71 protein-coding genes (1 of these 71 only partly in view) are annotated in these 89,144 nt (G+C 72.9%); 24 read left to right on the top strand and 47 right to left on the bottom strand.

What is annotated here, in order from left to right:
* Both typA and ABEA15_RS14300 read right to left on the bottom strand, forming a co-directional pair.
* On the bottom strand, positions 1–612 hold the 5' end (the start) of the coding sequence (gene typA, locus ABEA15_RS14295; protein ID WP_344144412.1) for a translational GTPase TypA. It extends 1,275 nt beyond the left edge of the window; the window shows 612 of its 1,887 coding nt (coding positions 1–612); its start codon is at positions 610–612; its stop codon lies off the left edge, out of view.
* 136 nt (positions 613–748) lie between these two features.
* Entirely contained in the window at positions 749–1,162 is a 414-nt protein-coding gene (locus ABEA15_RS14300; protein ID WP_344144414.1) for a (deoxy)nucleoside triphosphate pyrophosphohydrolase, read from the bottom strand.
* A 124-nt stretch (positions 1,163–1,286) separates the two neighbouring features.
* Here ABEA15_RS14300 and ABEA15_RS14305 point away from each other — a divergent pair, with 124 nt between their 5' ends.
* Complete coding sequence (locus tag ABEA15_RS14305) at positions 1,287–2,612, top strand: DUF5685 family protein (RefSeq protein ID WP_345557015.1); 1,326 nt, start codon at positions 1,287–1,289, stop codon at positions 2,610–2,612.
* Positions 2,613–2,832: 220 nt separating this feature from the next.
* Here the strand turns inward: ABEA15_RS14305 and ABEA15_RS14310 are convergent, their stop codons facing one another.
* Both ABEA15_RS14310 and ABEA15_RS14315 read right to left on the bottom strand, forming a co-directional pair.
* Positions 2,833–3,405, bottom strand: coding sequence for a dihydrofolate reductase family protein (locus ABEA15_RS14310; RefSeq protein WP_345557016.1), 573 nt, complete (start codon positions 3,403–3,405; stop codon positions 2,833–2,835).
* 241 nt (positions 3,406–3,646) lie between these two features.
* Positions 3,647–3,946 carry a hypothetical protein gene (locus tag ABEA15_RS14315; protein WP_345557017.1) on the bottom strand — a complete coding sequence of 100 codons (300 nt, stop codon included), beginning with the start codon at positions 3,944–3,946 and terminating at the stop codon, positions 3,647–3,649.
* Positions 3,947–4,322: 376 nt separating this feature from the next.
* Between ABEA15_RS14315 and ABEA15_RS14320 the strand changes: the two genes are divergently transcribed.
* On the top strand, positions 4,323–4,652 hold the full coding sequence (locus ABEA15_RS14320) for a hypothetical protein (RefSeq protein WP_344144423.1): 330 nt from the start codon (positions 4,323–4,325) through the stop codon (positions 4,650–4,652).
* Between the two features lie 859 nt (positions 4,653–5,511).
* Here ABEA15_RS14320 and recD2 read toward each other — a convergent pair.
* Together recD2 and ABEA15_RS14330 are read right to left on the bottom strand one after the other, a co-directional pair.
* The gene (gene recD2, locus ABEA15_RS14325; protein ID WP_345557018.1) at positions 5,512–7,749 is read right to left on the bottom strand and encodes an SF1B family DNA helicase RecD2; all 2,238 of its coding nucleotides are present in this window, start codon (positions 7,747–7,749) and stop codon (positions 5,512–5,514) included.
* 167 nt (positions 7,750–7,916) lie between these two features.
* A complete protein-coding gene (locus tag ABEA15_RS14330) occupies positions 7,917–8,219 on the bottom strand; it encodes a GntR family transcriptional regulator (protein ID WP_345557019.1) in 303 nt (100 codons plus the stop codon).
* A 453-nt stretch (positions 8,220–8,672) separates the two neighbouring features.
* Between ABEA15_RS14330 and ABEA15_RS14335 the strand changes: the two genes are divergently transcribed.
* Positions 8,673–8,876 carry a hypothetical protein gene (locus ABEA15_RS14335; RefSeq protein WP_345557020.1) on the top strand — a complete coding sequence of 68 codons (204 nt, stop codon included), beginning with the start codon at positions 8,673–8,675 and terminating at the stop codon, positions 8,874–8,876.
* Positions 8,877–9,150: 274 nt separating this feature from the next.
* Positions 9,151–10,233, top strand: a complete 1,083-nt coding sequence (locus tag ABEA15_RS14340; protein WP_345557021.1) for a serine/threonine-protein kinase — start codon at positions 9,151–9,153, stop codon at positions 10,231–10,233.
* Positions 10,234–10,310: 77 nt separating this feature from the next.
* Here the strand turns inward: ABEA15_RS14340 and ABEA15_RS14345 are convergent, their stop codons facing one another.
* The 10 genes from ABEA15_RS14345 to ychF form a co-directional block, all read right to left on the bottom strand.
* Positions 10,311–11,021 carry a hypothetical protein gene (locus tag ABEA15_RS14345; protein WP_345557022.1) on the bottom strand — a complete coding sequence of 237 codons (711 nt, stop codon included), beginning with the start codon at positions 11,019–11,021 and terminating at the stop codon, positions 10,311–10,313.
* Between the two features lie 70 nt (positions 11,022–11,091).
* Positions 11,092–11,610, bottom strand: coding sequence for a hypothetical protein (locus ABEA15_RS14350; RefSeq protein WP_345557023.1), 519 nt, complete (start codon positions 11,608–11,610; stop codon positions 11,092–11,094).
* Positions 11,611–11,887: 277 nt separating this feature from the next.
* Positions 11,888–13,060 (bottom strand): C40 family peptidase, encoded by a 1,173-nt coding sequence (locus tag ABEA15_RS14355; protein WP_345557024.1) that lies wholly within the window; start codon positions 13,058–13,060, stop codon positions 11,888–11,890.
* Entirely contained in the window at positions 13,061–13,753 is a 693-nt protein-coding gene (locus tag ABEA15_RS14360; RefSeq protein ID WP_345557025.1) for a hypothetical protein, read from the bottom strand.
* Between the two features lie 39 nt (positions 13,754–13,792).
* Positions 13,793–16,255, bottom strand: coding sequence for a type IV secretion system protein (locus ABEA15_RS14365; protein WP_345557026.1), 2,463 nt, complete (start codon positions 16,253–16,255; stop codon positions 13,793–13,795).
* On the bottom strand, positions 16,252–18,765 hold the full coding sequence (locus ABEA15_RS14370) for an ATP-binding protein (RefSeq protein ID WP_345557027.1): 2,514 nt from the start codon (positions 18,763–18,765) through the stop codon (positions 16,252–16,254). The genes ABEA15_RS14365 and ABEA15_RS14370 overlap by 4 nt, the downstream gene beginning before the upstream one ends.
* Before the next feature lie 76 nt (positions 18,766–18,841).
* Positions 18,842–24,382: a TcpE family conjugal transfer membrane protein gene (locus tag ABEA15_RS14375; protein ID WP_345557028.1), complete on the bottom strand. Its 5,541-nt coding sequence runs from the start codon at positions 24,380–24,382 to the stop codon at positions 18,842–18,844.
* 12 nt (positions 24,383–24,394) lie between these two features.
* The gene (locus ABEA15_RS14380) at positions 24,395–24,700 is read right to left on the bottom strand and encodes a hypothetical protein (RefSeq protein ID WP_386698988.1); all 306 of its coding nucleotides are present in this window, start codon (positions 24,698–24,700) and stop codon (positions 24,395–24,397) included.
* 87 nt (positions 24,701–24,787) lie between these two features.
* A complete protein-coding gene (locus ABEA15_RS14385) occupies positions 24,788–25,762 on the bottom strand; it encodes a conjugal transfer protein (RefSeq protein ID WP_344144447.1) in 975 nt (324 codons plus the stop codon).
* Positions 25,763–26,549: 787 nt separating this feature from the next.
* Positions 26,550–27,644: a redox-regulated ATPase YchF gene (ychF, locus tag ABEA15_RS14390; protein WP_344144449.1), complete on the bottom strand. Its 1,095-nt coding sequence runs from the start codon at positions 27,642–27,644 to the stop codon at positions 26,550–26,552.
* A 443-nt stretch (positions 27,645–28,087) separates the two neighbouring features.
* Between ychF and ABEA15_RS14395 the strand changes: the two genes are divergently transcribed.
* From ABEA15_RS14395 to ABEA15_RS14405, 3 genes are all read left to right on the top strand, one after another.
* Positions 28,088–28,900, top strand: coding sequence for an FkbM family methyltransferase (locus tag ABEA15_RS14395; protein WP_345557029.1), 813 nt, complete (start codon positions 28,088–28,090; stop codon positions 28,898–28,900).
* 150 nt (positions 28,901–29,050) lie between these two features.
* The gene (locus ABEA15_RS14400) at positions 29,051–30,487 is read left to right on the top strand and encodes a DNA recombination protein RmuC (protein WP_345557030.1); all 1,437 of its coding nucleotides are present in this window, start codon (positions 29,051–29,053) and stop codon (positions 30,485–30,487) included.
* Positions 30,488–30,492: 5 nt separating this feature from the next.
* Positions 30,493–31,092 carry a DUF6542 domain-containing protein gene (locus ABEA15_RS14405; RefSeq protein WP_344144455.1) on the top strand — a complete coding sequence of 200 codons (600 nt, stop codon included), beginning with the start codon at positions 30,493–30,495 and terminating at the stop codon, positions 31,090–31,092.
* Between the two features lie 163 nt (positions 31,093–31,255).
* Here ABEA15_RS14405 and ABEA15_RS14410 read toward each other — a convergent pair whose 3' ends face one another.
* The 3 genes from ABEA15_RS14410 to ABEA15_RS14420 form a co-directional block, all read right to left on the bottom strand.
* Positions 31,256–31,471, bottom strand: a complete 216-nt coding sequence (locus ABEA15_RS14410; RefSeq protein ID WP_344144620.1) for an exodeoxyribonuclease VII small subunit — start codon at positions 31,469–31,471, stop codon at positions 31,256–31,258.
* A 196-nt stretch (positions 31,472–31,667) separates the two neighbouring features.
* A complete protein-coding gene (gene xseA, locus ABEA15_RS14415) occupies positions 31,668–32,921 on the bottom strand; it encodes an exodeoxyribonuclease VII large subunit (protein ID WP_345557031.1) in 1,254 nt (417 codons plus the stop codon).
* Between the two features lie 579 nt (positions 32,922–33,500).
* On the bottom strand, positions 33,501–34,103 hold the full coding sequence (locus ABEA15_RS14420; RefSeq protein WP_345557032.1) for a DUF8129 domain-containing protein: 603 nt from the start codon (positions 34,101–34,103) through the stop codon (positions 33,501–33,503).
* 397 nt (positions 34,104–34,500) lie between these two features.
* Here ABEA15_RS14420 and ABEA15_RS14425 point away from each other — a divergent pair, with 397 nt between their 5' ends.
* Positions 34,501–35,469, top strand: a complete 969-nt coding sequence (locus tag ABEA15_RS14425) for a 4-hydroxy-3-methylbut-2-enyl diphosphate reductase (RefSeq protein ID WP_345557033.1) — start codon at positions 34,501–34,503, stop codon at positions 35,467–35,469.
* A 68-nt stretch (positions 35,470–35,537) separates the two neighbouring features.
* Here ABEA15_RS14425 and ABEA15_RS14430 read toward each other — a convergent pair whose 3' ends face one another.
* The gene (locus ABEA15_RS14430) at positions 35,538–36,164 is read right to left on the bottom strand and encodes a TetR/AcrR family transcriptional regulator (protein WP_386698985.1); all 627 of its coding nucleotides are present in this window, start codon (positions 36,162–36,164) and stop codon (positions 35,538–35,540) included.
* A gap of 137 nt (positions 36,165–36,301) precedes the next feature.
* Between ABEA15_RS14430 and glpX the strand changes: the two genes are divergently transcribed.
* Complete coding sequence (glpX, locus tag ABEA15_RS14435; protein ID WP_344144463.1) at positions 36,302–37,333, top strand: class II fructose-bisphosphatase; 1,032 nt, start codon at positions 36,302–36,304, stop codon at positions 37,331–37,333.
* Positions 37,334–37,539: 206 nt separating this feature from the next.
* Complete coding sequence (locus ABEA15_RS14440; RefSeq protein ID WP_345557034.1) at positions 37,540–39,033, top strand: hypothetical protein; 1,494 nt, start codon at positions 37,540–37,542, stop codon at positions 39,031–39,033.
* Between the two features lie 319 nt (positions 39,034–39,352).
* Here ABEA15_RS14440 and ABEA15_RS14445 read toward each other — a convergent pair whose 3' ends face one another.
* Positions 39,353–40,177 carry an ABC transporter permease gene (locus tag ABEA15_RS14445; RefSeq protein WP_345557035.1) on the bottom strand — a complete coding sequence of 275 codons (825 nt, stop codon included), beginning with the start codon at positions 40,175–40,177 and terminating at the stop codon, positions 39,353–39,355.
* On the bottom strand, positions 40,174–41,241 hold the full coding sequence (locus ABEA15_RS14450; protein ID WP_345557036.1) for an ABC transporter ATP-binding protein: 1,068 nt from the start codon (positions 41,239–41,241) through the stop codon (positions 40,174–40,176). Before ABEA15_RS14450 ends, ABEA15_RS14445 begins: the two co-directional genes overlap by 4 nt.
* A gap of 198 nt (positions 41,242–41,439) precedes the next feature.
* On the opposite strand from ABEA15_RS14450, the gene ABEA15_RS14455 reads away from it, so the two are divergent.
* Entirely contained in the window at positions 41,440–42,828 is a 1,389-nt protein-coding gene (locus ABEA15_RS14455; RefSeq protein WP_345557037.1) for a class II fumarate hydratase, read from the top strand.
* A gap of 178 nt (positions 42,829–43,006) precedes the next feature.
* Here the strand turns inward: ABEA15_RS14455 and ABEA15_RS14460 are convergent, their stop codons facing one another.
* The 6 genes from ABEA15_RS14460 to ABEA15_RS14485 all read right to left on the bottom strand — a co-directional run bounded on the left by ABEA15_RS14460 (position 43,007) and on the right by ABEA15_RS14485 (position 49,419).
* Entirely contained in the window at positions 43,007–43,663 is a 657-nt protein-coding gene (locus ABEA15_RS14460; RefSeq protein WP_344144624.1) for an aggregation-promoting factor C-terminal-like domain-containing protein, read from the bottom strand.
* 447 nt (positions 43,664–44,110) lie between these two features.
* Entirely contained in the window at positions 44,111–44,326 is a 216-nt protein-coding gene (locus ABEA15_RS14465; RefSeq protein WP_344144474.1) for a hypothetical protein, read from the bottom strand.
* A gap of 170 nt (positions 44,327–44,496) precedes the next feature.
* The gene (locus tag ABEA15_RS14470) at positions 44,497–46,065 is read right to left on the bottom strand and encodes an alkaline phosphatase D family protein (RefSeq protein WP_345557038.1); all 1,569 of its coding nucleotides are present in this window, start codon (positions 46,063–46,065) and stop codon (positions 44,497–44,499) included.
* A 232-nt stretch (positions 46,066–46,297) separates the two neighbouring features.
* Positions 46,298–47,566 carry an RNA 5'-3' helicase PhoH2 gene (gene phoH2 / locus ABEA15_RS14475; RefSeq protein WP_344144626.1) on the bottom strand — a complete coding sequence of 423 codons (1,269 nt, stop codon included), beginning with the start codon at positions 47,564–47,566 and terminating at the stop codon, positions 46,298–46,300.
* Positions 47,567–47,941: 375 nt separating this feature from the next.
* Positions 47,942–48,703 carry an isoprenyl transferase gene (locus tag ABEA15_RS14480; protein ID WP_344144478.1) on the bottom strand — a complete coding sequence of 254 codons (762 nt, stop codon included), beginning with the start codon at positions 48,701–48,703 and terminating at the stop codon, positions 47,942–47,944.
* Positions 48,704–48,831: 128 nt separating this feature from the next.
* On the bottom strand, positions 48,832–49,419 hold the full coding sequence (locus ABEA15_RS14485; RefSeq protein ID WP_344144480.1) for an RNA polymerase sigma factor: 588 nt from the start codon (positions 49,417–49,419) through the stop codon (positions 48,832–48,834).
* 181 nt (positions 49,420–49,600) lie between these two features.
* On the opposite strand from ABEA15_RS14485, the gene ABEA15_RS14490 reads away from it, so the two are divergent.
* Positions 49,601–50,974, top strand: a complete 1,374-nt coding sequence (locus ABEA15_RS14490) for a serine/threonine-protein kinase (protein ID WP_344144482.1) — start codon at positions 49,601–49,603, stop codon at positions 50,972–50,974.
* Between the two features lie 133 nt (positions 50,975–51,107).
* Here ABEA15_RS14490 and ABEA15_RS14495 read toward each other — a convergent pair whose 3' ends face one another.
* From ABEA15_RS14495 to mca, 3 genes are all read right to left on the bottom strand, one after another.
* Entirely contained in the window at positions 51,108–53,102 is a 1,995-nt protein-coding gene (locus tag ABEA15_RS14495; protein WP_345557039.1) for a thioredoxin domain-containing protein, read from the bottom strand.
* A gap of 186 nt (positions 53,103–53,288) precedes the next feature.
* Positions 53,289–53,555: a hypothetical protein gene (locus ABEA15_RS14500; protein ID WP_345557040.1), complete on the bottom strand. Its 267-nt coding sequence runs from the start codon at positions 53,553–53,555 to the stop codon at positions 53,289–53,291.
* Between the two features lie 5 nt (positions 53,556–53,560).
* A complete protein-coding gene (gene mca, locus ABEA15_RS14505) occupies positions 53,561–54,439 on the bottom strand; it encodes a mycothiol conjugate amidase Mca (RefSeq protein ID WP_344144487.1) in 879 nt (292 codons plus the stop codon).
* Positions 54,440–54,617: 178 nt separating this feature from the next.
* On the opposite strand from mca, the gene ABEA15_RS14510 reads away from it, so the two are divergent.
* The 3 genes from ABEA15_RS14510 (at position 54,618) to ABEA15_RS14520 (ending at position 56,507) form a co-directional block, all read left to right on the top strand.
* The gene (locus ABEA15_RS14510; protein WP_345557041.1) at positions 54,618–55,037 is read left to right on the top strand and encodes a DUF4307 domain-containing protein; all 420 of its coding nucleotides are present in this window, start codon (positions 54,618–54,620) and stop codon (positions 55,035–55,037) included.
* A 178-nt stretch (positions 55,038–55,215) separates the two neighbouring features.
* Positions 55,216–55,722, top strand: a complete 507-nt coding sequence (gene greA, locus ABEA15_RS14515; protein WP_344144491.1) for a transcription elongation factor GreA — start codon at positions 55,216–55,218, stop codon at positions 55,720–55,722.
* A 221-nt stretch (positions 55,723–55,943) separates the two neighbouring features.
* Positions 55,944–56,507 (top strand): RDD family protein, encoded by a 564-nt coding sequence (locus tag ABEA15_RS14520; RefSeq protein WP_345557042.1) that lies wholly within the window; start codon positions 55,944–55,946, stop codon positions 56,505–56,507.
* A 321-nt stretch (positions 56,508–56,828) separates the two neighbouring features.
* Here the strand turns inward: ABEA15_RS14520 and ABEA15_RS14525 are convergent, their stop codons facing one another.
* Complete coding sequence (locus ABEA15_RS14525) at positions 56,829–57,989, bottom strand: FIST signal transduction protein (RefSeq protein WP_344144495.1); 1,161 nt, start codon at positions 57,987–57,989, stop codon at positions 56,829–56,831.
* A 216-nt stretch (positions 57,990–58,205) separates the two neighbouring features.
* Between ABEA15_RS14525 and ABEA15_RS14530 the strand changes: the two genes are divergently transcribed.
* Together ABEA15_RS14530 and ABEA15_RS14535 are read left to right on the top strand one after the other, a co-directional pair.
* Positions 58,206–59,645, top strand: a complete 1,440-nt coding sequence (locus tag ABEA15_RS14530; RefSeq protein WP_425579398.1) for a sigma 54-interacting transcriptional regulator — start codon at positions 58,206–58,208, stop codon at positions 59,643–59,645.
* 34 nt (positions 59,646–59,679) lie between these two features.
* Positions 59,680–61,635, top strand: coding sequence for a vWA domain-containing protein (locus tag ABEA15_RS14535; protein WP_345557043.1), 1,956 nt, complete (start codon positions 59,680–59,682; stop codon positions 61,633–61,635).
* A 59-nt stretch (positions 61,636–61,694) separates the two neighbouring features.
* On the opposite strand, the gene ABEA15_RS14540 is transcribed toward ABEA15_RS14535, so the two are convergent.
* Both ABEA15_RS14540 and ABEA15_RS14545 read right to left on the bottom strand, forming a co-directional pair.
* A complete protein-coding gene (locus ABEA15_RS14540) occupies positions 61,695–62,252 on the bottom strand; it encodes a UTRA domain-containing protein (protein WP_344144499.1) in 558 nt (185 codons plus the stop codon).
* 276 nt (positions 62,253–62,528) lie between these two features.
* On the bottom strand, positions 62,529–63,326 hold the full coding sequence (locus tag ABEA15_RS14545) for a GntR family transcriptional regulator (protein WP_344144501.1): 798 nt from the start codon (positions 63,324–63,326) through the stop codon (positions 62,529–62,531).
* A 241-nt stretch (positions 63,327–63,567) separates the two neighbouring features.
* On the opposite strand from ABEA15_RS14545, the gene ABEA15_RS14550 reads away from it, so the two are divergent.
* Positions 63,568–63,864 carry a hypothetical protein gene (locus tag ABEA15_RS14550; RefSeq protein ID WP_345557044.1) on the top strand — a complete coding sequence of 99 codons (297 nt, stop codon included), beginning with the start codon at positions 63,568–63,570 and terminating at the stop codon, positions 63,862–63,864.
* A 343-nt stretch (positions 63,865–64,207) separates the two neighbouring features.
* Positions 64,208–64,648 carry a DUF6292 family protein gene (locus ABEA15_RS14555; protein ID WP_345557045.1) on the top strand — a complete coding sequence of 147 codons (441 nt, stop codon included), beginning with the start codon at positions 64,208–64,210 and terminating at the stop codon, positions 64,646–64,648.
* A 90-nt stretch (positions 64,649–64,738) separates the two neighbouring features.
* On the opposite strand, the gene ABEA15_RS14560 is transcribed toward ABEA15_RS14555, so the two are convergent.
* From ABEA15_RS14560 to ABEA15_RS14575, 4 genes are all read right to left on the bottom strand, one after another.
* A complete protein-coding gene (locus tag ABEA15_RS14560; RefSeq protein ID WP_344144507.1) occupies positions 64,739–65,884 on the bottom strand; it encodes a cystathionine gamma-synthase in 1,146 nt (381 codons plus the stop codon).
* 99 nt (positions 65,885–65,983) lie between these two features.
* A complete protein-coding gene (locus tag ABEA15_RS14565) occupies positions 65,984–67,075 on the bottom strand; it encodes a glycosyltransferase family 4 protein (RefSeq protein WP_345557046.1) in 1,092 nt (363 codons plus the stop codon).
* 7 nt (positions 67,076–67,082) lie between these two features.
* The gene (locus ABEA15_RS14570) at positions 67,083–68,006 is read right to left on the bottom strand and encodes a glycosyltransferase family 2 protein (RefSeq protein ID WP_345557061.1); all 924 of its coding nucleotides are present in this window, start codon (positions 68,004–68,006) and stop codon (positions 67,083–67,085) included.
* A gap of 47 nt (positions 68,007–68,053) precedes the next feature.
* Positions 68,054–70,099 carry a hypothetical protein gene (locus ABEA15_RS14575; protein ID WP_345557047.1) on the bottom strand — a complete coding sequence of 682 codons (2,046 nt, stop codon included), beginning with the start codon at positions 70,097–70,099 and terminating at the stop codon, positions 68,054–68,056.
* Between the two features lie 227 nt (positions 70,100–70,326).
* On the opposite strand from ABEA15_RS14575, the gene ABEA15_RS14580 reads away from it, so the two are divergent.
* Together ABEA15_RS14580 and ABEA15_RS14585 are read left to right on the top strand one after the other, a co-directional pair.
* Positions 70,327–71,175 (top strand): TIGR03089 family protein, encoded by an 849-nt coding sequence (locus ABEA15_RS14580; protein WP_345557048.1) that lies wholly within the window; start codon positions 70,327–70,329, stop codon positions 71,173–71,175.
* 24 nt (positions 71,176–71,199) lie between these two features.
* Entirely contained in the window at positions 71,200–72,645 is a 1,446-nt protein-coding gene (locus tag ABEA15_RS14585) for an LCP family protein (RefSeq protein ID WP_344144515.1), read from the top strand.
* A 154-nt stretch (positions 72,646–72,799) separates the two neighbouring features.
* On the opposite strand, the gene ABEA15_RS14590 is transcribed toward ABEA15_RS14585, so the two are convergent.
* The 3 genes from ABEA15_RS14590 to wecB all read right to left on the bottom strand — a co-directional run bounded on the left by ABEA15_RS14590 (position 72,800) and on the right by wecB (position 78,167).
* Positions 72,800–74,983: a glycosyltransferase gene (locus ABEA15_RS14590; RefSeq protein ID WP_345557062.1), complete on the bottom strand. Its 2,184-nt coding sequence runs from the start codon at positions 74,981–74,983 to the stop codon at positions 72,800–72,802.
* Between the two features lie 262 nt (positions 74,984–75,245).
* Positions 75,246–77,009 (bottom strand): hypothetical protein, encoded by a 1,764-nt coding sequence (locus ABEA15_RS14595; RefSeq protein WP_345557049.1) that lies wholly within the window; start codon positions 77,007–77,009, stop codon positions 75,246–75,248.
* Positions 77,010–77,063: 54 nt separating this feature from the next.
* The gene (gene wecB / locus ABEA15_RS14600) at positions 77,064–78,167 is read right to left on the bottom strand and encodes a non-hydrolyzing UDP-N-acetylglucosamine 2-epimerase (RefSeq protein WP_345557063.1); all 1,104 of its coding nucleotides are present in this window, start codon (positions 78,165–78,167) and stop codon (positions 77,064–77,066) included.
* A 215-nt stretch (positions 78,168–78,382) separates the two neighbouring features.
* Between wecB and ABEA15_RS14605 the strand changes: the two genes are divergently transcribed.
* The 3 genes from ABEA15_RS14605 (at position 78,383) to ABEA15_RS14615 (ending at position 83,329) form a co-directional block, all read left to right on the top strand.
* The gene (locus tag ABEA15_RS14605; protein WP_345557050.1) at positions 78,383–80,086 is read left to right on the top strand and encodes a glycosyltransferase family 4 protein; all 1,704 of its coding nucleotides are present in this window, start codon (positions 78,383–78,385) and stop codon (positions 80,084–80,086) included.
* 467 nt (positions 80,087–80,553) lie between these two features.
* On the top strand, positions 80,554–81,879 hold the full coding sequence (locus ABEA15_RS14610) for a nucleotide sugar dehydrogenase (protein ID WP_344144521.1): 1,326 nt from the start codon (positions 80,554–80,556) through the stop codon (positions 81,877–81,879).
* A 220-nt stretch (positions 81,880–82,099) separates the two neighbouring features.
* Positions 82,100–83,329 (top strand): glycosyltransferase family 4 protein, encoded by a 1,230-nt coding sequence (locus tag ABEA15_RS14615; RefSeq protein WP_345557051.1) that lies wholly within the window; start codon positions 82,100–82,102, stop codon positions 83,327–83,329.
* 79 nt (positions 83,330–83,408) lie between these two features.
* On the opposite strand, the gene ABEA15_RS14620 is transcribed toward ABEA15_RS14615, so the two are convergent.
* The 6 genes from ABEA15_RS14620 to ABEA15_RS14645 form a co-directional block, all read right to left on the bottom strand.
* Complete coding sequence (locus ABEA15_RS14620) at positions 83,409–84,239, bottom strand: glycosyltransferase family 2 protein (protein WP_345557064.1); 831 nt, start codon at positions 84,237–84,239, stop codon at positions 83,409–83,411.
* A gap of 469 nt (positions 84,240–84,708) precedes the next feature.
* Complete coding sequence (locus ABEA15_RS14625; protein WP_345557052.1) at positions 84,709–85,479, bottom strand: CDP-alcohol phosphatidyltransferase family protein; 771 nt, start codon at positions 85,477–85,479, stop codon at positions 84,709–84,711.
* Positions 85,457–86,506: an iron-containing alcohol dehydrogenase family protein gene (locus tag ABEA15_RS14630; RefSeq protein ID WP_344144635.1), complete on the bottom strand. Its 1,050-nt coding sequence runs from the start codon at positions 86,504–86,506 to the stop codon at positions 85,457–85,459. The genes ABEA15_RS14625 and ABEA15_RS14630 overlap by 23 nt, the downstream gene beginning before the upstream one ends.
* A gap of 5 nt (positions 86,507–86,511) precedes the next feature.
* A complete protein-coding gene (locus ABEA15_RS14635; RefSeq protein ID WP_345557053.1) occupies positions 86,512–87,243 on the bottom strand; it encodes a phosphocholine cytidylyltransferase family protein in 732 nt (243 codons plus the stop codon).
* A gap of 16 nt (positions 87,244–87,259) precedes the next feature.
* A complete protein-coding gene (locus tag ABEA15_RS14640; protein WP_345557054.1) occupies positions 87,260–87,901 on the bottom strand; it encodes a DUF5941 domain-containing protein in 642 nt (213 codons plus the stop codon).
* Between the two features lie 3 nt (positions 87,902–87,904).
* Complete coding sequence (locus ABEA15_RS14645; protein ID WP_345557055.1) at positions 87,905–88,834, bottom strand: hypothetical protein; 930 nt, start codon at positions 88,832–88,834, stop codon at positions 87,905–87,907.
* Positions 88,835–89,144 lie beyond the last annotated feature (310 nt).

An 89,144-nucleotide genomic window follows, 5' to 3' on the forward strand; every position in this document is an offset into this window, starting at 1 on the left:
GAGGTCGCCGTTGTCGGGGACCTCGCCGTCGGCGGGGCGATCCAGCGAGGCCTTGCCGTCGCGGGCGCAGGCGTAGACGATCGGGAACTCGATCTGGGACTCGTCGGCGTCGAGGTCCAGGAACAGCTCGTAGGCGTCGTCGACGACGTCGGCGATGCGGCTGTCGGGCCGGTCGACCTTGTTGATGACCAGGATCACCGGAAGCTTGGCCGCCAGCGCCTTGCGCAGCACGAACCTGGTCTGGGGCAGCGGCCCTTCGCTGGCGTCGACCAGCAGCACCACGCCGTCGACCATGGACAGGCCGCGCTCGACCTCGCCACCGAAGTCGGCGTGGCCGGGGGTGTCGATGATGTTGATGACGACGTCGTCGCCATCGGGCTTGGTGTAGTGGACGGCCGTGTTCTTGGCGAGAATGGTGATGCCCTTCTCGCGCTCCAGGTCGTTGGAGTCCATCACGCGCTCGTCGACGTCCTGGTTCTCCCGGAAGACGCCCGACTGCCAGAGCATGGCGTCGACGAGCGTGGTCTTGCCGTGGTCGACGTGGGCGACGATGGCGACGTTGCGGATGTCAGTCCTACGTGCGGAGCCTTCGACAGGCGTGGCGCTGGACATGCGAGTGTCTCGATCTCATCTGGTGGGAAGAGCCGCGACTCCCGCGGCACACTGCCAGTTTATGCGGGCTCGCCGGGTCCGCGGAGAAACGGCCTGGTCAGTGCAGCTCTGCAGGGCGCCCGGCCGCCGAGCGCGCTCAGCCGACCAGGAGCGGGCGGATGTCGGTGAGGAAGGGCACGTCGGCCGGCAGCCAGTCGACCTCGGAGAGCGCGTCGGCCTTCAGCCAGCGCAGCGACAGGTGCTCCAGCGCCCGGGGCTCGGGCTGGCCGTCGGGCAGCTCGGCGAGCCACACACGCAGCACGGCGGCAGGGCCGCCGACGCGGGCGGGGAAGGAGACGTCGCCGCCGAGGCGGCGCAGCGGCGCGATGCGCACGCCCAGCTCCTCCTCGCACTCGCGCACGAGCGCGGCGGTGTCGGACTCTCCGGGGTCGACCTTGCCGCCGGGCAGCTCCCAGCGGCCGCGCATCTGCGGCGGGTGGGACCGCTGGGCGGCGAGCACGGCGCCGTCGCGAAGGATCGCGGCGCCCACGACGATCTGCGTGTCTGGCACCCGCCAAGATTAGCCCGGCGCGGCGGCGCACGCCGGGGACTTGGGCACGCGCGCCCGCGGGAACCGGCGGAGCCTTCCGGGGGTCGAAGACGTGTCCGCCCCCGCGACCGATCGGAGACGTCCGGTGTTCGGAGTCCTGCGTCCGTGCCGCCACACCCTGCCCGGCGACCTGGCGGCGTCGTGGGTGTCCCATCTGTGCGGGCTGTGCCTGGCGCTGCGTGACGGACACGGCCAGCTCGCCCGCACCGCCACCAACTACGACGGACTGGTGGTCTCGGCGCTGACCGCGGCCCAGCAGCCGGCGGCCGCCACCCGCGCGGCGGGGCCGTGCCCCCTGCGCGGGATGCGCGGCGCCGAGGTCGCGCAGGGGGCGGGGGCGCAGCTGGCCGCGTCGGTGTCGCTGCTGCTGGCCGCGGCCAGGATCGGCGACCACATCACGGACGGCGACGGCCTTTACGCGCGGGGGCCGGTGCGGGCGGCGGCCCGCACACTGGCCGCACGGTGGGAGCGCGCCGCCCGCTTGGGCAGCGGCGAGCTGGGCTTCGACGCAGGCGTGCTGCTGGAGGCGCTCGACGGGCAGCCGCTGGCCGAGGCGGCGGCGGAGAACGGCGCCGGCGTCCTCGCCGCGACGCGCCCCACCGAGTTCGCCACGGGAGAGGCGTTCGCGCACACGGCGGTCCTGGCGGGGCGCCCCGGCAACCGCGGTCCGCTGCGGGAGGCGGGGCGGCTGTTCGGCCGGATCGCCCACCTCCTCGACGCCGTCGAGGATCTGGAGGACGACCGCGCGGCGGGGGCGTGGAACCCGGTGGAGGCGACCGGCGCGTCGGCCGCCGAGGCGCGCCGGCTGTGCGACGACGCGGCCCTGGGCGTCGAGCTCGCGCTGGCCGAGGCGGACTTCGACGACGGGCGGCTGGTGCGCGCGCTGCTGGTGCACGAGCTGCGACGGTCGGTGTCGCGGACCTTCACGGCGGCGGGGCATCACGGGCCGCCGGAGCAGCACGGGCGTCCGGGTGACCGCGGAGGGAGCGGGGGCAGCGGCCCCCGCTGGCCGCAGGACCACGGCTACACCAGCGCCTTCGGACCGGTCGAGCCGCCGCCGGGCGCGGGAGGCCCTCGGAACGGGCACAGGCCGGTCGGCGACCAGGGCGGCTGCTGCTGCACCTGCAACTGCGAGACGCCGAAGATCTACGAGCCGCCCAAGAGGCGCGGGTTCCTCGCCGGGTGCGGTGTCGCCCTGTTCATGTGCTGCACCTGCCAGCACTGCTGCCGCGACCCGCACCCCGGGCCGTGGTCGGGCGAGCGCAGCGGCTCCTGCCTCGACTGCGGCTGCGGCGGCAACACCGGCGGCAACACCGGCGGCGGCAGCGGCGGCAACACCGGCGGCGGCAGCGGCGGCGAGGGAGACGGCGGGGACGGGGGCTGCTGCGACTGCGACTGCTCGTGCGACTGAGGCACTTCCCGCCGGGTCGGGCAGCTTCGGCCGGCCGCCATGGCGAGCCTGCCGCCGGACCCGGCCTCCGGGCCGGACGCGGCGGGCGCACCGCGCGGCCGTCGCCCGCGCCGCGCACCACCGGTGCCGCCCGGCGGACGGACGTATGCCGGGCGACCGGTCGGCCGCGCCCGCGTGCGCGCCCCTACAGCGTCCCCGCGCTTGGTGCGGGAGCGGTTCGTCAGCGGACGACCTCGAAGACGTTCTTCTGCACGCCGTTGGAGTACGCCTCGTACTCGACGAGCTTCAGCTTCTGGGTGTCCTTGTCGGAGTCGCTGAACATCCGCTTGCCCGCGCCGAGCAGCAGCGGGAACACCAGCAGGTGGTAGCGGTCGATCAGGCCGGCGTCCGCGAGGCCGCGGTTGAGGGTGGCGCTGCCGTGCACGATGAGCGGGCCGCCCTCGGTGTCCTTCAGCGCCGCGACGTCGTCGAGCGAGCGCAGGATCGTGGTCTCGCCCCAGTTCGCGACCAGGTCGCTCTCGGTGAGCGTGGTGGAGACCACGTACTTCGGCATCGCGTTGTACTCGGTGAACTCCTCCATGCCGGGCCATACCGGGCTGAACGCCTCGTAGCTGACCCGGCCGAGCATCATCGCGCCGGCTTCCTCCTGCTCCCTCTCCTTGAGCTCATACGCCTCCGGAAGGAACTCGACCTCCTTGAAGGTCCAGCCCGAGTTGCGGTATCCGGGCTCGCCGCCGGGCGCCTCCACGACGCCGTCGAGCGAGACGAACGCGGTGCTGATGAGAGTGCGCATCCGGGGTCTCCTGGGGTCTCGTAGCTGATCGAAGCCGGTCGGCCGGTGTCCGATCCGTCTGCGCGGCCTCGCCGCGTCCACCGGCTCGCCCTGGATGACTGCGGATCGCGCGGAAACTCATCGGTCGTGCCGCCGCCTCTCGGGCCCGACGTCTCCGGCCCGACACGTCGGGCCCCGCTCCGGTGCCCGTGTCCGGCAGCGGGACCCGCGATCCGCATCGGGGCGGCGTCGGTGCCCGCCCTCAGGCCGCGGTGCGGGTGCGCTGTCCGTGGGAGTGGCGCTCGGCGCCCAGGCGGCGGGCGGCGCCCTCGGGGTCGGCGGCGGGGTGGGTGACCCGGGTGCCGCCGTCGTCGCTCCAGCGGAAGAACCCGCCCCAGCACCACACGGTCAGGTCGCTGCCCGCGGAGAGGACCGCCACCGGGCCCAGCGCGCCGGGGTAGAGCCGGGGGCCGCCCGGCGCGGTGAGCAGGGCGCACAACCGCGAGACGGCTTCGGCGGAGGTCGCGGGGGCTGCGGCGGAGATCGTCGAAAGGGTACCCACGGACGGCGGCCTTTCCAGTCGGCACCTGCGGGCGCGGTGCTCGCCCGCTGCGGCGTTGCGGTCGGCTCGACGACGGGCGCGCCTGTCGTCGCCGTCGCTAATCCCCGGATTCGGCAGACCGCAAACGATCGCCTTCGATTCGGTCACAGATCGATCAACGAGTGACCGCGCGGCGACCGTGCGTGCTTCGCCGGAGCTCCGACGCGGGTCGGCGAGTCGGCCGCCGACGGCCTTTCGGACCGGTGTGCGGATGGTCAGACTGCCGGACGGATTCCAGCAGGTCCGGAACCGGCCGCGGCGGTGTCGCACCGGCTCCAGCGGGCACTCTCCGGCGTGGCTCGGCGGTCGCCGCCGGCGGAGCGGGGAGGTGGCGCGCATGGCGGGGCTGGACATGCTGCGCGGGTCGGCGCTGACGGGAGTCCGGGTCGACGCGCCCGCGCACCGGGTGACCCTGGGCCTGCGTCTGGAGCGGGCGGGCGGACCGGCCGACTACACGCTGGTGCTGGAAGGCGTCACGGACTTCAGCTACTTCGACGAGTCCGCCGATCCGTGGCCGCAACCGCTCGTGACCGCCGTGGCGTCACACCACGACCCCGACTCGATGCGCTTGGACTTCGGTATCGCGCGGGAGGGGGCGGGGCTCACCGTCACGTGCGGCAAGGCGGTGCTGCGGCGGAGCGGGCCGCACTCGTCCGAGCGCGGCTGAGGCCGGTCGGGCATCGGGGTGAGCGACCCTCGGGCGCCGACCGGAGCCGGCGCCCGAGGCGGGCCGACACTCTCCGGGGGGAGTGGCGAGAGCGCCGACGTTCGAGCGAAGCAGCGCTGTCGACCCTGGGGCCGGCACCGTCCGGTCGGGCGCCCGACGGCGACCGATCGGGGAGGGTGGTCCGGTGCGGCACCCCGAAGCGGGCCGGGCGGGAACCGCTTACCCCGCGCGGCGAAGCCGAGTGCCGCAGCGGCTGCGGCGACGGAGCCCCTGCGGGGAAACGGCGGCCGCCGGAACGCTGCGGCCGCCCGGCGGCCGACCGGCGCACGGCGCCGGTTCCGGCAGCCGAAGCGGGCACGACCCGCTCCGCCGAACGCGGATTCCCGTTCGGTTTCCGCTTCATAACGGAAGCCTATTCAATGGAGAGCGCACTCGGGGCGGAAATCGAAAAACCCGGGAGGACACGGCGCGACGGGCCGGGTGCCGCCGCCGATCCCCGCAATTCGCGACACCCGGGCGGATGCGGACATCCGCCCCCGAGGGGAAGGCGACGGCCCCGGCCGGCCGAGTCGCGGACCGGGAGGGATCGGACGCGACAGCGGCCGACGGGCTGCGGCGCGGGGAGAGGGAGCGGCGCCGCGCCCGACCCGGATCACAGTACTGCACAATCCCGGATATTTCAGTTGTCCACTTATACGAATCTCGCTAGAAGTTCCGTCGAAGCGAGCGAGAGGATCAGTCCGAATCGTCTGATTTGCCACAAAAAGTTAGGAGTGAAATGGGGATGGTCCCGATTGATTCGCCACCATTTCTGGTGGTCTAAACCGAAGGTCCCGGTATCAGCGATTCGGGACCGGGGTCAGAAATCAGCCAGACGCTGCGCGAGGGCGGTGAACCGCCGCCCGGCGCCCGCGCTGCGGACCGCCTGGGCCAGCGCCCGGCGCGAACCCACCAGCACGACCAGCCGCTTCGCGCGGGTGATCGCGGTGTAGAGCAGGTTGCGCTGAAGCATCATCCACGCGCTGGTCGTGATCGGAATCACCACGGCGGGGTACTCGCTGCCCTGCGAGCGGTGGACGGTCACGGAGTAGGCGTGCACCAGCTCGTCCAGCTCGGCGAAGTCGTAGCCGATCTCCTCGTCCTCGTCGGTCCGCACCCGCACCGACTGCTCGACGGCGTCGATGCCGGTGATGACACCGAGGGTGCCGTTGAAGACCCCGTTCGCGCCCTTGTCGTAGTTGTTGCGGATCTGGGTGACCTTGTCGCCGACACGGAAGACCCGCCCGCCGAACCTGCGCTCGGCGACACCCTCGCCAGGGGGCGTCAGGGCCTGCTGCAGCAGGGTGTTGAGGTTGCCGGCCCCGGCAGGGCCACGGTGCATGGGCGCCAGCACCTGCACGTCGCGGCGCGGGTCCAGGCCGAACCTGCGCGGAATGCGGTTGGCGACGACGTCGACGGTGAGCTCGGCCGTCGCCTCGGTCTCCTCGCTGGGAAACAGGAAGAAGTCCGACATCCCGGCGAACTCCGGCGGGTTCCCGGTGTTCACCCGGTGCGCGTTGGTCACCACGCCCGACTCCTGGGCCTGCCGGAAGACATGCGTCAGGCGGACGGCCGGCAGCGGGGAGCGCTCGTCCAGCAGGTCGCGCAGCACCTGCCCGGCACCGACCGAGGGAAGCTGGTCGACGTCGCCGACCAGGAGCAGGTGGGCGCCCGGCGGCACGGCCTTGGCCAGCTTGTTGGCCAGCAGCAGGTCGAGCATGGAGGCCTCGTCGACCACGAGGAGGTCGCAGTCCAGCGGGTTGTCGCGGTCGTAGGACGCGTCGCCGCCCGGCTTCAGCTCCAGCAGCCGGTGCACCGTGGAGGCCTCGTGGCCGGTCAGCTCGGTCAGCCGCTTGGCCGCGCGCCCGGTGGGTGCGGCCAGGACGATCTTGGCCTTCTTCGCCGCGGCCAGCGTGATGATCGAGGAGACGGTGAACGACTTCCCGCAGCCCGGACCGCCGGTGAGCACCGCGACCTTGCGGCTCAGCGCGAGCTTGACGGCCTCCTGCTGCCCGGCGGCCAGCTCGGCGCCGGTGCGCGAACCCAGCCAGCCCAGCGCGACCTCCCAGTCGACGCCGTCGAAGGCCGACAGCCGGTCCGCTGAAGCGTTCAGCAGACCCCGCAGATGCGAGGCCAGCGACGCCTCGGCGCGCTGGAACGGCACCAGGTAGACGGCGGTGACACCGTCGCCGTCGGGGCCGGCGACCTTCTCCGAGACCACGCCCTCCTCGGCCACCAGCCGCGCAAGGCACTCGATCACCAGGCCGGAGTCGACCTGGAGGATCTTCACCGCCTCGGCGATCAGCTTCTCCTCGGGCAGGTAGCAGTGGCCGTCGCCGGTGGACTCCGACAGCGTGAACTGGATGCCGGCCATCACCCGCTCCGGGCTGTCGTGCGGGATGCCGACGGCCTGGGCGATGGTGTCGGCGGTCTTGAACCCGATCCCCCACACGTCAGTGGCGAGCCGGTAGGGCTCGTTGCGCACCACGGAGATGGAGGAGTCGCCGTACTTCTTGTAGATCCGCACCGCCAGGGACGTGGAGACCTCGATGCCCTGCAGGAAGACCATCACCTCCTTGATGGCCTTCTGCTCCTCCCAGGCGTCGGCGATCAGGCGCGTGCGCTTGGGGCCGAGCTTGGGCACCTCGATGAGGCGCTCGGGGGTCTGCTCGATGACGTCGAGCGCCTCGACGCCGAAGTAGCCCACGATCCGCTCGGCGAGACGCGGGCCGATCCCCTTGACCAGACCGGACCCCAGATACCGGCGCACACCCTGGACCGTGGCGGGCAGCACCGTGGTGTAGTTCTCGACCATGAACTGGCGGCCGTACTGCGGGTGCGAGCCCCAGCGGCCCTCCATCCGCAGCGACTCGCCGGGCTGGGCACCCAGCAGCGCGCCGACCACGGTGGTGAGGTCGCCGCCGCGGCCGGTGTCGACCTTGGCGACGGTGTAGCCGGTCTCCTCGTTGGCGAAGGTGATGCGCTCCAGGACCCCGTCGAGCACCGACGGCCGGAACCCGCCGTCCCCCGAACCGGACCGCTGCGACCCCTTGGCCATCAGGACACCCCTTCCACCACCTCGGTTCCCCATAATGCCGCCCGGCGGCGACAGAGCACCTCGGAAGCCGAGCGGAGACGGCCGAGCGGGGGCACCCGCCGCGAGTTCGCGCACGCTCCGCGGTCTCGGCGGCGGCCGAGACCGGCGCACGCCACGGGCCGCCCGGGTCACCGCTGGCCGGGGCTTCCGTCTTCAGCGACAAACGTCCCCTTGCCCATCACCGTTACCACCAGGCCCCGTTCACGCAGGTCCCGCATGGCACGGCGCGCGGTAAGGCGAGCGACGCCGTACTCTTCGGCAAGGCGAACTTCGGACGGGACCGGCGTATCGGGCGGCAGCTCACCCGAAGCGATCTTCGCGGCGATGATGTCAGCCAACTGCCGGTAGAGCGGGGTCGCGCTCTCGTGCTTCAACTCTTCTGCATCGCTCACCTGCCCAACGTAGAGAGAGGCGTACTTATACATCTTCATGGATCCTTCTGTATCCCTGTACAGAGGGGTGCATCCCAGTGTATCGTCAAGGAGTCAAAAGAATCGACCCCCGCGACCGCTGCCACGGTCCGGGGGCGCGGCCACCAGCTAACACGGAGCTGACGACATGACCGACCTTAGCGGCAGTGTGCTGCGCTGCCTACGTCCTCGGCGTGTCCACACGCGCACGCCCGCCACCCTTACCGACGCCCCTCCTCCTGCCGCCCGCCGCAGGGCGGCGCGGGTGCGAGCGTTCGCGCCTCGTCCCTGCCCTCCCCCGCCGACCGCGCCCACGGCTCCCGCACGCCGGCCTCGCGGGCCGATGATCCGCCCCTACGCCCTCGCCGCGCTCCGGAGCAACCGCCGCTACACCGGCGTCCGCGCGTTCGCCGGGACGCTCCGGCTCGTCGAATCGCGACCGGCGACCCGCCCTGGTCTCGCGGGGGTGGTCCTGTGAACGCCGACGAACACCGCGCACTGCACCCGCCGTCCCCCGAGTACGGCCTCACCGAAGTCGAACGCCGCGCCCTGCGCGACCTGCTGGACGAGCTGGTCGACGCGACCGAGGACCGCGTCTTCTGGCTCGGCCGCGCCCGCGAGACCGCCCTGGAGATCAAACGCCGACTGGCCGGCCTGCTGGGCGGAGGCGAGGACTAACGGCAGCGAGCCGGTGTTCTCGCCGCCGCTCGAAGGTCGGGGAACTTGATCCCGTCCGGCGTCGAGAACACCGGCATCCGGCGACCGCGGCGGTCCGGAAGGTTCGGCGCTAGACTCCGATCCACTGAAAAGCGCGCTGCCGCCATCCTTTCCGTTCCCCGGACCGTCCTCTTCAGGTGCACTGCGCTTCGATGCCCGCGCCGGATGACGCGGACCGGGGTGAGGGGCGAGGGCCGGTGGGAGCGGCTCCGCCGTGATGGGCTCTGGAGGCGCGATGAAGGCCCGGGGGACTCGGCGCCTGGGTCGGCTGCTTCCCGAGGACCCGGCCGAGGTGGGCGGATACGAACTGGTGGGCCGCGTGGGCTCCGGCGGGATGGGCACCGTCTACGCCGCCACCGCGCCGGGCATCCGCGGGTACCTGGCCGTCAAGGTCATCGCCGGCGAGCACGCCGCCACCGCCGGGTTCCGTCGGCAGTTCGCCCACGAGGCCCGGCTGCTCGCGCGGGTCAACAGCCCGTGCGTGGCCCGGTTCGTGCAGGCGGACGTGGAGGCCGATCCGCCGTGGCTGGCCACCGAGTACGTGCCCGGCCCTACCGTGCGCCACCACGTCGAACGCCACGGTCCGCTGGGCCCGGGCATGCTCGTCGGCCTGGCGGCGGGTGCCGCTGAAGCACTGAGGGCCGTCCACTCGGTCGGGATCGTGCACCGCGACCTCAAGCCGAGCAACGTGGTGATCGCACCGCCGGGACCCAAGATCCTCGACTTCGGGATCGCCCGTCCCACCGCGCCGGAGGACCCCACCCGGTGGATACGCCTGCGCCGCTTCCGCGACGGGCTGCGGCGCCTGGGGGTCCGGGCGCCGGACGGGCTGCCGCAGGCCGACGAGCGGCCCGCCGAAGGACCGCGCGACCGCTTGGGCACGCCGGGCTGGATCAGCCCCGAGCAGTACCGGGGCGAGCCGGCGACCGACCGGTCGGACGTGTTCCTGTGGGGCTGCCTGGTGGCGTTCGCGGCGGCGGCGCACAACCCGTTCGGGCACGGCCATCCCAAGGAGCTGGCCCGCAGGGTGCTTCGGGAGGAGCCCGACCTCGACCGCCTGCCCGCCGGGCTGGAGCGGCTCGTGCTCTCGGCCCTCGCCAAGGACCCCGCCGCGCGCCCGGACTCGACGGTGCTGCTGCGGGAGGTGCTCGCCGCGAGCGGTGCCGAGCCGCCTCCAACCGGCGCCGCGATACCGGCCGCCGTCCGCGAGATGCTGAGGACCCACTGGAACGAGGTCGACGTGCGGCTTCCACGACCGCCGCGCGAGCTGCCGCACGGTCTGACTCGCGGTCTGGCGCGCCTGTGGCAGGCGGGCTGACGGCTGCGGTGGTGCATGGCGGGCGTTCGGCACGCGGGCGGGATCGCTCATATCGGGATCTCTCATATCGGGTTCGGTCATGTCGGGTCCGCCGTCCGGCCGCCGGTCCGGTCCCCGTCGCCGGCGGCGTCGGCACGATGCGGCCCCGTGTTCCGGGCGGCGGTAACAGGCGTCGCGTGCAGTCCGCGCCCGTGGGAGGCCGCGAGCCTGCGATGGGGACGGGGTTTCGTTCCGCCGGACACGACCAGTCCGCGCCCGACCGCGGACCCGCACAGCCGCGTGCGCGTGCGCTTCCCGCTGCATGTCGACATGTCGCGCAGAGTGCGGCCGACGCCGGTCAGCCGGATGGGAGCGCGGCGGACGACGTCTCCCTCGGAGACGCGCAGCCTGTGGATGCGCACGGCCGGGGAGACGGCCCGCACGCCGACCGCGGCCGAACGCGAGCGCACACCCATGTCGACCGTGTGCCCGTCCCACGGCGGCAGCCCGTCCAGCCGCCAAAGGCGCGCCGCGGTGTCGCGGCAGGCGAAGGCGCCGGGGGCCAGTGCGAGCTGGGCGGCGACGACGGCCCGCTTGAGCGGCGAGGCGAGCGTGCCGAATCCCAGCACCCGGAACACGCCCCAATGCAGTGTGCGTGTCCACATTCCGCGGCGCAGGCGAACAGCGACGTCGTCGGGCGAGAGCCCCGCCCGCCGCGCCTGCGCCCGACTGATGAGTCCGAACTGAGCCGCCGCGAAGAGTGCGACGGCTTCGTCTCCCTGGCACGGGAGTGACTGCTTGAAGATCATGCTTCAAGGGTCGGAGCCCTCAGGCCGGATGGGCCACTCGGATCACAGGGTTGTGGATAACTTCCGCCGGTCAGTCGGGAAGGAGGTAGTGGATCTCCTGAGCCAGCGTCGTCGCCGCCGGGTCGGCTTCGACCCGGAATGAGGTCTTACTCACGTCAACGTCGGATGCTGTCGGCTGGAAACTCAGTTCGCATACAACGCCCTTGCTACGCATGATCACGGTGTACTCGGACTTCGACGAACCATCGCCCGGGACGTAGAAGACCGTGGCCGCATCCCCCCAGGTGCTCTTTCCACTGGATTTGTAGTCGCTACCCAGGGTTTCCACATATTTTTGCTCGGTCGAATCCATCAGACGCTTTGACCGCGCGCGAACGGACGTATCATCGTATGATTCGATATAAGCGGTATAGGTAAGCGTCAATCGCCAGTCCTCGATACCGTCCGGCGATATGAGCCAAGCGCAATCATCCTTCACCGTCCGGAACCCCGATGCGGGGTGCGGAGATATCGTCGCAGAGTCCGGAGGAGCGACCTCTTCGTCCTGGCGTCGCGGGTACAGGCCCGTCGTCAGGACATCTTGATCCATTACCGTACACAAATCCAGGAGCCCGGGGCTCATGGTCTCCCGTGGCTCCCTTGTCGGCACAGTTGTGTGATCGTCAGAGCCTGAGGAGCCGGCCACGGCTGTCGACAGCATTCGCACGGCTCCAACCATGACGGCGACAACCAATACCGCCGCTGTGGTACCGCATCCGAACATCAGGAGAAACGCACGCCACCCATGGACCCCCTGCTTTCCTCGCGGCGTGCTGTTATTCTCAGACATTTCCGATCCTCAGCGGTGACGAGAGAACGATCGCAGCCTATTGCGCCCGATTGTCCAACTGCCCCTTCACGTCGGGGTGTTCTAGAGGGCGGGTGAACCCGAGAATCTCGGACCGCCCGGGAGCATCGTAGTCGTGAACCGCGATCGGTCCGCAGTCGGTGCACCAGGCCTCGACCATCAGCCCGTCGCCGATGACCATGCCCACATGCCCAGGGCTTCCGGCGCCCGGCTGGTGCACGTCGAAGAAGACGAGGTCGCCGGGCTGCTCCTCGCCCTCGGGCACCTTGGGCCCGAACGTCCACTGGTCCTGCGACACCCGCGGGATCGAGACCCCGATGCTCTCGTAGGCGCGCATCGTCAGTCCCGAGCAGTCGAAGGCGCTCGGCCCCGTGCCACCCCACAGATAGGGCTTTCCGCGCTGGTTCAGGGCCCAGTCGACGACCGCCTGCGCCAGCTCGTTCGGCGCCTGTCCGATCGGCTCGCCCTCGGCCGTGACCTCGCAGTTGACGGCCTGCTCGACGGAACCGCTGGTCTCGAAGTCGCCTTCGGCGTACTGGTCCGCCCAGCTCATGACGTCGTCGACGTACCACCAGGCGTGGTTGTAGCCGTAGACGGCCTCGCGCATGTCATCGCGTGCGCCGTGGGCGATCAGGTAGTCGGCGGCGGCGGGGATCGCGTCGGCCGGGTCGTAGACGTTGACGACGCCGTCGTCGTTGCCGTCCTGCCCGTATCCGTTCTCAGGGCGGTCGTCGGTGTCCATGATCGGGTCGCCGCCCCAGCTGTTGCCCGCGGCCGAACCGTCGAGGGCGCCGAACTGCATCGGGCCGGCGGCGCCCCAGTCGTTGTGGCCCTCCGTGATCCCCGGCCCCTCCCAGCGCCCGTGCTTGCTCTCGACCTGCCCGACGCCGGCGAGGACGTTCCAGGCGATCCCCTTCTCCTCGCCGACGGACTTGTAGATCTCCAAATAGTTCTCCGGTATGGAGTCCTCGGCGTAACCGCTGCTCTCCGCCTGCTGGGCGGACTGGTCGGAGGTGCACTGCAGCGCACCGACAGCGTTGATAACTCCCGGATTCAGCGCGGTCATGGGAATGATGACGACCCCGACCGCGATCGCTCCCACCATGAGAACGCCGATCGCGATCGCGAGCCGGGTGACGCACGCCCCCCTCTCCGCGTCCCTCGATTCAGGTCCGGCGAACAGTGCGATCATTCACTCACCCGCCGCATCCCCCGGCCCCGGCGTGCCGGGCACGTCGCCCAGGTTTCCGGCATCGGCTGGCTGGAAGTCGTAGACCCGCCACTCGCCGCCCTCTTCCACCACGGTGACCGCGAACTCTCCGAGGTCCTCGCTGGCGCCTCCACCGCCTTCGGTGATCGACTGCGCCGTCACCACGAACGTGACGGACTCGTCGCCGAAGGTGCGGATGGACTCGACGTTCGCCCGGCCCTCGGAGACGGCCTCCTTGCTCGACATCTCCTGCCACATCGCCCCGGCGCCGGAACTCTGGGCCAGCGTCTCGGCGTAGTCGTCGGTCGCGAGCTCCTGCATACTCGCGTAATAGTCCTCGGGCGACTGCGAATAGTCGATGGTGCCGTAGACCCGCGCGAACTCCTGGGCCGTCGCCGCCGCGGACTTGAACTCCGCCTCGCTGAAGGGGAACCAGTCCATCACCTGCATGTCCTGAGCGGCCGTAGTGGGAATCGGGCTCGGCGGCGCGACGTCGCCGGCGGCGTCCTGACCGCCGTTCCGGTCTCCTGCGGCGGAGGACTCCTCGTTCGACCCGCCCTCGTCTGCGCCGTCGCCCCACCCGCCCAGGGTCAGATAGACGCCGAAGACCACGAGGACGACGACGAGAGCGCCGAAAACGAAGCGCTGCTGTCCTTCACTGAGCGGTTTGGGCATGTCGGGGGTTCCTCGCGAGGGCGGTCGTGGCGTATCGGGTCAGTCTTCGTCCCGCAGCCAGAACGGGACGTCGCGGCGCACGTCCCGGCGGCGCTGGGACTCCGCGCCGGTCCAGAAGGGGCTGATGGGCGCGTCGTTCTTGCCGTCGCGGGATCCGGTGAGCCAGCTACCGCCTTCGCGGGACTCACCGGAGGGTGCCGGACGCTGCTGGCGCGGCGGCGGAGCGCCGCGCCCCTGCTTGGAGCGGGGACCGCCCCACCTCGATCCGCGGTTGACGTTGCCCTGCGGAGGCGTGGCCTCCCGGCCGCGGAAGATGCCGGCGCCGGTGTTCGGGTCAGCGCCGCGTTGGCCTTCGCGGGACGGCGCCTGCTCGGCACCCTGCGGCGGGGCGGAGCGCTGCTCTCCTCCCCCGCGACCGAAGACGGAGGCCCAGCCTGTGTCGCCCGTGCCGGTGTAACCGCCCGAGGGGCGCGGAGGGATGCTGCCCCTGCCGGAGGAAGCCGCGCGGGCGCTCCCCCCCAATCCTCCGGAGGCGGCCTCACTGAGTCGGGGGGCCTCGGAGGTGGAACGGCCGGCCGCGGCGGCGGCGCGCTGCTGGCCTCGGTCCTGATCCTGCGTCTGGCCAAGTTTGAGCGGCGGAGGAGCGGCATTGCCCCTGACTCGGCCGTAGCCCCCGCCGGCGCGCGCTCGTCCCGCGTCGCCTCGGACGCGGCCGCCTTCGACTTCGGCCGCGGTCGGCGCGGCTCCACCGCGCACCGCTTCGCCCGCTTCCGGCGTCGCGGCAGCCGCTCCCCCGCCGCCGGCGGGGACCGCCGCCGCGGCCGCAGCAAGTTGGGGGCTCCGCTTGAGCCCCCACTTTTGGGCCCGCATGTAGGCGACGGGCGGGAGGACGTTCGCGCTCTTGCTGAGAGCACTGCTCGACACGGCATCGCTGACCATCCGCGACGTGAATGTATTGGCGTTCACCGACTGGAAAAGATGAGCGAATGGACGGCGGTAGATGAACAAAGCCAGGGTAAAGAGGGCAAGCAGAATCATCTGCAGGCCCCAACCCATAGAAGACCCGATAATCATCCCATAACACAATACAAGGACGGATATCAGAAGAACTATGAAAACCTGTTTCAATAGCAAGCCGAGCGTCATCTCAAACCATCGAAGCAGCACCGTCCTACCATATCCTGGATGGATTCCGATCAATAGGAACACCGGCGCGAAGAGCAACAGAAGCAGGAATCCGATCTTCAGCACAATAAGTGCCACCGAACCAGCGAGGATCAACCCGCCCGCGAATATCGATGCAAACAACGCAAGTGTTGCGACGCCCAGACGACTTCCCTGCTGCTCCCCCTCAAACAGCGGATAGATCTGCGGATAATTTGATTTTATCTCTGATGCGATCTGCTCATACTGTTCCTGCTTCTCTTGGGCAAGCTCAGCAGCATCGGCGTTGCCATCCATGATCTGCTGCTGCTCGACTCGACTGAAAGCCTGGGCTTCCAGCAGCGCCATGCCATGCTCGCGCTCGGCCGTCTGAGATCCAGCAACAGAGCCGAACTCCCCAGCAATCCACGGCTGGCAAACGAGGCCGGACCACAGCATCTGCGAGTTCTGACGGACCGCAAAGTCATTCTGACTCTCCCACTCCGCCTTATTCACCTCTGCTGCGCCACGAGGACAGGTTGCGGCGCCGCCCGGAGGCGTGATCCTGGATATGGAACTGTTTACCAACTGGCTTCCTGAATTGACCACCGTGCCCGCATATCCGAGGATCTGCATTGGATTCACTAGAATCCAAATTCCGAGTGCCGTGGCGACGACCATCCAAACGGCACTTTCAATGGTAAGGGTCACCCGTTTGCGGATGAGTCCGTACCAACCCAGCCAGACAGCGCCGAGTATAATTACTGTCGGAAGAAGCGGCCGCCAAATTCCTTCGCGGAGTTCGACGACGATATCGGCAACCATGCGGTTGAAGCTGTCCAACAGCTCATTGGAGAGTGCCGCCTGATAAACCGTGATCGTCGACTGGTTGATCGTCTTCGACAGGTTCCAAGCAGTGTTGCTCAGTGTCGCAACCGCCGCCGAGCCCATCTTGTCGACGCAGGACTCGCGGATCACGTGCCACTGCTGTCCGGCAGTACCGTACTGGCCGTAGAGGCTTGAATCCGGTGGTAGTCCGTCGGGAGATGCCGCGGCGGCCTCGGCGGCCTGCGGCGGCACCAGCAGGCCGTCGGCTCCGCTGCCCGCCGCCTCCGGCTGCGGGGCGGGCTCGCCCTCGCAGACCGGTGCGGCCTGCGCGCTGCCCAACGGGGTCATCAGGAAGGCGAGCATCAACCCGGCCATCACCAGGTTGCGCTTGAAGCGCCTCCGGCCCCGGCCCGATCGGCGGCCGCGCGGGGGGTCGTCCGCCGCCGGACCGTCGGCCGACGGCGCTTCTCCCGAGATCGGCGAATCGTCCTCACGCCCGAACGCTGCGGACGGCGTCGCGGTGTTGGTCACTGGTCCTGCCCCATCCTCGTGGTACCGCCGGTGCCGCCCGTTCCAACCAGGGCACCGGTGCCTGCGCCGTCGTCTTCGGGGATGTCGTCCGGCCGATGCCGCGTGGGGTTGGTGTCCAGCCACTCCAGCAGCTCTTCGGACACCAGGTCCACGGCGACCCGTCCGGCGCGGCCGTCGAGGTCGCGGAAGATGGACTCACCGTTGCCGAGGTTGCGGAGCATCGCCTGATGCTCCTCGGAGGACTCGACCCCGAGGAGGGACATGACGCTCTCCACCTCGTACCGCTCGCTCGAACGGAAGGCGAACACGCTGGACAGGCAGTTGGTGACCTGTTCGTTGAGGAGGTCGCCCGCGTTCTGGCTGACCAGGATCAGGGCGGTGTTGCGCGAGCGCCCCATCCGTGAGACCTCGGGGACGAGCTTGGCGCCCTCCGGGGTCGAGGTCACAGCCCAGGCCTCGTCCAGGAAGATGGCCTTGGGCAGGTGGCGGTCGAGGCCGTTCATCAGCCGCCGGGCGAACTGGCTGACCAGGTACAGCAGTGCGACGCTGAGCCGCTGCTCGTAGGAGTAGTCGTCGCGTTGGATGGCGGAGTCGGGCAGGGTCAGCCCGCCGAGGGTGAAGACCGTGGTCCAGCCCTCGGTGTCGATCTGGGTCTGGCCCTGCGGGTCGAAGCACAGGCTCGCCAGCCGCATCTCCGACATCGACCGCAGCACCGCGCCCAGGTTGCGCGACGCCGGGTCCTCGGAGTCCTCCAGGTGCTCGACGACCTTGGCAAGGCTCGGGCGGGGCTGGTTGGCGACGGCTGCGACCGCCTGGATCATCGCCGACTCCCGCTCCTCGCTCATTCTCGGCAGCAGGAGGCGCAGCGTCTCGGTGGCCATGGTCTTCTGCGCGGACAGGTCGTCGCCGAAGGAGAACGGGTCGAGCAGCCCCGGTTCGGCCGAGGCCATCGACATGATCCGCGCCTTGCGGCCGCGCCGCTGCAGTAACCGCACCAGCGACTCCGCGTCGCCCTTGGGATCGATGGCCGCGACGGTCACGCCGCGCAGCGCGAGCTGGTGGATGAGCAGCAGCGCCAGCGTTGTCTTGCCGCCGCCCGGTTCACCGGTGATCGCGATCGCCGTGGGGCGGTTGCGCGCGGCCGCGACCATCGGGTCGAAGTGCACGACCGAGCGGGCCCGCCCGAGGGTCTCGCCGATGTAGGGACCGGTCCACCCCGCGCCGGAGGAGTCGCGTCGGTCGCCCAGGTCGATGGTGGCCGTGGGCATGCCGCCCGCGATCGTGCGCAGCGGCTGGCGCTGCGCGTAGGCGTTCAGCCGGATCCGGTCGCCGGGCAGTGACTCCGCGAACAGGGAGAACTGGTCGCCGGTGGAGTTGACGACGTCGATGCCGATGTCGCGGTAGTGCTCGACGACGGCCTCCACCCGCTGCACCAGCAGGTCCTCGGCGGGCGCCGACACCATCAGCCGGTGCCACCCGTAGACGAAGGGCAGCCGCTCCTTGGTGATGCCGTGCTCCAGCATCCGCGCGGCGTCGATCTGCTCGGCCAGCGCGAGGGGCGCGGCCACGCCGGCCTCGCGGATGTGGGCGTCCATGTCGCGGGCGTGCGCGAGCTTGCGGCCGACGTCCTTGCTCGCCTTCGCGGGCGGGATGAGCTTCATCCGCAGCGACAGCTCGACGGGGAACGGGAGCGCGTCGGCGTAGTGCAGCCACGGCTCTCCGTCGGGGAAGGGCATCAGGTCGGGGAACCGCGAGAAGGACAGGTAGGCGACGTAGGTGGAGCCGGTGGGCTGGTCCAGCCGCAGCATGGACCGGCCGTTGTGGACGACCCCTTCGACGAGCTGTTCGATCTCGCCCTTGCCCCAGGTGCGGCGGCCGGCGGCCGAGCGCCGCGACTCCTCGATGGTGCCGGTCACCGCGTGCCGGATCAGCCACGCGATCTCGTCGGAGGTGGCGTGGCGGGCGTGCAGCGAGCTCGCGGCCAGCGCACGGCCGAGCCGCTCGGCCTGCTCGCTCCAGCGGGCGATCTCCTTGGCGTCGGTGGCGTCGTCCTCCATGCCCAGCACCTGCTCGGTCCGCTGGTAGGCGTTGACCAGCTGGGCGAACATGCCCTGCGAGAGCTGGCCGCGCACGCCGCCGCGCTGGCCCAGGCGCACGCCCAGGTAGACCTCCTTGGTCCAGAAGTCCTTGGCCCACACGTGCCGGTACATCTCGTCGAGGTAGTCGAACCAGCCCGGCCCGGAGTCGGACGTGGCGTCGAGCCGGGTGGCCCAGTCGGCCGCCGGGTAGGTGCGGTGGGCCACGCGCAGGTGCACCTCCGCGTCGTTCATCCGGATGGCCGCCAGCGCGATGGTGACGTTGGTGGCCAGCGCCTCGCGCTCGTCGGGGGTGGCGAACTCGTAGGAGACCGTGGGCAGCCGGAAGTAGGCCCAGGCGTCGGCGTCGCTGAGCAGGATGCGGTCGTCGAAGTAGCGGACCGAGAGGCGGCTGCCGCTCCTGCTGCCGTTCATCGGGTGGCCTCCCCAGTGGTGCGTGTGGTGGTGCGGTCGCGCGCGCCGCGTGTGCGGAGCCGGTGTCTGGAGCGCGTCATCCGCGGGTCTCCGAGGGGCTGCGTCGCCTGCCTCCCGGTACGGCTTGGCCCGAGGGCGCCGGACCGCCGTCCATGCCGCGCACCAGGACCCCGCCCAGGGCTCCGTGCGCACGACGGGTGGTGGGGCGGAGCGCGCCGACGTCGACCACCTTGCCCGCGGCGAGGTGGTCGTCCCAGGGCACCCGCACGATGGCCCGGCAGCGTCCGCGCGCCACCTGCTCGGCGGCGTCGACGTCGGCCAGGCTGCGCTTGCTGACGCCGTTGATCACCACCACGGCGGTGGAGCGCAGGGCCGAGTAGCCGTGGCCGTCGAGCCATTCGAAGGTCATGGCGACGGCCCGCGCGGCGTCCTCGCTGGCCGGCGCCACGAGCACCATGCCGTCGGCGGCGGGGAGGGAGCGGGCGACGCCGGTCGCGGCGGGGTCGAGCACGGTGATCTCGTAGAACCGCTCCAGCAGCCCGGCCAGGCCCGCGTAGTCACGGTCGTCGAGGGTCTGCACGTAGGGGTCGTCGAGGGTGGCGACGACCTCCAGGCCGGTGGCCGCGCGGGAGGTGTAGCGGCGCATGGCCGCGTAGCCGTGGACGCGGTCCGCGTTGGCCAGCAGCGAGGTCACGGTCTCGGGGGTCTCGGTGCGGATGCGCCGGGACAGGCCTCCGCTGCCGGGGTTGACGTCGACGGCGACCACCCGCTCGTCGCGGTAGGCGGCGAGGGTGTGGCCGAGCATGAGGGTGGTGACGGTCTGGCCGGCGCCGCCGGTGCAGCCGAGCACGACGACGTTGCGGGGGCTCGGCAGCGGCGTGCGCAGCCGCTCGATGTCGACGGCGGGCAGGTCGGACTTGGCCGCGGCCGCCGATCCGCCCGTGACGACGCGGGCGAGGCGGCGCCAGCCCCGGGTGGCCCCGGAGTCGCCGGGCGCCGTCCCGGCCGCGCTGCTCGGCCGGTCCTGCTGGGCGGACGCGCCCTTGGCCGTACGGCCCATCCCCTCCTGCTCGCCGGTGCCGTGGTCGAGCTGGAGCTCGGGCTTTTCGGCCTCGGCGGGGTCGGCCGGGGAGGGCGGTCCCGGGCGCTCGGCGGCCTGCTGATCGGGCGGTCCGGCGGTGCCGCCCGCGGTCGTGCTCTCGGAGCGGGGCGCGGGGTCGGGGGGTGTGCCGGGCGGCGTCTGCCCGAACAGGTGGCTGAGGCGGCGGGCGTTCTGCGCGACGCGGCTGAAGACGCCGTCGTCCACGCGGGCGGCCGGGGCACTGCGGAGGCGCCGCTCGCGGGTGTCGGGTTCCGCGTCGCCGCCCTCGTTCCGCCGGTCGCCGTCGTCGGCCGCGTCGCGGGCGGGCGCGGGCGAGCCGCCGGTGGGGCTGGACCGGATGGTGCGTGCGAGCCGGTCGGAGCGGTCGGGGTGGGCGGCAGGATCGGGACGATCGGCGGCGGCCCGACCGGGCTCGGCCCGCTCGGCGGCGGCGGGGTCGGGGCGGTCGGACCGGTCCCGCGTCGGCTCGTGAGCGCCGTCCGCGTCCCCGGGGGCATCGGTCCGCCCGGTGCGGCCGGCGCGCGCCCGGATGGCCGCCGCCTCGGCCGCCTCCAGGTCGGCCGCGGTCGTGCGGCGGTCGGGAGCGTCCACCTGGCCGAAGGACTCGTGTTCGCCGGTGCCGTGGTCCAGCTCCAGCGGCGGTTTCGCGGGCACGGCGACCGAGGGCGCGACGTCGGCCCGCGGCGCTGCGGCGGAGTCGCCGGTGCGGCGCTCGGCGCCGGAGGCGGCCGCACCCGGCCGGTCGTCTTCGCGGTACCGACCGCTCTCGCCGGACTCATCCGGTTCCCCGCCGCGATGGAGCGCGTCCTCTGCGGCGGCGCCGCTTCGGACGGGGGCGTTGGCGCCGGACTCCTCAGGAGCGCCGGCCAGCGGTGGGAGGGCTCCCTGGGCGGCCACGGCGCTGTGCTCGGCTCCGTCCGCCTCGTCGCCGCCCGCGGTACGGCCGGCTTCGACGGCTCCGTGCACGCGGGCACGGGGGGCGCCGCCGCGGTCGGGGCCCGTACCGGCCGCCTCCGCATCGGTGCGGCCGCCGGAGGCTCCGGTGTCGGCGCCTTCGGGCGCGCCGCCCTCGTCGTCGGTGGCGGCGTCGCCGCGCAGCGACGAGGTCCGTCCGGTGTCGACCGGTGGCCCGGCCAGCGGCGGGAGCGACTGCCGACCGACCGCCGGGCGGGCGTCCTGGAGGCCGGAGGCGGGCTCCGGGGTGTTCTCGGCCTCGGACCCTTTGGCCTCGGAGGGAGTGCCTTCTCCGAGCGCGTCGGTGCGCTCGGCGGTCCCGTCGGAGGTTTCAGCTTTCCGGGACGGCGTTCTCTCCTCGCTCCGGTTTCCGGCGGCCGACTGCGCGACGTGCTCCGGTCGGCCGGAACGTTCGGCGCCTCGCCGGCCACGTTCGTGATCAGGCGACGGTTCGGGACGAGCGGCCGCGCCCCCGGCGTCGCCATCACGGTCGCCGACGGAGGAGCCCGCCCGAGTGGCGGAAGATTCGGTGCCAACGCCGGAAGGTGCCCGCTCGTCCGAGGCGCCCCCGCCGACCGGCTCACCGCCCGCACGCCGACCGGCCGAACCAGCCGACGCCGCCGCGTCCTGCGACGCGTCGCTGCCACTGCGGCTCTCGCGCGAGGGCTCGGGGCGAGCGGCCGTGTCCGCGCCCCCGGCGTGGCCGACGGCGGAACCGGGCTCGCGGTCGCCGGACGACCCGCCTTCCCCGAACCGCCCCTCGCCCGAGACCTCGGCCACCCGCTCAGCGGACCCGCCGGTACCGGTGCCAACGCCGGAAGGCGCCCGCTCGTCCGAGGCACCGTCGCCGACCGGCTCACCGCCCGCACGCCGACCAGCGGAACCCGCCGACGCCGCCGCCGCGTCCTGCCCGTCCGGGGGCGGCTCCGGGGCTCCCTCGCGCGGCGCGTCCGCGCCAGGGCGGCCGTCGCTCACGGAGACGGCGTCCGCTCGGTCGGGGCGGGGGCCGGGGGCGCTCTCGCCGGGGGCTGCGGGGGCGTCGTGCGGGTCGGGGGCGTCGGTGAACCAGGCGACCGGACGCCGCGGCTCGTGGCCGCCGGCCTCGGCGAAGCGCGGCGGGCGCGGCGCCGGAGTGTCGGTACGGCTCAGGTAGCGGTTCAAAACCGACAGCCGCTCGTCGGGGGCGTCGGAAGGGGCCCCCGCGCCGCTCGCCGCCCCGGCGCGTCCGTCGTCCCGGCCGTCCTCGGGCTCGCCGTCCGCGCGGTCGACGCCGGTGCCGGGGTCCGCACCCCGGTCCGATCCGGCCGCCGGTTCGGCGGTAGGTGTCTCGGCGGTTCCGGTGGCCGCGGATCCGAGCGCGGGGCGGTCGGCGGTGTCGGCGGGCGCGTCGTCCGAACCGTCGGCCCAGGACGACGGAGCGCCGCTCGGCGGCTGCTCGGCGTCCACGGCCTGCGGCGGTCCCGGCGCGACCGCGCGGTCACCGCGCTCGCCCTGCGCGGGTCCGGCGACCGGATCGGTCCGCTCCGGGGCGCCTCCGTCCGACGGCGCGGCGAACACCCCGACGACCCCGGACAGGCTTTCGTGCTCGTCTGTGCCGTGGTCGAGCTGCAGAGGAGGCTTGGCCTCGCCGGGCCCGCCGTTCTGCGACGCGGCGGCGGGCCCGTGGGCGCCGACCGCTCCGCCGCCCTCGTCGCCACTTCCGGACGGGTGCCCGTTGCCGGTGGACGGCACGTCCGGGGCCGCGGGCGCGGAGAACACCCGCACCACTCCCGAAAGGTTCTCGTGCTCGCCCGTCCCGTGGTCCAGCTCCAGGGCGGGCTTGTCCGCCGCCCACGGGCCGTCCTGGGCGGCGCCGGCCGGGCGCCGCGCGTCGGCGGGCGGAGCGCCGGGTGCGCCACGCTCCCGGACGCGGCCGGCGGCGCCGTCCGCGTCGGATTCGGCACCCTCGCTGCGCTGGTCGCCGGCGTCGGGCCGGTCGGCGTCGGCTCCGGCCAGGGGAACGGGCAGATCCCACGGGGCCGCGTGCGGGCGGCGCTGCGCGCGCCGCTCGCGCAGGGACGGCCGACCCGAAGGGGCGCCGTCGCCGGGGGCGGGTCGGGCCGGCTGCGGAGCGCGGGCGCGTTCGGTGCCGACCGCCCGCTCGGCGCCGGCGGCGGACTCCGCGGTAGGAGCCGCCGCAGAGGCGTCCCCGGTCGACCGCTCGCGCTCCAGTCGGCGGGCGACCTCCATTCCCTGTGCGCGGCCGCGCAGACGGCGCTGCGGGCGCTGCTTGGCTGCGGGCGCCCCGCCCTGCTCGGCGGCGGGGCGCGCAGTCTCGGCGCCGGATGCGTCCGCGCCGGGGGGCGCGGCCGCACGCGGCTCGGCGGGCGCCGGTGCCGCCATCATCTCCTCGGCGCGCCGGCGGGCGCTGGAGCCGGGCGGCTCGGGGCGCTCGGCGACCGCCGGGGCGTCTGCCGCCTCGGCGGTGGACGCGGGCGCCGCCGTGCCGGACGCCTCCTCCGGGCGCTCGCGCCGGGACGGGTGCTCGGCGGCGGCGAGGTGCTCGGCGAGCTCCACCGGCGTGCGCGCGGCACCGGGTACGGGACCGGATACGGGGCCGCGGGCCGGGCGCCGACGCACTCCCGGGGCCGGTTCGCCGCGGTGTTCGGACGCACCGCTGCGGCCCGGCTGCCGGTCGAGGGCGAATCCGAAGTAGTTGAGGACCCGCAGCCCGACGCCCCGGCGCCGGGCTCCGCCGCGCCTCGGCTCCGCGCCGTCGTCCCGCTCCCACTCGCCCCGGAGGTCCGGAGGTTCGGCCGGTGCGGGCGCGGATGCGCCGACCGGCTCGGGCTCGGTCGCCGCTCCGGCCCCGCGCTCCCGGCCCGCGGGCTCCGGTTCCTGCGCAGGCGCGGGCTCGGCGACCGACGCGCCGGTGCGCGCAGCCGGGTACAGGGGCTCGGCCCGGGATCCGTTCACGGACGCCTTCGGCGCGGCGATGGCGTCGTCCCACAGCGGCTCGGGTGGGCCCTCCTCCTCCGCCGGGCCGCCGGTCGCCTGCGGGGGCGCGGACGGCAGAGCACCCGCGAGGGAGGGCGCCTGCTCCGCCGTGCGGTTCGGCCCGGTGGAGGTCCGGCGCGCCGGGACCCCGCCGCGTTCCCTCCCGCGCTCGCGCACGCCGGCGTCCGCGGCGACCGCGGGCAGCGGCCCCGCCTGGGGGTCGCGGTGCCAGACCCGCACGGTGACCTCGACCGCGGCGGGTTCGCGCTCGGGGCGCAGCCGGGTGAAGACCCGCGGCTCGGCCGTGAACCGGATCTGGGAGACGATCAGCTCGCTGAGCCGCTTGCCCTCGACGACCGGCCGGGTGGCGAGGAAGGCGATGACGAACGGCGGAACGATGTAGACGACGTGCAGCGGCATTTCCAGCGGGACGCCGATGAGCCGCAGCAGCATGACCCAGACGAAGCCCACACCCACGACGACACCGATGTAGACGACCGAGACCGGCTGCGGGAGCCGGAAGTCATACAGCTTGTAGAGCTTCTTCTCGATACGCCAGATGTTGGTGTACGTGGGCAGGTCCACGTCTGGGGCCTCCTACTCGGTCGTCACACCCATCGCCTGGGCGATGGCCCGCGCGGTCACCTCGATGATCCCCGGCACGTAGAACACGATTCCGATGAAGATGGCGAGAATGATGAACTGCGCGAATCGGGTGATCTCCCTGGTGAACAGGAAGAAGATGGCGACGACCGAGACGATGACCAGGAAGAGGGGACCGAAGAAGCCGCGGAGGAAATCGGCGAGCCCGGACGTGTCCGGGGCGTTCTCGGTCGCGGCGAGGGCAATCGGGCCCGCGGTGTCGGCCATCGCCTGGGTGAGACCCGTGACCAGGGGGTGCATGTCAGTCGCCGTCCCCTCGCGTCTCACGTCTGCGCTGCATGGTTTCTCGTCTCCTCGGCTTCAGGGCCCTGCCGGATGCCGCCGCGGCTATTCGCCGAACGACTGCGGGGCTCCATGGATCTCTCGCACATACCAGTTCTCGCCGTCCTTGACGACGGTGAGCTCATAGCTCTGGGTGAGTTCGGCGGCCGTGGTCTCGTCTGCTCCGGCGGGCCGCCACACCACCTCTGCCGTGACCTGCCGCCCCTCATTGTCCCCCGATCCGGAGGCGGGGACGGCGATGTCCACAAGTTCGACGAACTCCAGGGTCTCGGGCGGCAGCCGGTCGATCCGGGCCCCGGGCTCGACGAAGTCCGAGAGGTAGTCGGGGTCCTCCGCGTAGGCGCCGAAGAAGCGCTCCAGGCGGGGCAGCAGCTCCTCGCGGGCCGCGGCGTCGGTCTCGGAGACCTCGGGGTCGGGCAGCTGCGCACGGCCGGGTGCGGCGAGCAGGGCCGGCCGGCCCGAGACGACGAAGTTGTCGGCGTCGGCCGCGTAGACCGGGACGTCCAGGCTCATCGGCGATCCGTTGACGTCGGCGCTGAGGGTGACGACGGCGTTGTGGTCGTCGCGGACCTGCACGCCGACGACCCCGATGTCGTCGCCGGTGAAGGACTCCCCCTCGCCGGCGAAGGACGCGGCGCGGCCCTCGGGCACGAACGCGGCCAGGGCGTCGGCGCGCTCCTCGCTCTGCAGGCCGTCGGCGTTCAGGTAGACGTCCGCGAAGCGCGCGGCGAAGCCGGATGCGGCGGTCTCGGGGAACTCGGGCCCGCCGGAGGACGCCTCCTCCTCGGGCGAGGGCTCGGCCATGCCCTGGCGCAGCGGCATCCAGACGCCGTTGAAGAGGACGACGATGATGAAGGCCCACAGCACCGCCCGGCCGACCCAGATCCACCAGCGCCCGCCGGCACCGGCGCGGGGCCGCCGACTGCGCCGCGGGGGGTCGCCGAACTCGTAGAGGCCGTCCGCCTCAGCGGGCTCCCCAACGGGTCCGCCGCCGCGTCGCGCGGTCGGCTTGCGCGCCATCACGCCTCCCCATCCCCTCGTGGGCACAGTGCACCGGCCGGATTCCCGGTGCCATGTCTACCCCACACCTATGGTGCGCCATTGTTCCGCATCTCAGCCGCCAATACTCCTCCGTGTTTCGTGCCGGACGCCTCGGTGTACTCCCGACACACCTCGTGATCAAGGGGCGTTCGAGGCATGCCGGGCAATACCAGCAAAACCCAGGAAACAGGCACGGTCAACGTGCCGATTGCGGGCCGACCGGAAAGGAAGCTACCGCCGAGCAGGAAGCCCCCTCTGGCGTTTACGTCTGCAGAGAGGTCGCGCTTCACACTCGAATACGGCGTCGACCTGCACATTTCCCCACACGAATGATCACCGGTCCCATGGTGGGACATGCTCCGGAGCCGGTCGCCGAGAGACGGATGTGACGTCATTCATCCGGAGTTCCCGACGGATTCACGCCGCACCGACCACAATCCCCTGAACTGGGAATACTACGCACAGTGCAGAAACGGTCCGATAACCGGACAGAGATTGGGAGCCTTAAAAAGCTGTCCGAAACGGGCAGCTCCGTCCCCGGTGAGGCGAACCGCACCGGTGGCGCCTCGACACGCCGGATGCCGGTGCGGGACTCCCGCTCACCCGCGAGCATCCGGCCGCGCCGACGCGATCGGCCGATCGGCACGACGGGCGTCGAGACACGGAGCCGGCCTCGCCGAGAGGCCGGGCGCCGGTGCGCCCGACGCGCGCCGGGCCGCGGCCCCCGCCGCGCCGTAGGAGGTCAGCGACCGTGGAGACTCCGCGCTCACACGTTGAAGCGGAACTCCACCACGTCGCCGTCGGACATCACGTACTCCTTGCCCTCCATGCGCACTTTGCCGGCCGACCTGGCCGCCTGCATGGTGCCGGCCTCGACCAGGTCGCCGTAGGAGACGACCTCGGCCTTGATGAAGCCCCGCTGGAAGTCGGTGTGGATGGCCCCGGCCGCCTCGGGCGCCGTGGCGCCTTTGCGGATCGTCCAGGCGCGGGACTCCTTGGGGCCGGCCGTGAGGAAGGTCTGCAGCCCGAGCGTGGCGAACCCGACCCGGGCGAGCTGGGCGAGCCCGGATTCGGTCTGGCCCATCGACTCCAGCAGCTCGGCCGCTTCGTCCTCCTCCAGCTCGGCCAGCTCCGCCTCGATCTTGGCGTCGAGGAAGACCGCCTCGGACGGGGCGACCAGCTCCGACAGCTTGGCGCGCAGCGCGGAGTCGCCGAGCTCGTCGGTGTCCAGATTGAACACGTAGATGAAGGGCTTGACCGTCAGCAGGTTCAGCTCGCGCAGCAGCGACACGTCGATGCCGGCCGGCGCCGCGCCCACCGACAGGCCCACGCCCTCGTCGAGCACCCGCCGCGCCTCGCGTGCGGTGGCCAGCGCCTCCTGGGCGGCCTTGTCCTTTGCGTTGCGCTTGGCGTCCTTCTCCAGCCGCGGCAGCGCCTTGTCCAGCGTCTGCAGGTCGGCGAGGATCAGCTCGGTGTTGATCGTCTCGATGTCGCGCGAGGGCTGGATGTCGCCGTCGACGTGGGTGACATCGGGGTCCTCGAACGCGCGGATGACCTGGCAGATCGCGTCGCTCTCGCGGATGTTGGCCAGGAACTGGTTGCCCAGGCCCTCGCCCTCGGAGGCGCCGCGGACGATGCCGGCGATGTCCACGAAGTCCACCGTGGCCGGGATGACCTTGGCCGAGGAGAAGATCCCGGCCAGTGTTCCGAGCCGGTGGTCGGGCACCCCGACGACGCCGACGTTGGGCTCGATTGTGGCGAACGGGTAGTTCGCCGCCAGGGCTTCGTTCTTGGTCAGGGCGTTGAACAGCGTGGACTTGCCGACGTTCGGCAGACCGACGATCCCAATGGAGAGGCTCACGTCGACCGAGTCTAGGTGCTCACGCAGGGCGGACTCGCCGCACGGAACGGACGCGGACTTTTCGGTGACACGCGCTCCATCTTCGGATGAAACGCCCTGCGCGCTGCCCGGTTTCGGAGTAACTTCATGTTGAACCGGTCACGTCTGCGCGAAAGCACGCCGGATGCGGCGCACGGACCTGGGAGGGGGCGCGACCTGGCCGCTGGGGGGCTGCCGGGCGACCGCGCCGGTGCGCCGCGACCGACACGCAGCCCGTGCGGATCGCAGCAGCGAGGTACACGAGTGGGGGTCCGTCCGTGGTACACGGCCAGATGCGCGCCTTAGTCCACCGATACCCGGCGGTGCGGTACGCCACCCGCCAGATACGGATCCGACTGCCTCAGCGCCTCGGCGGACTGGATCCGGCGCACGTCCCCCCGTGGGAGCGTCGGTTCGAGCTTGCCATGCCCCGCCGCGAGGGTTGGTCCGGCACCGGGCCCCCGTCCCTGACGATCACCGCGCCCGGCGACTACGGCGTGGCGCGGCGCCTGCACCACGGCGGCCTGGCCGCCTACGAGCCCGAGACGCTGGCCTGCTTCCTGGCCGCGCTGGAGCACGCCCGGCCCGGCGCGGTGCTCGACGTCGGCGCCAACATCGGCCTCTACTCCGCGCTCGCGGCGGCTCGCAGCAGCCGGCGCGTCTTCGCGTTCGAACCCGCGCCCCGCGTCGCCGACACCGCCGAGGCCGTCGCCCGCGCCAACGGGCTCGGCGTCGGTGTGGAGCGGCTCGCGCTGAGCAACCACAGCGGCACCGCGGCCCTGCGGCTCTCGCCCGTCTCCGACACCGCCAGCTCCCTGGCCGCCGACAACCGCCCGCTGCTCGGCCGGGTGCTCGTGCCGGTGGAGTCCCTGTCGCACTGGCGCGAGCGCGCGGGTGCGGCGCCCTCGATCGTCAAGATCGACACCGGGGGCACCGAGCCGGACGTGGTCGCCGGCGCGCTGGAGGTGCTGCGGCGCTTCCGGCCCTGGATCTTCTGCGAGGTCCGCCCCGAGCACGGGGTGGCGGAGCGGCTGATGGCCCTGCTGGAGCCGTTCGGCTACTGCTGGTACCACCTGTGCGGCGACCCGCCCTACCCGCTGCGCGCGGTGATCGTCGGCCGCGGCCCCGACCCCGGCCAGCGGATGTGGCTGTTCGCACCCGAGCCGGTGCCGGAGCGGGTCTGGCGCGCCGCCCGCGGCTGGTACCGCGCACTGGGCAGGCCCGCTACGCAGGGCTGATCCCGAGCCCTTCACACGGGCGGCCGGTGCCCGGACCTCGCCCCGGCCGCGGCGCGACGGCCCGCAGGGGCCGCACACCGCCTATTCCGGACCATCGCCCGCGCGTGGCGGACGGTGCCGCGGGTGCACGGGTTGAGACCATGGGCGGCTATGGACGGCCTTGACTTGATCCTGGTGCTTCTGGTGGGACTCGCGATCGGCGCCGCGCTGGGCTGGATGCTGGCGCGCAGCCGGGTCGCCGAGGCGCGCGCGCACGCCCGCGCGTCCGAGGAGCGCGCCGCCTACATCGAGGACCGCCTCGGCGAGCGCTTCCGGTCGCTGTCGGCGGAGGCCCTGGACGAGACCAACCGGCGCTTCATGGAGATGGCCGAAGGGCGGCTGCGGGCCGTCGGCGCCGAGACCGGCAAGGATATGGAGCAGCGCCGCGCCGCCGTCGAGCAGCTCGTCTCCCCACTGAAGGACACGCTCGCCCGCGTGGAGAATCAGCTCCGCGAGGTCGACGCCGGGCGCCGCTCGGCCCACGCCGAGCTGGCGCAGCAGGTCGACCAGGTGCGCCAGGGCTCCGAGCGGCTGCGCGACCAGACCCAGGCGCTGGTGACCGCGCTGCGGCGGCCCGAGGCGCGCGGCCGGTGGGGCGAGCTCCAGCTGCGCCGGGTGGCCGAGCTGGCGGGGATGGACGCCTACTGCGACTTCGAGGAGCAGGCGGGCGCGAGCACCGACAACGGCCGGCTCCGGCCGGACATGGTGGTCCGGCTCGCGGGCGGGAAGAACATCGTCGTGGACTCCAAGGTGTCGCTGGCCGCCTACCTGGAGGCGGTCGAGACCGACGACGGCGACACGCGCGCCGAGCGCCTGCGCGCGCACAGCAAGCACCTGCGCGCGCATGTCGACCAGCTCTCCGCCAAGTCCTACTGGGCGGCCTTCACCCCGGCGCCGGAGTTCGTGGTGCTGTTCGTACCGGGCGAGGCGTTCCTGGCACCGGCGCTGGAGCACGACCCGCAGCTTTTGGAGTACGCCATGGGCCGCCGGGTGCACATCGCCACGCCCACCACGCTCATCTCGCTTCTGCGCACCGCGCAGTACGCCTGGCAGCAGGAGGCGCTCAGCGAGAACGCGCGCGCGGTCTTCGACCTCGGCAAGCAGCTGTACTCGCGGCTGTCGACCCTGGGCGGGCACGTCGAGGGCCTGGGCAAGGCGCTCTCGCGGACCGTGGCCGCCTACAACCAGACGGTCGGCTCGCTGGAGAGCCGGGTGATGGTGACAGCGCGCCGGTTCGAGGAGCTGGGGCTGGTCGAGGGCGACCTCGGCCGCCCCGAAGGCGTCCAGGAGCAGGCCCGGCCGCTCGCCTCTGCGGAGCTGGCGGGGGAGTCCGCGGAGCGCGGCGAGGACACCGAGTCCGGAACCGGGGCCGCCGATCCCCGCGTCGAGATATACGGCTCCGCGTTCGGCTCCGCGGCGGAGCCGTACACAGGCGGGAGCGACCGCTCCTACGGCTCCGATCCGGACGCCCCGGACCGGTTCGGACAGCCGGCAGGGGACACGGCGCGGACCGAGGAGACCGATATCTCACCGAGAGTGACATACTGATTACCGTGAGCCACACGAGGGAGCGTGCCGGAATGGTGACGCGCAAACCCCAGCGCGTGAACGAAGCGCCGGTCTCCGTGCAGCGGCCGCCGCACCGCCCCACCCCCCGCGCCGAGCCCGAGGCGCCCGGGGGCAGTGGGGCGGCGAGCGGTCCGGCCGGCCTGGCCGGCATACGCCTGACGGGGCGCGGCGGCGTTCTGCTGATCTCCGCCGTCAGCCTGGTCTTCACCCTCGTCGGCCACGTGTTCAGCTCGGCGCTGGTCAGCGGGGTGGCGTTCACCGCGGCCTGCGTGGGGGCCGCCCTGCTGGTGCGCCCCGGCGACCTGCTCTCGCTCACCGTGAGCCCGCCGCTGGCCTACTTCCTCGCCGCGCTCGGCGCCGAGATGGCGCTGGCGGCGGGCGAGGCGGACTACACCCGCGCGGTGGCCGTCGGCATGGCCACCCGGCTCGCCGACGTCGCGCCGTCGCTGTTCCTGGGCACGGCCCTGGTGCTGGTGATCGCGGTCTTCCGCGGGCTGCCCGCCAACGTCCGCGCGTTCAGCGACGAGCTCAACGGCCGCCGCCCCCGGAACCCGCCGCAGGAGAAGCCCAGGCGGAACGGGTGACGCGAGCGGGCCCCTCGCCCGTCGGCGGCCCGCGCCGGGATACGCGGGCGCCCGCGTATCGGCCGGTCCCACCGCACCCGCGCCGCGCCGGGCGCGGCCGCCGGCGCCTGCCGCCGCGCCACGCCCCGCCGCCGACACCGGTGGGACCCGGGATGCGACCCGGTCAGAACGGGGTCTCGGCGTCGGAGCCGCCGCCCTGGCCGCGCTCCTCCATCGCGACGGCGAGCTTGGCGCGCGCCCCTTCGAGCCACTGCTCGCAGGTGGCGGCGAGGTGCTCGCCGCGCTCCCACAGCGCCAGCGAGTCCTTCAGGCTCAGGCCGCCGGCTTCGAGCCGGCGGACGACGGAGTCGAGCTCGTCGCGGGCCTCCTCATAGCTCAGCTCGGGTTCGGCGCCGGTCCCGGTGCCCGCGGCGTCCGCGGCCGCCGGCGCTCCGCCGTTCTCGGCGCCCCTGTTCGCCGTGCCCCCGTTTTTCGGGTTGCCGTTCTTGCTGCTGTCCTTGGCGGCCACTGCGCAGCCCCTCCTGCTCTTCGCGCGTCACGCTGGTGTCGTCGGTCGCGCCGCACGGCGCGCCCGGTCAGCCGTCGGTGCCGCTGTCGGTACCGGTGTCGTGGTCGGGATCGGGATCGGTGCCGTCGACCGTCACCGTGATGCTGTCCTCGGTGAACCGCACCCGCAGCGGATCGCCGTGCCCGACGTCGGCGGCGGAGCGGACGACGGCACCGTCGTCCCGCTGCACGATCGCGTAGCCGCGCGCCAGTGTGGTGGCGGGCGAGAGCGCGTGCAGCCGGGCGCGGGTGTGGGCGAGGCCGTCGCCGGCGCGGTCCAGCGCCGAGGTCATGCACCGCCGCGCGCGGTCGCGCAGGCCGGTGACCTGCTCGGTGAGCCGGTCCATCTCGCGCACGGGGCTGGCGAGCACGGGCCGCGAGCGCATCCCGGCCAGCCACGAGCGCTCGCGCTCGATGCCGCCGATCAGGACGCGCCTGCCGCGGTCGCGCAGCTGGGCGACGAGCTGGAGCTGCTCGCCGACGTCGGGAACGGTCCTCTTGGCGGCGTCGGTGGGCGTGGAGGCGCGGACGTCGGCGACCAGGTCGAGCAGCGGGCTGTCCTGCTCGTGCCCGATGGCGCTGACCACCGGCGTGCGGGTGGCGGCGACGGCGCGCACCAGAGCCTCGTCGGAGAAGGGCAGCAGGTCCTCCAGCGACCCGCCGCCGCGCGCGATCACGATCACGTCGACCTCGGGATGCGCGTCGAGCTCCTTGAGCGCGTTCAGGACCTCGCCGACCGCGCGGTCGCCCTGCACCGCGACCTCGCGCACCTCGAAGCGGACCGCGGGCCAGCGGCGGCGGCCGTTCTCCAGCACGTCGCGCTCGGCCGCCGACTCGCGTCCGCACACCAGTCCGACGGTGCCCGGCAGGAACGGCAGCGACCGCTTGCGGTTGTCGGCGAAGAGCCCTTCGGCCGCGAGCGTGGCGCGCAGCCGCTCCAGGCGGGCCAGCAGCTCGCCGAGCCCGACGTGGCGGACCTCCAGGGCGAGCAGCGAGAACGTGCCGCGGGCGACGTAGAAGTCGGGTTTGGCGTGCACGACCAGCCGGGCGCCGGCCTCAGGCACGGGCGCGACCGCCTCCAGCACCCGCACCGGGCACACCACGCGCGCCGAAACGTTGGCCACCGGGTCGCGCAGGGTCATGAACACGGTGCCGCCCCGCCGGCTCATCTCGGCGACCTGGCCCTCGACCCAGATCTTGCCCAGCCGCCCGATCCACCCGCCGACCGCCTGCATCACGACGCGGACGGGCTGCGGGGACTCGGGCGAGCTCTCCATACCCATGGCTGCGAGCCTAGATCAGGACACCGACAGAACCCTCCCCGCACGCCGTGGCGGCCCCGCGAAGCGCCGAAGGGCGGGCAGCGGTCCTCCGGGACGGCACCGGAGTGCCGTGCGGAAGTCGGGCCGCGGCCAAGGCGCCGCCGGTTGACGGTGGCGTCCGCGGTCCCACCGCCCTGTCCCGGCACCGGGAGAACCGGCCCGGCGGCCGCTCGCTCCCGCATGACCCTCGCCGGGCATGCCCCGCCGCAGGCGCACCCTGCCGGTCCGATGTCGGCGGTGTGCGGCTCGTCGCGGTCCCCGGCTTCCTCCTGCGGATCCGCTCCCCGGGTCCAGCCGACGCGGGCGGTGTTCGCGGGCGCCGTGCTCCTGTGCTGATCGGCGGGCCGCTGTGCGGCGCTCCGCCGGTGCGCGCCCATGGTGCGCCCGAGTCCACCCGCGGGCGGCACCGGGCACTCCGCGGAACCCGCGCCCGAACGTGGGCATGCCGAAGCCCCGGCCGCGGTGGCGGCGGCCGCCGTGCTCGCATGATCTTGGAAAGCCGGAGGGAGCAGCAGGGAGAGGGGAGCCGCCGGGGGCTCCCTACTCCTGGCTCTCGCTCTGCAGCTTGGCGATGCGGTTGTCGTACATCTTGATGAACTCGGCGCGCTCGCCGTGGGCGACCTCGTACGCGCGCAGCTCGCGCACCTGGTCGATGGTGAGCTTGCGCAGGCGGGCACGGATGGAGGGAAGGGTGAGGTCGTCGTAGCCGGGCACCGGAAGCTCCTCGGGTGAGGGGGCGGCCTGGCGCCGGACGTCCTCCAGGACGGAGTCGTCGGACTCCTGCGTGGTGGCCTCGGCGGCGGCGATCTCCTCGGCGACGGCGGCCTGCTCGCCGGGGGCGACCAGGTCGGCGGACTCCTCCGTCCCGCTCTCGGCTCCGGCGGCCTTGTCCTCCTCCGCCTCCTCGGCGGACGCGGGCGCCGACTCCCCGGCGCCCTTCTCGCCGGCCTTGCCGGCCTTCTCCCCGGCCGGCGCCGCGGTCTTGGTGGCGTTGCCCGAGGCGGCGGTGCTCTCAGCCGCACCCGCCTCCGCCTTCTGCTCCGCGGACGCGGACGCCGGACTCGGCGCGACGGCCTGTTCCTTCTGTCCGAAGATGCCCTTGACCATGGACATCAGCTTGCTGGCGATGGACGGATTCGACATGGGACTGGGCGCTCCTGATGCTCTCGTCAAGGGACGGGGCTGCGCGCGGCCCCGCGTACACGGCTCGGACGGTACACGGAGCGCGCTCTCGCCCGCCCCGTTCCGAGCGGTCTGACGCCGCCGCGGCGGCCTTCGTTTCACAGGTGAGTCAAGAATAGGGGAGTAAGCGTCGCCGGAAGTGCCTCGAAAGTGAATGCTTTCGCCTCGTCGCGACGGAAACGAGCGCCGACCGTTATCGCGGGGTCACCTCCCGCGGCGGGCGCCGTCCGGCTCCGCCCCGCGCACCGGACGCCCCTCCCGCCGGCATGGACGCGTTGGGACCGCGCGGGTCCGGGTGACGGATGCCGCTCCCCCGCCGCAGGGACCGCGGCGCCCAACGGCCCTTAGGATGGGGTGCATGACTGCGACGAACAGCCGCCGTGTCCTGCTCGCCAAGCCCCGCGGCTACTGCGCCGGCGTGGACCGCGCCGTCGTCACGGTCGAGAAGGCCCTGGAGCAGTACGGGGCGCCCGTCTACGTGCGCAAGCAGATCGTGCACAACACCCATGTGGTCAGCACGCTGGAGAAGCGCGGCGCCGTATTCGTCGAGGAGACCGGCGAGGTCCCCGAGGGCGCCATCGTGGTGTTCTCCGCCCACGGCGTCTCGCCGATGGTGCACGACGAGGCCCACCGGCGGCAGCTGAAGACCATCGACGCCACCTGCCCCCTGGTGACCAAGGTCCACAAGGAGGCCAAGCGCTTCGCCTCCGACGACCGCGACATCATCCTCATCGGCCACACCGGCCACGAGGAGGTCGAAGGCACCAGCGGCGAGGCGCCCGAGCACATCCAGATCGTCGACGGCCCCGAGGAGGTCGACAAGGTCGAGGTGCGCAACCCCGACAACGTCTCGTGGCTGTCGCAGACCACGCTGTCCGTGGACGAGACCAATGCCACCGTCGACGCGCTGCGCTCGCGGTTCCCGAACCTGCTCGACCCGCCGAGCGACGACATCTGCTACGCCACCTCCAACCGGCAGGACGCCGTGAAGGAGATGGCGGCCGAGTGCGACCTGGTCGTCGTGGTCGGCTCGGAGAACTCCTCCAACTCGGTCCGGCTCGTCGAGGTGGCCCTTGAGGCCGGCGCCACCAGCGCCCACCTGATCGACAACGCCTCACTGATGGACGAGGACTGGTTGGAGGGGGTGCATACCGTGGGCGTCACCAGCGGCGCCTCGGTTCCCGACATCCTCGTCCAGGACCTGCTGGACCGGCTGGCGCGCTCCGGCTACGAGAACGTGCACGAGGTCGAGACCGCGCAGGAGAGCCTCACGTTCTCCCTGCCCAAGGAGCTCCGCCGCGACCTGCGCGCCGAGTCCGCGGGCTGATCGTAACCGCTTCCGGCCGCCGCCCCGGGCCCGTCCCGGCGGCGGCCGCTGGCGCGCGGCGCGGCCGCTCAGCCCGCGTGCTCGCGCCGCTCCCGCGGCTCCAGCCGTGACAGCAGCGAGGTGATGTCGTCGGCGAGGCGCCGCGCGTCGGCGTCGCCGCGGCGCACCACCTCGGTGACGGCGACCAGCATCGCGCCGCTGACGACCATGAGCAGGGCTTCGTCGACCGGTTCGTCGGCCTTGCGGAACAGCGCCACGTTGCGGTCGGTCCACTCGCGCAGGCGCTCGCGCAGCTGCGACTCGAACCCGGGCGGGCCGTCGCCGGAGAAGAACAGCAGCGTGGTGGCGCGCTCCTCGATGGCACCGTCCAGGTACGCGCGCGCCGCGATGTACATCAGCCGGGTGGGGTCGCTCTCGCCCTGGGCGCGTGCCCGCGAGACCGCCTGGTGGGTGCGCTCCTGCTGGCGCTGCTGGTAGTCCTCGTACAGCGCCATGTACAGGTCGGCCTTGCCGGTGAAATGGTGGTAGAGGCTGCCCACGCTGGCCCCGGCGTGCTCCACGACCTCGCTGACACCGGCGCGGGCGAAGCCGACCGTCCGGAACACGTGTGCGGCCGCGTCGAGCAGGGCGCTGCGCGTGGCCGCTCCGCGGTGCGACGTCCGGGCGGGCTTGTGGTTCGCTCTGTCCACAGTCAACGTCGGCTTACCGTTCCCTTCCGTGGCGGCGTGCCGTCGGCCCGCCTAGGTCGACATTACGTCAGGTGATTACGCTTGGCCCAAAACCACCGACCGCGCCCAGGTGGCGCGCGCAGCCGGCTTGGAAGGGTTGACAGATGAGCGTTCCCACCACCCCGCCGGAGTCGCCCGGGGCACCCGACCGCAACCTGGCGCTGGAGCTGGTCCGGGTCACCGAGTCCGCCGCGCTCGCCGCCGCCCGCTGGGTGGGCCGGGGCGACAAGAACGGTGCCGACGGCGTCGCGGTGCGCGGTATGCGGCACATGATCAGCACGGTGTCGATGCACGGCACGGTGGTGATCGGCGAGGGCGAGAAGGACAACGCCCCGATGCTCTTCAACGGCGAGTCCGTGGGCGACGGCGGCGGCCCCGACTGCGACGTGGCGGTCGACCCCATCGACGGCACCCGGCTGACCGCGATGGGCATGCCCAACGCCATCTCGGTGCTGGCCGTGGCGCCGCGGCACTCGATGTTCGACCCCTCCGCGGTGTTCTACATGGAGAAGCTGGCCACCGGCCCGGAGGCGGCGGCCGCCGTCGACATCACCGCGCCCATCGGCGACAACGTACGGGCGGTGGCCCGCGCCAAGGGCGTGACCGCCCAGGACGTGACCGTGGTGATCCTGGACCGCCCGCGCCACCAGGAGATCGTGCGGGAGGTCCGCGAGGCCGGCGCGCGGATCAAGTTCATCACCGACGGCGACGTGGCGGGCGCCATCATGGCGGCACGCGCCAACACCGGCGTGGACTTGCTGCTGGGGATCGGCGGTACGCCCGAGGGGATCATCGCGGCCTGCGCCATGAAGTGCCTGGGCGGCGTCATCCAAGGCCGGTTGTGGCCAACCGACGACGCCGAGCGCGGCCGGGCCCGCGACGCCGGCCACGATCCGGAGCAGGTGCTGACCACCGACGACCTGGTCGCGTCCGAGGACGTGTTCTTCGCCGCGACCGGCATCACCGACGGCGAACTGGTGGGCGGCGTGCGCTACGAGGCCGGGGGCGCGATGACGGACTCCCTGGTCATGCGGGGTCGCACCGGCACGGTCCGCCAGGTGCGCAGCGAGCACCGGCTGGCCAAGCTCGCCGCAGCCAGCGGAGTGGACTTCGCATCGGCCGCAACCCCGCCGTGACCTCCCCGATCGGCCGCAATGCGGCGATTGCGCATTGGTACCTTCGTATCGGATAAGTGCGTCGCTGCGGAGGTTCGATGTCCTACCCTGATCCCCCCAACCAGCCGCCGTGGGGAGCCCCGGGCCCGCCCGGCGGCCAGTACCCGCCTCCCCCGGCCGGGACGGGTTATACGCCGGCGCCCGGTGCGCCGCGGCGGTCGAACCGCATGTGGATGGTTCCGGTGGCGGCGGGGCTGGGCGTCGTCATGATGGCCGGCACCGTGTGGGCGGCCACGTCGGTCGCCCAGAACGTCTTCGTCGGCGCCCAGCCCGAGTCGGTGCTGCCCGGGTCCTCGATCGCCTTCGCCAAGCTGGACCTCCGGCCCAGCGGAGGCCAACTGGCCGGCTACACGCAGTTCGTGAACCGGCTGCCCGACTCCATGCGCGACGAGATCGACCCCGACGCCGATCCCGCCAAGGAGCTCGTCGACTCCTACATCGACGAGGCGGGCCTGGACGGCATGTCCTACGAGGAGGACTTCGAGCCCTGGCTGGGTCGGCACTTCGGGTTCGCGATGTGGGTTCCCGACAGCGAGGAGGCCGCCACCGAGCGCGGCGGCACCACCATGGCGATCGCCATCGAGGCCGAGGACGAGGAGGCCGCCGAGGCCGCCCTCGACGAGATCCGCAGCGCCACAGACGAGGACACGGCCTTCGACGTGCGCGACGACTTCGCGATCCTCGCGCCCAACTCCGCCGCCCTGAGCGACCTCGAGTCCCAGGTCGAGTCGGAGGGGAGCCTGGAGGACCTGGACACCTACAACCAGGACATGGAGGCGATCGGCACGGAGAACGTCGCCTCGGCGTGGATGGACCTGGGGCAGCTGGCCTCGACCGCCGCCGAGGACTCCGGTTCGGGCACGGGCGGCTACGGCCTCGACGAGTACGGCGGTGTGCAGCAGCCGGACCCGATGGAGTCGCTGGGCCAGTACGAGGACGTGAGCGGGCGCATGGCGGTCGGCCTGCGCATCGAGCCGGAGTACATGGAGGTGCGCGGCGACACCTTCGGGCTGACCGTCGACGGCGTCTCCACGGCCGACTACGACCTGCCCGACCCCGGCCTGCAGCTGATGGGCGACCTGCCCGACGACACCGTCTTCGCCGTCGGCGGCAGCGGTGCCGCCGACATGATGGGCCAGGCCTACGAGCAGAACCCCGAAGAGCTCTCCGACCTCGAGGACCTGATGTCGGAGCTCGGCCTGACCATGCCGGACGGGCTCACCAGCCTGCTGGGCGAGCGCACCGCACTGGGCATCACCGACCTCGGCGGGTCGGTCGACGAGTTCTTCGGCGGCGCCACCGGGCCGCCGTCGCTGCAGTACCGCGCCGAGGGCGCCGACTCCCAGGCGGTGCAGAACGCGATCGACACCATGTGGGAGAACTCCTACACCACGCCTCCCGGCGTCACCAGCGAGGGGTCGGTGACCGTCGCGACCTCGGGCACGACCGGCACCGGGCGGCTGGGCGACGACGCCGTGTTCAAGCAGACGATGGCCGGCACCGAGTCCGCCCACATGGGCATGTACCTGGACCTGCGGCCGGTCGCCGAGAGCGCCGAGGAGAGCGCGCCCGAGCAGTGGGGCGCGGTCGGGGCGTCGGTGACCTTCGACGCCGAGACCATGTCGATGCGGGCCCGCTGGGCACCCAACGGCGGCGGTTAGGGCGTGTTCGCCGGGTCCGTCCGCAGCGGGCGGCGCACTCGCGCGCGCCCCGCGCCCGAGGCGCGAAGCGCCGCTCTTCCGGCGCGGGGCGCTGCGCAAGGGACCGGTGCCGCTCTCGCACGGCCGGGGAGAAAGTCGGGGCGGGTCTCCCCTGCCGACGGAGGAGAACGCGGCGAGAGCGGTGCCGGGGCGCCGCGCAGGAGGACAGCGACCCGTCGATACGCCCTGCGCCGGAGCCCGTCCTCCGGTGGGTTCCTGTGCGTCCCTGATCCCAGACCGCGGCCGGGAACCCACCGGCGACGGCGCGGCGCGGTGCCCCTCAGTCGATCAGCTTGCGGCGCATCTGGAACACCGCCAGGCACCACACGACCACGACGAATGCGGCCAGCGCGGCGAAGTGGCCCGCGGCGGTGCCGACGTCGGTGCCGAACGCGGTGCCGCGCACCAGTTCCACGCAGTGGTACAGCGGGTTGATCTTGGCGGCGACCTGCGCCCAGGAGGGCAGCGTCTCGATGGGGAAGAACGTGCCGGCGATGAGGAACAGCGGCGTGATGACCCCGGAGATGATGTAGTCCATCGTCTTGATGGAGGGCACCGCCGCCGACATCCAGATCCCGGTCAGCGCGAACCCGAACCCGGTGACGAACGTGATGACCGGCACCAGCAGCATCGCCCACGACGCGGGCAGCCCGAACCCGATCGCCACCAGCAGCGGGGCGCAGCCGTAGATGCCCGACTTGCAGGCGATCCAGCTGGCCTCGCCGGTGACGAGCTCGCGCACGTCGACGGGCGCGGCCAGCATGCCGTCGTAGGTGTGCTGGAAGACCCGGCGCACATAGGTGTCGATCAGCCCCGGGAACATCGAGGTGAACAGCACCGAGGTGGCGACGATCCCGGTGCCCAGGAAGTGGATGTAGTCGTATCCGCGGATCGCGCCCACCAGAGAGCCCAGGCCGATGCCGAACGCCAGCAGCATGAGGATCGGCTCGACGACGGCGGCGAAGGTGGTGGGCTTCCAGCTGCGCCGGTACAGCGCCCACTCGCGGGCCAGCACGCCCGCGATCGGCGCGAGCTCGAACCGCCCCGGCGGCGCCTGCGCGGCGGGGGCCGCGGCCCCTCTTGCGGTCCTGGTGTCCACGCTCATTCCACACGCTCCCCGGTCAGGGTGACGAACACGTCCTCGAGATTTCCCGCGCGAGCGCTGCCGCGGCCCAGCGAGTCGCGCAGCGAATCGGGGATCTCGTCGGCGCGCAGCACGGACAGGGTGGCGCCGGTGCGCCGGGTGGCCAGGCCCGCGGCGGCGATGCGCCCCTCGATCTCGTCGGCCCGCGCCCCCGGCTCAAGGGGGAACTCCTCGACGGTCGAGCCCGCGTAGCGGGCGATGAGGTCGGCGGGGACGCCGCGGGCGACCACCCGGCCCTTGGCCATGAGCGCCACGACGTCGGCGAGGCGCTCGGCCTCCTCGATGTAGTGGGTGGACATCAGCACCGTTACGCCCTCGGCGCGCAGCGCCGTGATCAGCCCCCACAGCTCCTGGCGCACCTGGGGGTCGAGCCCGACGGTGGGCTCGTCCAGCAGCACCAGGCGCGGGCGGTGCACCAGCCCGCGGACGATCAGCAGGCGGCGGCGCATTCCGCCGGAGAGCTTGTCGGCGCGCAGGTCCGGGCGGTCCGCGAGGTGGGCCAGGTGCAGGGCGCGGTCGACGGCCTCGGCCCGGCTCGCCCGCGGCACCCGGTACAGGTGTGTGAAGACCTCCAGGTTCTCGCGGACGGTCAGCTCTTCGTCGAGGTTGTCGTGCTGGGGTACGACGCCCATCTCGGCTCGCGCGAGCTTCGAGGCGCGCGGTATCGGATGGTCCAGGACGGTGATCTCGCCGGAGTCGGCGCGGCTCTGCGCGGTGAGCATCTTCATGGTGGTGGACTTGCCCGCGCCGTTGGGGCCGAGCAGCCCGAACACGGTTCCGGCGGGAACGTCGAGGTTCAGCCCGTCGACCGCGGCGAAGGAGCCGAACCGCTTGACGACGTCGCGCAGCCGGATGGCGGGAGCGGCACCCGGATCACCGCCGCCGGCCGGAGCGGCGCCGTCGGCGCGGTCGAGGTCCGGACCGGCGGTGCGGGCGGAGTGGGAATGGTCGGAGGGGCCCTCGGAACCGTCCGGTCCGGATGGTTCGGCAGGGCCCAGAGACGAGCGGTGTCCCGGTAGCGACATGGGATAACCGTAGAAGCGCCGCGCGCGGGATATCCACTCCTTTTCCCGGCCGGGGACGGCGGGCGCCCGGCCGCGGCCGCCGCGGCGGCCGGGCGGTGCGAAGCCGCAGGCGGTGCGGGGTTGCCGACCGGACCCGGGAGCGAATCTGGCACTCTTGGGAGCAGGTTTCCCGGACGTGTCATGAGGTGTGATTCAACGATGGGCGATTTCCGCATCGAGCACGACTCGATGGGCGAGGTCAGGGTCCCCGCCGAGGCCAAGTGGCGTGCGCAGACGCAGCGCGCGGTGGAGAACTTCCCGATCTCCGGGCAGGGTCTCGAGCACGCCAACGTCGCCGCCCTCGGCCACATCAAGGCCGCGGCGGCGAAGGTGAACACGGAGCTGGGGGTGATCCCCGAGGAGTTCGGCAAGGCGATCCGCGAGGCCGCGCTGGAGGTCGCCGAGGGCAAGTGGAACGCGGAGTTCCCCATCGACGTGTTCCAGACGGGCTCGGGCACGTCGAGCAACATGAACACCAACGAGGTGGTCGCAACGCTGGCGAGCGAGCGCTCGGGCGCCGCCGTCCATCCCAACGACCACGTCAACGCCTCGCAGTCCTCCAACGACGTCTACCCGTCGTCGATCCACATCGCCGCCGTCTCGGCCGTGGTGAACGACCTCATCCCCGCCTTGCGGCACCTGGAGGACGCGTTCAGCGCCAAGGCGGAGGAGTTCTCCACCGTCGTCAAGAGCGGGCGCACCCACCTGATGGACGCCACGCCGGTCACCCTGGGCCAGGAGTTCGCCGGCTACGCGGCTCAGGTGCGCAACGGCGTCGAGCGGCTCGAGGCGAGCCTGCCGCGCGTCGCCGAGCTGCCCCTGGGCGGGACCGCCGTGGGCACCGGCATCAACACCCCCGAGGGCTTCGCCGCCAAGGTGATCGCCGAGATCGCCTCGGCCACCGGCCTGCCGCTGACCGAGGCCCGCGACCACTTCGAGGCGCAGGGCGCACGGGACGGCCTGGTGGAGCTGTCGGGTCAGTTGCGCACCGTCGCGGTGGGCTACGTGAAGATCGCCAACGACATCCGGTGGATGGGCTCGGGGCCGCGCACCGGCCTCAGCGAGATCCGGCTGCCGGACCTCCAGCCCGGCTCCTCGATCATGCCGGGCAAGGTCAACCCGGTTCTGTGCGAAGCCATGCTTCAGGTGTCCTCCCAGGTGGTCGGCAACGACGCCGCCGTCTCCTTCGGCGGGTCGGCCGGCAACTTCGAGCTCAACGTGCAGCTGCCGATGATCGCGCGCAACGTGCTGGAGTCGATCCGGCTGCTGGCCAACGTCTCGCGGGTCTTCGCCGACCGCTGCGTCGCGGGCATCGAGGCCGACGAGGACCGCTGCCGCGAGTACGCCGAGTCCTCCCCCTCGGTCGTGACACCGCTCAACCGCTACATCGGCTACGAGGAGGCGGCCAAGGTCGCCAAGCAGTCCCTGACCGAGCGCAAGACCATCCGCGAGGTCGTGCTGGAGCGCGGCTACATCGCCGACGGCAGGCTCACCGAGGCCCAGCTCGACGAGGCCCTGGACGTGCTGCGGATGACCAACGCGCAGTAGGTCGGCGGAACCCGCGCCGCCGCGTCCCGCAGCCGGGGCGCGGCGGCGCTGTGTCGGCCCCGGTGCGAAGCGGGGACCGGCCCCGGACACGGCTGCGGCCCCGGGCGAGAAGGATGCCCGGGGCCGCGGGTGCGGCCGGGGGGCGGCCCAGAGGGGCCCGCTCCCGGCCCGGGCCGGTCTAGTACCAGCCGTTGGCCTGGGAGTGGTTCCAGGCCTCGCACGGGGAGCCGTAGCGGTCGTCGATGTAGCCCAGTCCCCACTCGATCTGGGTGGCGGGGTTGGTCTGCCAGTCGTCGCCGGCGGAGGCCATCTTGCTTCCCGGCAGGGCCTGCGGGATGCCGTAGGCGCCGGAACTGGGGTTCTGCGCGGTGTGGTCCCAGCCGCTCTCCTTTTCCCACAGGGGTTCGAGGCAGGAGAACTGGTCGGCGCTCCACCCGTAGTCGCCGAGCATGGACTGGGCGATGGACTTGGGGTCGCCCGTGGGAGCCGATCCGCCGCCGGATCCGGAGCCGCCCGACCCGGAGTCGTCCGGTTCCTCGGGCTCCTCCTCCTTCTTCTTCTCCTTGGTCGTCGCCGAGCCGTTCACCGCGCCGGTGACGTCGGAGAGGCGGTCGCGCACCTCGTCCCGCTGCTGCTTCAGCTCCTGGTCGGAGACCTGCTCCGCCGCGAAGAACCGCTGCGGGTCGCTGGTCGCCTTGGGGACCACCACCGAGGCGCTCTCCTGGGGGCCGCCCCCCTGATCGGCGAACGCTGTGACAGCGAACGCCGCGCCTGCGACCACCGCTGCGGAGCCGACCGCAGAGGCGACTCGCAACGAGATCCGGTTGAGTAGCAACAATCGCCCTTTCGCCAGTCGCGCACCCGGCGATGCGTGCGCGCACGAGCTTGTGCCCTGGGTCTCCGCTGAATTCGGGAACGGGGAGAGCGAGACGTGCTTCGTGCGGAACGCCGGCCGGTCTCGCCCGGGGAGAAGACCGCGTGGAGGCCGGGGGTCAAAGAACCGTCACACGCGCCCCAAGGGCTCCTGATTCACAACGGGACCCACCCTGCCGCATGATCACGACCGCGTAACACGGTTTGCGCTATGACCTAGTTCACATTGCACACGGTTATCCGGGCAAATCCCGAAAAAGGCATGCGTTGCTCCGTCAATCCCGGTCGACTGCGGTGATCCGTGCACGCGACGGAATGCGCGCAGGAAACCACTACCGTACGTAACCGGAGTGCGATCGGCCACCGTGCCCGGCCCGGCGCGCGCACGCCCGCCGAGGCGGCCCCGGTCTCAGTCGAGCGGCAGGTGCCGGTGCTCCTTGCCGGTTCCGGCGCACATACGGCACTGCTCCTCCGCCCGCGCCCAGGTGATCATCCCGTTGCCGTCGGTCACGGGACGCTCGGGCGACCACCGGCCGCGGCCGTCGCAGTAGTGGCACACGAGGTCGGTGCGGCCGCACCACGGGCAGTCGGTGAGCGCGCAGCATTCCCGTGTCGGTGTGTCCATTGGGCCCCTCCCGAAACGGCTGTAGCTTCCCACAGCCCCGGGACACCGTCCACCCCGCCTCGGGCCGGGCGGACCCCGGAGCCGGCGCGGCGCCCGGGCCCGCGACCGCGGCCCGGCGCGGCCCGGCGCGGGCCGGCCGCGTGCGCGTGCGGCCGGCCCGCCCGGAGCGGCTATCCGCGGCCCTCGGGCGTCAGGGTCTTGGCCCACAGCGCGCTGCCCGCGCCGTCGCGCAAGGTCACGGTGAGGTCCTTGCCCCCGGGGTCGATCTCGACCTCGCCGAAGTGCTGGAAGCCCTCCATCGGCGAGGCGTTCGCCTGCGGGGGCGCGTGCTGGAACACCACCTCGGGGCCGAACGTGGGATCGAGGTCGTTGGGCCCGAACGCGCCGGCGTGCAGCGGTCCGGAGACGAACTCCCAGAACGGTGAGAACTCCCGGGCCGTGGCGCGCTCCGGCGCGTAGTGGTGCGCCGCCGTGTAGTGCACGTCGGCGGTCAGCCACACGACGTCGCGCACGCCGCGGCGGTGCAGGCCGTGCAGCACGCGCTCCAGCTCGGACTCGCGTCCCCGCGGGCGGCCGCCGGCGCCGTTGGCCACGCCCTCGATCGCCTCGCCGTCGGGCACGACCAGGCCGATCGGCATGTCGGAGGCGACGACCTTCCACGTCGCCTCCGAGCGCGCCAGGCCGTCCACCAGCCAGTCGGCCTGGCGCCGGCCGAGGATCCTCTCGAAGCGGTCGGTGCCGGCGGAGTTGGGGTCGCGGTAGGGGCGCATATCGATGACGAAGACGTCCAGGTCGGGCCCGTAGCCGATCCGGCGGTAGATCCGGCCGTCGACCGCCTCGGCGGGCACGATCGGCTGCCACTCGTGGAACGCCCGGTGCGCCCGGCGGGCCAGGGTGTCCACCTCGCGCACCCGGTAGCGGTCGTCGTCGAGGATCTCGCCCGGGTACCAGTTGTTGACGACCTCGTGGTCGTCCCACTGCACGATCTGCGGGACACGGGCGGCCAGACCGCGCAGCGACTCGTCGAGCAGGTTGTAGGCGTACTGGCCGCGGAACTCGTCCAGGGTCTCGGCCACCTTGGACTTGGCCTCGGTGACCACGTTGCGCCAGACGCGGCCGTCCGGAAGCTCCACGCGCTCCTGCAGCGGCGTGTCGGCGTAGCAGACGTCGCCGCTGTGCAGGAAGAAGTCGGGGCGGCGCTCGGCCATGGCGGTGAAGGCCGGCATGCCGCCGATGTCGGGGTTGACGCCCCAGCCCTGGCCGGCGACGTCGCCCGACCACACGAACCTGGTCGGCTGGCCGCCGCCCGGCGTGCGGAAGGACCCTTCCAGCACCTCGCTGTCGTTGCGCCCCGACTCGGCGTGGACGCGCACGTACGCCTGGGCGCCGGGCTTCAGGCCGCGGAGGCGCACGCGCCCGGTGCCGTCGGCGCCGGGGGTCAGCACGGGCCCGCGCAGGGTCCTGGAGTGCTTGAAGTCGGGGCGGTCGGAGACCTCGACGACCATGCGCGCGGGTCGGTCGGCGCGGGTCCAGACCACTGCGCCGTCGTGCCGGGGGTCGCCGAACTGCAGCCCGTGGGTCAGCTTCGGCCTGTTGCGGCCGCGGGCGAGCGCGGGGGCCGCGGCCGGTATTCCGCCGAGCGCCGCGGCGCCCAGGCCGACGGCGCCGTAGCCCAGCACCCGGCGCCGCGCGGGCGCGGGGGCGGAGGGGATTCGGGAGGGATCGGGGGACGACGGCATGGCATGCCTCCTGCGGGGGTGGGACGGCAAGGTCGCCATTGGGTTCTATCGCACCGGCGCAGGAGGACGGCGAACTCCGCATTAACGCCGCCGATCCGCCGCGAATCTCCTCCGCACCCCCGTGCGGCGGCACCGCCGGCGCCCTGCGCAGCGAAGCGTCGGCGCCACCGCCGGGAGACAGGCGACCGCGCCGCCCCGGGCCGGTGCCGGAGGCGGCGCGGTCGGCGGAGGCTCAGCCCTCCAGCATCTCGGTCACCAGCGCGGCGATCGGGGACCGCTCGGAGCGCGTGAGGGTGATGTGGGAGAACAGCGGGTGGCCCTTGAGTTTCTCGACCACGGCGACCACGCCGTCGTAGCGCCCCACCCGCAGGTTGTCGCTCTGAGCGATGTCGTGGGTGAGCACCACCCGCGAGTTCTCGCCCAGCCGCGACAGCACCGTGAGCAGCACGCCGCGCTCCAGCGACTGCGCCTCGTCGACGATGACGAACGCGTCGTGCAGCGAGCGCCCGCGGATGTGGGTCAGCGGCAGGACCTCCAGCATTCCGCGGTCGACCACCTCGTCGACGACGTCCTGCGTGGTGACCGCGGAGAGGGTGTCGTGGACCGCCTGGGACCAGGGCGACATCTTCTCGTTCTCGGTACCGGGGAGGTAGCCCAGGTCCTGGCCGCCCACCGCGTACATCGGCCGGAAGACCATCACCTTGCGGTGCTGGCCGCGCTCCAGCACGGCCTCCAGGCCCGCGCACAGCGCGAGTGCGGACTTGCCGGTGCCGGCCCGGCCGCCCAGGGAGACGATGCCGACCTCGGGGTCGGTGAGCAGGTCGAGCGCGATGCGCTGCTCGGCGCTGCGCCCGTGCAGCCCGAAGACGTCGCGGTCGCCCTTGACGACCTTGACCGACTTGTCGGGGAGCACGCGCCCCAGGGCCTTGCCGCGCTCGGACACCAGTACGAGCCCGGTGTGGCAGGGCAGATCGCGTGCCGCCTCGATGTCGGCGGTGCCGTCGCCTTCGAACAGCGCCGATACCTCGTGCGCGGGGACCTCCAGTTCCGCCATCCCGGTCCACCCGTGCTCGATGGGCAGCTCGGCGCGGTATTCGTCGGCCGCGAGCCCGATGGAGGACGCCTTGATCCGCATCGGCAGATCCTTGCTGACCAGGACGATGTCGCCGCCCTCGGCCCGCAGGTTGGAGGCGACGGTGAGGATGCGGGTGTCGTTGTCACCGAGTCGGAACCCCGCCGGAAGCACCGAAGGGTCGCTGTGGTTGAGCTCCACCCGCAGTGTCCCGCCCTCGTTGTTCACCGGGACGTCGGCGTCGAGGCCGCCGTTCTCGCGGCGGAGGCCGTCCAACCGGCGAAGGGCCTCACGGGCGAAATACCCCAATTCGGGGTGGTGTCGCTTACTCTCCAGCTCGGTTATGACGACTATGGGCAGGACCACCGCGTGCTCGGCGAACCGGCCGATCGAGGCGGGATCGGCCAGCAGTACGCTCGTGTCCAGCACATAGGTGCGCCGCTCGCCTCCTCGGTCGGCTGGGTCGGGAGTTTCGTCGGCACGGAGGTGGGTCGAGGAACTAGCCACTCGTTCTCCCCTTTGGGCGCGACTGGGCGCCCTGGTCTCACGGGATACCAAGGACCGGGACCAGCCCCGCAAGGGCCGGGACCGGCCCTCGTCACCATGAGTTCCTTCACTGGCCAGGACCTCAAACGCTCGGGGCCTCCCGAGTGAGCGGGTACGCACCGCCCACTTGATTCGACGGTACCCGGCTGCGGGCAAAGAGCAAGGCCCCCGGGCCGCACGGCATGTGAACGCCCCGTTACGCGGGTTCTCCTCCGTTCCGGGCGCGGGGCGGTGCGGCCTGCCCGACGCGGGGGCGGCTCAGGTGCCGAAGCGCCGGTTGCGTGCGCCATAGGCACGCAGCGCACGCAGGAAGTCCACCTTCCGGAAGGCCGGCCAGAAGACCTCGCAGAAGTAGAACTCCGCCTGTGCGCTCTGCCAGAGCATGAATCCGGAGAGTCGCTGCTCGCCCGAGGTCCGGATGAGAAGGTCCGGGTCGGGCTGGCCACGCGTGTAGAGATGCTCGGCGATGTGCTCCAGGTCGAGTCGCTCGGCGAGCTCTTCGAGACTGGTGCCCTTGGCCGCCTCGGCGACGAGGAGCGACCTAACCGCATCAGCGATCTCACGCCTTCCTCCATACCCGACCGCAACATTCACAATCAGGCCGGAGTTTCCGGATGTGGCCGCGTGCGCCTCTTTCATCACCCGCGCGGTGGAGTCGGGCAGCAGGTCGAGGGCGCCCATGGGGTTGACGTTCCAGCCTTCGCGGCGCAGGCGCGAGACCGTGTCCTCGATGATCCCCAGCAAGGGTTCGAGCTCCTCGCGGGGGCGCGTGAGGTTGTCGGTGGACAGCAGCCACAGCGTGACGACCTGCACGCCGACCTCGTCGCACCAGCCCAGCAGCTCGAAGATCTTCTCGGCCCCCGCCTGGTGGCCCGCCTGCACGCTGTCGAGACCGCTGATCCGCGCCCACCGGCGGTTGCCGTCCAGCACGACGCCGACGTGGCGCGGGATCTCGAAGGTGCCGAGCGAACGCTCCAGCCTGCGCTCGTACAGCCAGTACAGGGGGTCACGGAGCCCCATGGGACGCTCCCTTTCGCCGCGTTCGGGGGACAGGCGCGGGCGCGCCCGTCCATGTCACCGCACTCCGGCGCAGCGACCTCGAGCTTGCGCGCCAACATGTCCAGCCTAGGGCGATTCGCCGGATTCCGTCACTGCAGCGACGCTCGGACGTGCTTGCGCCCTTCGTGGATGCGGGACTTCACCGTGCCCAAGGCGAGATCGAGTTCGTCGGCGATCTCCTTGTAGTCCATCTGGCAGAGGTCGCGCAGCACCAGAGGGGCGACCAGGTTGGGGCGGTCCCGCTCAAGCTGGTCGAGGGCCTCCAGCAGGTCGATCCGGGAACCCGCGATCACGCTCGTGGTGCGGGGGTCGCGCTGGTTCGGGATGCGGTCGGCCTCAGTCGGCATCTCCGCGGAGCGCCGCTTCATCGACCGGTAGGTCTGCCGCGCCGAGTTCGAAACCACCGTATACAGCCACGTGGTGAAGAGCGAATCGCCCTTGAAGCCGCCGATGTTGCGGGCGACGCGCAGCAGCGCGTCCTGGCAGGCCTCCTCGGCGTCCTGGCGGTACGGGAGGAAGCGCGCGCACCGGCGCAGCACCTCCGGCTGGATCCTGCGGAGCAGGTCGTCCAGGGCCGCCGAGTCGCCGTCGCGCGCCCGAAGCGCAAGCTCCTCAAGGGAGTCGTCGACCCGGGCGGCCGACCGGCGGGTGGTGGGGCCCTTGTCACTGTTTTCCACGGCTGCCAGCTCCCTGCGAGAACGAATGCCCTCTACACGTGTTACACGTCCATCCCCCACTATGAGGTTCACATCCCCTTTCGACGCGTACGTGCGCCCGGCGGCTCCGCGACCGCTTACCCGCCCTGCGCGCGAACTCCGCTCCACGTTTGGCCCTCGCGGCACTGGTAAGGCACTCCCTGTGGCACAACCGGACACTTTCGGCCGATACCGCGTCATTCGGCATCTCGGCTCGGGCTCGTTCGCGACAGTATGGCTCGCGCACGACGACCGGCTGGACACCCCCGTGGCCGTCAAGGTCCTGGCCGAGAACTGGGCGCACCAGCTCGACGTGCACCACCGCTTCATGGAGGAGGCCCGGATCCTCCGCCAAGCCGACTCCGCGTGGCTGATCAGGGTGCACGACATCGGCACGCTCGCCGACGAGCGGCCGTACTTCGTCATGCCCTACGCCGACCAGGGCAGCGTGGCCGATCTGGCCGCCAAGGGACCCCTGCCCCTGGACGAGGCCCTGCGGCTGCTGACCGAAATCGGCCAAGGCGTCACCGTCCTCCACGGCCACGGCACGATCCACCGCGACATCAAGCCATCCAACGTACTCCTGCAGTCGTCGCCCGTGGGCCAAAGGGTCCTGGTGGCCGATCTCGGGTTCGCCAAGGCGATCGACGGCGCGTCGGGCTTCACCGCCGCCGCGGGCACACCCGGCTACATGTCCCCCGAGCAGCGCGGCCCCGGCGGCGACCTCGACGTGCGTGCCGACGTCTACTCGCTCGGCGCCGTCGCCTACGAGCTGATCACCGGCCGCCGGCCGCCGCAGCCGCCGGTGCGGGTGCCCCCGCGGCGGCTGCGGCCGGGAGTGCCGCGGGCCCTCGACGACCTGATCATGTCCGCGCTGGCCGAGGACCGCACCGCGCGCCCGTCCGACGCCAAGGCGTTCACCGACCGCATCCGCGCCATCCGGATGGCCCCCGACCTGCGCTCGGAGCTTCCGTGGTGGGTCCGGCACCGCTCGCTCTGGCGGCGGGCGGCGGCGGCGTTCTGCTCCCTCGTGGTGCTGATGGCCGCCACGACCGGCGCCGCCGCGTCGACCACCGGCGTGCTGACCGAGGTGCGCTACGCGGGCGACGAACTGCACCTGGCGGTGCCCCAGGCCTGGGCGCGGCAGTTCCACAACGGCCGCGCCGTGCCCAGCGCCGTGGAGTCCGACACCGCCTCGGGCGTGCTGGTGGCCACCGACCTCGAAGCCTGGGACGAACCCCGGGCGGCGGTGGCCGGGGTGTTCGCCGCGCTGCTGCCCGGTAGGGGCTACGACCTCGATTCGGTGCTCAGCGGCGCCCCCTGCCGAGGGCCGGTGGAGCGGCGCGCGTTCGAGGATCCCGAATGGTCGGGCCAGATCCGGCAGTGGCCGTCCTGCCCCGGGCGGCCGGGCGCGGTCGCCGTCGCGTCGCTGGCCAGCAAGCACCGCGAGGCGACGCTGTACCTGGAGGTCCGCCAGCCCGGCTCCCAGCCGGATGTGATCGACCGCATCGTCTCCGCCACCCGGCTGGCGCGCTGAGCCCGCCGCCCCGAAACGACCGGCCGCTTCGCGCCGATGCGGACTGCCGGAAGCCGGCGGCCGCGGCAGCGCCGGCAACCGGCTTCCGGTAGCTCGCCCGCCGCCGGCCTCCGCCGCGGCGCGCACCGCCGGCTCAGGCGCGCGTCTGCGCGATCTGCCCGCTCAACTCCTCCGGAGAGGTCACCGGAAGGCGGCAGCTGAAGCCCTGGCAGACGTAGGCCGCCGGCGAGCCGTCGACCAGCCCGCGGTCCTCCAGCAGCGGGACCGCGGCCGCGCCACCGGGCCGGCCGCGGGTGACCGCCGTGCCGAACGGCGCCTCCAGCAGGGCGGTGCGGTGCAGCTCCGCGGTCGCGGGGTCGTCCTCGGGCCCCACGACGGCGATCTCCAGCGGACCCGACAGCAGCGTCTCGGCGACGGCAAGCCCCCAGCCCGCCGCGCGCGGCGCCTTGGCGGCCAGCGGGACCGCGACCGCGAGCGCCTCGTCGGCGGCCTGGCGGTGGCGCGCCGACCCCGTCAGCCCCGCATACCACAGCAGTGCTCCCGCGGCGGCGAACCGGCCGGAGGGCGTGGAGGCGTCGGTGGGGTCCTGCGGGCGGTTGAACAGCGCCTCGCTGTCGTCGGCCGTGTCGAAGAAGCCGCCCTCGCCGTCGCCGAAGTGGTCCAGGACCGTGCCGAGCAGCCGGCCGGCCAGCTCGACCCGCTCCGGCTCGCCGGTGACGGCGTGCAGCGCCAGCAGCCCTTCGGCGACGTCGGCGTAGTCCTCCAGCACGCCCGCGCTCGCCCCCGCCCGGCCGTCGCGGGAGGTGCGCACCAGCCGGTCGCCGCTGACGTGCACCCGGGTGAGCAGGTCGGCGGCCTCGCGGGCGCGCTCGACGAGGTCGGGCCGGTCGAACAGGGCGCCGGCCTCGGCCAGGCCCGCGACGGCCAACCCGTTCCAGGCGGCCACCACCTTGTCGTCGCGGTCGGGCCGGACCCGCTTCGCGCGCGCGGCGAGCAGGGAGGCGCGCACCCGCTCGTAGCGTCCGGAGTCGGCGGGGTCCTCGGGCAGGCGCAGCACCGAGTAGCCGTGCTCGAAGGTGCCCTCCGGCGTCACGCCGAACAGCTCGGCCGCCCAGGCGCCGTCGTCCTCGCCGAGGGCGCTGCGCAGCTCGTCGGGTGTCCACACGTAGTAGCGCCCCTCCTCGCCCTCGGTGTCGGCGTCCAGGGCCGAGGCGAAGCCGCCCTCGCCGGTGCGCAGGTCGGCGACCATCCAGTCGGCGGTCTCCAGCGCCACCCGCTTGGCCAGCGCGTCGCCGGTGGCGCGCCACAGCCGGGTGTAGGCGCGCACCAGCAGGGCGTTGTCGTAGAGCATCTTCTCGAAGTGCGGGACGACCCAGCGGGAGTCGACGGAGTAGCGGGCGAACCCGCCGCCGAGCTGGTCGTAGACGCCGCCGCGGGCCATCGCCTCGGCGGTGTGCTCGGCCATCGCGCGGCCGCGCTCCGCGCCGGTGCGCGCGTGCTGGGCCAGCAGGAAGGACAGCAGCATGGACGGCGGGAACTTGGGCGCACCGCCGAAGCCGCCGTTGGCGTCGTCGTACTCGCGGGAGAGCACCTCGACCGCCTCGTCGAGCGCCTCCGGGCCGGGTGCGTTGCCGCGCCCCAGGGAGCGGCTCCCGCTCAGCGCCTCGACGACGCGCCGGCCCTGCTCGACGACGCCTTCGCGCTCCTCCGACCAGGCGCGCTGGACCCCCATCAGCAGCCGCTGGAAGTGCTCGCGGGGGAAGTAGGTGCCGCAGTAGAACGGGGCGCCGTCGGGCGTGAGGAACACGGTCATGGGCCAGCCGCCTTGGCCGGTCATGGCCTGGGTGGCCTCCATGTGGACGGCGTCGACGTCGGGGCGCTCCTCGCGGTCGACCTTGATGTTGACGAACCCGGTGTTCATCATCTGCGCGGTGGTCGGGTCCTCGAAGGACTCGTGGGCCATGACGTGGCACCAGTGGCAGGCGGAGTAGCCCACTGACAGCAGTACCGGCACCTCGCGGCGCCGGGCCTCGGCGAACGCCTCCTCACCCCAGGGGTGCCAGTCGACCGGGTTGCCGGCGTGCTGGAGCAGGTAGGGGCTGGTCGCTTCGGCGAGACGGTTAGGCATACCCCCACTCTGCCCGCGCGGCCGCCGCCGATGCCACCTCGCACCGGACGGACTCGGACGGCGGAGCGGTGGCCGTCCTGCGGCACGGCGAGGGGGCGGCGTCCGCACGCCGCCGGAGCGGCGCCGCCCGGAGGCCGTGCCCGCCGCTGCGGTCCGCCGCCCGGCCGGGCCGGGCGGCGGACGGGCTCACGAGGACGGAGACGGGGTGCCCGCCGAGCCAGCGGGGCCGGGGTCGGCCTCGGCCTCCGCCGCTTCGGCGGTGCCGGCGGAGTCCTCGGCGGAGCGGGCCGGCTCGTCGCGCTCCACCTGGATCGCGGCCAGGCGGTTGCGCATCGACTTCATGAGGAAGTACAGGGCGATGCCGATGGCCGCCACGGCGATGAACCCGAGTACGCCGGGCGTGACGGTGTCGGCGGCGGGCCCGTCGGAGGCCAGTACTGCCAGGGCGTTCATGCCCCTCATGCTCTCACCGACTCGCGGACGCCCGCGAAGAGGTCGTCCTCGGGGACGTCGGTGTCGACCAGCGACCGGGCGAGGTGGTAGTCCTCGTACGGCCAGGCCTCACGCTGCACGTCCATGGGCACCACGAACCAGAAGCCGTCCGGGTCGATCTGGGTGGCGTGGGCGATGAGCGCGCGGTCGCGGGTCTCGAAGAACTCGTCGCAGCGCACCTGCGTGGTGATCTCCCACTCGGGGAAGTTGCGCTCCTTCATGCGCTCGATCCACTCGGCGATGGGGTTCTCCAGGCCGCGCTCGTGCAGCAGCGCCGACACGCGCTCGAAGCGGTCCCGGGGGAAGGAGACGTGGTAGTAGAGCTTGAGCGGCTGCCAGGGCTCGCCGGCGCCGGGGTAGCGCTCGGGGTCGCCCGCGGCGTCGAACGCCTCGACCGAGACCTTGTGGGTCATGATGTGGTCGGGGTGGGGGTAGCCGCCGTTCTCGTCGTAGGTCAGCACGACGTGGGGGCGGAAGGAGCGGATGGAGCGGACCAGCGGCTCGGCTGCGACATCCAGCGGCTGGAGGGCGAAGCACCCCTCGGGCAGCGGGGGCAGGGGGTCGCCTTCGGGCAGGCCGGAGTCGACGAACCCGGCGAACTCCTGGTGGACGCCGAGGATCTCGCGGGCCGCGGCCATCTCCTTGCGCCGGACCTCGGCGATGTCGGCGCGGATCTCGGGGCGGTCCATCGCCGGATTCAGGATGGATCCGGCCTCACCGCCGGTCATGGTGACGACGAGCACATCGGCGCCCTCGTGCCCATAGCGGACCATGGTGGCCGCGCCTTTGCTGGACTCGTCATCGGGATGGGCATGAACGGCCATCAGCCGCAAACGCTCGGACAACGGAACGGTCCCCTTGGGTAGTCGCGTGAGACGAATGGACGGGCGGGAAAAAGGCCTCCGCCCCGCGGGTTCGACCCGCGCCGCCGGCCTCGCGGACATGCGGGGCAGGGGTGGAACAGGGGCGACCCGGAACGGGGCTATCTTAGACAACGTAGACCCCACGTTCGGAGATTCCCGTATGCCCGACCGCCCCGCCGGCACCACGACCGGCGCCACCGAGTCCGCCGCGTCCTGGACGCGGCGCCGCCTGGGCGAGACCCCCGTCTTCTTCGTGGTCGGGGTGCTGGCCGCCGCGGTCTTCACGATCGGGTGGGGATACGCGCTGATGAGCTACGGCGGCTCCGGTAGCGGAGTATCGGTCCAGGTGGTGGCTTGGGAGGTCGAGTCGGCGGACGAGGCGAGCGTGAGCTTCCAGGTGAACAGCGACGCCCCCGCCGAATGCGTGATCACCGCGCGCGACGCGCAGCACGTCGTGGTCGGCCAGAAGAGCGTCGACGTCGAGTCGGGAATCCGCGACGTCACCGCGACCGTTGACACGATTCGTGAGGCTTCGGCGGTAGAAGTGGGCTCCTGCAGGGAACAGAGTTCCACAAGGTAGTTCCGCCCCTGCTACTCGGCGTCGGGACACGGCCGCGTCCCGACCGCGTCCCGTCCTCCACTCGCACCGCGCGGACCAGCGTTTATCGCCCTGTCGTCCGAATGGCGCGGTGATAATCTCGTAAGTTCAGCTACGGCCGCTACGGCCGCAGTCACTAGTTAGCACCAAGGGAGTTCCCGTGACCGAGACCCGCGATGACAACGTCACCTGGCTGACTCAGGAGGCGTATGACCGGCTCAACGCGGAGCTGGAGCACCTGACGGGCACTGGTCGCATCGAGATCGCCGACAAGATCGAAGCCGCCCGCGAAGAGGGTGACCTCCGCGAGAACGGCGGCTACCACGCCGCCAAGGAAGAGCAGGGCAAGATCGAGGCCCGCATCGCCCAGATCCAGAACATCCTGCGTAATGCGCGGGTGGGAGGGGCACCGCAGAAGGCGGGCACGGTCGGCCCCGGTATGACCGTCACCATCAAGTTCGAAGGCGATGACGAAGAGGTCACCTTCCTCCTCGCCTCCCGGGAGGAAAGCGGCGCGCCGATCGACGTCTACTCCCCGAAGTCGCCGCTGGGCAGCGCCATCAACGGCAAGAAGATCGGCGAGACGGTCAGCTACACCCTGCCGAACGGACGAAGTGCCTCCGTGGAGATCATCGACGCCGTCCCTTACGGCGCGGAGTCGTCCTAACGGCGCGATCAGCAGGCGGAACGCGCGGAAGGGGCGGCCCGAGGGCCGCCCCTTCCGCGTTGGGGGCGTTTTCAGACATGCGGTGCGGACCGATTGATTCGGTCCGATACCGCGGCTGGATTCGCGGCGCGCCGACTGCTCTCCGCTGAACTGGGACGCCGGAGGCCGACCCGTCCGGCGTCCGGTGGCCGGGCCGCGCGAGCGATGGCACCATATTCCGCGTGACCCCTTCCCCGTACTGGCACGGCGCTCCACCGCCCGGCGCTGCACCGCCCGGCGCACCCGGGCCCGGGCCGGCGCCCTACTACGGCATGTCGCCGCACCGCGGCCGCCCCACGGCCTCGTTCGGCCGGCGGCTCTCCGCCCGCATGGTCGACTACACGGTCATCAGCATGGCGGTGATCCTGTTCTTCATCCTGGTCTCGTTCCTCGCCGAGGCCTCGTTGCGCGGCGGAGAACTGGCCGACCGGTACTTCGACGCCTGGGCCCTGCTGTTCTTCTTCGGCACCGGTCCGGTGATGTTCCTGCACGACTGGCTGTGCAACGCCGCGCGCGGGCGCACGCTGGGCAAGGCGGCGCTGGGCATCCGCGTCGTCCGCCGCGACGGCGGACCGCTGCGCCAAGGCCAGTCCGCCGGCCGCGCCGCGATCTTCGGCCTGCCGCAGGCCCTCCCGTGCCTGGGTCAGCTGTTCACGCTGATCGACTGCATGTCGGCGCTCGCCGACGCCGACACCGGGCAGAGCCTGCACGACCGCGCCGCCGGGACGGTGGTGGTGCGCGGCTGACCGCCGCGCCCCGCCCAGCCGGGGCGGGCGGCGGGCTCGTCCGCCCTCATGCGGGCGGGTCGGGGCCGTGGCGCCGCCGCGCACGGGGCCCGCCGGGACGTGGGCGCCCTCGCCGATGCAAAACCACGTGTCGCTGACGCCCTGCGGTCCGGTGGCCTCGGTCCCCTTCGCCCGGCACGCGACGTCGACCGCCGCACCGGCCGCCGCCGGCCCGCGCTCGGACAAGGAGCTGCCCGGCCCCGCACGGACGGGCCCGGTCGCGTTCGGCGAGCTCTGCGCGGGCGCCCGCGGGCGGCGGTCAGCGGCGGACGGCGGCCGGGGTCAGCCCTCGAACGCCAGCACGCAGGCCGTGAGGCTGTGCACGTGGTTGCGCCCCGCAACCGGGCCGATCTCGCCCGCCGCGAAGAAGCCGCCCACGCTCTCGATCCCGAGGTTCTGCTGCACCAGCCGCACGTCGTGGTCGGAGGTGGGAAACATCGACGAGCCGCGGCTGTTGCAGGAGAACAACAGCGCCGCGGAGGCGCGGCCGCCGAGCTCGTCGTTGAACGCCTGCAGGCGCTCGACCAGGTCGGAGGCCGCGCTGTCGTAGTCGCGGACCTGGAAGCGCACGGTCTGGCCGACCTCGATCATGTCGCCGATGGTCAGCGAACCCGACTCCGGATCGGCGCCCACGACCGAGCGCACCAGGAAGTCGCCGTGCTCGTGGGTGTCGGCGTACTCGTCCATGGCGATGCCGATGTGCAGGCCGTTGGCGGCCAGCTCCTGCTCCTCCGGCGGCAGCGAGTTGACCAGGCCCTCCAGACGCTCGTAGGCGGAGTCGCCGGCCAGCTCCAGGATGACGTTGCCCTCGGACTTGGTAACGGCCATCGCCCGGCCGATCGGGCGGCACCCCTGGCTGACCATGGTGCCCGCGACACCGGCGCCGCCCAGCATCAGGCCGACTGCGCCCGCCTCGACGACCTCGCCGCCGGCGAAGAGCCGCACCGACTCCTGGCCGCGCATGCCGTCGGCGAGCCCGCCGACGAGCGGCAGCCCGCCCAGGGCGTCGGTGGAGCGCTCCACGAACGACTGCGCCGGAAACTCGTAGGGGTTGACCAGCAGCAGCGCGGCGCGATCGTCGGAATCGGGCTCGTGCATGCCCACCACGGCCAGGTGGTCGCCCTCGGGGATCACGTCGAGCCGGAAGGGGCTCAGCGTCACAGCGGGCAGGTGGGCCGCCCATACGCTGACCGCGCCCTGCTCCTCGACACCGCGTCCGCCGCCGACCACGCCCGTGGCGCTGCATCCGAGGGTGACCGCATCACCGGCGAGCGCCATCACGCGCCTGCCCGCCAGTGTCACCTCGTCCGGGTCGGCGCCGCTGACGAAGAAGCAGATCAGGTCGGCCGGGGCGTCGAGAGCGCGCGTCGCCTCGAGCACCGCCCGCTCGGCGGCGCTCACAAGGTCGGCGCCCGTCGCCAACGCGTCACCGAACCTGGTCATCGACCGCCACCTCGCTCATCGACCCGACTCCTCCAATCGGACCATACTCCCAGCCACACGCGGTCAAACCCTTCCGGCGCCGGGCGTATCCGACGGCTTTGCCCGACTTTCCTCGACATTCGCCGGTGCCCACCGGCCCGCGACCGCGGAATCCCGCGGCACCGCGATGCCGCACGCGCGCTGGCGGAATCGGCGCCGGTGCATAGACTCGACCCCGTGTCTGCCTCGATCAACGGCCACACCGCCCCCGACCACCTGCCCACACGCGAGCCCACCACCCTCGGCGCCCTGCGCGCCGCCGGGCACGTGCACCGCCCGGTCAAGCACGAGGTGCGCGACAACCTGATCGCGCGCATGCGTGCGGGCGAGCAGCGCTTCCCGGGAATCGTCGGGTTCGACGAGACCGTGCTCCCCCGGGTGGAGCGCGCCCTGCTTGCCGGCCACGACCTCGTCCTGCTCGGCGAGCGCGGCCAGGGCAAGACCCGGCTGATCCGCACCATATCGACGCTGCTGGACGAGTGGACGCCCGTCGTCGAGGGCTGCCCCGTCAACGACCACCCCTACGCCCCGGTCTGCTCGCGCTGCCGCGGGCTGGCCGCCGAGGCCGGCGAGGACCTGCCCGTGGCGTGGTGGCACCGCGACGGGCGCTACGGCGAGAAGCTCGCCACGCCCGACACCGCCGTGGGCGATCTGATCGGCGACATCGACCCGATCAAGCTGGCCGAGGGCCGCAGCCTCGGCGACCCCGAGACCGTGCACTACGGGCTCGTCCCGCGCTCCAACCGCGGCGTGTTCAGCCTGAACGAGCTGCCGGACCTCGCCGCGCGCATCCAGGTGGCGCTGCTGAACGTGCTGGAGGAGCGCGACATCCAGATCCGCGGATACGCGCTCCGCCTGCCGCTGGACGTGCTGCTGGTGGCCAGCGCCAACCCGGAGGACTACACCAACCGGGGCCGCATCATCACCCCGCTCAAGGACCGCTTCGGCGCCGAGGTGCGCACCCACTACCCGCTCGACCTGGAGGAGGAGACCGCCCTGGTGCACCAGGAGGCCGACCTCGCGCCGGGCGTCGTGGTGCCCGACCACCTGGTCGAGATCGTCTCCCGTTTCACCCGCCTGGTCCGCGACTCCTCGTCCGTGGACGACCGCTCCGGCGTCTCGGCGCGGTTCGCCATCGCCGGTATAGAGACCGTGGCCGCCTCCGCGCGCCGCCGCGGCGCCCTCACCGGCGAGGACCACCCGGTGGCGCGGGTCTGCGACCTCCCGCCGATCGTCGAGACGCTGCAGGGCAAGGTCGAGTTCGAGGTCGGCGAGGAGGGGCGCGAGAGTGAGGTGCTGGCCCACCTGCTGCGGCGCGCCACCGCCGAGTCGTTCCGCCGCACGCTGGGCGGGGCCGACCTGGCCGCGCTGACCGACCTTTTCGCCGACGGCGGCACCGTCGAGTCCGGCGAGCTGGTCAGCGGGAGCGAACTGCTGCGCGGCGTGGGCCCGCTGCCCGGCCTGGCCGACCTCATCGCCCGCCTCTCCCCCGACGAGGACACCGGCGAGACACCGGGGTTCGCGGCCGCCGCGGTGGAGTTCGCGCTGGAAGGGCTGTACCTGAACCGGCGGCTGTCCAAGGACACGGTGCGCGACCGCACCGTCTACCGGACCTGAACCGCCCGACCTGTGGCCGGAGGGGAGACCCCAGGTGAACCGCTTCCGCTACGGCGAATACGACGACGGACCCGACCCCCTCGCCCCGCCCTACGACGTGCGGGCCGCGGTCGACGAGATGGGCCGCGACATCATGGGCGGCGCCGACCCGATGCGGGCGCTGCGCGACCTGCTGCGGCGGGGCACCCAGGATGTCCGCGGGCTGGACGACATGCTGCGCGACGTGCGCCGCCGCCGCGAGCAGGTCCGCTCGCGCGGCAGGCTCGACGGCACCCTGGAGGAGGCGCGCGCGCTGCTGGACCGCGCACTCGGCCAGGAGCGCGCCGAGCTGTTCCCCGACCCGTCCGACGACGCCCGGCTGCGTGAGGCCGAGCTGGACTCGCTGCCCCAGGACACCTCGGCGGCGGTGCGGCGGCTGTCGGACTACCGGTGGCGCTCGCAGGCCGCCCGGCAGAGCTTCGACGAGCTGCGCGACCTGCTGCGCCGCGAGGTGCTCGACACCCGCTTCCAGGGGATGAAGGACGCGCTGGCCGACAGCGGGCCCGAGGACATGCAGCGGGTGCGCGAGATGGTCGACGCGCTCAACGACATGCTGGAGGCCGACGACCGCGGCGAGCACACCCAGGCCGACTTCGACCGGTTCATGGACTCCTACGGCGACATGTTCCCCGAGGAGCCCACGCCGCGGAACCTGGAGGAGCTCGTCGACTCCCTGGCGCGGCGCGCCGCGGCCGCCCAGCGCATGATGGCCTCGCTGACACCCGAGCAGCGCGCCGAGCTGCAGGGCCTGATGGAGGACGCCGAAGCGCAGTCGGGCATGAGCCAGGCCTTGGAGCGTCTTTCGGGTGCGCTGCGCGCCCGCCGCCCCGACCTCGACTGGAGCGGCGGCGAGCGGATGGAGGGCGAGGAGGGCCTCGGGATGGGCGACGCCACCACCGCCGTGCAGGAGCTCGCCGATCTCGCCGAGCTGGACACCGCACTGAACCAGGGCTATGCCGGCGCCGGGCTGGACGACGTCGACGAGGAGGCGGTGCGGCGCGCGCTGGGCCGCCGGGCGGTCGACGACCTGGACCGGCTGCGGGCGGTGGAGCGCGAGCTGCGGGAACAGGGCTATGTCGAGGGATCGCGCAACCGGCTGCGCCTGACGCCCAAGGCGGTGCGCCGCCTCGGAGAGACCGCGCTGCGCGAGGTGTTCGCCGACTCCGCCGCGTCCCGCCCCGGCGGGCACGCCGACGACGCCGCCGGGCACTCCGGCGAGGCCACCGGCGCCACGCGCCCGTGGGAGTTCGGCGACGACGAGCCGCTGGACGTCGTGCGCACCCTGCGCAACGCGATCGCCCGCGGCGGCTCCCGCCCCGGCGGCGCGGTGCGGATGCATCCCGACGACTTCGAGGTCGCCGAGACCGAGCGCCGCGACGCCGCCGCGGTGTGCCTGCTGGTCGACCTGTCCTATTCGATGGCGCTGCGCGACCTGTGGGGCGGTGCGAAGCAGACCGCCATGGCGCTGCACTCGCTGGTGACCACGCGGTTCCCGCAGGACGCCGTGCAGGTGATCGGGTTCAGCGACTACGCGCGCGAACTGCCGCCCAACGGGCTGGCCGAGCTGTCCTGGGAGCCCGTCCAGGGCACCAACCTCCAGCACGCCCTGCTGCTCGCCGGACGGCACCTCGACCGGCACTCCGACTTCGAGCCGATCGTGCTCGTGGTGACCGACGGCGAGCCCACCGCGCACCTGCAGCGCGACGGTTCGGCGGCGTTCGCCTGGCCGCCCTCATCGGAGACCACGGCGGCCACTCTGGCCGAGGTCGACCGCATGACCCGCCGGGGCGCGAGCCTGAACGTGTTCCTACTGGCCGACGATCCGCGGCTGGAGCGCTTCGTGGACGAGGTCGCCCGCCGCAACGGCGGCCGCGTCGTCCGGCCGGACGCCGACCGGCTGGGCGGCTACGTCGTCCGCGACTTCCTCTCGCGCCGGCGCCGCGCGGGCTGACGAATCGGCGCGGGAGTGCGGAGCGGCCGCGGCGGGCGGTGCCGCCCGGCGCGCGCCGCTCAGCTTCCGGCGGCGGGTGCGGGCGCGCCGGTCTCGAAGCACAGCACCATGTCGGCGCCCATCGGAGTCACCGTCTCGGTCACCCGCAGCACCCGCTCGTCGGACCACACGGTGCGCAACGTGCGCAGGGACGGGGTGTCCGACGCCACGCCCAGCTCCGCCGCCTCGCCGGCGGAGGCGGCGTGCGCGGCGACCTCGTCGCGGTACCCGGTCTGCGCGTGGCCGCTGGCGGCCAGCACGGAGATCGTGCCCGCGGCGATGTCCTCGGGGCCCTCCAACTCGGTTCCAGCCGCCAGGTCGAGGGGGTAGTAGGAGGTCTCCAGTGCGACGGTGCGCCCGTCGACGGCCCGTACGGCGCGCCTGACGAGTGCGGCGGACGTCCCCAACCGGGAAGCGACGGACGGCGGAGCCTGGTCCGTGCGCTCGACCTGGAGTTCCTTGCTCGGCCGCCGGCCCGAGTCCACGACGAACTGGTCGAAGGCGTCGTGGTCGCCGGCAGCGTCGCGTACCCGCTCCCGGCTGGCCGGATAGTGGAAGCTGGGGGATTCCTCGTTCACCGGTACACCTCTCGCAAATGGGCAGCAATCGCCTAGAGCTATACCCTTTTGCGCCAAAGCATGACCGGCCTTTGCCCGCACTGTTCCCTTACCGGCGCCGCCTGCGGCGCTCGGCGTGCCGGGGCCGGATGCGGCCACCGCTGTGCGGGTCGACTCACCGCCTGTTGTGCGATTAGCGGTCGGTTGTTGCGCCTCACCCCTTCTGAAATGGGAAAGCGTCGAAATGCGGGAGGTCGGGAAGCGTTTACACGTCGGTCGGGACGGCGGCGGGCGGGGTCAGCGGTCGTAGACGTTCACGTCGGTGGCCATCTGCAGCAGCTCGGGCGCGATCGCGCCCTCGGCGTAGAGCAGCTGGTGCCGGTCGGCCGGCAGGAACGTGCGGGTGAACCGGATCGGCGTGGTGTCGGAGTAGGCGACCCGCTCGTGGACCAGCAGCGGGACGCCGGGCCCCAGCGCGAACCGGGAGGACTCCTTGAGCGAGGGCATCTTGGCGCCGACGACGTCCCAGGAGCCGGTCTGCGGATACCCGAGCTCGGCCAGCAGCTTCTTGGTGCCCTCGGGGATGTTGGCGGGGCGGTCCAGGTCGGTGCCCTCGGCGATGTGGTCGGGGTAGTAGGACTCCTGGCGCTCCCACAGCCGCGGGCCGACGAAGCGGTCGCAGCGGCGGATGACGACGAAGCCCCGCTGCTCCGAGGGGTCGAGGTGGAGCAGGCGGGCGAGGACGCCGGTGGCCGCCTCGCGACCGACCATCAGCTCCTCGCGCGGCTCGACGCCCTGCTCGCGGCGAACGCGCTCGACGTAGTTGTCGTAGCGCTCGTCGTCGGACTGGCCCTCGAACGGCGAGGCGAGGTGGATGGTGGGGCGGTACTCCCGCACCGTGCTTCCGCTGCCCTGCTTGGTGTTGATGCGCCCGCGGTTGGACAGCTCCTGCAGCGCCCGCCGCACCGTGTTGCGCGACGTGCGGTAGGTGTCGATGAGCTGGTCCTCGGTGGGAATGGAGTCGCCCGGAGCATAGCGTCCCTGGTCGATCTCCTCCATGAGGTCTTGAGCGATCTCGATATGCCGGGGCTCCATCGCCTCTCCCGAGGTTCACCAATTGGTGCCAATGATTCTACCCAGAAGCCTTGACTCATCATCCATGTCGGCGCATGGTTGTAGTTGTAGGAATGAATCTAATGAAGCTGAACAGGAGACAAAGACGTCTGAACCATATTGATCGGTCAGTCCGCTGGATTGGGTTCATTCCTCTCCCGGGCCACCCGCCCGGAGCGCGGACGCTGGACGGGCGCCCGCGCGCGACGAGAGGAGGGGAAACATGATGCCCCTGGTAATCGGGACCATCGTGGTGATCCTGGTCGTGTTCTTCAGCGTCCTGCTCGGAATGCTGGTCGCCGCGACCATCGGGATCAAGCGAAGCGATCGAGGTCACTACCGCGCTCTGCGCAACGGCCGCGGCGGCGACCGGGCCTTCTCGGGCGCCGGCCGCACCTTCTCGGGTCTGCGGTTCGTGCGCGACGGCTCGGTCCCGGACGACGAGACCGGGAGCGAGGCTGAAGGCGGAGATGGAAAAGAGGACGGCTCCGCCTTCGGCCGGGAGAGCGCCCTGGTCTGACCCCCCGTAACATCCGAAGAGCGAACTCCGCCGTGAAGGCGGGCGGATCGCGTGCCCGGCCAACCCGGGCGCGCGGTCGCGTGTTTTCGGCCGGTGCACGGCGCCGCACCCGGCGCCGCACCGCACCGGTCCGGCCGAGGCCCCGGCGGGCGCGACACGCCCGGCGGCAATCCACTCGCGGACCCCGCCGAACCCGTAGCTTTCCACCAGCGAAACCCGATCGCGCGACCGCGCCGCGCACCGCGAGCGGTGCGGGAGCAACCCGGATCCACCGGGGCCTGCGCGCCGGCATCCGGACATCCGTTCGTTCCGCAGAAATCACCTAGATAGGCAGGACCGCGCCGTGATCGACAACGGCCCTCTCCCAACCCCGTACTCCCCCCAGTGGGTCAGGCTTCCCGAGCCCTATGTCGACGCCGTCGCCCTGCGGCTGGCGGCAGGAGGCGTCGCCGTGCTCGACCATTGGAACGACCCGATGGACCCGCGGGACGCCACCGTGATCGTCTGCGGGCGCGAAGGCGGCCGGCTGCGCTTCGTCTGGGACGAGGAGAGCGGCTGGCGCTACGGCCCCATGGACGACGAGGGCTGGGCCCCGCTGGAGGACACGCGGTACCTGCCCTGCGGCCTGCTGCCCGAACCCGGCGAGGTCGCCGCCGCGGTGCGCGACGTGCTGGCCGGACGCGGGGCCGGCGGCTGCGAGCGCCCGCGGTACCGGTCCTTCCGCGACTACGGCGACGGCTTCGACGCCCGGCTGGCCGCCTACTCCGCCGTCGGCGCGGTTTAGCCACCGCGGCGCTCCGCCGCGGGGGCGCGGGCGGTGCCGCGCACCGGTCCGCCCGCGCGCCCGCGGCGGCCGAGGACCGCTCGACGGTCCTCAGCTCTCCAGCGCGCCGGCCAGGTCGGCCACCAGGTCGTCGGCCGACTCGATGCCGACCGACAGGCGCACCAGGTCGGCGGGGACCTCCAGGGGCGAGCCCGCCGCGGAGGCGTGGGTCATCCGGCCCGGGTGCTCGATCAGCGACTCCACGCCGCCCAGGGACTCCCCCAGCGTGAACACCCGCGCGCGCTCGCAGACCTTCAGCGCCGCCTCCTCGCCGCCGCGCACGCGGAAGGAGACCATCCCGCCGAAGGCGCGCATCTGCCGCTCGGCGGTCTTGTGCCCGGGGTGGTCGGGCAGGCCCGGGTAGTAGACCTCGCTCACCGCCGGGTGGGCACGCAGCGACTCGACGACGCGCTCGGCGTTGGCGCAGTGCCGGTCCATCCGCACGCCCAGCGTCTTGGCGCCGCGCAGCGTCAGCCACGCGTCGAAGGGGCCGGCGACCGCGCCCATCGTGTTCTGGTGGAAGGCCAGCCGGTCGCCCAGCTCGGGGTCGGAGACCACGAGTGCGCCGCCGACCACGTCGGAGTGTCCCCCGAGGTACTTGGTGGTGGAGTGCACGACCACGTCGGCGCCCAGCGCCAGCGGCCGCTGGAGGTAGGGCGAGGCGAAGGTGTTGTCCACGACGAGCAGCGCACCGCTGTCGTGGGCGACTCCGGCGAGCGCCTCGATGTCGCTGATGGTCAGCAGCGGGTTGGTGGGGGTCTCCGCCCAGATCGCCACGGTCTCGGGCCGTACCGCGCGCCGCACCGCCTCGGTGTCGGACTGGGGCACGGCCTCCCACTCCACGCCCCAGCGCTCCAGCACCTTGGAGAACAGCCGGAACGTGCCGCCGTAGGCGTCGGAGGGGATGATCACGTGGTCGCCCGGCTTGGCCACGGTGCGCAGCAGCGTGTCCTCCGCCGCCATCCCCGAGGCGAACGCCAGTCCGCGGATGCCCGACTCCAGCGCCGCCAGGCACTCCTCCAGCGCGCCGCGCGTGGGGTTGGCGGTGCGCGAGTACTCGTAGCCGCCGCGGAGCCCGCCGACGCCGTCCTGGGCGTAGGTGCTCGTCTGGTAGATGGGGACCACGACCGCGCCGGTCTCGGTGTCGGCCTCCTGGCCTGCGTGGATGGCCAGTGTCTCGAACCCGTCGAACGTCATGGCCCACACACTAGATGAGCCGCCGGTGGGTCTGCAGCCTCCCGCACGCCGCCGGTCGCGGTGCGGGGTCCGCCGCTCCCGGGCGGCGGGCCCCGGTCCTCAGGCCAGCAGTTCCTCGATGTAGACGTCCCAGTGCGGTCCGGCCTCGGCCGGGCGCACGGCGGCGCGCAGGCTCTGGGCGGTGCCGGGGGTGTAGAACCGGCGCAGCGCACCGGCCAGGTCCTCGGCGTCGCCGGGCTCGCACAGCAGCCCGTCGATCCCGTCGGCCACCTGGTCCGGCAGAGCGCCGGCGCGGGTGGCGATCACCGGCAGGCCGTGCTCGTGGGCCAGGTAGACGTTCTGGGTGGCCGTGGCCGCGCGGTAGGGCAGCACGAGCGCGTCGGCGCCGGCGAACAGCCCGGGCAGCTCGTCGGCCGGAACGTAGCCCTCGCGGAAGTCGACGCGGTCGGCGACGCCCAGCTCGGCCGCGAGGTCCCGCAGTCGCCGGGACCCGCCCCAGAACTCGCCGGCGACCGTGAGGCCGACGTCGGCGGGCGCGCCGCGGGCGAAGGCGCGCAGCAGCAGGTCGACGCCCTTGTAGGGCCGCACGATGCCGAAGAACAGCAGGGTGCGCCGCAGCCCGCTCTTCGCGGCGGCCGGGCGGTCGCCCCGCGTTCCGGGCAGGTGCGGCGGCAGCGGCGCCCAGCGGACGTCGGCGGCCGGAGCGGCGAGCCCGCGGGCCAGGCGGGCCTGCTCGGGCGAGTGCGCCAGGACCGTGCCGACACGCCGCAGCAGCGCGCGCATCAGGGCCGTGTCGCCCCTCCGGCGCTCGTGCGGCAGCACGTTGTGGCACAGCGCCAGGGTCCGCGCCCCGGTGCCGATCCCGGCGAGGATCCCCAGGTACGGCACGGCCTGCGCGGGGATCAGCACGGTGACCACGACCAGGTCGGATTCGGCGCCCATTCTGCGGCCGGCCCGCCACCAGCCCAGCGGCCGGTTCCAGGCGAGCTCGCGCCGCGTGGCGCCGAACGGTTCGCCCTCGGGCGCCGAGACGGTCTGGCGGCCGGGGTAGAGCAGCGCCGGGTACTGGGCCCGCCAGGACTCGACGACCACCTCGTTCCCGCGCGCGGCCAGCCGGTGCGCCAGCTCGGTGGTGTGCCGCGCGCCGCCGCCCTTGTAGGGGTGGGTGGGTCCGACCAGGCTGATCCGCACGGCCGGCTCAGTCCCCGCCGCGCGAGCGCACGATCAGATCGGCCAGCAGCGCCATGGTCGCCACGATCAGGCCGCTGGTCAGCAGCATGATCGTGTTGTTGGGGATGTAGAGCGGCGCGCGGACCTGGTCGAAGACGAACTTCGCGGCGCCGATGCCCAGCAGCCACAGCGCCAGCGGCATCAGCACCTTGAGCGGGTTGAAGTACATGACCATCCGCAGCACCTGCAGCAGGTAGCGGTAGGCGTCGCGGACGAAGTGGAACTTGGAGGTGCCCGAGCGTTTGGCGTAGTCGATCGGGATGTAGTGCACGAGGTGCTGGTTGGACAGGAACGCCAGTGTGATCGTCGTCACGCAGGAGAACCCCGGTGGCAGCAGGCGCAGGTAGGGCAGCGAGACCTCGCGGCGGAACGCGCGCAGGCCGGAGTTGAGGTCGGGGATGCGGGTGTTGGTCAGCCGCTCGGCGAGCTTGCGGATCAGCCACTTCATGGGGACCCGCAGGAGGCGGTGCGTGCCCGACTCCTGCGTGCGCGCGCCGACCACCTGGTCGATGTCGGGGTTGGCGGCGAGCAGGTCCACGAGCTCGGGGATGCGCTCGTTCGGGTAGGTCATGTCGGCGTCGGTCCACACGACGATCCGCCCGCGGGCGCGCCGGGTGCCGATGCGCCGCACGGTGCCCGCGCCCCCGTTGTGCCCGAAGGCGAGCACCCGCAGGCGCGGGAACAGCGGCTCGGCCTCGCGCAGCAGGGCCAGCGTGTCGTCGGTGGAGGCGTCGTCGACCGCCAGCAGCTCATAGGAGTGGTGGGAGGCGTCCATCGCGGCGCAGACCCGCTCGACCTCCTTGACGACGTGATCCTGCTCGTTGAAGCAGGGCAGCACGATCGTGACGTAGGGAGCCGACTCGGGCCCGCCGGGTTCTTCGTTCAACGGCATCTCGCTCACGGTGGGGATCAGAATAGCTCCGCGACCGGGGCGGCCGGTCAGCGCACGACGGCGATCCACACGTCGCCGTCGAAGACCCACGCACCCGCGGGCGGTTCCATCAGGGTGCTGGGATCCTGCTCCGCGTGGACGTCGAACGGGTGGCGCACGGGTGTGCCCGGCTCCACGTAGGGCAGGATGGCGCGCGGCTTCGACGCCGCGAGTACGGGTGTGCGGCCGCGCTCCTCGATCCCGGCGATGATACGCGCGACGTCGCGCTGGGGGTCGGCCGAGGACAGCCCCGCCGTGGGCACCCCGCACATGCCGCGTACGAGCTGCATGTAGCCCCCGTAGACGCCGTCGACCATGACCACGCTGGCATCGGCGGGTATGGCCCGGCACAGTTTGCGAACGGCCGCGACGCTGCCCACGTCGGAGCGGTAGGTCATCACCCCCGCGGCGGTGAGCGCCGTGGGCACCAGCATCACGGCGACGCCGGCCGCTGCCGCCGCCGCGGCCGCAGAGCGGCGCACCCACGGCCGGTCCGCGCCGGGCTCGGTGTAGAGCCGGTGTGCCAGCCAGGCGACGAACCACACGGCGAAGAGGACGAACGCCGGCAGCACCAGCACGATCAGCCGCCTGCTCGCCCAGGGGTGGTCGGGGGTGATGGCCGGGCGCAGCAGTGTGGTGACGACGGTCCACGACAGCACCATCGCCGGCAGCACCCACTGCGGGGCCCGGTGCAGCATGATCCGCCGCACGACCAGCGCCGCGCCGAAGGCGGCCAGCAGCACCGTGCTCAGCCCCACGTACCAGCCCACCCAGTACAGGCTCATCTCGTAGTAGGTGCGATCGGGGGCGAAGGGCAGGCCCTCGATCTCCTGGACCCGGCCGATGTAGGCGGCGGTGGCCTCGTCGCCGTGCCCGAGGTCGGTGTAGACCAGCGGGCGCAGCGCCAGGGCCGCCATCACCGCGACCACGGACAGGGCGGCCGCGGAGGGCAGCCACCGCGGCCGGTCGCCGCGCGGGAGCCCCCGCCGCCACAGCAGGGCCACCGCGGCCGCGACCGAGACCACCACGGCGCCGCTGATCCACAGCAGCGGGACGAGTGAGGCCGACAGGTGCTCCAGGTAGGGGCGGGAGAGCCCGTATCCGGCCACGGCGCCGTAGCCGGCGCCTACCACCAGCCCGCCCAGCAGCGGCAGGGCCTGGCCGCGCCGGGCGACCAGCAGCAGGCCGGCGAAGGCCACCAGCGGCAGCAGGTCGCGCAGCGCGGTGATGCGCACGACCAGGCCCAGCCCGAACACCAGCCCGGCGACCGCGGCCAGGGTGTGCCAGCGGGTCCAGCCGCGCGGCTCGACTCGGCGTGTCAGCGCGTCGTAGGCCAGCACGAGTGCGCCCAGCAGCAGCACCTGGGCGACCGGCTCGCTGTAGGTGGACCGGCTGACCCACTGCTGGGTCTGGCACACCGCCAGCACCAGCGCTGCGGCGGGCGCCCAGCGGGGACCGACGAGCCGCGCGGCGAGCCCGCCGAAGGTCAGCACGCCCAGCCCGCCGACCACCGGCGGGACCAGCAGCATGCCGGGGATTCCGCCCAGCCAGTGGCCCACCGTGTAGACCAGCGGTGCGCCCGCGAGGAACTGCGGCCACACGACGTCGCCGACCTCGTAGTAGGCCAGGCTGCCGTAGACCAGCGCGTTGTCGCCTCCGGCGATGAGGTCCCGCCGCTGCGGGATCGGCAGCGAACCGTGCTCGGCGATCCAGTGGGTGAACTGCGCGTAGGAGGCGGGATCGCGCCGGATGACCAGGATCTCGGAGTGGTAGCCCAGCTGCACCGCGGCGAAGGCGGCCGCGATCGCCGCCGTCAGCACGAACGGCCACCACGGCAGACCCGGCCCCCGCCCGGCGCCCGCGGGCAGCGCGGGCACGAGCCGGAACGCCCCCAGCAGGCCCGCCGCCACCGCCGGGATGCCCAGCAGCGCACCGGTGACCGGAGAGAGCACCCCGGCCACGAGCAGGGGGAACGCGACGAGGAGCCACGCCGCAAGGACGACGGCCGGTGCCGCTGTAACGTGGGCGAACACGCGCGCGGAGGTCGATCCCATGAAGGCACCTTCTCAGCTTCGGCAAACGGGTCGCGCCACGGACCGACCGCCGTCCTGCCCCGGCCCCGGCTGACCTCGTCCGGCGCGCGGAGTCGGTGCGACGGGGGTTTCCCCGTGAGTAGCATGTGCTCCGGCGCCGGACGCGCACGCGGGCCTCCCGCGGGCGGCCGGGCCCGGCGCCTCGCCCTCCGGCGAGACCACCGCACCCGAGAGACGAGGACGACCCCGTGGGCTCGGAAACCCCGCTGGACCTGTGGCGGGCCGCTGCCGCTGCGGACCCCGCCCGCCCCTTCGCCACCGTCTACGACGAGGCGACCGGCGGCCGGGTGGAGCTGTCCTACGCCACGTTCGACAACTGGGTGGCCAAGACCGCGAACATGCTCGTCGACGGGCTCGGCGCCGAGCCGGGCGACCGGGTCGGGCTGGCGCTTCCGCTGCACTGGCAGAGCCTGGTGTGGCTGCTGGCCTGCTTCTCGACCGGCACGACGGCCGTCGCGGGGGCGCCGGGCGCGGTGCCCGACTGCGACATCGCGGTGGCCGATCCCGACCGGCTGCCGGCCGCGCTCGACACGGGGGCGCGGGAGGTGGTGGGCACGTCGCTGCATCCCCTCGGCGCTCCGCTCGCCGAGTGCCCGCCGGCCGCCGCGGACTACGGTGTCGAGGTGCGCGGCTACGGCGACCGGTTCGCGGCCGCCGCGATCGACCCCGCAGCACCTGCGTTCGAGGTGCCCGGCGACGCCGCCGGCGGCACGGACCTGCTGGGCGCCGAGATCGCCGCCGGAGCCTCCTCGGGGGCCGAGCTGGCCGAGTCCGCACGGCTGCGGCTGGCCGAGTGGGGGCTGGCCTCCACCGACCGCGTGGCCGTCATCACCGCCGCCGGAGACCCCCTCACTGCGCTGGGATCGCGGCTGCCGCTACTCCTCGCCCCGCTCGCGGGTGCGGTACCGCTCGTAGTGCTCCCCGCCGACGATTCGGCTAATCTGCAACCGCGGTTGGACATGGAACGTGTCACGGCGACAGCCGGCGCTCGGCCCGGCACCCCCACTCTCGCCGGATCCTTCAAACCGCTGACCTGACCCCTCCCCACATTTGGTGCGATAATGCCCGGAAAACGCTCGTCCCGAGGCTCCGCGAAGGGGCGCGCGGCACGGAAGAGCCTGTCCATCGGCGGCTGGCTCGCGGTCCTGACGACCGCTGCGGTGATCGGGACCAGCCTCACCGCCTACGCCGCCTATTACGACATCTACGGCAATATCGACCAGCAGAGCATCAACACCGACGCGTTCGGCAACCGGCCCAGCCGGGTCGAGGGTGCGCTGAACATCATGGTGATCGGGTCGGACATCCGCACGGGCGAGAACGCGAAGTACGGCGAGGCCGAGGGCGCGCGGCCCGACTCGCTGATCATCGCCCACATCTCCCCCAACAAGGGGCGTGCGACCCTGGTCAACCTGCCGCGGGACCTGCTGGTCGACCTGCCCGCGTGCGAGGCCAACGGCGACAAGCCCGGCATGGCGGCCCAACGCGCCATGATCAACACGCCGATGTCCCTCGGCGGCATCCAGTGCCAGTGGAAGGCCGTGGAGCACATCACCGGCATCCACATCGACCACTTCGTGAGCGTCGACTTCACCGGCTTCAAGGGCATCGTCGACTCCCTCGGCGGGGTGCGGATGTGCATCCCCGAGCCGATCGACGACGAAAAGGCCAAGCTCCACCTGGAGGCGGGCGAGCAGGTGCTCGAAGGCGAGGAGGCCCTGGGCTACATGCGCTCGCGCTACGGCCAGGGCGACGGCACCGACCTCAGCCGCATCAAGCGCCAGCAGGAGTTCCTCGGCGCGATGCTCAACCAGGTGATGAGCGGCAAGGTCCTGAGCAGCCCGAGCAACCTGACCTCGTTCCTCGGCTCGGTGACCGAGACCATGACCACCGACGACGAGTTCACCCTGGAGGTCATGAGCGACCTCGCCGTGGCGATGCGCGAGGTCGACCTCGGCAACATCAACTTCGTGACCGCCCCGAACGGCCAGGCTCCCGACGACCCCAACCGCCTGGCCCTCACCGAGCCCCAGGCCTCCCAGCTCTTCGAGACCATCGCCAAGGACGAGAGCATCACCGGCGACGACGGCGGAAGCGGCAAGGGCGACGGCGGCGGAAGCGGCGGCGGAGGCGAGAAGAAGGAGAAGGTCGAGCCCTCCGAGGTCTCGGTGGAGGTGCTCAACGGCGAGGGCACGCCGGGCCTGGCCGACCAGGTGGGCCAGTGGCTGACCACCGAGGGCTTCCAGGTGGCCAACACCGGCAACCCGCTGGAGATCCCCGCCCAGACCACGATCTACTACGGGCCCGGCCAGAAGGCGCACGCCCAGGCCATCGCGGACGAGGCGGTCAACGCCACCATCGCGGAGAGCCCCAACCTCGGCGAGACGGTGCAGCTCGTGCTCGCCCAGGACTGGGACGGCTTCACCAGCAACGCGGGCAGCTCCTCGTCCGGGGCCGGCGGGGTCGACGGCACCACAGCCGCCGAGGCCGAGCAGAAGTGCGGCTAGGCGCGGCGGCGCCCGGGCGCGCCCGGGCGTGAGAACGGCGGCGGGGCCGGATTCGAGGAGTGTTCCTCGGTTCCGGCCCCGCCGCCGTTTCCGCTTCCTGCCGCGCGCACCCGCCCGGCCCGGCGTCCGTCCCGCCGGGCCGGGCGGGGCGCGCTCAGGCTGTGACGGCTCCCGCGGCGTCGCGGCTCGCGGGCACCTTGCCGTGGACGATCAGGTCGGTCCACATCTCGCATACCCGCCGCAGCGCGTAGTTCTCGGTGATCTCGGCCTTGGCGGCGCTGCGCGCGGCGTCGAAGCGGCCCTCGGAGACGACGGCGTGGATGGCCTCCGCCATCTCCTTGGGGCTGTCGTGCAGCCAGCGCCCGGAGTAGATGGTGTCGGCGCCCGGCCAGGTCAGCACCGCGGGGATGCCGCCGGAGGCGGCACACTCGGCAGGCGCGAGGTGGAAGCTCTCGTCGTCGCTGGTGGAGAGCATGAACCCGACGCGGCGCAGCCAGGTGGCCACATCGGGGCCGAACGGGTCGAACACCACGCCCTCGGCCAGCAGCGGGTCGCGCTGGACGGTGCGGTAGGTGCGCTCGTAGTACTCGCGCTCCTCCGGCCGGTTCCACACCCACCAGTAGTCCCACGGCTGCTTGGTCTTGACCGCGAGCGTGAAGCGGGGGTCGCGCCGGCGCAGCTCGCCCAGCACCTCCACACCGCGGTCGAGCCGCTTGCGGCTGGGCGCGATGCCGACCATGCCCAGCGTGAACTCGGCGCCGGGCAGCTTGGGCCGGTCGAGCTGGTCCACGTCGACCCAGTTGGGCAGCACGACCACCTTGTCGGCGGGCCAGCCGGCGAGCTCGCGGGTCAGCGCGGCGTAGTACGGGCTGACGCACACCACCGCGTCGATCTTGTCGATGTCGAGCTTGCGCGGCCACTCCGCGTAGAGCTCGAAGCGGTGGAGGCGCACCACGAGCCGCTGGTCGGTGCGCTTGTGCTCGGCGTAGAACAGCGCGTTGGGGCCGCACCACTCGCAGATGACCACGTCGGCCCAGGCCGCCAGCTCCCGGCTGCGGTACTGGTCGTGGTTGCGCAGCGACTCCCACTCGTCGATTCGGACGTCCAGACCGGGAAGCGACGTCAGGTATTCGGCCAGCCGGGTGAAGAACTTCAGGTCGTGGCCGGCGATGACCACCTTGAGCGGCCGCTCCGGGTCCGTGCCGGAGGGCGCCGAGGGGCAGGCGAGCTCCAGGTAGCCGCTCAGCCGCTCGGCGGCGCGCTCCAGGGTGAAGTCGGCGGCGGCCGCGCGGCAGCGCTCGGCGGCCTCGCGGTAGATGTCGGGGTCGGCGGCCAGGGTCAGCGTGTCAGCCACCGAGTCGGTGGTCTCGCCCGCGTAGAGCGGATAGTCGGCGCCCAGCAGCCGCTCGTGCATGGGGGTGCGGTTGACCACGACCGGCAGTCCCAGCGCCCCCAGTTCCAACACCTTGGTGGACAGCTCCAGGCTCGCGTCCATCCCGGGATCACGCCAGGACAGGCCGACGTCGCACTGCGCCGACAGCCGCAGCGCGTCGGCGCGGGGCTTGCCGCCGTGCCAGACCAGGCCCTCGGTGCCCTCCAGCGCCCTGCTCATGTCGCGCGCCCACTCCGCGGAGTCGCGGTGCACCTTGTCGCCGATCATGTGCAGCTCGGCGGGCACGCCGCGTTCGGCCAGGGCCGCCGGGAGCTGCGCCATCTCCAGCGTGTTCCAGCGCGGCGCGAACTTGCCGGTGTAGACGAGCTTCAGCGGCTCGTGCGGGGCACCGTCGCTCACCGCGTCGTCGGGGGTGACCACCACGGGCGGGAAGAGCACGCTCTTGCCGCAGGCGGCGGGCACCGCTGACTCCAGGAATCCGCGCAGCTCCTCGGTCTGGCAGAGCAGGAACCGCGACGCGACGGCGATGTCGGAGATCTCCGAGACCGCGGTGGCGTTCATCTCCGCGACGGTCTGGGGGACGTCGGTCAGGTAGGTCCACAGCCGGCCGGCGAGCTGCTCGCTCTGCGACGCGGCGATCGCCAGCCGGCGGCCGCGCACCACGACGAGGTCGAAGCGGTCCTCGGAGTCCAGCCGCGTCATCAGCTCGACGGCCTGCTCGGGTGTCAGGCCGCGCTGCCCCGCCTCGGGCGCCAGGCCTTCCTCGTGGGTGCGGCGCACGGTCACCCCGGCGACCCCGGACAGCGGGGCCACCAGGCGGTCGGTGGTCACCGGCGCCTTGAGCAGCAGCGTGGCCTCGCACCCGGCCGCGGCCAGGCCCTGGGTCATCGACTGCGCCCAGATCGCCGAACCGTCGATGATGTTCAGGTCGACGTCGCCGTAGATGAGCGCGCGCAGCTTCCTCGGCCGCTCGCTCGCCGCGCCGCCGGTGCGGTCGGCCCGGGGCCCCTGAGCGTCGCCGACTCCGCTCGCTCGCTCGCGTTCGCGAGGATGGTTGGTCACGTGCTTCCCTTCGTTCCGATACTCCGGGCCGCGCCCGTGCGGGCGCCGTCCCGGCCTGCTCGGCCCACCCGGAGCCGGGTCGGCGGCCGACCTGTTCGGATTGCGCTGACGGCGGTGTGCTTGGGGGACGGATGGTGGGCCGGCATCAGCCGGCGCTGGGCGTGCTGCGGGCGCGGTCGGCAGCGCCCGCCTCGGTGCCGCGCAGCGGCGCGAGGGCGAGCAGCCGCGCGCCGTGCCTGTTCCACACGCCCGGCTGAAGCGCGCGGCCGACGAGCTCCCGGCGAGCGAGCTCGGGCACGATCGCGCTCACGAAAACATACTCCTGCTCGGCCGCCGCATGGCCGACCGCGTCCGCCGAGTCCCCGTCCGGCTGCTGCGCCGTCCGCCAGGACGGCACCGCGGGCCCCACGGCGTCGGCGCCGGAGCACTCGGCCGCGCACAGGAGGTCGGCGAGGTAGTGCTCGCCGCGCGGCGCGGTCCACAGGACCGCCCACGGCACCGACGCGGCACGGGCCAGGCGCGCCCAGTCCTCGGGCCGGGGTGCGCCGTCGGGGACCGCGCCCTCGGCCTCGCGCAGCGGGACGCCGTGCGAGCGCATCCGCTCGATACCGGCCAGGTTCCTCGCGCTCGCGGGCACGACGACCTCGGCGGGGGCCTGGGACTGGCTCAGCACGTCGCCGGCCAGCGCCAGGCTGTCGGCGTCGTCGCCGGGCATGGCCAGCAGCGCGGCCTGCCGGCCGCGCAGCGGCAGCGAGGGGCTGCCCGATCCGGGGGCGAAGCCCAGGCGGCCGAAGATTTCGGCGAGGCGCACCGGCGTGGCGTCGGTGAGGAACACCGAGCGCAGCACCAGGCGCAGCTCGTCGGAGGTGAGGGGACCGGCTTGGCGCAGCCGGTGGAGCTCGTCGGCCGCGGCGGTGGAGCGCAGGGCCGCGGCGTCGGCGGCGATCTTGCGGACCGCGGAGTCGCGCCCGCCGTCCTCGGCGCCGTGCTGGACGCCGCCCAGGAGCAGGGCGCGGGTGCCGCACACCAGCGCCCGGTCGGCCAGCGAGGAGTCGTCGACGACCACGCCGGAGGACGCGCGCAGCCCGTCGGGCAGCTCCTGCCAGCCTCCGGACAGCCGGCGCAGCCCGTCCTCGGCGAGCCGCGCGACGAGCCGGTCGGCCACGGCGCCCGCCGGTGCGGGCGAGGGCACGTAGGCGGGGTCGGGGGCGCGCTCGGGTTCGGCGGCGACAGGGTTGAACCGGTGCAGGGGGACGCCGGTGTCGCCGCGGTGCACGTGGTCGAACTCCAGCGCCGCCAGGCCGGGCGGGGCGGGGGCGTCGGCGACGAGCACGGTGGGCACACCGCGGGCCTCGGCGGACTCGACCACCCAGTTCAGCACCCGCGTGCGGTCGCTGACGGCGGGGTCGCCCGCGTGGGCCCACAGCGAGCCGGGCGCGGTGGCCGAGGCCGATACGCACACGACGTCGACGTCGACGGACTCGAACGCCGCCTGGGCGTCCTGCGGCCGCAGCGGCACGACCAGGACGTAGGGCTCCAGCGCCGCGCGGACCTCGGGCGAGAGGACGCCCGCGACCACCAGCCGGCTGTCGCGCACACCCACGCCGCCGGAGAGCAGCCGGGCCTCTTCGCGCTCGGCGTCGAAGGAGCGCACCGGCTGGGCCTTGCGGCCGCGTCCGGTGGCCGGGCCGGTGCGGCCCGCCTTGCGCCAGAGCCGGAAGAGGTCGCGCGGCAGCCGGACCAGGCCGCGCGCGGGCCGCTTGGCCGCCGCGGTCAGGGCGCGACCCACCTGCAGCGAGGTGGAGCCTTCCAGCGCCGCCAGCCGCGCCTTGGCCTCCTGGAGCTGGGCCTCCCGCTCGGAGAGGGCCTGGCGCAGCTGTTCGGTGTGGCTCAGTTCACGCCGTTTCACGGGACACTTCCTGCCTTGGGAGGTTGCGGATCCGGTCGGGCATCGAGCACGGCCTCAGGCACCGCGGTTCGCACTCGCCGCGGGGGCGGCGGTCCAGTCGGCCAGGACCGCCGCGATGCGCTCGCCGGCGCGGCCGTCCCACAGCGGCGGCACGTCGGCGACCGCCGCCGTGCCGAGCCCCTCGCCGGCCAGGATCTTGGAGACCAGGCCGGGAAGCTCGGAATCGGTGACCAGGCGGTTACTGCCGTGGGTGATGGTGATCGGCCGCTCGGTGTTGGGCCGCAGGGTCAGGCACGGCACGCGCAGGATCGTGGTCTCCTCCTGGACGCCGCCGGAATCGGTGACCACCGCGGTGGAGGCGCGAACCAGGGTGACGAAGTCGACGTAGCCCAGCGGCTCCAGCAGGTGCATGCGGGGGTGGCCGTCCAGGCCGGCGGCGGTCAGGGCCGCGCGCCCGCGCGGGTGCACGGGCATGACCACGTCGATCTGGTCGGCGACCTCGTGCAGGCGGGCCACCAGGCGCGCGACGACGTCGGGGTCGTCGACGTTGGCGGGGCGGTGGAGGGTGGCCGCGACATAGGACTCGGGCAGGTCCAGGCGCTCGCGCAGGGCCGCGGTGTCGAACCGGTCGAGGCTGCCCAGCAGCGTGTCGATCATCGGGTTGCCGACCAGGTGGATCCGGTCGACGGCCACGCCCTCGGCGGCGAGGTGGCCGACCGCCTCGGGGCTGGTGGCGAAGCACAGGTCGGCCAGCTGGTCGGTGACCCGGCGGTTGACCTCCTCGGGCATCGACCAGTCGAAGGAGCGCAGCCCGGCCTCGACGTGGGCGACGGGGATGTGCAGCTTGGCGGCGACGAGGCCGGCGGCCAGCGTGGAGTTGACGTCGCCGTAGACGACGACCAGGCCCGGTGAACGGGAGGTGAACTCTTCCTCCAGGCCGGTCATCAGCGCCGCGGTCTGCTGGGCGTGCGAGCCCGAGCCCACGCCGAGGTCGACGTCGGGGCGGGGCAGTCCGAGCTCGCGGAAGAAGACCGCCGACATGCGGTCGTCGTAGTGCTGGCCGGTGTGCACCACCGACTGGCGCAGGCCCCGCGCCGCCAGAGCCGACACGACCGGAGCCGCCTTGACGAAGTTCGGCCGTGCGCCGACGATGTGCACGATCTCGCCGGCGCCGGGTCCACCGGCGTAGGACGGGGGCGCGAGCGCAGACTCGGCCGTGCGCCCGGGAGCCGCCTCGCCATCGGCGCCGGCTCCGTCGGCTCGGTCGCTGCTGGCACGGGCGGCCGGTGCTGACGACATCGTGTTCCCTTCGTTTCCGATCCCCCGGCTCGCGACAGTTGGACGCTCAGGTGTCACCGGAGGATCACTTCGACATGGTTGGATACCCCACCGTGCGCAATTTCGTGAAAGCGGCCACCTTTACCGCGAGCCTGACCTGGCGACACCTGAGGACCGAACCCGCTCGGCTGCCGCTGCTCGGGCTGCGGCTGCTGCCCGAACGCGCACGGACGCCGGCGCGCGCCGCCCTGGGCCGAGCCGGGGCGCTCCCCCGCGCCTACGCCTTGTGGGACGCGGGCAACCGGGCGGAGTCGATCGACGCCCTCCGCAGCGCCGCCCATGGAGCCTCCAACCGTCGCCTCGCCCGTCTCACCGCGTTCGCGTTGGCGGTCGAGCAGCCCGGAGTCGCCGAGGAGCTCATCGCGATGCTTCCCGAGGACCGGATCCGCGCCGGGCTGGCGCACCGGCTGGCGCTGACGACGGGCCGCGCCGTCCGTGCAGAGCCCTCGGGCCGGTGGCACGACCTCACCGTAGCGCCGAAGCGGAGAACGCCACACCACGACACGATGAACGATCAGGAATCCGGCGATTCCCGGCGGGTCCTGCACCTGGTCACCAACGCCCTGCCGCACACGAACGCCGGATACACCCAGCGGACCCACCGCATCGCCCGGGGCCAGCTCGCCGCCGGGCTCGAACCGCACGTGGCCACCCGGGCGGGCTACCCGCTGACCAAGGGCATCGCCGACACGCGCCGGCTGGTGGAGGTCGACGGCGTGCGCTACCACCGGCTGCTGCCGTGGCTGGCGCCCGCCGACCCGTCCGCCGAGCTGCGTGCGGGGCTGCGGCTGGCGCTGCCCCTGGCGCGGAGGCTGCGACCGGGCGTGCTGCACGCGGCCAGCAACCACGGCAACGCCCGGCTCGCCCTGGAGCTGGGCCGGCGCCTCTCGCTGCCGGTGGTCTACGAGGTGCGCGGGTTCCTGGAGGAGTCCTGGCTTTCGCGCGACCCCTCGCGCAGCACCGAGGACGCGTTCTACACCGCCGAGCGGGCCCGCGAGACCGCCTGCATGCAGGAGGCCGACCTGGTCGTGACGCTGGGCGAGACCATGCGGGCCGAGATCACCGGGCGCGGCGTCGATCCCGCGAAGGTGATCGTGGTGCCCAACGCCGTCGACGAAGCGTTCCTTGAGCCGCTGCCCGACGGCGCCGGCCTGCGCCGCGAGCTGGGCGCGGGCGAGGACGGGTTCGTGGTCGGCACCACGACCAGCTGCTACGGCTACGAGGGCCTCGACACCCTGATCGACGCCGTGGCCGAGCTGCGCCGCCGCGGTGTGGCCGCACACGCGCTGATCGTGGGCGACGGCCCGGAGCTGGGCGCCCTGCGTGAACGCGCCGCGGCGGCGGGGCTGGGCGCGGCGGCCCACTTCCCCGGCCGGGTCCCGGCCGACGAGGTGCGCCGCCACCACGCCGCTCTGGACGTGTTCGCGGTGCCGCGGCGCGACGAGCGCGTCAGCCGCATGGTAACGCCGCTGAAACCGGTCGAGGCGATGGCCGGCGGTCTGCCGGTGGTGGCCTCCGACCTGGAGGCGCTGCGCGAGATCGTCGATCCGGGCGCCACCGGCGAGCTGGTCCGGCCCCAGGACCCCGGCGAGCTCGCCGACTGCCTGGAGAAGCTGGCGGCCGACCCCGGCACGCGCGCCGACTACGGCCGCGCCGCGCGCGCGCGGGTGGGCCGCGACCGCACCTGGGAGGCCGCGGCGCACCGCTACATCGAGGCCTACGCGTCGCTGCGGGCCTGAGCCGGCACCGGCCCCGCGGCCGCCCGGGGCACCCGCGCTCCACGCGCGCCGCGCCCAGCCCTTACCCGCGGACGTCGCAGAACCCTGTGGAAACGGCGTTTTCCCAGTTCACCGGCATTTCGCCGAAACATCGGCAAACCCAGAAATCCTGGGTGGCCTGGGGGTTAAATCCTCCGAACATGTAAGAGTTTCGACCGAGCGCTCCCGCGGCCCTGCCCTAGAGTCGGTCCCAGGAGAGGCGTGCGTCAGTGCGGATGTGTAGCTGAACAGGCACGGAACCGGACGACCGATGCGCGCCTTACACCAATTCGGGAAGCCGCAGGGGAAGTCGGCGGAGACTGACCGATATAGGCCATCTCGCCAATCGAGCCAACGCGCAGCCGTACTCGCGCGTCCTCGTCACCGGAATGGCCGTGCAGGGCACCTCGGGATTCCCCGATAAAAGAACGAAGGCGAGGGTGACCCCCGTGGACGTCGCAACCCCAACATCGGATCTGGTCGTCATCGGCTTGGGCTACGTCGGCCTGCCGCTGGCCCACCAGGCCACGCGGGCCGGGCTCACCGTCACCGGGCTCGAAGTCAGCTCCGCGGTGGCCGCCGACCTCAACGCCGGCCGCTCGCACGTCGACGACCTCGACTCGGCCGACATCGCCGAGATGGTCGAGGGCGGGTTCACCGCCACCACCGACGCATCGGTGATCGCCGGCACCCGCAACGTCGTCATCTGCGTTCCCACGCCGCTGTCCGAGGAGGGCGGCCCCGACCTCGGCGCCGTCGCCGCCGCCGGACGCGCCATAGCGGCGCACCTCGCGCCCGGAACCCTGGTGGTCCTGGAGTCCACGACCTACCCGGGCACGACCGAGGAGGTCCTCCGGCCGCTGCTGGAGGAGTCCGGCCTGGTGGCCGGTTCCGACTTCCACCTGGCGTTCTCGCCCGAGCGCATCGACCCCGGCAACGCCACCTACGGCGTGGCCAACACGCCCAAGGTCGTCGGGGGCATGACCGAGCGCTGCGGCGAGACCGCGGCCGCGCTGTACCGCCGCTTCGTCGACACCGTGGTCCAGGCGCGCGGCACCCGCGAGGCCGAGATGGCCAAGCTGCTGGAGAACACCTACCGCCACGTCAACATCGCCCTGGTCAACGAGATGGCGATCTTCTGCCAGGAGCTGGGCGTGGACCTGTGGGACTCCATCTCCTGCGCCGCGACCAAGCCGTTCGGGTTCCAGGCGTTCTACCCCGGCCCCGGCGTAGGCGGGCACTGCATCCCGATCGACCCGAACTACCTCTCCTACAAGGTCAAGACCCTGGGCTATCCGTTCCGGTTCGTCGAGCTCGCCCAGGAGATCAACGCCCGCATGCCCAGCTACGTGCTGCAGCGCTCCCTGGAGCTGCTCAACGACTCCGGTCTGGCGCTGTCGCGCTCGCGGGTGCTGCTCCTGGGCGTCACCTACAAGCCCGACATCGCCGACCAGCGCGAGTCGCCGGCCCGCCCGGTCGCGCGCAAGCTCGCCGAGAAGGGCGCCACGCTCACCTACCACGACCCGCACGTCGAGGAGTGGAGCCTGAACGGGCACGCGCTCCCGCGCGCGACCGACCTGGAGCAGGCCATGGCCGAGGCCGACCTGACGATCCTGCTCACCGACCACAGCGCCTACACGCCCAAACTGCTCACCGAGCACGCACGGCTGCTCCTGGACACCCGCGGCGTGCTGCGGCGGCTGCCCGCCGGCACGGTGCACGAGGACGGCCACACCACCGCGCCCATCGAGCGCGAAGGCGCGGTGGTCCTATAAAGACGCGCCCGCCTTCGGTCCGCCGCGGCGCCCGCCCCGCACCCGCCGAGTGCGGTGGCGGGCGGGAGTGCCGCGGTCAGGGCTTCATCCACTCAACCTCCCGGCGTAACCCCGGTTTTCACCTGCTGTTTCCCCGTCTCCCTAATGTCGGATACGGAGCGGCGGAGCTCCAACAGGGGAAGCGCCCGGAAACCGGCGTTCGGAAGTGGTGAATTCGCATATGCACGCACTCGTGGCCACCGTGGTGCACCATCCCGAGGACGCGCGCATCCTGCACCGCCAGATCCGCGCATTGCTCGATGCCGGGCACCGGGTCACCTACATGGCGCCCTTCGCTGACAGCGGCGTCACACCGTGGCGGGAGCTGACACCGGTCGACGTGCCGCGCGCGACCGGGAGGCGCCGCCTGGCGTCGCTGCGGGCGGCCCACGCCGCCCTGGCCCATCACGCTCCCCAGGCCGACGTCCTGCTCTTCCACGATCCTGAGCTGCTCCTCGCCCTGCCGCGCACGCGCCCCGCCACCGTGTGGGACGTCCACGAGGACGCGGCGGCGGCACTGCTGACCAAGCCGTGGATGCCCCGGCCGCTGCGGCGCCCGCTGGGGCCGGTCGTGCGGGGCTTCGAGCGCCGCGCCGAGCAGCGGATGCACCTGCTGCTGGCCGAGGAGGGCTACCGCGAGCGCTTCGCCCTGGCGCACCCGGTCGTGCCCAACACCACCTACGTCCCCGAGCGGCCCGAGCGCAGACCCGGCACCGACCGGGTCGTCTACCTCGGTCACCTCTCCGCCGCGCGCGGCGCCCACGAGCTCATCGAGATGGGCCGGATGCTGCGCCCGCACGGCGTGCGGGTCGAGATCATCGGCGCCGCCGATCCGGGCATCCGGCCGCTGCTGCGCGAGGCCCAGCGCGAGGAGGCCGTGGAGTGGTACGGCTTCGTGCCCAACGACCAGGCCCTGCGCATGGTCTCCGGCGCGCTGGCCGGCGTCTGCCTGCTGCAGGACACCCCGAACTACCGCAGCTCGCTGCCGACCAAGGTGGTCGAGTACATGGCACACGGCCTGCCGGTCGTCAGCACGCCCAACCCGGCGGCGGTCTCGCTGGTCACCGGCCGGCCCGAGGGCGAGTGCGGCGCGATCGTGCCGTACGGCGACCCGTCAGCGGCGGTCGACGCGGTGCTGGCGCTGCGCTCCGACCAGGCGCTGCGCGAGCGTCTGGCGGCCACCGGGCACGCCGTCGCCCGCTCCTGGTTCCACTGGCCGCAGCAGGCCGAGCCGTTCGTGCGGCAGCTGGAGGAATGGGCCGGTGCACCGCCTCGGCTTCCGCGGCAGGCGCGCACCGCGCCCGGACGCGCGGATGCGCCGGAGGCCGCGCCCGCGGCACCGCCCGCGCCGGAGTGCGGACCCGAACCGGAGCCCGTGGAGTTCCGGCCCGCCAGGCGGATGCCGCTGTGACACCGCCCGAGCGCCGCTGAGGGCCCTCAGCCGGGCTGAGGTCCGCCGCCGATCGGCTCGCCGGTCGGCCCGGCGGACCTCAGATGACCGGCGGGCGCCCGGCCAGGGTCATGCGCCAGGCGGTCGACCAGCGCATCGGCCTGCGCCGGCCGCAGTCGCCGCGCCAGCCCTCGCCGAACCCGCGGAACCACGCCCGCAGCGCCGACAGCGACCGCACCCGCAGCACCGTGATGCCGATCCACACGCCCAGGTGCGACAGCGCCAGCGGCCAGGGCAGGTTCCGCCGCACCAGCCAGACCCGGTTGCGCGCGTTGAGCCGGTAGAAGTCCTCGTGCCGGCTGGGGTGGGTCGAGGGGTGGTACATGACCGCCTCGGCGTCGTACTCGATGTGGTAGCCGGCGTCCAGGACGCGCCAGGCCAGGTCGCTCTCCTCGTGTGCGTAGAAGAACCCGCCCGGCAGCCCGCCGGCCGCGTCGAAGGCGGCGCGCCGGACGGCCGCGGCCCCGCCCAGGAACGTGGTGACGCGGCTGGAGCGCAGGGGGTCGCCGGCGCGCAAGCGCGGCACGTAGCGGCGCTGGTCGGGCCCGCCGTCCGGGTCGACGATGCGGAAGGTGACGATGCCCAGGCCGGGATCGGCCGCGAAGCGGCCGCTGACATGGCGCGCGAGGTCGCGCGAGCGGTACCAGCCGTCGTCGTCGAGGAAGAGCACGATGTCGCCGTCTGCGGCCTTGACCCCGTGGTTGCGGCCCTCGGGGATGCCGATGTTCTCGGGCAGCCGGACGGTCTTGACGTCCTCGGGCAGCGGGGGCAGCTCGGCGCCGTTGCTGACCACGATCAGCTCCAGCTCCGCGCCCTCCTGCTCCAGCACGCTGGTGACCGCGCGGCGGAGCTCGGCCGGCCGGGTCCCCATCGTCAGGATGACGCAGGAGATCTTCAACCGCTGCTCCCCCCCGTGCCCGGCCGGATCCGATCCGTCAACGGTACGGGACAGCGCGGCCTCGCCGTCGGCGACGTGCTGCGGCGCGGGAGCGGACGGCTCTGCGGACTCGGGAGCGGCGGCTGGGTCGGGGCCGCTCGGCAGACCTGGACTGGTCATGGGAACCGTTCGTGAACCTGGACTCGTGGTTGACAGTGAATGACCGTCGCATGAAACGGCTAACAAGAGGATAAGGGGGGAGCGCCGACGACACGCCCGTAGGTGACGCGCGGCACGCGGTCGTGCGGTGCGGAATCGGGCGGCGGATCGGGCGTGTCGCCCCGCGCGTCGCCGACTGTGCGGCGGCCGGGCAGGCGCGGAGGCCCGCGCCCCCCGCGGGCGCCGGAGGGGGACTCCGCGCGAGTCGGCGTCCCCCACCGGGCGGCGCAGGCGGCGGGCGGGTCTACTCCAACCGGCGCGACGCCAGCACGCTGACCATGTGCAGCAGCGTCTGCAGCGCGGCCACCGCGACGCAGACGACCACCAGCACCCGGGTGGCCATCAGGTCGCCGCGCACCAGGTCGATCACGGCGGTCCCCAGTGCCAGCAGCGAGAGCTCGACGGCCTGGATGACCCGGTGGAACCGCAGCGCGGCCGCCGCCTTGCGGGCCGTGCCCAGTCGCGGCGAACGGGGCTGGAGCGCCGCGTCGGAGACCTTCTCCGGCAGCCCGGCCTTCGCCCGGGCCACGACCACGTTGTCGGTCTCGGCCTTGATCAGGGCGGCGCCGAGGGCCGCGGCCATGCCGCCGATCACCCAGCCGCCGGCGTCGAGCCCGCCCTGGGCGCGGACCCCGAGGCCGATGAGCAGGGCGACCTCGGCGAGGTAGTGGCCGATGCGGTCCAGGAAGATCCCCGCGACACTGGTGCGCCCGGTGTAGCGCGCGACCTCGCCGTCGGAGCAGTCCAGCAGCAGGTAGAGCTGGATCAGCACGACCGCCGCCACCGCCGACCAGAACCCGCCCAGCGCGAGGACGGCACCGCCGAGCACTCCGGTGGCCATCATCAGGTAGGTGATGGGGTTGGGGGGAACGCCCAGGCGGATGAAGACGACGCTGAAGTAGGGCGACAGGTCGCGCATATAGAGGCGGCCCGCCCAGTGCTCCTCGTTCAGCCGCTCCTTGATCCCCTCAGGCTGGCCGCCCGAACGCACCTCATCGATCGATGGCTTTGACATATTCCGCCACGCTCCGCCTGATGTCGTCGTCCGAAAGGGCCAGGTGCTCCAGGACCGTGTACCGCCCCGGCCGGGTGGCGGGGGCGTGGGCCACCGCGCGCGCGAACTGCTCCTCGTCCAGGCCGACGTCGCCGGGCAGGGCGGGCAGGCCGTGGCGGTCGAGGCAGGCCCGGATGTCCTTCATCCGCTCCTCGCCGAACCCCTGGTACCGGCTGCGCAGGAAGTAGGCGTAGAGGGCGCCGATGCCGGCCAGCTCGCCGTGGTTGCTCGTGCCCGGGTAGAGCTGGTCGATCGCGTGCAGCACCTCGTGGCAGGCGCCGCTGGCGGGGCGGCTGGAGCCCGCGACCGACATCGCCATGCCGGAGAGCACCAGCGCCTCGGCCAGGGCGGTCAGAAAGTCCTGCGAGTCGACGGTGTCGCGCCGGTTGACGATGGCCTCGGCGGCGGTGCGGGCGAACGTCACGGCCATGCCGTCGACGGGCTCGCCCTGCTCGCGGCCCGCCAGCTCCCAGTCCGCGATCGCCGACAGGTTGCTGACGACGTCGCCGATCCCCGAGCGCACCAGGCGCTGCGGTGCGGCCCGCACGTAGTCGACGTCGACCACGACCGCGACGGGCATCGTGACGCCGTAGGAGCCCTTGCCGCTCTCGTGCTCCAGGGAGCTGACCGGCGAGGCGATGCCGTCGTGGGAGAGGTTGGTGGCCACGGCGACCATGGGGATGCCGGCCATGGAGGCGGCGAACTTGGTGACGTCGATCGTCTTGCCGCCGCCGATGCCGGCGACCGCCTCGTAGGCGCCCGAACGCAGCTTCTTGCCCAGCTCGGTGGCCACGTCGACGCTGCCGCCCTCGACCTTGAAGACCTCGCAGTGCGGCAGGTCCAGCTCGCCGGCGATCTGGGAGCCCTGGCCGGGCCCGACCGCGACGGCGATGCGGCCCTCGTTGGCGATGCGGCGGTCGGCCAGCACCGTGCCCAGCGACGCGATGGCGCCCTGGCGCACGTCGATCGCCAGCGGCGCGTTGACCATCCGGGCTAGTAGCGGCATGCGATCTCCTGAGCGCGGTTCAGGTCGTCGTGGTCGTCGACCTCGACCCAGTCGACCTCGCCGATCGGCGCGACGGCGACCTTGCCGCCGCGGTCGACCAGCTCCTGGAAGCCGTCCTCGTAGTAGAGCTGCGGGTCGCGCTCCCAGGTGGCCTGCAGCGCGTCGGCCAGCCGGTCCGAAAGCGATCCCTCGATGAGGGTCGCGCCGATGTACTCGCCGGCGGCCTCGGCGGGGTCCATGAGCTTGGTGATGCGGCGGAGATGGCCGGACTCGTCCAGAGTCACCTTCATCTCCTCGTCAGCCAGTGTTTTGGCGCTGTCCACCGCGAGGAGCAGCTCCGGTCCGCGCGCGGCCAGTAGCGTCTCTTCCACGCTCACCGGGTGAACGGTGTCGCCGTTGACGAGGAGGACGCCTTCGGAGAAGAACTCGCGCGCGGTCCAAAGGGAGTAGGCGTTGTTCCACTCCTCGGCCTTGTCGTTGTAGGCCAGAGTGAGCCGCACCCCGTGGCGGCGCTCCATCTCCTGCTTGCGCTGCTCGACCGCCTCGGCGCGGTACCCCACGACGACGACGACGTCGGTCAGGCCCGCGGCGGCGAGGTTGCGCAGCGAGATGTCCATGATGGTGGTCTCACCATCGACCGGCACCAGCGCCTTGGGCAGCGTGTCGGTGTAGGGGCGCAGTCGGCGCCCGGCTCCTGCGGCAAGAACCATACCGAGCATGTAGGCGTGTTCCTCCTTACGTCGTGGAGGCGTCCACGCCTCCCGATTCGTTGCGCGGAGCCTCCGCTTCCGCGATCGGGGCCGCCAGCCAGCTCGTCGTGGCCTCCCACACGAGCAGTACCGCGAGGTAACCCGTCAGCACACCGTAGGCGAACGGCAGCCACCCCAGTGCCCCGCCGGCGGCCAGGACCAGCATCCGCCCGTCCCAACCGAGCATCGCCCGCATGACCCAGGCCGGCGGACGCAGACCGGTGCGGGTGCGGTGCACGGCGTCTGCGTGGTGCAGCGCGACCGCAGCCAACAGTACGAAAACCAGTGGGCCGCCTACGCCGGACCCGTAGCCGAGCGCGAGGAGATAAAGGTACTCCGTCGCGCGCAGGAGGGGCGGGACGAGCCGGTCGAACCGTCCGTCGTGCGGGTGCCCCGAGGCGACTCCGGAGAGCAGCAGCGCGGCGACCGGTGCGAACAGGGTAATGCCTGCCAGGTGGTTGAGTCCCGTCGCCATCAGGACTCCGGCCACCAGCGCCCCGGCGAGGGTCGGTGGCAGCGGGGGCAGGCCGCCTGCGACGATCCGGCCCATGGCGGTGCTCAGGTGGCCGTCATCGCGGAGGAACCGCAGGTCCACGCTGGTTCCGGGCGGGGAAGCGGAAACGCCCACGGCTCACCTCGCGATGTCGTCGTCCGGGGGGCCGGCGAGGTCGGCGGCGGCCGCGAGGGCGCAGCCCGCGATCAGTGCGATGAACGTCACCCGTGCGTCCCAAATCGTTATCGTAAGGGCCACCGCTGCGAATCGTGCGGCTTGCGGGAACGCGGCGAGCCGGGCGAGAAGAGCGCGGCGCGGTCCGCCGCCGCGGCGGGGCGCGTCGCCGCCGGTGTCTGCCGTCCTCTCTGCCGCGTCAGGTGCGGTCGAGCCCGGCGCGCCTTCGCCGAGGGCTTCGGCGCGGACCTCGGCCCAGCCGGGCCAGGGGGCGCCCTTGGGCACCGTGCGGATGCCGAAGAGCGCTGCGCCGTCGGCGCCCTCGGCCGACGCGGGGGCCCCGGAAGCGCTCCCGCCGCCCTCGCCGGCGTCGGGTGCTGTGTCGGGCGCGGCGTCGGGCGCTGTGTCGGGGCCGGACGCGGCGGTGTCGTCCTCGGCCGTCTCGCGGCCCAGAAGCTCGGCGGTCAGCGAGGCGTCGCCGGGCGAGCCGTCCTCACGGTGCCGGCTGGGATCGACCGCATCGATGGGCCGGGGCAGACCCGACTCGGGACTCCACTCGGGCTCGCCCGCGTCGGCCCGACGCGCGGCGGCCAGGGAGTCGCGCAGCGCGACGGCGATGAGCGCGCCCGCGGCCCAGCCCCACGCGTCGGCCACGCCGGCGGCCGTGCCGCCGATCGCCAGCCCGGCGTAGACCGCGTACTCGCGCAGCCGCCCCAGGACCAGCGCAAGCCACACGTCGAGCCGGTCGCGGCGCGCGGCGCGCACCCGTTGCGCCAGGGCGTCGGTGAGCACCACCGCGCCCAGCAGCAGCGAGCCGATGACGGCGCCGCGCGGTCCGCCCTCGGTGAACCACACACCGGCGGCGACGGCCAGCACCACCCCGATCCGCGTCATGGCGGACGGGCTCACCCGTACCGGGCGCCACCGCCGACCGGTCGGACCGCTGCGCCTGCCGCCTCCGCGTCCGGCGCGCGCATCGACATCTGACACGGCAGTGCCCCTCCCACGCGGCCTCGCGTTCACCGTGTACCCGAAGGGGTACGCCTGGCAACCATCGGCACACCGCAGGCGCCGGAAGAGGTGAACCGCCGCCGGGGTCGGGCGCAGAACCGGCGGGTCGGGCCGCCCGGTCGCCGCGCCTCGCGCCCCCTAGATCGTTGATGGGAGTTTCCCGAACCGGCTGCGGGCATGGCGAAGGGCGCCG

It is taken from the genome of Streptomonospora halophila (assembly GCF_039542725.1).
In the GTDB taxonomy this organism is placed as follows: Bacteria; Actinomycetota; Actinomycetes; order Streptosporangiales; family Streptosporangiaceae; genus Streptomonospora; species Streptomonospora halophila.

Bases quoted from the DNA above. Each gene is read 5' to 3' on its own strand.
- ABEA15_RS14310 (WP_345557016.1), bottom strand. From the start codon at position 3,405: ATGCGCACTCTCATCAGCACCGCGTTCGTCTCGCTCGACGGCGTCGTG.
- ABEA15_RS14320 (WP_344144423.1), top strand. From the start codon at position 4,323: ATGGCGGGGCTGGACATGCTGCGCGGGTCGGCGCTGACGGGAGTCCGG.
- recD2 (WP_345557018.1), bottom strand. From the start codon at position 7,749: ATGGCCAAGGGGTCGCAGCGGTCCGGTTCGGGGGACGGCGGGTTCCGG.
- ABEA15_RS14330 (WP_345557019.1), bottom strand. From the start codon at position 8,219: ATGAAGATGTATAAGTACGCCTCTCTCTACGTTGGGCAGGTGAGCGAT.
- ABEA15_RS14340 (WP_345557021.1), top strand. From the start codon at position 9,151: ATGAAGGCCCGGGGGACTCGGCGCCTGGGTCGGCTGCTTCCCGAGGAC.
- ABEA15_RS14345 (WP_345557022.1), bottom strand. From the start codon at position 11,021: ATGATCTTCAAGCAGTCACTCCCGTGCCAGGGAGACGAAGCCGTCGCA.
- ABEA15_RS14350 (WP_345557023.1), bottom strand. From the start codon at position 11,610: ATGGATCAAGATGTCCTGACGACGGGCCTGTACCCGCGACGCCAGGAC.
- ABEA15_RS14355 (WP_345557024.1), bottom strand. From the start codon at position 13,060: ATGATCGCACTGTTCGCCGGACCTGAATCGAGGGACGCGGAGAGGGGG.
- ABEA15_RS14360 (WP_345557025.1), bottom strand. From the start codon at position 13,753: ATGCCCAAACCGCTCAGTGAAGGACAGCAGCGCTTCGTTTTCGGCGCT.
- ABEA15_RS14370 (WP_345557027.1), bottom strand. From the start codon at position 18,765: ATGAACGGCAGCAGGAGCGGCAGCCGCCTCTCGGTCCGCTACTTCGAC.
- ABEA15_RS14380 (WP_386698988.1), bottom strand. From the start codon at position 24,700: ATGCACCCCCTGGTCACGGGTCTCACCCAGGCGATGGCCGACACCGCG.
- ABEA15_RS14385 (WP_344144447.1), bottom strand. From the start codon at position 25,762: ATGGCGCGCAAGCCGACCGCGCGACGCGGCGGCGGACCCGTTGGGGAG.
- ABEA15_RS14395 (WP_345557029.1), top strand. From the start codon at position 28,088: ATGCCCCGCCGCGAGGGTTGGTCCGGCACCGGGCCCCCGTCCCTGACG.
- ABEA15_RS14400 (WP_345557030.1), top strand. From the start codon at position 29,051: ATGGACGGCCTTGACTTGATCCTGGTGCTTCTGGTGGGACTCGCGATC.
- xseA (WP_345557031.1), bottom strand. From the start codon at position 32,921: ATGGGTATGGAGAGCTCGCCCGAGTCCCCGCAGCCCGTCCGCGTCGTG.
- ABEA15_RS14420 (WP_345557032.1), bottom strand. From the start codon at position 34,103: ATGTCGAATCCGTCCATCGCCAGCAAGCTGATGTCCATGGTCAAGGGC.
- ABEA15_RS14425 (WP_345557033.1), top strand. From the start codon at position 34,501: ATGACTGCGACGAACAGCCGCCGTGTCCTGCTCGCCAAGCCCCGCGGC.
- glpX (WP_344144463.1), top strand. From the start codon at position 36,302: ATGAGCGTTCCCACCACCCCGCCGGAGTCGCCCGGGGCACCCGACCGC.
- ABEA15_RS14440 (WP_345557034.1), top strand. From the start codon at position 37,540: ATGTGGATGGTTCCGGTGGCGGCGGGGCTGGGCGTCGTCATGATGGCC.
- ABEA15_RS14445 (WP_345557035.1), bottom strand. From the start codon at position 40,177: ATGAGCGTGGACACCAGGACCGCAAGAGGGGCCGCGGCCCCCGCCGCG.
- ABEA15_RS14450 (WP_345557036.1), bottom strand. From the start codon at position 41,241: ATGTCGCTACCGGGACACCGCTCGTCTCTGGGCCCTGCCGAACCATCC.
- ABEA15_RS14455 (WP_345557037.1), top strand. From the start codon at position 41,440: ATGGGCGATTTCCGCATCGAGCACGACTCGATGGGCGAGGTCAGGGTC.
- ABEA15_RS14465 (WP_344144474.1), bottom strand. From the start codon at position 44,326: ATGGACACACCGACACGGGAATGCTGCGCGCTCACCGACTGCCCGTGG.
- ABEA15_RS14470 (WP_345557038.1), bottom strand. From the start codon at position 46,065: ATGCCGTCGTCCCCCGATCCCTCCCGAATCCCCTCCGCCCCCGCGCCC.
- ABEA15_RS14480 (WP_344144478.1), bottom strand. From the start codon at position 48,703: ATGGGGCTCCGTGACCCCCTGTACTGGCTGTACGAGCGCAGGCTGGAG.
- ABEA15_RS14495 (WP_345557039.1), bottom strand. From the start codon at position 53,102: ATGCCTAACCGTCTCGCCGAAGCGACCAGCCCCTACCTGCTCCAGCAC.
- ABEA15_RS14500 (WP_345557040.1), bottom strand. From the start codon at position 53,555: ATGAACGCCCTGGCAGTACTGGCCTCCGACGGGCCCGCCGCCGACACC.
- ABEA15_RS14510 (WP_345557041.1), top strand. From the start codon at position 54,618: ATGCCCGACCGCCCCGCCGGCACCACGACCGGCGCCACCGAGTCCGCC.
- ABEA15_RS14525 (WP_344144495.1), bottom strand. From the start codon at position 57,989: ATGACCAGGTTCGGTGACGCGTTGGCGACGGGCGCCGACCTTGTGAGC.
- ABEA15_RS14545 (WP_344144501.1), bottom strand. From the start codon at position 63,326: ATGGAGCCCCGGCATATCGAGATCGCTCAAGACCTCATGGAGGAGATC.
- ABEA15_RS14550 (WP_345557044.1), top strand. From the start codon at position 63,568: ATGATGCCCCTGGTAATCGGGACCATCGTGGTGATCCTGGTCGTGTTC.
- ABEA15_RS14560 (WP_344144507.1), bottom strand. From the start codon at position 65,884: ATGACGTTCGACGGGTTCGAGACACTGGCCATCCACGCAGGCCAGGAG.
- ABEA15_RS14570 (WP_345557061.1), bottom strand. From the start codon at position 68,006: ATGCCGTTGAACGAAGAACCCGGCGGGCCCGAGTCGGCTCCCTACGTC.
- ABEA15_RS14575 (WP_345557047.1), bottom strand. From the start codon at position 70,099: ATGGGATCGACCTCCGCGCGCGTGTTCGCCCACGTTACAGCGGCACCG.
- ABEA15_RS14585 (WP_344144515.1), top strand. From the start codon at position 71,200: ATGCCCGGAAAACGCTCGTCCCGAGGCTCCGCGAAGGGGCGCGCGGCA.
- ABEA15_RS14605 (WP_345557050.1), top strand. From the start codon at position 78,383: ATGGTTGGATACCCCACCGTGCGCAATTTCGTGAAAGCGGCCACCTTT.
- ABEA15_RS14615 (WP_345557051.1), top strand. From the start codon at position 82,100: ATGCACGCACTCGTGGCCACCGTGGTGCACCATCCCGAGGACGCGCGC.
- ABEA15_RS14620 (WP_345557064.1), bottom strand. From the start codon at position 84,239: ATGGGGACCCGGCCGGCCGAGCTCCGCCGCGCGGTCACCAGCGTGCTG.
- ABEA15_RS14625 (WP_345557052.1), bottom strand. From the start codon at position 85,479: ATGTCAAAGCCATCGATCGATGAGGTGCGTTCGGGCGGCCAGCCTGAG.
- ABEA15_RS14630 (WP_344144635.1), bottom strand. From the start codon at position 86,506: ATGGTCAACGCGCCGCTGGCGATCGACGTGCGCCAGGGCGCCATCGCG.
- ABEA15_RS14635 (WP_345557053.1), bottom strand. From the start codon at position 87,243: ATGCTCGGTATGGTTCTTGCCGCAGGAGCCGGGCGCCGACTGCGCCCC.
- ABEA15_RS14645 (WP_345557055.1), bottom strand. From the start codon at position 88,834: ATGACGCGGATCGGGGTGGTGCTGGCCGTCGCCGCCGGTGTGTGGTTC.